This is a genomic window from Pseudomonas sp. rhizo66, from assembly GCF_031931925.1.
Lineage (GTDB): Bacteria > Pseudomonadota > Gammaproteobacteria > Pseudomonadales > Pseudomonadaceae > Aquipseudomonas.
In genome coordinates this window covers 57672-173014 of sequence record NZ_JAUJWZ010000004.1, presented here as the reverse complement: position 1 = coordinate 173014, position 115343 = coordinate 57672, and the positions used below count along the sequence as shown (strand labels likewise).

88 protein-coding genes, 3 pseudogenes and 1 riboswitch (2 of these 92 cut by a window edge) are annotated in these 115343 nt (G+C 59.1%); of the genes and pseudogenes, 32 read left to right on the top strand and 59 right to left on the bottom strand.

Annotation, left to right across the window (positions count from 1 at the left end):
• From QZR14_RS06630 to orn, 7 genes are all read right to left on the bottom strand, one after another.
• Positions 1-4367, bottom strand: the 5' portion of a protein-coding gene (locus QZR14_RS06630; protein WP_311996174.1) for an RHS repeat domain-containing protein. Its footprint begins 409 nt before the window's first position; only the first 4367 of its 4776 coding nucleotides appear in the window; it begins with the start codon at positions 4365-4367; its stop codon lies beyond the left edge, outside the window.
• A gap of 80 nt (positions 4368-4447) precedes the next feature.
• The gene (locus tag QZR14_RS06625) at positions 4448-5434 is read right to left on the bottom strand and encodes a hypothetical protein (RefSeq protein WP_250602933.1); all 987 of its coding nucleotides are present in this window, start codon (positions 5432-5434) and stop codon (positions 4448-4450) included.
• Between the two features lie 341 nt (positions 5435-5775).
• Positions 5776-8304 (bottom strand): DUF6543 domain-containing protein, encoded by a 2529-nt coding sequence (locus QZR14_RS06620; protein ID WP_311996173.1) that lies wholly within the window; start codon positions 8302-8304, stop codon positions 5776-5778.
• Between the two features lie 183 nt (positions 8305-8487).
• Positions 8488-9522 carry a hypothetical protein gene (locus QZR14_RS06615; RefSeq protein ID WP_311996172.1) on the bottom strand — a complete coding sequence of 345 codons (1035 nt, stop codon included), beginning with the start codon at positions 9520-9522 and terminating at the stop codon, positions 8488-8490.
• Between the two features lie 175 nt (positions 9523-9697).
• Positions 9698-10309 (bottom strand): trimeric intracellular cation channel family protein, encoded by a 612-nt coding sequence (locus QZR14_RS06610; RefSeq protein ID WP_311996171.1) that lies wholly within the window; start codon positions 10307-10309, stop codon positions 9698-9700.
• 136 nt (positions 10310-10445) lie between these two features.
• On the bottom strand, positions 10446-11471 hold the full coding sequence (locus QZR14_RS06605) for a hypothetical protein (RefSeq protein ID WP_311996170.1): 1026 nt from the start codon (positions 11469-11471) through the stop codon (positions 10446-10448).
• Between the two features lie 339 nt (positions 11472-11810).
• Positions 11811-12353: an oligoribonuclease gene (gene orn, locus QZR14_RS06600; protein WP_064593092.1), complete on the bottom strand. Its 543-nt coding sequence runs from the start codon at positions 12351-12353 to the stop codon at positions 11811-11813.
• A gap of 107 nt (positions 12354-12460) precedes the next feature.
• Here orn and rsgA point away from each other — a divergent pair, with 107 nt between their 5' ends.
• The 4 genes from rsgA (at position 12461) to QZR14_RS06580 (ending at position 15559) form a co-directional block, all read left to right on the top strand.
• Positions 12461-13492 carry a small ribosomal subunit biogenesis GTPase RsgA gene (gene rsgA / locus QZR14_RS06595; RefSeq protein WP_250602928.1) on the top strand — a complete coding sequence of 344 codons (1032 nt, stop codon included), beginning with the start codon at positions 12461-12463 and terminating at the stop codon, positions 13490-13492.
• A gap of 212 nt (positions 13493-13704) precedes the next feature.
• On the top strand, positions 13705-14112 hold the full coding sequence (locus QZR14_RS06590; protein WP_250602927.1) for a TIR domain-containing protein: 408 nt from the start codon (positions 13705-13707) through the stop codon (positions 14110-14112).
• 2 nt (positions 14113-14114) lie between these two features.
• Positions 14115-15074, top strand: a complete 960-nt coding sequence (locus tag QZR14_RS06585) for a caspase family protein (RefSeq protein WP_250602926.1) — start codon at positions 14115-14117, stop codon at positions 15072-15074.
• The gene (locus QZR14_RS06580) at positions 15074-15559 is read left to right on the top strand and encodes a toll/interleukin-1 receptor domain-containing protein (RefSeq protein ID WP_123448385.1); all 486 of its coding nucleotides are present in this window, start codon (positions 15074-15076) and stop codon (positions 15557-15559) included. The genes QZR14_RS06585 and QZR14_RS06580 overlap by 1 nt, the downstream gene beginning before the upstream one ends.
• Positions 15560-15601: 42 nt before the next feature.
• Here the strand turns inward: QZR14_RS06580 and QZR14_RS06575 are convergent, their stop codons facing one another.
• The 3 genes from QZR14_RS06575 to motA form a co-directional block, all read right to left on the bottom strand.
• Positions 15602-16765 carry a sterol desaturase family protein gene (locus QZR14_RS06575; protein ID WP_250602924.1) on the bottom strand — a complete coding sequence of 388 codons (1164 nt, stop codon included), beginning with the start codon at positions 16763-16765 and terminating at the stop codon, positions 15602-15604.
• A gap of 90 nt (positions 16766-16855) precedes the next feature.
• The gene (gene motB / locus QZR14_RS06570; protein ID WP_311996169.1) at positions 16856-17932 is read right to left on the bottom strand and encodes a flagellar motor protein MotB; all 1077 of its coding nucleotides are present in this window, start codon (positions 17930-17932) and stop codon (positions 16856-16858) included.
• Positions 17933-17935: 3 nt separating this feature from the next.
• Positions 17936-18787, bottom strand: coding sequence for a flagellar motor stator protein MotA (gene motA, locus QZR14_RS06565; protein WP_007915795.1), 852 nt, complete (start codon positions 18785-18787; stop codon positions 17936-17938).
• 166 nt (positions 18788-18953) lie between these two features.
• Here motA and QZR14_RS06560 point away from each other — a divergent pair, with 166 nt between their 5' ends.
• Genes QZR14_RS06560 through asd form a run of 3 tightly spaced genes read left to right on the top strand, consistent with a single transcriptional unit; the run spans position 18954 to position 22228 of the window.
• Positions 18954-20492, top strand: a complete 1539-nt coding sequence (locus QZR14_RS06560; protein WP_311996168.1) for an HDOD domain-containing protein — start codon at positions 18954-18956, stop codon at positions 20490-20492.
• Positions 20493-20534: 42 nt separating this feature from the next.
• The gene (gene rhdA, locus QZR14_RS06555) at positions 20535-21368 is read left to right on the top strand and encodes a thiosulfate sulfurtransferase (RefSeq protein ID WP_311996167.1); all 834 of its coding nucleotides are present in this window, start codon (positions 20535-20537) and stop codon (positions 21366-21368) included.
• On the top strand, positions 21368-22228 hold the full coding sequence (asd, locus tag QZR14_RS06550) for an archaetidylserine decarboxylase (protein WP_024011354.1): 861 nt from the start codon (positions 21368-21370) through the stop codon (positions 22226-22228). The genes rhdA and asd overlap by 1 nt, the downstream gene beginning before the upstream one ends.
• Before the next feature lie 68 nt (positions 22229-22296).
• Here the strand turns inward: asd and QZR14_RS06545 are convergent, their stop codons facing one another.
• Complete coding sequence (locus QZR14_RS06545) at positions 22297-22698, bottom strand: lectin OAA family protein (protein ID WP_093430162.1); 402 nt, start codon at positions 22696-22698, stop codon at positions 22297-22299.
• 220 nt (positions 22699-22918) lie between these two features.
• Between QZR14_RS06545 and QZR14_RS06540 the strand changes: the two genes are divergently transcribed.
• Complete coding sequence (locus tag QZR14_RS06540; protein ID WP_311996166.1) at positions 22919-24673, top strand: molecular chaperone; 1755 nt, start codon at positions 22919-22921, stop codon at positions 24671-24673.
• Positions 24674-24763: 90 nt separating this feature from the next.
• Here QZR14_RS06540 and serB read toward each other — a convergent pair whose 3' ends face one another.
• Positions 24764-25978: a phosphoserine phosphatase SerB gene (serB, locus tag QZR14_RS06535; protein ID WP_064388597.1), complete on the bottom strand. Its 1215-nt coding sequence runs from the start codon at positions 25976-25978 to the stop codon at positions 24764-24766.
• A 134-nt stretch (positions 25979-26112) separates the two neighbouring features.
• Here serB and QZR14_RS06530 point away from each other — a divergent pair, with 134 nt between their 5' ends.
• Positions 26113-27618: an AhpA/YtjB family protein gene (locus QZR14_RS06530; RefSeq protein ID WP_311996165.1), complete on the top strand. Its 1506-nt coding sequence runs from the start codon at positions 26113-26115 to the stop codon at positions 27616-27618.
• A 382-nt stretch (positions 27619-28000) separates the two neighbouring features.
• Here QZR14_RS06530 and QZR14_RS06525 read toward each other — a convergent pair whose 3' ends face one another.
• From QZR14_RS06525 to QZR14_RS06485, 9 genes are all read right to left on the bottom strand, one after another.
• On the bottom strand, positions 28001-28711 hold the full coding sequence (locus tag QZR14_RS06525) for a PqiC family protein (RefSeq protein ID WP_250602917.1): 711 nt from the start codon (positions 28709-28711) through the stop codon (positions 28001-28003).
• Positions 28712-28879: 168 nt separating this feature from the next.
• On the bottom strand, positions 28880-31153 hold the full coding sequence (gene parC / locus QZR14_RS06520) for a DNA topoisomerase IV subunit A (protein WP_250602916.1): 2274 nt from the start codon (positions 31151-31153) through the stop codon (positions 28880-28882).
• Positions 31137-31685: a retropepsin-like aspartic protease family protein gene (locus QZR14_RS06515; protein ID WP_311996164.1), complete on the bottom strand. Its 549-nt coding sequence runs from the start codon at positions 31683-31685 to the stop codon at positions 31137-31139. The genes parC and QZR14_RS06515 overlap by 17 nt, the downstream gene beginning before the upstream one ends.
• Positions 31682-32671 carry an esterase-like activity of phytase family protein gene (locus QZR14_RS06510; RefSeq protein ID WP_311996163.1) on the bottom strand — a complete coding sequence of 330 codons (990 nt, stop codon included), beginning with the start codon at positions 32669-32671 and terminating at the stop codon, positions 31682-31684. The genes QZR14_RS06515 and QZR14_RS06510 overlap by 4 nt, the downstream gene beginning before the upstream one ends.
• Complete coding sequence (gene parE, locus QZR14_RS06505) at positions 32671-34578, bottom strand: DNA topoisomerase IV subunit B (protein WP_083367189.1); 1908 nt, start codon at positions 34576-34578, stop codon at positions 32671-32673. Before parE ends, QZR14_RS06510 begins: the two co-directional genes overlap by 1 nt.
• A gap of 41 nt (positions 34579-34619) precedes the next feature.
• Complete coding sequence (locus QZR14_RS06500) at positions 34620-35228, bottom strand: YqiA/YcfP family alpha/beta fold hydrolase (protein ID WP_311996162.1); 609 nt, start codon at positions 35226-35228, stop codon at positions 34620-34622.
• A gap of 173 nt (positions 35229-35401) precedes the next feature.
• The gene (cpdA, locus tag QZR14_RS06495) at positions 35402-36217 is read right to left on the bottom strand and encodes a 3',5'-cyclic-AMP phosphodiesterase (protein ID WP_311996161.1); all 816 of its coding nucleotides are present in this window, start codon (positions 36215-36217) and stop codon (positions 35402-35404) included.
• Between the two features lie 99 nt (positions 36218-36316).
• A complete protein-coding gene (locus QZR14_RS06490; protein ID WP_250602910.1) occupies positions 36317-36769 on the bottom strand; it encodes a DUF1249 domain-containing protein in 453 nt (150 codons plus the stop codon).
• A complete protein-coding gene (locus QZR14_RS06485) occupies positions 36760-37377 on the bottom strand; it encodes an NUDIX domain-containing protein (RefSeq protein WP_250602909.1) in 618 nt (205 codons plus the stop codon). The genes QZR14_RS06490 and QZR14_RS06485 overlap by 10 nt, the downstream gene beginning before the upstream one ends.
• Before the next feature lie 228 nt (positions 37378-37605).
• On the opposite strand from QZR14_RS06485, the gene QZR14_RS06480 reads away from it, so the two are divergent.
• Positions 37606-38352 (top strand): RsiV family protein, encoded by a 747-nt coding sequence (locus QZR14_RS06480; RefSeq protein ID WP_250602908.1) that lies wholly within the window; start codon positions 37606-37608, stop codon positions 38350-38352.
• Here the strand turns inward: QZR14_RS06480 and cytX are convergent.
• Positions 38321-39613, bottom strand: coding sequence for a putative hydroxymethylpyrimidine transporter CytX (cytX, locus tag QZR14_RS06475; RefSeq protein ID WP_311996160.1), 1293 nt, complete (start codon positions 39611-39613; stop codon positions 38321-38323). The genes QZR14_RS06480 and cytX overlap by 32 nt on opposite strands.
• A gap of 76 nt (positions 39614-39689) precedes the next feature.
• Entirely contained in the window at positions 39690-41579 is a 1890-nt protein-coding gene (gene thiC / locus QZR14_RS06470) for a phosphomethylpyrimidine synthase ThiC (protein WP_311996159.1), read from the bottom strand.
• A 146-nt stretch (positions 41580-41725) separates the two neighbouring features.
• Positions 41726-41831, bottom strand: a riboswitch (TPP riboswitch).
• Positions 41832-42037: 206 nt separating this feature from the next.
• Between thiC and QZR14_RS06465 the strand changes: the two genes are divergently transcribed.
• Positions 42038-43471: a TolC family outer membrane protein gene (locus QZR14_RS06465; protein ID WP_250602905.1), complete on the top strand. Its 1434-nt coding sequence runs from the start codon at positions 42038-42040 to the stop codon at positions 43469-43471.
• An 89-nt stretch (positions 43472-43560) separates the two neighbouring features.
• Here QZR14_RS06465 and waaA read toward each other — a convergent pair whose 3' ends face one another.
• Positions 43561-44835 carry a lipid IV(A) 3-deoxy-D-manno-octulosonic acid transferase gene (waaA, locus tag QZR14_RS06460; protein ID WP_311996158.1) on the bottom strand — a complete coding sequence of 425 codons (1275 nt, stop codon included), beginning with the start codon at positions 44833-44835 and terminating at the stop codon, positions 43561-43563.
• 11 nt (positions 44836-44846) lie between these two features.
• Positions 44847-45743: a LysR family transcriptional regulator gene (locus QZR14_RS06455; RefSeq protein ID WP_311996157.1), complete on the bottom strand. Its 897-nt coding sequence runs from the start codon at positions 45741-45743 to the stop codon at positions 44847-44849.
• A 109-nt stretch (positions 45744-45852) separates the two neighbouring features.
• On the opposite strand from QZR14_RS06455, the gene QZR14_RS06450 reads away from it, so the two are divergent.
• The 4 genes from QZR14_RS06450 (at position 45853) to QZR14_RS06435 (ending at position 49366) form a co-directional block, all read left to right on the top strand.
• Positions 45853-46185, top strand: a complete 333-nt coding sequence (locus QZR14_RS06450; RefSeq protein ID WP_016985677.1) for a DMT family transporter — start codon at positions 45853-45855, stop codon at positions 46183-46185.
• A 202-nt stretch (positions 46186-46387) separates the two neighbouring features.
• On the top strand, positions 46388-47563 hold the full coding sequence (locus QZR14_RS06445) for an NAD(P)/FAD-dependent oxidoreductase (protein WP_311996156.1): 1176 nt from the start codon (positions 46388-46390) through the stop codon (positions 47561-47563).
• Positions 47560-48372, top strand: coding sequence for an aldo/keto reductase (locus tag QZR14_RS06440; protein ID WP_311996155.1), 813 nt, complete (start codon positions 47560-47562; stop codon positions 48370-48372). The genes QZR14_RS06445 and QZR14_RS06440 overlap by 4 nt, the downstream gene beginning before the upstream one ends.
• A gap of 31 nt (positions 48373-48403) precedes the next feature.
• Entirely contained in the window at positions 48404-49366 is a 963-nt protein-coding gene (locus QZR14_RS06435) for a metal ABC transporter ATPase (RefSeq protein WP_250602900.1), read from the top strand.
• 4 nt (positions 49367-49370) lie between these two features.
• Here QZR14_RS06435 and QZR14_RS06430 read toward each other — a convergent pair whose 3' ends face one another.
• From QZR14_RS06430 to msbA, 7 genes are all read right to left on the bottom strand, one after another.
• On the bottom strand, positions 49371-50171 hold the full coding sequence (locus QZR14_RS06430; RefSeq protein WP_311996154.1) for a hypothetical protein: 801 nt from the start codon (positions 50169-50171) through the stop codon (positions 49371-49373).
• Positions 50172-50229: 58 nt separating this feature from the next.
• Complete coding sequence (locus QZR14_RS06425; protein WP_250602898.1) at positions 50230-50937, bottom strand: hypothetical protein; 708 nt, start codon at positions 50935-50937, stop codon at positions 50230-50232.
• Positions 50938-51912 carry a glycosyltransferase gene (locus QZR14_RS06420; RefSeq protein ID WP_311996153.1) on the bottom strand — a complete coding sequence of 325 codons (975 nt, stop codon included), beginning with the start codon at positions 51910-51912 and terminating at the stop codon, positions 50938-50940.
• A 130-nt stretch (positions 51913-52042) separates the two neighbouring features.
• The gene (gene hldE, locus QZR14_RS06415; protein WP_007915721.1) at positions 52043-53464 is read right to left on the bottom strand and encodes a bifunctional D-glycero-beta-D-manno-heptose-7-phosphate kinase/D-glycero-beta-D-manno-heptose 1-phosphate adenylyltransferase HldE; all 1422 of its coding nucleotides are present in this window, start codon (positions 53462-53464) and stop codon (positions 52043-52045) included.
• Between the two features lie 64 nt (positions 53465-53528).
• The gene (locus QZR14_RS06410) at positions 53529-54929 is read right to left on the bottom strand and encodes a PIG-L deacetylase family protein (RefSeq protein WP_311996152.1); all 1401 of its coding nucleotides are present in this window, start codon (positions 54927-54929) and stop codon (positions 53529-53531) included.
• 4 nt (positions 54930-54933) lie between these two features.
• A complete protein-coding gene (locus tag QZR14_RS06405; protein ID WP_311996151.1) occupies positions 54934-55830 on the bottom strand; it encodes a GNAT family N-acetyltransferase in 897 nt (298 codons plus the stop codon).
• Positions 55824-57650, bottom strand: coding sequence for a lipid A export permease/ATP-binding protein MsbA (msbA, locus tag QZR14_RS06400; RefSeq protein ID WP_250602894.1), 1827 nt, complete (start codon positions 57648-57650; stop codon positions 55824-55826). The genes QZR14_RS06405 and msbA overlap by 7 nt, the downstream gene beginning before the upstream one ends.
• 125 nt (positions 57651-57775) lie before the next feature.
• Between msbA and QZR14_RS06395 the strand changes: the two genes are divergently transcribed.
• Positions 57776-58429, top strand: coding sequence for a toluene tolerance protein (locus tag QZR14_RS06395; RefSeq protein ID WP_311996150.1), 654 nt, complete (start codon positions 57776-57778; stop codon positions 58427-58429).
• Between the two features lie 3 nt (positions 58430-58432).
• On the opposite strand, the gene QZR14_RS06390 is transcribed toward QZR14_RS06395, so the two are convergent.
• From QZR14_RS06390 to glnE, 12 genes are all read right to left on the bottom strand, one after another.
• On the bottom strand, positions 58433-59872 hold the full coding sequence (locus tag QZR14_RS06390) for a hypothetical protein (protein ID WP_311996149.1): 1440 nt from the start codon (positions 59870-59872) through the stop codon (positions 58433-58435).
• A 75-nt stretch (positions 59873-59947) separates the two neighbouring features.
• The gene (locus tag QZR14_RS06385; RefSeq protein ID WP_311996148.1) at positions 59948-60856 is read right to left on the bottom strand and encodes a glycosyltransferase family 2 protein; all 909 of its coding nucleotides are present in this window, start codon (positions 60854-60856) and stop codon (positions 59948-59950) included.
• Positions 60849-62603: a carbamoyltransferase family protein gene (locus QZR14_RS06380; protein WP_250602890.1), complete on the bottom strand. Its 1755-nt coding sequence runs from the start codon at positions 62601-62603 to the stop codon at positions 60849-60851. Before QZR14_RS06380 ends, QZR14_RS06385 begins: the two co-directional genes overlap by 8 nt.
• 171 nt (positions 62604-62774) lie before the next feature.
• Entirely contained in the window at positions 62775-63110 is a 336-nt protein-coding gene (locus QZR14_RS06375) for a YceK/YidQ family lipoprotein (RefSeq protein ID WP_311996147.1), read from the bottom strand.
• Positions 63111-63233: 123 nt separating this feature from the next.
• Positions 63234-64685, bottom strand: coding sequence for a lipopolysaccharide kinase InaA family protein (locus tag QZR14_RS06370; protein ID WP_311996146.1), 1452 nt, complete (start codon positions 64683-64685; stop codon positions 63234-63236).
• Positions 64685-65437, bottom strand: coding sequence for a lipopolysaccharide kinase InaA family protein (locus QZR14_RS06365; RefSeq protein WP_311996145.1), 753 nt, complete (start codon positions 65435-65437; stop codon positions 64685-64687). The genes QZR14_RS06370 and QZR14_RS06365 overlap by 1 nt, the downstream gene beginning before the upstream one ends.
• Positions 65434-66168 carry a lipopolysaccharide kinase InaA family protein gene (locus QZR14_RS06360; RefSeq protein ID WP_250602886.1) on the bottom strand — a complete coding sequence of 245 codons (735 nt, stop codon included), beginning with the start codon at positions 66166-66168 and terminating at the stop codon, positions 65434-65436. Before QZR14_RS06360 ends, QZR14_RS06365 begins: the two co-directional genes overlap by 4 nt.
• Positions 66168-66974 (bottom strand): lipopolysaccharide core heptose(I) kinase RfaP, encoded by an 807-nt coding sequence (rfaP, locus tag QZR14_RS06355; RefSeq protein WP_250602885.1) that lies wholly within the window; start codon positions 66972-66974, stop codon positions 66168-66170. The genes QZR14_RS06360 and rfaP overlap by 1 nt, the downstream gene beginning before the upstream one ends.
• Positions 66974-68095 carry a glycosyltransferase family 4 protein gene (locus QZR14_RS06350; protein ID WP_250602884.1) on the bottom strand — a complete coding sequence of 374 codons (1122 nt, stop codon included), beginning with the start codon at positions 68093-68095 and terminating at the stop codon, positions 66974-66976. Before QZR14_RS06350 ends, rfaP begins: the two co-directional genes overlap by 1 nt.
• A complete protein-coding gene (gene waaC, locus QZR14_RS06345) occupies positions 68095-69156 on the bottom strand; it encodes a lipopolysaccharide heptosyltransferase I (RefSeq protein ID WP_311996144.1) in 1062 nt (353 codons plus the stop codon). Before waaC ends, QZR14_RS06350 begins: the two co-directional genes overlap by 1 nt.
• 1 nt (position 69157) lies before the next feature.
• On the bottom strand, positions 69158-70192 hold the full coding sequence (waaF, locus tag QZR14_RS06340) for a lipopolysaccharide heptosyltransferase II (RefSeq protein ID WP_311996143.1): 1035 nt from the start codon (positions 70190-70192) through the stop codon (positions 69158-69160).
• Between the two features lie 330 nt (positions 70193-70522).
• The gene (gene glnE, locus QZR14_RS06335; protein ID WP_311996142.1) at positions 70523-73462 is read right to left on the bottom strand and encodes a bifunctional [glutamate--ammonia ligase]-adenylyl-L-tyrosine phosphorylase/[glutamate--ammonia-ligase] adenylyltransferase; all 2940 of its coding nucleotides are present in this window, start codon (positions 73460-73462) and stop codon (positions 70523-70525) included.
• 384 nt (positions 73463-73846) lie between these two features.
• Here glnE and aceE point away from each other — a divergent pair, with 384 nt between their 5' ends.
• The 5 genes from aceE to msrA all read left to right on the top strand — a co-directional run bounded on the left by aceE (position 73847) and on the right by msrA (position 83954).
• A complete protein-coding gene (gene aceE / locus QZR14_RS06330; RefSeq protein ID WP_123448340.1) occupies positions 73847-76492 on the top strand; it encodes a pyruvate dehydrogenase (acetyl-transferring), homodimeric type in 2646 nt (881 codons plus the stop codon).
• A gap of 11 nt (positions 76493-76503) precedes the next feature.
• The gene (gene aceF / locus QZR14_RS06325) at positions 76504-78465 is read left to right on the top strand and encodes a dihydrolipoyllysine-residue acetyltransferase (RefSeq protein WP_311996141.1); all 1962 of its coding nucleotides are present in this window, start codon (positions 76504-76506) and stop codon (positions 78463-78465) included.
• Positions 78466-78739: 274 nt separating this feature from the next.
• A complete protein-coding gene (locus tag QZR14_RS06320; protein WP_311996140.1) occupies positions 78740-80137 on the top strand; it encodes an alkaline phosphatase D family protein in 1398 nt (465 codons plus the stop codon).
• A gap of 252 nt (positions 80138-80389) precedes the next feature.
• Positions 80390-83086, top strand: a complete 2697-nt coding sequence (locus QZR14_RS06315; RefSeq protein WP_250602879.1) for a putative bifunctional diguanylate cyclase/phosphodiesterase — start codon at positions 80390-80392, stop codon at positions 83084-83086.
• 202 nt (positions 83087-83288) lie between these two features.
• On the top strand, positions 83289-83954 hold the full coding sequence (gene msrA / locus QZR14_RS06310; protein WP_095047250.1) for a peptide-methionine (S)-S-oxide reductase MsrA: 666 nt from the start codon (positions 83289-83291) through the stop codon (positions 83952-83954).
• Positions 83955-84083: 129 nt separating this feature from the next.
• On the opposite strand, the gene QZR14_RS06305 is transcribed toward msrA, so the two are convergent.
• The gene (locus QZR14_RS06305; RefSeq protein WP_007915674.1) at positions 84084-84923 is read right to left on the bottom strand and encodes a 23S rRNA (adenine(2030)-N(6))-methyltransferase RlmJ; all 840 of its coding nucleotides are present in this window, start codon (positions 84921-84923) and stop codon (positions 84084-84086) included.
• A 423-nt stretch (positions 84924-85346) separates the two neighbouring features.
• On the opposite strand from QZR14_RS06305, the gene QZR14_RS06300 reads away from it, so the two are divergent.
• Entirely contained in the window at positions 85347-85778 is a 432-nt protein-coding gene (locus QZR14_RS06300; RefSeq protein WP_311996139.1) for a hypothetical protein, read from the top strand.
• A gap of 90 nt (positions 85779-85868) precedes the next feature.
• On the opposite strand, the gene QZR14_RS06295 is transcribed toward QZR14_RS06300, so the two are convergent.
• The 7 genes and pseudogenes from QZR14_RS06295 to putP form a co-directional block, all read right to left on the bottom strand.
• A complete protein-coding gene (locus QZR14_RS06295) occupies positions 85869-86189 on the bottom strand; it encodes a hypothetical protein (RefSeq protein ID WP_194935857.1) in 321 nt (106 codons plus the stop codon).
• A gap of 332 nt (positions 86190-86521) precedes the next feature.
• Entirely contained in the window at positions 86522-87244 is a 723-nt protein-coding gene (locus tag QZR14_RS06290; RefSeq protein WP_311996138.1) for a DUF4123 domain-containing protein, read from the bottom strand.
• 10 nt (positions 87245-87254) lie between these two features.
• Positions 87255-87725, bottom strand: coding sequence for a hypothetical protein (locus QZR14_RS06285; RefSeq protein ID WP_311996137.1), 471 nt, complete (start codon positions 87723-87725; stop codon positions 87255-87257).
• Positions 87726-87782: 57 nt separating this feature from the next.
• A complete protein-coding gene (locus tag QZR14_RS06280; protein WP_311996136.1) occupies positions 87783-88118 on the bottom strand; it encodes a hypothetical protein in 336 nt (111 codons plus the stop codon).
• Positions 88119-88303: 185 nt separating this feature from the next.
• Positions 88304-88693 (bottom strand): hypothetical protein, encoded by a 390-nt coding sequence (locus QZR14_RS06275; protein WP_194935853.1) that lies wholly within the window; start codon positions 88691-88693, stop codon positions 88304-88306.
• A 1034-nt stretch (positions 88694-89727) separates the two neighbouring features.
• A pseudogene (locus QZR14_RS06270) lies at positions 89728-91740 on the bottom strand (type VI secretion system Vgr family protein); the annotation flags it as partial.
• Positions 91741-92093: 353 nt separating this feature from the next.
• Positions 92094-93578 carry a sodium/proline symporter PutP gene (gene putP / locus QZR14_RS06265; protein ID WP_123448331.1) on the bottom strand — a complete coding sequence of 495 codons (1485 nt, stop codon included), beginning with the start codon at positions 93576-93578 and terminating at the stop codon, positions 92094-92096.
• Positions 93579-94036: 458 nt separating this feature from the next.
• Here putP and putA point away from each other — a divergent pair, with 458 nt between their 5' ends.
• From putA to QZR14_RS06250, 3 genes are all read left to right on the top strand, one after another.
• Positions 94037-97990, top strand: coding sequence for a trifunctional transcriptional regulator/proline dehydrogenase/L-glutamate gamma-semialdehyde dehydrogenase (gene putA, locus QZR14_RS06260; protein WP_311996135.1), 3954 nt, complete (start codon positions 94037-94039; stop codon positions 97988-97990).
• Positions 97991-98202: 212 nt separating this feature from the next.
• Positions 98203-100005: an acyl-CoA dehydrogenase gene (locus tag QZR14_RS06255; protein WP_311996134.1), complete on the top strand. Its 1803-nt coding sequence runs from the start codon at positions 98203-98205 to the stop codon at positions 100003-100005.
• Positions 99992-100879, top strand: coding sequence for a hypothetical protein (locus QZR14_RS06250; RefSeq protein WP_311996133.1), 888 nt, complete (start codon positions 99992-99994; stop codon positions 100877-100879). Before QZR14_RS06255 ends, QZR14_RS06250 begins: the two co-directional genes overlap by 14 nt.
• Positions 100880-100947: 68 nt before the next feature.
• Here QZR14_RS06250 and QZR14_RS28015 read toward each other — a convergent pair whose 3' ends face one another.
• From QZR14_RS28015 to QZR14_RS06235, 4 genes and pseudogenes are all read right to left on the bottom strand, one after another.
• Positions 100948-101655, bottom strand: coding sequence for a methyl-accepting chemotaxis protein (locus tag QZR14_RS28015; protein ID WP_442967386.1), 708 nt, complete (start codon positions 101653-101655; stop codon positions 100948-100950).
• A 207-nt stretch (positions 101656-101862) separates the two neighbouring features.
• A pseudogene (locus QZR14_RS28010) lies at positions 101863-102840 on the bottom strand (cache domain-containing protein); the annotation flags it as partial.
• 144 nt (positions 102841-102984) lie between these two features.
• The gene (locus QZR14_RS06240) at positions 102985-103287 is read right to left on the bottom strand and encodes a cell division protein ZapA (RefSeq protein ID WP_016987569.1); all 303 of its coding nucleotides are present in this window, start codon (positions 103285-103287) and stop codon (positions 102985-102987) included.
• Positions 103284-103514, bottom strand: a complete 231-nt coding sequence (locus QZR14_RS06235; protein ID WP_007909525.1) for a hypothetical protein — start codon at positions 103512-103514, stop codon at positions 103284-103286. Before QZR14_RS06235 ends, QZR14_RS06240 begins: the two co-directional genes overlap by 4 nt.
• A gap of 171 nt (positions 103515-103685) precedes the next feature.
• Between QZR14_RS06235 and QZR14_RS28005 the strand changes: the two are divergent.
• The 5 genes and pseudogenes from QZR14_RS28005 to selO all read left to right on the top strand — a co-directional run.
• Positions 103686-104516, top strand: a pseudogene (locus QZR14_RS28005) (MCP four helix bundle domain-containing protein); the annotation flags it as partial.
• A gap of 30 nt (positions 104517-104546) precedes the next feature.
• Complete coding sequence (locus tag QZR14_RS28000) at positions 104547-105419, top strand: methyl-accepting chemotaxis protein (protein ID WP_371042268.1); 873 nt, start codon at positions 104547-104549, stop codon at positions 105417-105419.
• A gap of 317 nt (positions 105420-105736) precedes the next feature.
• Positions 105737-107479 (top strand): potassium/proton antiporter, encoded by a 1743-nt coding sequence (locus QZR14_RS06225; RefSeq protein WP_250602868.1) that lies wholly within the window; start codon positions 105737-105739, stop codon positions 107477-107479.
• Positions 107480-107513: 34 nt separating this feature from the next.
• Positions 107514-110867, top strand: a complete 3354-nt coding sequence (mscK, locus tag QZR14_RS06220; RefSeq protein ID WP_250602867.1) for a mechanosensitive channel MscK — start codon at positions 107514-107516, stop codon at positions 110865-110867.
• Between the two features lie 48 nt (positions 110868-110915).
• On the top strand, positions 110916-112379 hold the full coding sequence (gene selO, locus QZR14_RS06215; protein WP_311996131.1) for a protein adenylyltransferase SelO: 1464 nt from the start codon (positions 110916-110918) through the stop codon (positions 112377-112379).
• A 6-nt stretch (positions 112380-112385) separates the two neighbouring features.
• Here selO and QZR14_RS06210 read toward each other — a convergent pair whose 3' ends face one another.
• Both QZR14_RS06210 and QZR14_RS06205 read right to left on the bottom strand, forming a co-directional pair.
• Positions 112386-112748, bottom strand: coding sequence for a type II toxin-antitoxin system PemK/MazF family toxin (locus tag QZR14_RS06210; RefSeq protein ID WP_077570482.1), 363 nt, complete (start codon positions 112746-112748; stop codon positions 112386-112388).
• A complete protein-coding gene (locus QZR14_RS06205; RefSeq protein WP_008077592.1) occupies positions 112748-113017 on the bottom strand; it encodes an AbrB/MazE/SpoVT family DNA-binding domain-containing protein in 270 nt (89 codons plus the stop codon). Before QZR14_RS06205 ends, QZR14_RS06210 begins: the two co-directional genes overlap by 1 nt.
• Before the next feature lie 236 nt (positions 113018-113253).
• Between QZR14_RS06205 and trxC the strand changes: the two genes are divergently transcribed.
• The gene (gene trxC / locus QZR14_RS06200; protein ID WP_250602865.1) at positions 113254-113688 is read left to right on the top strand and encodes a thioredoxin TrxC; all 435 of its coding nucleotides are present in this window, start codon (positions 113254-113256) and stop codon (positions 113686-113688) included.
• Between the two features lie 131 nt (positions 113689-113819).
• Here the strand turns inward: trxC and QZR14_RS06195 are convergent, their stop codons facing one another.
• Entirely contained in the window at positions 113820-114590 is a 771-nt protein-coding gene (locus tag QZR14_RS06195) for a ParA family protein (protein WP_186531847.1), read from the bottom strand.
• 356 nt (positions 114591-114946) lie between these two features.
• On the opposite strand from QZR14_RS06195, the gene QZR14_RS06190 reads away from it, so the two are divergent.
• Positions 114947-115343 carry the 5' portion of a beta-ketoacyl synthase chain length factor gene (locus tag QZR14_RS06190; protein WP_250604192.1) on the top strand. The gene runs 329 nt beyond the window's last position, so the window shows 397 of its 726 coding nt (coding positions 1-397); it begins with the start codon at positions 114947-114949; its stop codon lies beyond the right edge, outside the window.

The following is a 115343-nucleotide window of genomic DNA, read 5'->3' as shown; positions in this document are numbered from 1 at the left end:
CCACCCTTCTTCAAAAATTGCCCCGCTTTGCCTGCGCCCCTGCCACTGAGCCCTTGGCTAAAGGCTGAAGCCATCTTCCTGCCCGCATTCACAGCAGCTTTTGCACCCGCTGCCATACCTGCACCCAGCGAAGCCAGCCCAAGACCAAAACTGATCCAACCCAATATCTCGCCCGCTTGAGAACCCGGTGCCAGCTCATTGACCACCTCGCTGGCAATACCCGCCAGGCCTGAAGCAACCGCCAGTCCCAACGCCGTCGCTGCCCAAGGTGTCGCCGCGCCCATCGTCAGCACACTGGCAACAATCCCGAGAATACCGAGCCCGATGCCCAGGATCGATTGCCAGGAGATATGCCCGGTTGGGTCGACACGATTGACTGGGTCGCCCAGGCAATAACTGTAGGCATTCAATCCACCCGCGCCGAACGGACTCATGCTGTCGGGGGCGAGAAAACGCATGAGTGTCGGACTATAGGCCCTGTAACCGTTACCCAGCAGATACAACCCGGTCACCGGATCCAGCTGCTCGCCGTTGAACCCGGCGAGGCTGAACAAGCCACCTTCGGCAGGGCGATGCCCGTAAGGGCTGTAGGTGCAATCAGTGAGCTGTTCCTTGCCCAGCGTTGTCAGCACGCTGTGTTGCTGATCGGTGCCAAATAGCTGCGCGCCGGCGTTCAAACCGAGTTGCTGTTGCCCCACAAGCGCTCCTCCGTGACGCACAACACTGGAGGAGTTTTCACCACTGACCTCATTGGCGACCCGGCCTGCGTGGTAGTAACGCTGCGCAATTACCTTATCCGGTTGCGACAGTTCAACCAGATCGTCGAAACCGTCGTAATGGTAGCCACGAATGACTGATCCCCCGGCACTGGACAATTGCTCAAGCCGTCCGAACGCGTCATAGGCTAGGGTTCGCGCCTGGTCGTCCTTGATCATTCTGCCGTTGGCGTCGTATTCCAGAGTCACTGCCGGCGGATAGTCGGCATGGGAATGTTCGACTGCGCTGAGTTGTACAGGATCGGGATTGTCATAACTGAAGGTGGTCAGATTCACCCCCAGCGGGAACTTCGTTTGCACGGTCAGGATGTTATCCAGCACATCGAAGGTGAACGTCTGCCGGACAATTTCCTTGCCATACGGATCGCGGGGCTTTTGGGTGCCGGCACAGTCGTACTGGATCAGTCGCCCGCGCACATCGTAGGTAAATTGCTCATCGCGCAATAGTTGCGTGCCACGCCTGGACACTTTCTGCGCCAGTTTGCCAGCAAGCGTATAAGTCGATTCCAGCGTCTGGTCAGGCTGCCCCTGAATCTCGAAAGTACGGCGGGTTTCACGACCGACATCGTCATAGGCAAACCGCGTGATCATCTGCCGCTTGATCGACGTGTCTTCGGTTTTCGTCCAGCCCAGCATCCCCGTCTGGGTGTCGTAGTGAAATTCGGTTGTCAACGAACCCCGCAAGGTGGATAGCAGGCGGCCGTGCTTGTCGTATTCGGATCGGCTTTCGGCTCCGAGTACATCGACATGAGTGATCGGTCGCCCCTGCAGGGACCAGGTACTGGACGTTGCTTTCGTGATCGCGCCGAAGATCGTCGTCTCGGATTTAAGGCGTCCGGAAGGGTAATAGGTAAAGCTGCGTTCCCTGCCGTCTTCGGTACAGGTCAAGGGATTGCCACTGACCTTGTCATAAGTCAGGGTGGTGACCAACTCCCCGGCCTTGCGCTCCGTCAGCACACCGCCCAGATCGCGCAAATATGTGAATTCGGTTTTTTTGCCATCGGCACTCTTGTACCACTGAGGCTGAGTGAAGCCGCCTTCATAACCCGCCTCGGACTTTCGTCCGCCGACGGTACTTTGTATTAAACGACTCAAGCCGTCATAAGTTTGCTGCCCCAACACCTTGTCATCGACCTTAATACCGATCGGTAGCCCGTCATCGCTATGCTCGGCGTAGTCGGTCACGACTGCACTGGCGTCAGGCAGGACAGTGCGAACTATCCGGTCAAAAACGTCGTATTCATATCGAGTGGTATTACCGACAGGATCTGTCTGGCTGGTTGTGCGCCCGAACCCGTCATAGCTGTAAACGGTTTTGCCCAGACTTTTGTTCTTCAGATTGAAGCTTTCCACACTCAGCGGTTTACCGAAGTCATTGACGAGGGTGAGTGTCTTGCCCATACCCTGGAACCAATGGGTTTGCTGGTGAAGAACCGGATTCGCCTCGCTGTGTTCGATACGCCCGTCGGCATGCAGCGTCTTGCTGACCTGGCCCCAGGAATCGAATTCGTAGCGGGTACTGACCGGATAAGGCTTGCCGTCACGCCAATCGGTCAGCGTCACTTTCACCGTGTGACCGACCGGATCATGCAGGGCAGAATAAATCGTGCGAGCCTGAATAAGCCCGTCCTTGTCGGGATGGTCGCAGTCCTTTTCCTGAACGGTGATCACCCGCTCCAGGCCGTCATAATTCACACGTTGCTCACCACCGACGGGATCCGTGGTCACCATGGTCGCCGGTTGCTGTTTACTGGCGGCCAGATAGGCGAACCGGGTAGCGGCCGCATAAGGGCTCCCGGAAGCAACCGTTTTGCGCACTGCCCGGCCGATGGCGTCGTATTCATGTTCGACGTGCTCGCCATCGACACCGACCTCTGACATCAGTAATCCGGTCAGCGTCGAAAGCACTTTCTCACTGGTCTGTAGCGCGCCGTCGAATCCACATGTGCTGGACTTGACCCGCAACCTGTCACCCTCGCGTTCATAGGAAAACCCGGTAGAGGTTTTTTTCTCATTGAGGGTGATACTTTGCTGTTTCGTGGCACCGTGCTTGAGTGGGTCCTTGGGCGTATCCAGATAGCTGCGTTCGGTTTTCGAGCGTAAGACTTCAACATCTGCCACAACTTCGTAAAAACGTTCCGCAACCGGCAACACGAATGCCAGCTCCGCCCCCTCCAGTGCAGTATGCAGCGCATAGTCGTAGTACGTGACAGTCGAAGCCCCACCCGACGCGGCAGCGGTAACCGTTCTCTTTTTCGGGAACCTGGAGAAACCCAGCGGATCCTCTGGGCAATTATCTCCACCACCTACCGGATAAAATTCCGTCGAAGTCGTCACCCCACTTGGCTCAATGTGTTTGAGCAAGTTGCCTTCGCCATCGAATTCGGTGACGGTGGTTTCCACACGCTGCTGTTGGGTGCGTCGATCGAGGTGAGTCACCGTATGGACTTTCGGCATGCGGAACTGAGCCACCTGCTCATTGAAAGGCTTGGTGACGGAGCAGTGATACTCGGTGGCGGTGGCGATCTGGGCGTCACCGCAGGTTGTAACCTCAGCCACCAACAGATGGAACTTGTTGTAGGTGCGTTTAATGCGCGTATGCACTTTGCTGCCCAGTAACAACTGCTCGTCCGAGGTGTAGACATAGTGGCCGGGCGCCAGATAGAGCGGGTCCAGGTCATTATCCTTGGCAGGGAGGAGGCCCTGCCCAAGGAAGTTATGGTCGGAGTACGTGTATGTCCTGCAGAGTCTGGGTTGGCCGCGTCCTGGGTAGATATCGTGCGCGATAACAAACGGCAGTGTCTGTTCCGCGCCATTTACGAAGCTATGACCTTGCCGCTTGTAGCGAATGATTTCTACGCCGCGTAGTGGATTGACGACTCGGTGCAAATAGCTGCCCTCGTCGATGACTTCATATTCCAGCTCCCAACCTTTACCGACCGGAAGCTCGATTGCCGTTACCCGAGCGTTTTTCAAGATCAACTTGTAGTCGGAACTGGAAGAGGTATCGGGATACCGGGTCAACGTTACCTGACCTGCATTGCGGGTGATTTTCAGCAGGCATTGTTTGGCGTCACGAACTTCGGCCAACCTGGGGAACTGGTTGAACAACTCGTGCTTCAACGCGATGCTTACACCGTTCGCCGCGATTATTTTTTCCGCTACGGCGACCTGAGTGCCAGCCAGGACCTTGAGTTGTTCACGCCGACCATCCTTGTATCGAACTTCATAGCGCCCTGCTCCGGTCACCAGCACCTTTGCCGTTTGCAGTTTCATTTCCTTGAACTTCAAACCGGTGGACGTTTCCACAGCCTTGTAACGCTCACCGTTGGACAGCGTCATGACTTTGCTGCGCAAGTCGTAATGGGTCAGGGTCAAAGACCAGCCAATGCCAAAACCGGAGTCCACCTGGTTGAGCGGATTGAAACCCATTGAAAGTGCAAGCTCAGGACCATTGAGATCCGCCGAGTGCAACTTTCCTAACGAAAACGAGCACGTATACATGCCGGTGCGGGGATCAACACCTCCGGAGACAAACTCACCGAAGTTGAAAGCATTTGAATGAACAGCGGCAGATAAATTACTTTCCATTGAAAAACGTCCTTTTATTTCAAGATCCAGATACTGACTCGTCAACTTGGCCAGCAAACATCGCTGACCACATTATGAAATCAGACAAGCTGTTTCATGGGTCGCCTGGACCCACCCAGAATAAAAGTGCGCTCTTCTTTATTACCTTCGATACACAGCCTGTGTTCCGAGCCAAACTCATCGATCACTGCAAACTCGAATGAACCCTCGCTCTCCCGCCCCACTTGCAGGTCAGCGGAAATATATTGAACAAGCGTCAGTTGCCCAGGCACATTGTTGATCGGCACGTTCATGATACCGAGGGGACTGCGGAAGGTTGCTTTCAGGCCGTAGATGGGTGCCATGTAACCGTAAAAGTTTCTGCGCCCGTCGCGAGTACCAGGAATGTTTCCGGAGGCATAGACTTGCACCGCATCTTCGGAATCATAAGGATCAAGTTTCACCTCACTGCTGTACCAGTCAAGCAGGTGAATCTGCCTGCCGTCCGCGTGCAGCCCAATGTGATGACTTTGAACCCAGTCATATTGTGCTTTCTGCTGTTTGCTACCATATTCATTGAATGTAAAGCTATTCAGCGAATATTCTTTCGGCGGAATTGCCTCCAGCGTAACACTGCTGTCAAAGCCGATCCCGTTACTTCGCAACAACACGCCATCCACGAGAATTTCGGCGGCCACTTCCATGATTCCGGGCCTGGTGGCCGAAACCCAAAACTGGAAAATCTGCACGGGATCAGAGTCGTCACTTATCCGATTGTGCGTGGCACGTGGTACTTCGGTAATCCGCGGTGCACCACCCGACATTTCGTGTGCATAACGATTTTCCTGCAGCGATACATTCCAGTCGCCTTCCAGAGGGCGCGCGCCGTTATAGGCGATCAACCGCAGGGACTGCAACGCAGGATGCCCATACAGGGATGCGCCGTCGCCATTGTTATCGATCCCGTGCAGAAGGACCAACACCCGCACCTGCATGCGCCCATTGGCATACAGCACTTTATGCTGGCCTGACCTTGTGGAGTCGAGTTTTACCTCGATACGGGAAATACCAATTTGATCATCAAACATTTATCAATACCTTGCTGAGTAATAGACTTCGCCCTCTAAGGACTCAGCAAACTATTGACGATCGATTTAAATAAAAACAGCCGCGACATTCGACAAATTATTAGAAAGTAATATTTCAACATCACCCTCAACAACCCTCACAAATGCTAATACTTTCAAAAATCGCAGACCACCTTATGCAAGCTTCAACCACGCTCTTCCCGCCCCTTTGATTTCAGCACTCAACAATCAGGCTCCCCTTATGACTTCAACTACTCAGAATCAAAAAGGGGAGCCAACAGGCAGTTTATTCTTGTCAGGCCATGTTAGAAAAACACAGAAGTCGTTACTTCCACCAATATTCAGTCACTGTCTGAACCTGTTGAGAATCCGCTTTCCGAGGACTCGCTATCGGAGTCAGAGTCGAAAACCACATCCTCCGTCTGGATTTCCACCTTCCGATCCATACTGGCGTTCTCAAGATACTGACTGATCCGTTGTCTTGACGCGTCACTCAGCGGATTATTCAATAAACCAACGAACAGATCCTGTGTATCCGGAATCTCGAACAACTCATATCCCACGTCGGAGATATTATTATCATGCAATGCCACAACCCCCAGTTTCCTCAGCGAATCTATGCCTGAAGGAACGCTGGAAAGATGTGCATTGCTCAGCATCAATCCGGTTAAACCTGGCATGTAGCCTACATGCGGCGCAACTGTCAGAGGATTGTTTGCCAGATTCAACCGGGTCAGCGTTTCGATTCTGGACAATCCTTCAGCTGTGACCTCGGATAGTTTTAGCGAGCACCTGTCCAGCGTAAGCTCGCTTAACTGGCGCATTTGAAATATTCCTGACGGGAATTCCTCCATTTTTATACCGACGACACCCAAATATTGAATATTCGGAAAGCTGTCAAGAAACGCACCTATCCGTGCACCCGGTTCATTTGCGGTCAACATCAACTCTGTCACATATTCAAATCGGGTGGACAACGTGGGTAACTCACCCGAAAAATCAACATAGTGAGAGAAATGATAGGCCCCCTCCCCCCACTTCGAAACCGACTTGCGTTGCCAGATATCTTGCAACTTTGCGCTGAACTGTTCGCGAGCCTGGCGTCGTTCGGCGGCTGTCGGCGCGCCTTCTGGCTCCGACGTCCGCGAATGAGGTGACGCCTCTTCGGCACTCCAGATCGCCAACTCATCACGCAACGTCGCAAACTCTGTTTCCAGGCGAGACAAAACGCCTGATGGATCACTCTTCAAACGCTCGTTGATAACCGTCGTCACTTCCTCATCCGAAAGTAGCGGATAAAGATCACGGACACGGTCCACGACGGACTTTGTCGATACTGGATGGCTGTCACCACCACCTCGCAACTGCCCCGCTTGCCGATATTGCGCGTCGGCAGGATCGGCGCTAAGCGGAAGCGCCGCGAGTTCCAGCAGTTCGCTTACGGCCTGGTACGACGGTAACGGCTGTGTCCGGATCAACTGTTGCAGCGCCGCACCACCTCCCTCTGTCACACCGAGCACCTGACGATGATCGGGCAACAACAGAGACCAGACGGTTGAATACAGATCCTTCGATTCCTGAGGTGATGGGGCATCGCTGCTGTGGATGACATAGCCATCATCCTGACGAATCAATAGGTGACGAATCGGCGACCGCGCGTTGCCGATAGCGCCCAGAACATCCCCGTCGGCCACGCCCTGCCGAACCTCGATACGAACTTTTTGCGGCCACCCCGCCAGGCGCCCGAACATCTGCAACGCCAGTCGGTCACTGTCCGGGCTGGATACCGAATCCAGATATATGCCTTCACTGGCTCTGGCAAGACGAACATCACGTAGCGCCAGCAGCGCTTCTTCTGTCAGGTGCCGTGGCATTCCCGGTTGGTTATGCATATGCAAACGGTCGCCGGCGCTTGCATCGCGCCAGAGCGCCTGCGCCATCGTTTTGGGCAATAAAGGAAAAATCCGCCGCATTTGCAGCGTGATTTCATCACAGTCAACTTCGAACGCCCGCTCCTGCTCCTGAAAGAGCAAGGCACGGTCGCGCTCGACCCCGCGGCCGATGAGATCGCCTTCGCTTGCCGGCAGCAAAGCCCGCAGTTGTGGGTCAGCCTGGGCGCGCACCAGCGGATCGGCATGTTGCATGTGCGTGATGAACAACTGGATTTTGCGATCGAGGCTGAAGCGCCTGAGTGTGTCTTTCAGCAAAGCCAGGGGCCGAACATGAATGTCGGAATCGCGCGCCAGCATTTCGCTTATGCCACTTACCGCAAGAATGCGTTTAATCGTGACTGGGTGGAAATCGTCAATTGAATGACCCATGCGAAGAAACAGTTCCGCCGTTCGCCTGCGCATCGAATAAAGGATTTCAGAGCGATTGCGCAAATCCGTGTTTTCCAGCGCGCGCCAGAACCGGCCCTCGCTGTCGGGCTGCAACAATGGGCCGGATGAATGCAGCTCTCTGGCCTGCGTAGCGCGAAACAGACCACTCTCGGCGTCCGGAACCACTTGCACGATATGCTCGTCGTCTACGGCAACATACTGACGTTGCTTCAAAACCCGGATGCCCCGCGCATCGGCCTCGCCCAAGCCTTTGGGTGTGGGTATCCAGTAATCTGCCAGTGAGGACTGCGCCGCATGCAGCGCGAACTCATCGATCGAAGATTTCGGGATCGCGCTCACCTTGATCGCTGGCACTCCTGCGATCGAATCAGGCTTGTAGGAAGGCTGCAACGGCTCCAGGCGATGGGGTGTGAACTGATGCAGCATTGCAGGAGAAGCGAACGGTAGCCGGCGAGAGCCATCCACGTTGACATCAGGGGTTTTGGTTGGGGCGGGAACAGGTTTGACCTTTGGCGGTTTGCCAGTCATGAATACTCATCCTTGAGGTGAGGATGCGCTGGCCCCCATAACTTCAGGGCCAGCGCCGGACATCAGTAAAAGCACTTTAGGTGCGACTACCGGACAATTGAACATCACAGCTTATCGGTAGGCGTAACGTCAAAAGCATATACATGTACTACCTCCACGACATTGCATCAGTGGAGTTCAGTCTCAGCCTCGTTCCAGATATAAATTACGCTCATAAAAATTGGTGCGAATTGCCAGTTTATGCTCCGTACCGTGCTGATCAATGGCACGGAAGTGCAGCACGTTGCCGACTTTGTATTTTCCTGCATCTTTCGAGTATTCGGACAGAACTTGAACGACGGTCAGGTAACCGTCGCGATCATTGACGGTTACGCTATAACGCTTTTCTTCCCGTGTTATCGCGTCAGCGGTAAAAGTGTACAGATTCTGATTTCCGGCAAACGGCAAGTACGCTGTGATCTCAGACCGTTCGCGGCGAACAAGCGCAGCCTCCATATAATTTGTTTTTGATTCATTAAGTTTGTTGCCGCCCGCAAAGACGTGATCCTCGCCTGGTTCTATTCCATCCACAATCCAGTCGACCAGCCTGATCTGCTGCCCCTGCGGAAACAGGCCCAGATAATAGTTCCAGATACGATTGCCGGGTTGTTCATTGCCGCGCCGCGTCTGAAACCAGTCGAACAGTCCAATCGAATAGGTTTCAGGTGTTTGTGCTTCGAGCGTTACGCTGCTGTCATGAACACTGGAAAGCGTGGTTCCGTTACTGACAATCCGTACCCCGTTCAGAGACAAGCGTGCACCGATACGTGTGGTACCAGCGCTCGATGAAGATACCCAGAACGTGCGAACCTGAGACTGCACGCTGTCATTTTCCACATCGGCTTCGTCACCTTCTCCGACGGAAATTGGCGCTTGAGCCTCAAGGGTAAAACGCCCTTGTTCGGTGCTCGCGACCCAACCGTCGCGCAACGTCTTGCCAGTGCTGTAATGAATGAGTTCGATGCTGTCCATTACATCCGCAGGTACATAAATGGCATTACCGTCGGCATCTACCCCGGAAACCAGAACTTGTACTTTCACCTGCATTCGACCATTACCGAACAGCGACCTGCTGCGAGTAACATCGTTGGCATCAAACTTGACGCTCATTTGGGCGAGGCCTGTGAGAATCGGCGCGATGGTTTGTTGGTCGTGTGCAGCATCCATGCTTTCGCTCATGATCTATTCCTTTGAAGAGTTATACTTAAATATTGACATCGAAAAGATGCCAACAAAAAATTACAGACCTTTCAAATAAACAGCAAAGCGAAAAATGTAAGAAACATACACTTGCAGTGTCTCTAGCGGCTCACGGGTATTTATCCTGCAAACCACAATCTTCCTGCACCGAGGATTAATGCTCGTCGTTATAAACGAATTTTGGCATCTCCCAATGAAAACGGATGGCCAGCAGGCGTAATAAAAAACCGCCGAACAACGTGATCAAAATGGCTTGTTCACCGGGCACATTCAGATAAAGACACAGCATGTAGCACCATGCTGCAGCGAACGAGACACTCGCATACAGTTCGCGCCGAAAGATCAGCGGAATGTCGTTGCAGAAAATATCGCGCAGGATGCCGCCAAATACCCCGGTGATCACGCCGCTGACGGATGCCACCAGCATCCCGTGGCCCATTTCCAGGGCGGTCATGCAGCCGATCAGGGTAAACGCCACCAGGCCGACGGCGTCGAGTACCAGAAACAGCGAGCGCAGGTGACGCATCCAGCGTGCGGTGAACACGGTAACCATTGCGGCTACCGAGGTCAGCACCAGGTATTCCGGGTGTTTGACCCACGTCAGCGGATAATGCCCAAGCAACACATCTCGCACAGAGCCACCACCCAAAGCTGTAATACACGCGATCAGTACGACACCGAACCAGTCCATGCCGCGGCGCCCGGCAGACAGAGCGCCAGTCATGGCTTCGGCAGTGATAGCGATCAGATAGAGCATGAGCAACATGGTGGCAATCCTGGCAGTGAGGCGCGCAGTTTAGCCACTACGCGCCGCCGCCAACAGAGATGACCCTGACTTCACTCCAATTTAAACCGCCGTCATTGAATTTGCCCCTTTGCTATTTCACGAAAAACAAAAAATATCAGCCTCGTTCCAGCCTGAAGCTTCGTTCTTTAAAGTTAGTGCGGATAGCCAGTTTATGTTCAGTGCCAAATTGATCCAGAGCGGTGAAGCGGAAAACTTCCGACCTGTCGACGGGTAATTGATCTCGTGATGCTGGGGACAGTGCCTGGACAACCGTCAGTTCCCCGATGCGATCGTTGACTTCAACCTCATAGTCCTTCTCATGATGAATAAACCTGATGGATTCTGGCGTCACGCCGGAACTCTCGACAAACGGTAACGATACGTTAAACGTGCGCCTGTCCGGGCGGATCAGGACTCCGGCCTGAAACGCTGCATTCCAGGCATCGATTTTATTACCGAAAGCAAATACAACACTCTCAGCAGAACCTTCAGCAATCCAGTCCACCAACTTTACCTGTTGCGCATGGGGATACAAGCCGAGGTAGTATTTGTATATACGTTGTTTTCTGAACCCGCCGTCATACCAGACATCTTCCCAACGGAATTGCTCAACCGCATAGGTTACCGGCAGGATGGCCTCTATGCTGATACTGCTGTCATGCCTGCTCGACAGAGTTGTTCCATTACTGCGGATGACTGTGTTATCGAACTTTATGGACGCACCGATCTGAATGGTTTCAACATTTTCACTGGAAACCCAGAACGTCCGTACCCGGCGCTGGTCCGAAAGATCCTCGCCTCCATCATCCTCATCCTCCATAACGGCGGCCGTGTGCGCGACTGCCAAGGTGAAACGGCCCTGCTCAGTACTGGCTCGCCAGCCATTGCGCAAGGTTCTGCCGCTGTCATAGTGAACAAGGCGAATACTCTCCATGACCTCGTCGGAAACAGCAACGACATTACCATCACCGTCCAAACCAGCCACTACAACCTGTACCTTAACTTGCATGCGCCCATTGGCGTATAGCACCTTGCTCCGACTCGATGCCCCCGCGTCGAACTTTACGGCAAAACTACCGATACTTACGGCCGCCTGTGACTCGGCGGACTGGTCCTGCGCGGCGTTTGATATTTCGCTCATGAAATCATCCTTAATAGACATTAGCTCATACACTTCCAGTGTTCGAAGCAGTGAGCACTATTAATAACATGCACTGATAACTTCAACTTACCCAAAAGTGTAAGGAAAACTCCAGAAAGGTGATCCGATGTTTAATTCATGAAACACACTTAAATGAAACTCTTAAAAACCATTGCCTCAGTTGGTTTACCCGCTCGAAGATATCAGATGAAGGCAAAACAGGGCACGAGCGACACGTTTAAATGCAAAAGCTGCCTCAGGCCGAGATCTTTTGATAGGTGTGAATGCACAACAAGTGCAAAAAGATCGCAGTCTGCGGCAGCGCCTGCATAGACCCCATCAGAACTTGATGAAGTGCTTGCGGTAATGCTGCAATTCGGCGATCGATTCGCGGATGTCGTCCAGTGCCAGGTGCGTGCTGCCCTTCTTGAAGCTGTCGCGCACGTCCGGCGCCCAGCGCGCGGCCAGTTCCTTGAGCGTGGAGACGTCGAGGTTGCGGTAGTGGAAGTAGCTCTCCAGCGATTTCATATGGGTATAAAGGAAGCGGCGATCCTGGCAGATGCTGTTGCCACAGATCGGCGACTTGCCCTTCGGTACCCATTTTTCCAGGAAGGCGATGGTTTCAGCTTCCGCTTCAGCCATGCTGATGCGGCTGTCGCGCACGCGCTGGGTCAGGCCGGAGTTGCCGTGGGTGCGGGTGTTCCACTCGTCCATGCGCGCGAGCACTTCGTCGCTGTGGTGGATGGCGATCACCGGGCCTTCGGCCAGTGTGTTCAGATCGCTGTCGGTGACGATGGTGGCCATCTCGATGATGACGTCGTTTTCCGGATCCAGACCGGTCATTTCCAGGTCGATCCAGATCAGGTTCTGCGGGTTTTGCATATGTCGGCTCCTAGGCAATGCTGCGCAGTTTAGCCTAGGGCGATGCCCGGGCGTGCTAAACTCGCGGCCGTTTTACCTAATCGCTGCATTCTTCAGACGGAACACCCATGGCCAAACGCCAACTCAATCGTCGTCAAAACTGGCGCATCGAAAAGATTCAGGGCGAACGCGCTGCACGCGCCGCCAAACGCGAGTCCTCGGCTGTCGAAGCCCTTGAGGGCGGCGACCTTGGCCCGGAACAGACAGGCCTGGTGATCGCCCACTTCGGTGTACAGGTCGAGGTCGAGGCTGTTGACGGTGAGCAGGCCGGACAAGTGTTCCGCTGCCACTTGCGCGCCAACCTGCCCGCGCTGGTAACCGGCGACACCGTCGTCTGGCGTGCCGGCAACCAGGGCATCGGGGTAATCGTCGCGCAACTGCCGCGCACCACCGAACTGTGCCGCCCGGACAGCCGCGGCCAGCTCAAACCGGTTGCGGCCAACGTCGACATGATCGTCATCGTCTTCGCGCCGCTGCCTGAGCCGCATGCCAACCTGATCGACCGCTATCTGGTCGCAGCCGAACACGCCGGCATCCGGCCGTTGCTGCTACTGAACAAATTCGACCTGATCGACGAACAGAACGCCCCGGCGCTGAATGCGCTGCTGGCGGTGTATCGCACGCTGGGTTATCCGGTGCTGGAGGTGTCCGCGCACCACGGCAACGGCATGGAACAACTGCAACAGCAACTCGACGGCCGCATCAGCGTCTTCGTCGGCCAGTCCGGTGTCGGCAAGTCGTCGCTGGTCAACAGCCTGCTGCCTGAGGTTGAAACCCGCGTCGGGCCGTTGTCCGAGTTGTCCGGTCAGGGTACGCACACCACGACCACCGCGCGCCTGTTCCACTTCCCTGGCGGCGGCGAACTGATCGACTCTCCGGGTATCCGTGAATTCGGTCTCGGTCACGTCAGCCGTGCCGACGTTGAAGCGGGTTTCATCGAGTTCGATGATTTGCTCGGCACATGCCGTTTCCGCGACTGCAAGCACGACCGCGAACCGGGTTGCGCGTTGCTCAAGGCACTCGAGGACGGCCGCATCCAGCAGCAACGGATGAACAGCTACCGCTCGATCATCGCCAGCCTGCCGGAAAACGGCTACTAAACATCTGCACCGGCAGCACCTCGCCCGAGGGCTGCCGGATGTCGGACCGCGCCTGACAAATTCCCGCCCCCGCTAAACACCAGACCTTTCTGACAGACCTGTAAACACCTCATTGCAGGACATTTCTCTTTCACCGCCCAGCCCTTGTAGGCAAGCTCCAGATGCCTAGATTGGGGTCCTCCTTCGCACCTTCGCGACCTTCGAGGAACCCCATGCAGACCTATCACCTGTTCATCAGCCATTCGTGGAACTACGCCCACGCTCACGACAATCTGGTACGCCTGCTCGGCGCCAAGCCGGATTTCAATTTCAAGAATTTTTCCGTGCCGCCACATAACCCGATCATGGGCGCGCAGACCGACAAGCAGCTCGAAGAAGCCATCGAAAACAAGATTCGCCCTTGCTCGGCGGTACTGATCATGGCCGGGATGTATTCGACCTACAGCAAGTGGATCAACAAGGAAATCGAGATCGCCAAACGAATGGGCAAGGTGATCATCGCGATCAAGCCATTCGGCGCCGAGCGCATTTCCACCGTGGTGCGTGAAGCGGCGCACGCCGAGTGCGCGTGGAACACCAACAGCATCGTCAGCGCGATCCGCCTGCATACGGCGGTGTAACCATGCGCAAGGGACTGTTTATCGGCATCAACCACTACGACTACGTCTCGCCGTTGAGCGGTTGTAACAACGACGCAATGGCCATGGCTTCGGTACTGGAGCGTCACGCCAACGGGCGCCCGAACTTCAGCAGCAAAGTGCTGACGTCGGCCGAAGAACAACTAACGCTCAAACACATGAAACAGCAGATCCAGAGCCTGTTCTCAGGCGACTGTGACGTGGCACTGCTGTACTTCGCCGGTCATGGGCAGTTCGACACCAGCATCGACGAAGGACTACTGATTCCCCAGGACTATCAGCCTGGCGGAGACGGTATCCGCATCAGCGACATTCTGGAATGGGCGGACAAGGCCCCGCACATCAAGAATAAAATCATCATTCTCGATTGCTGCCAGGCCGGCGCAGCAGGCGCCCTGCGCAACCTGCGCGGTGGCAGCAGTGTGATCGGCGAAGGCGTGACCATTCTCACGGCCTGCAAAAAAGAACAGTACGCCCTGGAAAGTCGCGGCCACGGTGTATTCACGGATCTGTTGCTGCAAGCGCTGCATGGTGGCGCTGCCAACGTACTCGGCAAGGTCACCCCCGGTAGCGTCTATTCGTTTGTCGACAATGCGCTGGGAGCCTGGGAGCAGCGTCCGGTATTCAAGACCAACGTGTCGCAGTTCGTGCCACTGCGCGAAGTGGCACCGCTGATCGCCGAGGAAACCCTGCGCAAACTCAAGGACTGGTTCCCCGAGCCGAGCTTCGTTTTCAGACTCGACCCCAGCTACGAGCCCACCGAAGCGCTGTTCGACCCCGAGCACGGCGACATCTTCAAGCAACTGCAAATGTGCAATCGCCATAGCCTGATCGAGCCCGTGGACGCCGAACACATGTACTACGCAGCCATCAACTCCACCGGCTGCCGCCTCACCGCCCTCGGCGCCTACTACCGCGAACTCGCCATAAAAGGACACTTCTGATGCCCGTATTCATCAGCTACCGCCACATGGATCGCGCCCACGCCATCGCCATCAATAGCCGCCTGATCCAGGCCAACATCAAAACCTACCTCGACGTGCTCGACCCGGAATCGCAGACCACTGACGACATCACCGGCGTCATTACCCGCAACATCACTGAGTGCACGCACTTGTTGGCGGTGGTTTCGGAAAAAACCGCGTTGTCGTGGTGGGTGCCGTTCGAAATTGGCGAGGCGACGATCAGCAATCGGCGGATCTGTTCGTTCAAGACCGGGCCGACGGAACTGCCGTTGTATCTGGACAAGTGGCCAAAGTTGAGCACGGCCAGTGATCTGGATTTCTTTATCGACGCGTATCGCGAGGAAGTGTCGAACAAACGCTCGATGTCGCTGGAATCAATAAGCGAATCCGTTAAGGGTACCTACAAACGAAATGCCGAGATTTTCCACGAACAACTGAAGAACCGGATTCGGCGCGGGTTCTGACAGACGTAAAAAAGCCGCGATCATCTCGCGGCTTTTTTTGCCTCACACGCTGGCCGGCGGTTTTGGCACAACCACCTTTGGCTCAGGCTTGCGAAACGCATACAGGTGCTGACGCACAATCCCGCCCGGCAGTTCCTTGCCAAACACGCCATAACGCACCGGCCACTCCTTCGGCGGCAGCTTGAACGTACCAAAGAGCATGTCCACCAGCGGTGTGTGGATCGCGTAGTTTTTGTAGATGTAGTCCTTGTGCCGGGCGTGGTGCCAATGGTGATAGCGCGGCAGCACGATCAGGTAGTTCAGCCAGCCGCCATTGATTCGCACGTTGGCGTGGGCCAGTACCGCTTGAACGCCGACCAGAATCACATAAGCATTCAGTGCCTGCGGGGCAAAACCCAGCAACATCAACGGCACCAGCACGCCGGTGCGGGTCAGCAGGATTTCGATGAAATGCACCCGGGAACCGGCAAGCCAGTCCATGTGCGTGCTGGAATGATGCACCGCATGAATGCGCCACAGCCATGGCACCACATGATAGAGCCGATGCAGCCAGTACTGACCGAGATCGGCCACCAGGATCGCCAGCAGAAACTGCACAACGAGCGGCAGGCTTTGCACACTCGCCTGCAAACCGGGAGACACCGCCCAGCCGGCAATGTAAGTCGACGAGGCGGTGATGAAGATCAGGATGAACTGCACCAGCATGTGGCTGACGAAAAAGTAGGTCAGGTCGGTGCGCCAGTGCGGGCGCAGGATGTTTTGCTCGGGGTCCTTGGAGTAGAGCTTTTCCAGAGGAATGAACACGATGGCCGACACCAGCAGCGCCAGCACAAACCAGTCCAGGCCGAGCGAGTACGGCGTCTGCCCGATCGCGCTGACCTGGACATTGGTACCACCGAGAAACACCGCCAGCCCCGACGCCACCAATCCGGTAATCCCCAGACGTTTGCGCTTGTTGAGCAGGATATTCAGGGTTCCAAGGCTGAACGACAGCACCAGACCGAGCAACAGCGTGGTGCGCGCGAACTGCTCGTCATAGACCTTGCGCAGTTCGGCGGTGGTCAGCCATTCCGGGAAGAGGAAGCAGAACACTGCCAGCAGGCTCAGCAGCCCGAGGGTCGCCGAAATATAGCCACTGACCCGCCCCTCGCCAAATTTGAAGGGGGCGTTGCCGTGCCGCTGAAAATAGGCTTTGAGTCTTTCCATAACTGATCTTCCGTGATTGCGAATACTGCGACTGGTCATTGCGACGCAGGCAGAAACAAAAAAGCCACGGTAACCGTGGCTTTTTGTGAATCACTGCTTGGGCGCGGGAGCCGGTGCAGTGGCTGGCAGAGCAGCGGGAGCAGGCGCCGCACTCCCCGTCTCGGCCGGTTTCGGTGCGGCGTCGTCGAACAGATTCAAGCGCTCGCGCAACTCGTGCGCAGGCACAGGTTGCTGATCCGCCGGCAACGCATTCGGATCAACCGGTGTCGCCGGGGCGTTGCCGTTCTGAGTCTGATCCGCCGGTTTAGCCGCGTCGGCACCTTGCGCACCTTCGATGGCCGCTTGGGCTTTCTTGGTCAGCACGACAATGTCAATGCGACGGTTGACCGGGTTGAACGGGTTTTCCCGATCGAACAGCGCCGACGAGGCATACCCCACCACCCGCGCCACCTGCGAGTCCGGATAGCTACCGGCAACCAAGGCACGCCGGGCAGCGTTGGCACGGTTGGCCGAGAGTTCCCAGTTACCGAAATCACCAGTGCCGGTGTACGGCTTGGCGTCGGTGTGACCGCTGATGCTGATCTTGTTCGGCACCGCTTTGATGGTGTCGGCCATGGCCAGCAGGATGTCTTCAAAGTACGGTTTCAGGCGTGCGGAGCCCGAGTCGAACATCGGCCGGTTCTCGGCGTCCATGATCTGGATGCGCAAGCCATTCGGGGTGATCTCGAAGAGGATCTGATCCTTGAACTTCTGCAGTTGCGGATTCTCGTCGACCTTGTTCTGCAGTTCTTGCAGCAGCAGTTCCAGACGTTCCTTCTCGACCTGCTCGGCCATGCCTTCAACCTGTTCGGTATCGACCGTAACCTTGTCAGGCTGCGGTTGCGATTTCACTTCCGGGTTAAGGGTGTTTTCCGGGGCCAGGGTCGGTGTGCCGCCCAGATCAATGATGTACGGCGTGCCGCTTTCGGAGAAGCCGACCGGGTCTTTGAAGTAACCGGCAATGGCGATCTTCTGCTCCGGCGTCGCGGTGGACAGCAGCCACAACACGAGGAAGAACGCCATCATCGCCGTGGCGAAGTCGGCGAAGGCGATTTTCCACGCCCCGCCGTGATGCCCGCCGGCTATGCGCTTGACGCGCTTGATGATAATCGGCTGATTATTTTCCATGACTTAGCGACCGCGAACCGCTTGTTCCAGCTCGGCGAAGCTTGGACGGTGCGCCGGGTACAGAACCTTGCGACCAAACTCGACCGCCAGCGAAGGCGGCATGCCGGAAGCCGAAGCTACCAGCGAGGCCTTGATGGCTTCGTAGACGTTCAGCTCTTCCTTGGCATCGTGGGCCAGCGAGTGCGCCAGCGGGCCGAAGAAACCGTAGGCCGCGAGAATACCGAAGAAGGTACCGACCAGTGCCGCACCGACGTGCAGACCGATGGACTTCTGATCACCTTCACCCAGCGAGGCCATGGTCACCACGATACCGAGTACCGCCGCGACGATACCGAAACCGGGCATGGCGTCGGCGATGCCGTTCACCGCATGGGATGGATGCTCGAGGTCTTCTTTCAGGCTGTACAGTTCCATGTCGAACAAGCCTTCCAGCTCGTGCGGCGCCATGTTGCCGGAGGACATGATGCGCAGGTAATCGCAGATGAACGCGGTCATGCGTTCGTCTTTGAGCACGGCCGGGTACTTGGCGAAAATCGGGCTCGCGGCGGCGTCTTCGATGTCGCCTTCAATGGCCATCATGCCTTCGCGGCGGCTCTTGTTGAGGATCTCGTAGATCAGGCCGAGCACTTCCAGATAGAACGTGTGGCTGAAGCGCGAACTGAACATGCTCAGGGATTTCTTGAGCACGTGCATCGTCATGTAACCGGGGTTGGCCTGGAGGAATGCACCCAGTGCCGCACCACCGATGATCAACACCTCGAAGGGCTGGATCAGGGCGGCAATCTTGCCGTGGGAGAGCACGTATCCGCCGAGCACGCTCGCGAATACGACGATGATGCCGATAATTTTAGCCATAGGTAGAAAGTACTTATTTAAGTCGGGTTCAAGGTCATATTCGGAAGTTAAAAAATCTCTTCTTCTACTTATCGGCAAAACTGCGCCAGACTATAGCCAGTTCAGGCGAAAAGCCAATTTAGCCCATGCCGGGCGCGTCTACAGTCAGTGAAGATCTCGTCCAGACATGGCTAATGAAACGAACGTCCCACACGCAAAACCGACCACGCTCGAGGGCTGGGTAAAACTGCTCGACAGCGTCCGGCTGCCCGTGCCGCAAGAGGCTCACGACAAAGTCTGTCGGGCGATCCGCGACAACCGCAGCTCGTTGCGCGACATCGCCGACCTGATGCAGGACAGTCCGGCGCTGGCCTTGAGCATCATCCGTGAGGCGAATCGTCACACCCACGGCACGATGGCCGCACCGGCGGAAAATCTCGAGGTGGCGATCAACCGTCTCGGCCTGGCGCGGACCGAAGAGTTGCTCGCGCGCCTGCCCGCCGAACCGCAGATGCAGATTCCCAAAGCCCTGCGCCAGTTACAGATGATCAGCCAGCACGCCACGCAACAGGCCAACGGTTTTTTCGCCAGTCGCCTGGCGCGGCTGTGGCAGGACATTCATTGGGGCAGTTTGTTGTTTCTCTCGCCGCTATGGCCCTTGGCGCTGACGTATCCCGAGTTGCTCGAAGAGTGGGAACTGCGGGTTATCCACAAGGGCGAGTCGGCCCCGGTGGTCGAGAAGCAATTGTTTGGCGTGCGCTTGCTGAAGATCGCCGAGGCGCTGGTGCAAGTCTGGCACCTGCCGATCTGGGTGCAGCAAGGCTATAAATTGCTGCTCAGCGAACAGCGCGAACTGGTCAAAGTCCTGCGCATCGCCCGCGACAGCGAACACCCGTTGCGCCAGCAAAACCGCCTCGATGACGATCCGACCCTGCGCCGCTGGCTCAACCAGCCGGCCAACACCGTGCTGCTGGCCAACGGCCTGGCACTGTCGGCGCAACAAGCCTGGGACAGTCCGCACAGTGAGCGCTGGCAATACCTGACCAGCCTTTATCTGCAGATCTCGATGGATGAAGTGCAACAACAGTTGCACCAGCAAGCCGCCAACAGTGCGCGCCACCATGCAATGCCGGACTTGTGGCACCCAGCGGTTTCGTTGCTTTGGCCATGGGGCACCCATCGTTTGCCGGCTGGCATGTTGCCCGCCGCTGCGCCCACCTCGGAAGATCTGACGCAATGGCGCCGGCAATGCGCCGAGCTATTGGCCGAGCCAAGCCGCTTCACCAATGCCATGAGCCTGACCGTCGCCGCCCGCGATGCGCTGGTCGCCAGCGGCATGCGCCGGGTGATGATCCTGATGGCCGATCGCACACAGTCCAATCTGCGCGTGCATCAAACCGCCGGGTTGCCGAAAGACGCGGCGGCGCTGAATTTCGTCGTCAGCCAGAGCAAGGTCTTGCAACGGCTGCTCGCGCAACAGGCGCAGGTGCGGATCAATCCCGAGAACAACGCTCAGTTCTCCGCCCTGCTGCCAGCGAGCCTGCGCACGCTGTTTCGCGGCGAACACCTGTTCCTGCGCTCACTGGTCAACAATGGCCGGGTGATCATGATCGTCGTTGCCGATCAGGGCGGCGGGCCGTTCGCCGACATCACCGTGCAAGCCTTTGGCAAAACCGCGCAGTGCATCGAAAAAGCCCTGCACAGCTTTAGCAGCCGTGGCCGATGAGGCTGCGCTACAATCCTCCCCTTTGTGCTCTGGAGACCTCACATGTCTGACTTCTCTGGCTTGCCGCTCGTCATCGAGGCGAGCGACCTGCTCCCGCGTCTCGATTCCCCTGAACTGATTCTGGTGGATCTGACCAGCCCTGCCCGTTATGCCGAAGGTCATCTTCCCGGCGCACGCTTTGTCGACCCGAAACGCACCCAGCTCGGCCAGCCGCCAGCGCCGGGCCTGCTGCCGGCCAAAGGCGATCTGGAAGCGTTGTTCGGTGAACTGGGCCACCGCCAGGACGCGGTCTATGTCGTGTATGACGACGAAGGTGGCGGCTGGGCCGGGCGTTTCATCTGGCTGCTCGACGTGATCGGTCACGACAAATACCACTACATTGACGGCGGTCTGCCGGCGTGGCTGGCGGCCGGCATGCCAATGTCGATCCAGGTTCCGCCTGCGGTAGGCGGCCCGGTGGCACTGACCCTGCACGAAGAGCCGACTGCCACCCGCGAATACCTGCAAAGCCGTCTCGGCGCTGCCGATCTGGCGATCTGGGATGCCCGTGGACCGCTGGAATACTCCGGCGAGAAAGTACTGGCCGCCAAGGGCGGTCACATCCCGGGCGCGGTCAACTTCGAATGGACGGCGGGCATGGACAAGGCACGTCAGCTGCGCATTCGCAGTGACATTCCGCAGATCCTCGAAGACCTCGGGATTACCAAGGACAAAGAAATCATTACCCACTGCCAGACCCATCACCGGTCGGGCTTCACTTATCTGGTGGCCAAGTCCCTCGGTTATCCGCGGGTCAAGGGCTACGCCGGTTCCTGGGGCGAATGGGGCAATCACCCTGACACGCCTGTCGAGATTCAAGGTTCTAAGGACAACTAATGAAAGAGCGTCTGTTTATCCTCAGCCAGTATCTGCTGCCTCATCACCTGCTGTCGCGCCTGGCCGGCTGCATTGCCGAGTGCCGCGTACGCTGGTTCAAGAATGCCTTCACCCAATGGTTCGCCAAGCGCTATCAGGTGGACATGTCGCAAGCACTGGTCGAAGACCTCACCGCTTACGAGCACTTCAACGCATTCTTCACCCGCGCCCTGAAAGACGGCGCGCGTCCGCTGGACGAAACCCCGGGCGCGATCCTCAGCCCGGCCGACGGTGCGGTCAGCCAGCTCGGCCCGATCGAACACGGTCGCGTGTTCCAGGCCAAGGGCCACAGCTTCAGCGTGCTGGAATTACTTGGCGGTGACGCGGCCAACGCTGCACCGTTCATGGGCGGTGACTTCGCCACCATTTACCTGTCACCGAAGGACTACCACCGCGTGCACATGCCGCTGGCCGGCACCCTGCGCGAAATGGTCTACATCCCCGGCCGGATTTTCTCGGTCAACCAGACCACCGCCGAAAACGTGCCGGAGCTGTTCGCCCGCAACGAACGTGTGGCGTGCATTTTCGACACCGAGCGCGGGCCGATGGCCGTGGTGCTGGTGGGCGCGATGATCGTCGCTTCGATCGAAACCGTGTGGGCCGGCCTGGTCACCCCACCGAAGCGCGAACTGAAAACCTTCCGCTACGACGAAGCCGCCCGTGCGCCGATCCATCTGGAAAAAGGTGCTGAACTGGGTCGCTTCAAACTGGGTTCGACCGCGATCGTGCTGTTCGGGCCGGATCAGGTTAAATGGGCTGAAGAACTGGTGGCCGGTTCGCCAGTGCAGATGGGCCAAGGCCTGGCACTGCCAAAAGCCTGAACATGATGTGAGCCAGGATCCGCCCGTTCGCACGTCTGCGAATGGGCGGAGACAACTCGGTGGTGCCGTTACTCTATTTGCCCACGGAAGCCGATCGGGCCTTCGTTGGCATAGGTATTGGTGCCACTGAGGTTTTTCCCTCCGTCACTGGACGTGACGCTCAACGCGATAACGTTCTGATTGTCCCGGCCGCCAATCACCCACTTGCCGCCCGGATGCCATGGGGCATCATTGCCACCCCACTGATTCTCGACGTTGTACTGGTTCTGACCGGTGCGTTGCGCTTTGAAGCCAATGGGACCTTCCCCGGCATAGGTCATGGTGCCGGTGAACGTTTTACCGTCATCGCGCGACTTGATCTCGATAGCGACGACATTCTGGTTGTCCCGCCCGCCGAGTACCCAGGTTCCACCCGGATGCCACGGCGCCGAACTGCCACCCCATTGATTTGCCACTGCATATTTAGACATGAACCTCATCTCCTTGAAGTTTCGGGAGACCTGCCCGAGGTTGACGGCAGGCCGTGCAACCGTGCGTTTCCGATCGCACGCCAGAGAGACTAGTAGGCCTTGGAGAATGGCATCCGGCCAGCAGACCAGCGGTCAAAAAGCCTGACGCCAACCAGCGAAACAGACCACAACTGCTAGAGTTTCGGGCATCGCCTCTTTCGCCACCGGAGCCAGTCAAGGCATGAGTGAATCTCGCCCCCTACCCTCCCTGAGCGCCCCGACCCCGACGCAAACGCGTCTGTCGTTTTGCGAAGCCACCCCGCGCGACCTCAAGCGCTGGATCGCCGGCCTGCCCAAGGCCAACATCGGTGAAACCGCCCGCCTGCTGTATCAAGGCCTGGGCGAACTCAACCAGTTGCTCACCCCCAGCGACAACCGCCTCAACCTGCTGGAGCTGCTGCGCCCCGAGGTGTATTTCGTCTGCCAGCATCTGGAGCGGCACTTCATGCATCAGGCGATCATGCTCGACGAGCGCTCGCGCAAGATCAGCAATCTGTGCCAGGCGCTGCAAAGCCATCTGGCCATCGGCTACAAACAGATCGTGTTGCGGATTGCGCCGAAGTACAGCAAGGATCGCGCGGCATTGGTCAGTACGGCCCTGCAACGGGCGGCCCATGCGCTCAAAGGTCAGCTGCTGCGTGCGACGCAGTTGTATAGCTCTGCGCCGGAGCATGTGTGGTTCGAACTGCATCAGCTGTATCGCAGCGCCTGCGAAATGCAGTTGCAACAGCGCCGGGTGCATGACGATCTCGCCAGCCTCACCACCGAACTCAGCCTTGAACAGACCTACATCGCCGCCCTGCTTCTGGGCAGTGCCCGCTGCAATCAATTGCGGCAGAACCAGATCGCCCGCTTGGCCGAAGTACTCGAACCGTGGAGCGCCCTGCTCAAATTGCATCCCGCTCGCACGAGCGAAGGCCTGTTTGCGATCAGCCCGGCAATCGATGCCGGCCCGCGCTACCGCAACATGTTTCGCAGCGAAGAACAGCCCGGATTGCTCGGCTTCGATCCACAGCCGCTGGTGAACGCCATCGAAGCGCATTTGCAGCATCAAGACACATCAACGCCGCTACCCGTGCCGGCCGGCCTGAGCCTCGATACCCTACAACACCTGCACGCGACTTGGGGGCAGGCCGCCGAGCGCAGCTTTCAACGTACCGTTGGCCAGGGCAATCTCACTGTATGCGTGGGTATGAGCGCCCTGCACTTTTACCTCGGCGGCGAGCGCAGTTTCAGCGAATTGCTCAAGCATCCCGCAGCGCGCCCGGCAAATTTCTGCAGTAGCGTCGCTGAAGGTGAAAAGGACAGTTGGAGCCAGGCCTTCGACGCAGCACCGCAGAGCAAATCTGATGAATTTTTGCCTTACGAGGAAATCCAGTACGACCATTTGCTCGAGGATGAAGGCGGCACGGACAGTACGCCGCATTACCCGACCTATGCCTTGCCGGTGATCAATCACAGCCCCGGCGGATACTGCCTCGCGTGGCCGGATGAAGTGCCTGCCGAACTGCAGGCCGGGGAAGTGCTCGGCATCCACGACAGTGTCAGTCTGGGCTGGAGCATCGCGGTCATTCGCTGGATCCGCCAGGTGCGCGGCGGCGGCACACAAATGGGCATTGAGCTTGTGGCCCCCCATGCCCAGCCTTGCGGTCTGCAACTGGTGCGCTCGCGGGATGATCACAGCCAGTATCTGCGCGGCTTGTTGCTACCGGAGATCAGCGCGATCGACTTGCCGGCGACTTTGCTGGCGCCGCGCTTGCCGTTTCAGGAAGGCAATAAAGTGCTGATCAACACCCTGGGCGAAGAACATCGCGCCGGGCTGGATCGACGGGTAGCGAGTACGCACAGTTTCAATCAGTTCGCTTATCGCTCGCTGGAGGCCGCGCGCAATGGCGGGAGCGAGGAGGATTTTGATTCGTTGTGGAAGTCGCTTTAAAGCAAAAGATCGCAGCCTTCGGCAGCTCCTACAGGGAAATGCATATCCCTCTGTCGGAGCTGCCGAAGGCTGCGATCTTTTGATCTTTAATTACAACTGCCCGTCGCGATCGCGGAAACCCAGCAGATACAGCACGCCATCCAGCCCCAACGTCGAAATCGCCTGCTTCGCCGACTGTTTGACCAGCGGCTTGGCACGGAACGCCACGCCCAAACCGGCAATCGCCAGCATCGGCAGATCATTCGCGCCGTCGCCGACCGCGATGGTCTGCTCCAGACGCAACCCTTCCTTGTGTGCCAACTCTTTCAGCAAATCAGCCTTGCGCTGGGCATCGACAATCGGCTCGATCGCCACGCCAGTACACTTGCCGTCGACCACTTCCAGTTCGTTGGCGAACACGTAGTCGATGCCCAGTTTGGCCTGCAATTGCTTGGCAAAATAGGTGAAGCCACCGGAGAGAATTGCAGTCTTGTAGCCCAGACGCTTGAGTTCGGCGAACAGCGTTTCGGCGCCTTCGGTCAGACGCAGCGAAGCGCCGATCGAGTCCAGTACGCTGACATCGAGGCCTTTGAGCAGGGCCAGACGCTCTTTGAAACTGGCGCGGAAGTCGAGCTCGCCGGCCATGGCGCGTTCAGTGATTGCCGACACCTGCTCGCCGACACCGGCAGCCTTGGCCAACTCGTCGATGACCTCGGCTTCGATCAGCGTCGAGTCCATGTCGAACACCGCCAGACGACGATTACGGCGGAACAGCGAATCTTCCTGGAAGGCGATGTCGACGTTCAGCTCTTGGGCCACGCTGAGGAATTCGGCACGCAGCGCTTGCGGATCAGCCGCTTCGCCACGCACGGAGAACTCGATGCAGCCCTTGCCCTTATCAGCCGGGGTGTCCAGCGGCATGCGACCCGACAGACGGTCGATGTGATCGATGTTCAGGCCATATTTGGCGGTGATCGAGCTGACGGCCTGCAATTGGCCGGCGGTGACTTTGCGGGTCAGCAGGGTGACGATGTGGCGTTTCTTGCCCTGATTGCCCACCCACTGCTGGTAATCCTCTTCGGATACCGGCGTGAAGCGCACCTGCTGGTCGAGCTCGTAGCCCTTGAACAGGATGTCTTTGAGCACGGATTTACCCTGCTCGGAATCGGGAATCTCAACCAGGATGCCGAACGACAGGGTGTCGTGGATCACCGCCTGACCGATGTCGAGAATGTTCACACCACCTTGTGCCAGAACGCCGGTAATGGCTGCCGTCAGACCCGGACGGTCGACTCCCGTGATGTTAATCAGGACGATTTCGCGCAACGCGCACCCCCGCAACTGGAAAAAAACCGCATTCTACCCACTTTCAGTGACCATCGGGCACCGTGAGCGCTTTGCCGGTCTAGGGCCTGTCGCTATACTGCGCGTCAACTTCACGGACAAAAGAGCCGAGCTCAGTGAACCGGCCCACGCCAGTTAAAACCGATAACTTCTTCCTGCTGATCTTCCGTGCACTGCGCCACCGCCGTGTACCGATTGCATTGCGCATTGCCAGCCATAACGTGATCCTGGTCGCTCTGGCCCTGGTGATCTATGCCGGCGTGATGGGTTTGCAATTCAAGCAGGCCATGCACCAGCAGGCCGATGCGCTGGGCGAAAGCCTGACCACGCAGACCGCGACTTCTGCCACGGAGCTGTTGGTGTCCAACGACATCCTCAGCCTCAACGTGCTGCTCAACAATCTGACCAAAAACAAACTGGTGGCCCACGCGGCGATCTATAGCGTGGATAACCGTATCCTCGCCGAGTCCGGTCAGCGGCCCAAGCACAGCCTGCTGGGCGAAGCCGAGGGCATGTACGAGAGCAAGATCACCTTCCAGGACGTGACTGCCGGGCAACTGCGCATCAGCCTGGACATGGATCAGTTCCAGCAGCCGATGACCATCAGTCTGCAAAGCATGGGCATCCTCAGCGGGATCCTGCTGGCGCTGTCGCTGGCCCTGAGCCTGCGCATGGGCCGCTACCTGTCGACGCCATTACTGCAATTGCGCGTCTGGCTGCGCCGCATCGACGAACACACGCCAGGCATCGATCGTCAGGATGAAATCGGCGATCTGGCGCGTCAGCTGCACGCCAATTACGCGCCGGAGCCTGCACCCGAACCGGAGCCTGAGTTCGAGGACGAAGAGGACGAGCCGGAATTCGAGGTGCGCAACTTGCGTGATCCGAGTTTCGACGAAACCCGTCCAATGGCCGCGCAGAAGCCTGCGCCGAGACATCTGGTCAGCACCGTCGAAGATGAAGATGACGATGACGCATTCGCCGACCTGCGCGATGAGTCGCTCAATGGCGCGCCCCAACCCGTCATCCGCCAACCGTCTCCAAGCGTGCCGCAGCACACCGCCGTGCTGGCCGTGCAATTGGGCTCACAAGAGCAACTGCGCCGCTTGCCGCGGGCACGCCTTGAAGAATTGCAGGAGCGCTATCGCGACTGCCTCGATCAGGCTGCGTCGCTGTATCAGGGCGAAATCGAAACCCTGAACGACGGCAGCACGCTGATGCTGTTCCACACTGAAGACAGCGGTGACGATTACCTGACCAACGCGATCTGCTGCGGCGAGCTGCTGCGGGCGCTGGGCCATCAGTTGCAGATTGAAGTCGCGGACAGCGGCATCACCCTGCAATTGCAGTTGGGTTTGACGCTGGGCGATGAGCTGTTCGGCCTGAGCCAGATTGATCTGCTGCTGACCGATTCGGCTCAGGACGCACTGGCCTTGTCGCAGCACAGCCGCAACCTGCTGCTGGTTGAGCGCAAGATCAGCGACGACGCGCTGATTCGCCAGCGTGCGCGGATCCGCCCGATTGCCAGCCCTGAGGGCGCTTGCTGCGTGGAGCGGTTGATGGAGCCTTATCCGTCGATGCTCGAACGGCAACTGGCGCGGATGCATGAGCGTCGGGCGTAAGCCTTAGGCCTTAAACACAGAAGCCCGCAGACGAGTGATTGTCTGCGGGCTTTTTTGTGGCTGACTGAAAAGCCCCTCACCCTAGCCCTCTCCCAGAGGGAGAGGGGACTGATCGGGGGATATTGCCGAAATACACCGACCTGCACGTCCTGCTTTGAATCCATAATCGCCAAGCTCTTTCAGGTCGATGTATGACGCCAGACACTTCTACCGAATCCACATTCGCCAAGCTCTTTCAGGTCGATGTATGACGCCAGACACCTCGGTCAGTCCCCTCTCCCTCCGGGAGAGGGCTAGGGTGAGGGGCTTTTGATCCTCCCCACCAAACCCCAGACACAACAAAGCCCGCACAAGGCGGGCTCTGTTCTGACTCGGTCCAGGCTTAGAAGCGGAACACTTCCATATCGGTACGAATCGGTGATGCCATTGGAATCTTCGGCTGCTTCTCGGCCTCCGTCGCCGGTGCTGCCGGCTTCGGTGCCGCTTTACGCGGGGCCTCGGCCACCGGAGGCTGATTGGCCAACGGCTTGAGCGCTACCGACAATTGCTCGGCCAGACGCTGCAGCAAAATGCCCTGGGCCTGCACCTGCGAAGCCGTACTGCCAGCATGCAGCTCTTGCAGATGCACGATGCGGTTATCGCGCACCTGACCACGACGGTCGATCAGACGCCATTGCGCATCAAGTATCGCCGGTTGTTTCTGGCCGGAGTCCAGACGCGTGATGGTCAACAACACCTGCACATCCGGAGTGAACCCCGTAGTAGCCGGTGCCAGCACCACACGCTGGCTGTCCAGATGGCCAGCCACCTGACGCATCAGCAACTGATCGATATCCGACGAAAGGCTGCCAGCCCAACGACCGTCGGTCGCCGCTTGCAGGCTACCGTCCGGTTGACGTTGCAGCAAAGTCTCACGTTGCAGGTAATCGGCTACGACTACCGGGCCTAACAAAACCGCCATGCCCGCGCTTTGCGCAGGCTGAACCGGACTTCCGCTGTCCAGTTGATACAGCGACACCGGCTGGTGAACGCTGCAACCCGCCAGGCCCAAAACGCCGGCGAGCAGGAAAATAAGGGGGCGCAGAGCAGTCATCATCCCGTCCAGGTGGCCGCCACAAGGCTGACCACAGTGAAAATACTCAATAAATATGAAGAACGCTCGGCCACGCCGGCGCTTGGAAAGGCCATATCATCCGTGAATATGCGTTCCGACTCCAGCGCCAAAGCGTCGATCTACGCGTTAAATCGTAGATCGAGCTCTCTAGGACGCCTGATTGAGGTTTTCGACGAGCAGCGCATCCACCCTCTGGAAGCCCCTTGGAAGCTTATTGCCACGACGGCCACGCTCACCCTTGTAGTGTTCGAGGTCGTCGGCTTTAAGCGACAGGGTCCGTTTTCCGGCCTGCAGCACCAAGGTGGCGCCTTCCGGAAGTACGGCAATGTCCGTGACATATTCTTCGCGACTGGCCACGCGTTCACCGGAAATACCGATGATCTTGTTGCCTTTGCCCTTACCTAATTGTGGCAGATCGCTGATTTTGAAGATCAGCAGGCGACCTTCGGTCGTGACCGAGGCCAGCCAGTTCTGCTCACGATCGGCCACCGGGCGCGGCGCGATCACTTTGGCGTTGTTCGGCAGGCTCAACAGGGCTTTACCGGCCTTGTTCTTGGCTTGCAGGTCTTCGCCCTTGACCACGAAACCGTAACCGGCGTCGGACGCGATCACGTACAACGCATCATCTTCCGGCATCAGCACACATTCGAAGCTCGCGCCTGGCGGCGGCGTCAGGCGACCGGTCAGCGGTTCGCCCTGGCCACGGGCCGACGGCAAGGTGTGCGCGGCGACCGAGTAGCTGCGGCCGGTCGAGTCGATAAACACCGCAAACTGGTTGGAGCGCCCCGCTGCCGAGGTCTTGAAGCCGTCGCCGGCCTTGTACGACAGGCCGGTGGCGTCGATGTCATGACCTTTGGCGGAACGGATCCAGCCTTTTTCCGACAGCACAACGGTAACTTTCTCGTTCGGCAGCAGATCGTGTTCGGTCAGCGCCTTGGCTTCAGCACGCTCGACGATTGGCGACCGACGGTCATCGCCGTAGGTTTCGGCGTCTTTCAACAGCTCGGTACGCACCAGCTTCTTCAGCTTGGCTTCGCTGCCCAGCAGAGCTTGCAGCTTGGCTTGCTCCTTGAGCAGTTCGTCCTGCTCGTCGCGCAGCTTCATCTCTTCCAGTCGCGCCAACTGACGCAGACGGGTGTCGAGGATGTAGTCGGCCTGAATCTCGCTGAGGGCGAAACGCTCGATCAGCTTGGCTTTCGGGTGTTCCTCGGTGCGGATGATGTGGATCACTTCATCGAGGTTGAGGTAAGCGATCAGCAAACCGTCCAACAGGTGCAGACGACGCTCGACTTTGTCGAGGCGGAATTGCAGGCGGCGACGCACGGTCAGCACGCGGAATTCCAGCCACTCGACCAGCAGCGCACGCAGGTTTTTCAGCTGCGGTTTGCCGTCCAGACCGATGATGTTGACGTTGACCCGGTAGGTCGACTCCAGCTCGGTGCTGGCGAACAGGTGCTGCATCAGCGCTTCGTGATCGACGCGGCTGTTGACCGGGATGATCACGATACGGCACGGGTTTTCGTGGTCGGATTCGTCACGCAGGTCAGCGATCTGCGGGGCTTTCGACGGTTTGGCCTGCATCAGCGCGGCGATCTGCTCCAGCACCTTGGCGCCGGACACCTGGTGCGGCAGCGCAGTGACGATGATGTCGCCATCCTCGACGTGGTACACGGCGCGCATGCGCACCGAACCCTTGCCGGTTTCGTACATCTTCAGCAGGTCGGCGCGCGGCGTGATGATTTCCGCTTCGGTCGGATAATCCGGACCTTGGATGTGTTCGCAAAGTTGCTCGACCGTGGCTTTCGGCTCATCGAGCAGACGTACGCAAGCGGTGGCCACTTCACGCAGGTTGTGCGGCGGCACATCGGTGGCCATGCCCACGGCAATGCCGGTGGTGCCGTTGAGCAGAATGTTCGGCAGGCGCGCTGGCAGAACCAAAGGCTCCTGCAAGGTGCCGTCGAAGTTCGGGCCCCAATCGGCGGTGCCTTGGCCCAGTTCGCTGAGCAGTACTTCGGAATAGCGCGACAGGCGTGCTTCGGTGTAACGCATGGCGGCGAAAGACTTCGGATCGTCCGGCGCACCCCAGTTGCCCTGGCCGTCGACCAGCGTGTAGCGATAGCTGAACGGCTGCGCCATCAGCACCATCGCTTCGTAGCACGCCGAATCGCCGTGCGGGTGGAACTTACCGAGCACGTCACCGACGGTACGCGCCGATTTCTTGTGCTTGGAGTCAGCGTCCAGCCCCAGCTCGCTCATGGCGTAGACGATACGCCGCTGTACCGGTTTCAGGCCATCGCCGATATGCGGCAGAGCACGGTCCATGATCACGTACATGGAGTAGTTGAGGTAGGCATTTTCGGTGAAGTCAGCCAGCGAGCGGCGTTCTACACCGTCCAGGCTGAGATCAAGGGAGTCGCTCATGCGGGCCTCGTCGGTTCGTTGTCTGGCGCAGCAGCATGGTGCCACCGCGCTGGGTAAATTCAAGTTTGTTCAGGGCGCTCATGCCGAGCAGCACCTGATCGCCATGCAGCCCCGGCGCCACCAGTGCGCGGACGTCGCGCAGCACGATGTCGCCCAGTTGCAGACGGGCAATTTTTGTCCGATAGCCCTGGCTCAGGCCGTTGGCCGTGCTCAGGGTCACACCAAAACCTTCTTCCAGCTTCAAGCGTTTGGCCAGCTCCGCCGGGATCGCCACATCGGTTGCGCCGGTGTCGAGCATGAATTCCACCGGTTCGCCGTTGATCTGACCGCTGGCGACAAAATGCCCTTGGGCGTTGCCGGCCAGTTTCACCTCGATAAAACCTTCGCCCTGCTCCGAACTGACCACGACGTTCGGATTCTGCTGGCGTTGCTCCCACTGGCCGAAAAACCGCGTCGCCAGAAACAGCGCCGCGCACCACGCCAGAATCATCAGCACCCGACCGGCGCGCTTGCCCGGTGGCTGCTGGCTCACGGCTTGGCACTCCAGCCACCCTCGGGCGCGGCGAAGCGCCAGACAATCGGCCTGACCTCACCATCGGCGCGGGGGCCAAAATTATTGTCGACGCCGACCCACGCACCATCAGCGTCAACGATCAGCGCCTCTTCCAGACCGAAGTTCTGCGAATAACGGCGGTTGGTCTGCAACAATTCAGCGGCGTACGACCAGCAACGTTCGACCTTGGCGGTCTGCGCATCGCGCCGACAAATCTGAAAGGCGTTGCGCTCAAGGGTAAACAATTTGCCGTTAAACAATGAAAGGTCGGAAAAGTCCCGGTCGACCGCTCTGGCCTTCGGGAACTGCGGCGGCTGCATTTCCTTGCCGCCCTCGCTGAGCAGCACGCAACGACCGTCGCAATCCCACACCGTCTGCTGGCGCTTGATCAGCAGCAAGCCACGGCTTTGCCGTTCAGCGGCCAGCCACATCTGATCGCCCGCCGGGTTGATTGCCAGGCCTTCGAGAATCGCATTGAAATGCAGGAGCATGCCGCTAGCCCGTGCTTCGCGAACCATCATCGGCGAGATCTTCAACCAGTTGACCGGGCCGCTGACAGGCACCTGCAAGACCGCCGCATGGCCCTCGCTGACAATGTAGCGATTGCCGGCGCTGTCACAACTGATGCCCTCGAAATCCAGATCGCCTCCGCGCACGAACGACGCGGCCCAGTTGCGCGAGCGCAACCCCCACGGCAAACCGGTCTCCGGCACCAGGGGCACGTCGATGTGCAAGGCTTCGGCCTGCCAGACCTGATCGGCGGTGTTGAGCCGATAGATCTGATCGTCATCGCGGTCCGACACAGTCCACAACTCGCCGCCACACATGGCCAGCCCCGACAGGTTACCGCCGCGCATGCCGTCGACCGGGTGTTCGGAGAGCACGCGCAATTCCTGCAACGGCTCGGCCGACACGCCCATCACACTCAGCAACAACGCACCCGCCAAGGCCCAGCCAAACCGCATCAGGCCAGCACCTCGGCGAGGTTGCCTTTGGATTCGAGCCAGGTCTTGCGGTCACCGGCGCGTTTCTTCGCCAGCAGCATGTCCATCATTTCCGAGGTTTCGGCGAAGTCTTCGCCCAGCGTCAGTTGCACCAGACGCCGAGTGTTCGGGTCCATGGTGGTTTCACGCAACTGCGGCGGGTTCATTTCACCCAGACCTTTGAATCGGGTGACCTGGGGTTTGCCGCGTTTCTTTTCGGCGACCAGACGGTCGAGGATGCCGTCGCGTTCGGCTTCGTCGAGGGCGTAGTAAATCTCTTTGCCAAGGTCGATGCGGTACAGCGGCGGCATCGCCACGTAAACGTGACCGGCATCCACCAGCGGACGGAAATGCTGGACGAACAAGGCGCAGAGCAAGGTCGCGATGTGCAGACCGTCGGAGTCGGCGTCGGCGAGGATGCAGATCTTGCCGTAGCGCAGCTGGCTCATGTCCGCCGCACCCGGATCGACACCGATGGCCACGGCGATGTTGTGCACTTCCTGGCTGGCGAGTACTTCGCTGCCATCGACTTCCCAGGTGTTGAGGATCTTGCCGCGCAACGGCAGGATCGCCTGGAATTCCTTGTCCCGCGCTTGCTTGGCGGAACCACCGGCGGAATCACCTTCGACCAGGAACAGCTCGGAACGCATCGGGTCCTGCCCGGCGCAGTCCGCCAGTTTGCCCGGCAGCGCTGGGCCCTGAGTCACACGTTTACGCTCGACCTTTTTACTGGCCTTGAGGCGGCGACCGGCGTTGTTGATCGCCAGTTCCGCCAGCGCCAGACCGGTTTCCGGGTTGGCGTTGAGCCACAGGCTGAAGGCGTCCTTGACCACCCCGGAAACGAACGCCGCCGCTTCACGCGATGACAGTCGCTCTTTGGTCTGGCCGGAGAATTGCGGCTCCTGCATTTTCATCGACAGGACGAACGCGATGCGCTCCCAGACGTCTTCCGGCGCCAGCTTCACGCCGCGCGGCAGCAGGCTGCGGAATTCGCAGAATTCGCGCATGGCATCGAGCAGGCCCTGACGCAGCCCGTTGACGTGGGTACCGCCCTGCGCCGTCGGGATCAGGTTGACGTAGCTTTCCTGTACCGCGTCGCCACCTTCCGGCAACCACAACAGCGCCCAGTCGACCGCTTCTTTATTGCCGGCCAGGCTGCCGCAAAACGGCTCGTCCGGCAGGCGTTCGAATTCGCTGACGGCGTCGACCAGATAGGAGCGCAGGCCGTCTTCGTAATGCCACTCGACTTTCTCGCCGGTGCCTTTGTCTTCGAAGCTGACCAGCAGGCCCGGGCACAACACAGCCTTGGCCTTGAGCACGTGCTTGAGGCGGCTGATGGAGAATTTCGGGGAATCGAAGTATTTCGGGTCCGGCGCGAAATACACGCTGGTGCCGGTGTTGCGCTTGCCGACAGTGCCGACGATTTCCAGCTCGGTGGCCTTGAAGCCATCGGCGAAAGTCATCTGGTATTCGTTGCCGTCGCGCTTGACGCGTACACGGACTTCGGTCGACAAGGCGTTGACCACGGAAATACCCACGCCGTGCAGACCGCCGGAGAACTGGTAGTTCTTGTTGGAGAACTTGCCACCCGCATGGAGTTTGGTGAGGATCAGCTCGACACCCGACACCCCCTCTTCCGGGTGAATGTCGACCGGCATGCCGCGACCGTCGTCGCTGACTTCCAGCGAGTGATCGGCGTGCAGGATGACCTGCACCGATTTGGCGTGGCCGGCCAGGGCTTCGTCGACGCTGTTGTCGATGACTTCCTGGGCGAGGTGGTTCGGCCGACTGGTGTCGGTGTACATGCCGGGGCGTTTGCGCACCGGGTCGAGGCCCGAGAGGACTTCGATGGCGTCGGCGTTATAAGAGCTAGCGCTGGGAGTGGCCATAGGGTCTCGTCGTCAGTCATTCATGAAATAGGGGCAAGACTTCACAGTGCGGTGAAATCGATTGCCTGATACACATCGGCGCCAATGCCGGCAAAACTCAGCAACGCCGGCAATTGCCCGGCAAATCCCTGAAAACTGTGGTCGCCGCCGGCCTGAATGCGCAAGGCACAGGCGCGGTAATACTGCTGGGCGAGGCGATAATCCAGTGTTTCATCGCCGGTCTGCAACCATACCTGATAGCGCTGCGCTTCCTGAGGCGCCGGCACTTCCAGTTCGGCCAGGGCCGTGACGTGGTCGTGGGTCAAATCCCAGGTTTCATCGGTGTACAGGTTTTTCTGCGGGCCCAGATAGCCGTCGAACATCCGGTGCGGGCTGACCGCCGGGTTGACCAGCAGGGCTTTCAGGCCATGGCGCTCGGCCAAGTGAGTCGCATAGTAGCCGCCGAGTGAGCTTCCCACCAGCAGCGGGCTGCCCAGTTCGGCAATCGCTTGTTCCAACTGACCGATGGCTTCACGCGGGTGATGATGCAGGGCCGGGACACGCAGTTGCTCACTCAACCCCAGCTGTTCCATCACCGCGACCAGCTGACAGGCCTTTTTCGAGGCCGGGGCACTGTTGAAACCGTGGACATAGAGGATCGAACCGGACATTGGAGCTCCCTGGGTGTCGGCGAAAGATAGCGGAGTTTACAGGGAGTCAGGGCAGGATGGGCCATCCAAATGATGCCTGGCTGCATCCTGTAGGAGCTGCCGAAGGCTGCGATCTTTTGATTCTGTTTTTAAGATAAAAAGATCGCAGCCTGCGGCAGCTCCTACAGGGATTATCAATAGCCGTCAGAGCCGTAGTCGACGGTGAAGGCGAAATTGATGACGCGTTCCACGCCAGTTTCCAACCGCCCATCCGGCAACAGCCGTAACCAGCGATACCCCGGCGCCTGCTCCCCCACCTTGAAATCCTCACTGCCCGGCTCAAACTGAATGCATGTCGAAGGCGAAGCCATCAGTCGCACGCCATTGCGCTGGCGATCAATCTCCTGATGCACATGCCCCCACAACACCGCGCGGGCCTGTGGAAAACGATCCAGCACCTCGAAAAACGCTTCAGGATTGCGCAAACCAATTGGCTCCATCCACGCGCAGCCAATCGGAACCGGATGATGGTGAAAGCACACCAGATGATGCCGCTCCGGCGCTTCGCTCAGCGAACGGGCCAGCAGCTGCAATTGATCGTCCTGCAAATACCCCGGCACTGAGCCGGGTACAGCCGAATCCAGCATCGTCACCCGCCAGTTGCCGATGTCCACAATCGGTTCCAGCAATGCGCTTTGCACGGCGGCAACCGCCATGATCTGTGGCTCATCGTGATTACCGGGTATCCAGCGCGCCGGCGCATCGATCTGCGCGCTCATCTGGCGAAACTGTTGATACGACTCCAGCGTGCCGTCCTGGGAAATATCGCCAGTGGCCAGAATCAGGTCGATCTGCGGCTGTTGCCCAAGTACCAACTCGATGACTTTTTGCAGGCTCTCGCGGGTGTTCATGCCCAGCAGCGAGCCACCCGTTCCAGCAAACAGATGGCTGTCGGACAGCTGCACAAGCATCGCCGCATCGGCGGTGGTCAACGTGGATACGCTCGGCAAGGCGTTCTCCCAAGGCAAAAGCACGGAATCGATCAAGTGCCGCAATTATGCTGGGGGATCACGCAAAGAGGAAACCGCCGAACCGGACGCAGTTCACAACTAGCGTACGACTTCGTACTCGTGCCCCAACGCCAGACAATGGCTCAGCCATTCCCCCAGGAACAGATTGAGCTGGGCCTTTTCATCCGGCTGATGCATTGCTGCATTCGGGTAAGGATAGATGCCGCGAAAGCGCCGTGCATGTTCGGCGCTGATCACTTCGGCCATGCGCGCGTCGTGATACACCTGCACTTCCAGTTGCGGCACCGGCAGCCATGGCAGGCTGTGTTCCTGACGCACTTGCAAGGTGGTGGTGTACGGGCAGGTCTGCAGCACTTCGAGGGTCAGCACGCCGAGCATCTGCTCGCCCTGGGTCACGGCAATGCGCCGCGCCTCGGGATCGTTGCGCATGTCCGGCAACAGTCGCATCAGGCGCGCGTAGTTGGCCTCGCAGGCGGCTTGCAGCCCCGCAAGGTCGACTCGATAGCGATCGCGCAACTTGTTTACGACCATAACCCCCTCACTTCGGCGCGGTTCAGCGCCAGCCACTGCAAAGCGATGATGCTCGCCGCGTTGGCAATGCGTCCGTCACGGACGGCCTGCAAGGCATCTTCAAAAGCCCAGACCGTGACGCGGATATCTTCTGCCTCTTCTTCCAGGCCATGCAGGCCGCCAACGCCGTCGGTACTGCAACGCCCCAGGTACAAATGCACGAATTCGTTGCTGCCCCCCGGCGACGGGAAATATTTGGTCATTGGCCACAGAGCCTTGATGTCCAGACCAGCTTCCTCCTGTGCCTCGCGGTGAGCAACTTCTTCCGGTTGCTCATCCTTGTCGATCAGACCAGCGACCAGTTCGACCAGCCACGGGTTGTCAGCCTTGCCCATGGCGCCGACGCGAAACTGCTCGATCAGCACCACTTCATCGCGCTGCGGATCGTAAGGCAACACGCACACGGCGTCGTGGCGCACGAAGATTTCACGGTTGATCTCGCGGCTCATGCCACCGGCGAACAATTCATGGCGCAGGTGCAAACGCTCGAGTTTGTAAAAACCCTCGTAGCAGCGCTCGCGTCGCACGACGTCGACGGTGGTCGGAATGGCGTTGGCAAAATCAGTCATGAGCATCCTCTGTACTGCAGATCCATTACGAGGTGCCTTCGTGTGACCGGCAGCCTCGACTTCGCGCCATCCTAACGCGCCCGCACGGTTTGATGCAGCCCCTTTACCGTCAGCGGGATGGACGGTGGCGGCGAAACCCACTCTAATTAGCTTAGTGGCGAACTGACTGCTTCTGCGAGAGTCGAAGCGGATATCTTTTTGCCTTCCCCTGCTTTCGAAAGGACGCCCATGTCGCTTTTCAAAATTGCCTCCGTGGCCGCCATTGCCCTGACCCTCGGCGCGTGCGCAAGCCTGTTCCAGCCCAACTACCGCACACCGCTGGAAACCACCCGCGATGCGTCGGAACAACTGAAACCGGGCTGTTCCAACCCGGATTGCCCGCTGGTGAACATCGATACCCTGCGTTTCCCGGCCGAACCTGCGCTGGACGGCATCATCGAAAAACGCCTGCTGCAAATGACCCGCACCGAGCAAAACGCCCCGGTGGCGCCAACCCTGGCGGCCTACCGCGAGCAATTTCTGGCCAGCGCCGGCCCGCGCAACAGCAGCTACCTGCAAGCGAAAGTACGCGAGCAGCATGACGGCTTGGTGATCATCGAGTTGTCGAGCTACCTCGACACCGGCGGCGCCCATGGCACACCGGGTCGCGGTTTCATCAACTATTCGCGCCAGCAACACAAAGTGCTGAACCTGTCCGACATGCTCGTGCCGGGTCAGGAAGAGGCGTTCTGGAAAGCGGCGCAAGTGGCGCACAACAGTTGGTTGATCAGCACCAAGCTCGACCAGGAAGCGGACTTTGTGAAGAGCTGGCCGTTCGTGAAAACCCCGAACGTGGCGCTGACCTATGGCGGCGTGATCCTCAAGTACGACGTGAGCACCATTGCGCCTTACGCGCTGGGCCACGTCGAACTGAAGATCCCTTACCCGCGTCTGAACGGCATTCTCAAGCCCGAGCTGTTTCCCGGCCGTAACTGAAGGCCCGGCCCAGCACCAGCTGCAACAGCCCTGCCAGCACCAGCGCCGGCAGGGTTGCGCCGACATCCGGATACAGATTCGCCAGCAAGTGATAGGTGCTCACGCCACCCAGCCACGCCAACAACGCCGGCCAGCGCAACGCGGCTGACGCGACTTGAGCACTGCGCTTGCGCAGGATGAAGTGATCGACCAGCACCACGCCGAACAGCGGCGCAAACACCGAGCCGATCAACAGCAGGAAATTCTGGTACTGCGCCAATGGCGCCAGCAGGGCGATCAGCGTGCAGAGCACACCAATAGCCAAAGCCAGATGCTCGACTTTCAGGCGCAACAGAATCCCGCTCGATACCGCTGCCGAATGAATGTCGGCGAAAGCGTTTTCCGACTCATCGAGCAGAATCAGCAGCAACGGAATGCCCAGTCCGGCACCGGCCAATGCGAGCAGCAGCGCGTTGACTTCACCGCTCGGCGCGAACGCCAGGGTGTAGGCGACGCCGAGGCTCATCAGCCAGAAGTTGCCGATGAAGAAACCGACGGCAGTGCCACCAAAGACATTCTTCGCACGCTTGCCGAAACGCGAGTAGTCGGCAATCAGCGGCAACCACGACAGCGGCATCGCGATGGCGATGTCGAAGCCCACGGCGAACGGCATCGAACCGTCACCGGCACGCGACCAGAGATCGGCCAGATCGGCTTTGGCGAACAGGTTCCAGGTCAGCCACAGGCACGCCGCGAGCAACAGCCAGATGCCCCACTTGCGCAGGATCTGGCGCACAAATGTCAGCGGCCCGCTGACCGCGAGCAAGGTTGCCAGCGCACCGAAAAACAGCGTCCACAACACCGGGTTCGACCACAACGAACCTTCGCTGAACGCACGAGTGCCGAGCAGGCTGGCGGCGTCGCGCATGACGATGATTTCGAACGAGCCCCAACCGATCAATTGCAGCAGGTTGAGCAGCGCCGGCAGGCTCGCGCCTTTGCTGCCGAGGCTGAGTTTCAGCGCGGCCATCGACGACAGGCCAGTGTCACTGCCGATCACGCCGACAGCGGCCAGCAGCAAAACGCCGACCAGCGTGCCGAGGAAAATCGCCAACAGCGAACCGGACAGGCCCAGGCCTGGCGCGAGCAATGCGCCGGTCTGCAAAACCATCAGGCCGATACCGAGGGAGAACCACAGGGAAAACAGATCGCGACCGCCGAATACACGCTTGTCGGCGGGCACGGCGAGGTCGGGGGAATAGGTGCTGGGCTGAATGCTCAAGGGTGTTATCTCAGAGGGACATTTTTGTTGTGTTGTGATCGTTCCCACGCTCTGCGTGGGAACGATCAGTACGGGGTCAAACCTTCTTGTACAGCTGACTGCCTTCCTTCTTGAACCGCTCGGCCTGTTCCGCGAGGCCTTGGGCGACGTCCACGTCGACCGCGTCGATCCGCTGGTTGGCCGCGTATTCGCGGACTTCCTGAGTGATCTTCATCGAACAGAATTTCGGTCCGCACATCGAACAGAAGTGCGCGACCTTGGCCGAATCCTTCGGCAGGGTTTCATCGTGATAAGAACGCGCGGTGTCCGGATCAAGCCCCAAGTTGAACTGGTCTTCCCAACGGAACTCGAAACGCGCCTTGCTCAAAGCGTTGTCGCGAATCTGTGCGCCCGGATGCCCTTTGGCCAAGTCCGCAGCGTGCGCGGCGATCTTGTAGGTGATGATCCCGGTCTTCACGTCATCCTTGTTCGGCAGGCCCAGGTGTTCTTTCGGCGTCACGTAGCAGAGCATGGCGCAACCGAACCAGCCGATCATCGCCGCACCGATACCGGAGGTGATGTGGTCGTAGCCCGGTGCGATGTCGGTGGTCAGTGGGCCGAGGGTGTAGAACGGTGCCTCGTCGCAGCACTCGAGCTGCTTGTCCATGTTCTCTTTGATCAACTGCATCGGCACGTGGCCCGGGCCTTCGATCATGGTTTGCACGTCGTGCTTCCAGGCGATCTTGGTCAGTTCGCCGAGGGTTTCCAGTTCGCCGAATTGGGCGGCATCGTTGGCGTCGGCAATCGACCCCGGACGCAAGCCATCACCCAGCGAGAAGCTGACGTCATAGGCTTTCATGATTTCGCAGATTTCTTCGAAATGCGTGTAGGCGAAGTTTTCCTTGTGATGCGCCAGGCACCACTTGGCCATGATCGAGCCGCCACGGGATACGATGCCGGTCACGCGTTTGGCGGTCAGCGGCACGTAGCGCAGCAGTACGCCGGCGTGGATGGTGAAGTAGTCGACGCCCTGCTCGGCTTGCTCGATCAGTGTGTCGCGGAACAGCTCCCAGGTCAGGTCCTCAGCGGCCCCGCCGACTTTTTCCAGCGCCTGATAGATCGGCACCGTACCGATCGGCACCGGCGAGTTACGGATGATCCACTCGCGGGTTTCGTGAATGTGCTTGCCGGTGGACAAGTCCATGATGTTGTCCGCGCCCCAGCGAATACCCCAGGTCAGTTTCGCCACTTCTTCTTCGATCGAAGAACCCAGGGCGCTGTTGCCGATATTGCCGTTGATCTTCACCAGGAAGTTACGGCCGATGATCATCGGTTCCAGTTCGGTGTGGTTGATGTTGGCCGGAATGATTGCGCGGCCACGGGCGATCTCGTCACGCACGAATTCCGGAGTGATGATTTTCGGCACACTGGCGCCGAAGCTGTGGCCCGGGTGCTGCTGATCGAGCAGGCCGGCGGCGCGGGCCACCTCGAGTTTCATGTTTTCGCGGATGGCGACGAATTCCATCTCGGGCGTGATGATGCCCTGACGTGCATAGTGCATTTGCGTGACGTTGGCCCCAGCCTTGGCGCGGCGCGGGTTGTTGACGTGGGCAAAGCGCAGCTTGGTCAGTTCCGGATCGGCGAGGCGCTCGCGACCGAAGTTGGAACTCAGACCCGCCAGACGCTCGGTGTCGCCACGGTCGTCGATCCACGCCGAACGCACATCGGCCAGGCCTTTGCGCACGTCGATCACTACGTTCGGATCGGTGTACGGGCCCGAGGTGTCGTAGACGGTGACCGGCGCGTTGATTTCGCCGCCGAAGTCGGTCGGGGTCACATCGAGGGTGATTTCGCGCATCGGCACGCGGATGTCCGGGCGCGAGCCCTGAACGTAGACTTTTTGCGAACGGGTGAACGGCTTGACCGATTGCTCGTCGACCTTGGCCGAGTCACTCAGGTTGATCGCGTTTTTTGATTTTGTAGTCATCACGGGCTCTCCAGACAGCATCCAGGCAGTGGATTGTCGGAGCAGAACCTGAAAGGCACGGACGCACCAGGACCGGTGCTGTGCATCGTCGTCGAGCGTTCGATTGTCGAACAATTTCCCGGACGAAGCACAAGAGGACTCGCCGGGTGACGAGAAATCTTGTTCCCTACGCAGGCGCTAACCTGATCAGGTTCAACGGGATCCGAAATTATTCGATCTCAGCCTCATAGCAAGGCACCCCGACAAGAACCCGGCCAGTCTAGACACAACCGGCAAAGAACGCCAACACCGCAGTAAACACCGTGATGAATGGCATAAATACAGGGGCTTGGCCGATTGTTGTGAGGCGATTGCGCAACTACACTCGCTTTGCCCCGCCACGCCTTGACGCTGTGGGGCCTGCGCCTTACCTTTGGCGCCCGGATTACTTCCATAATATTAATGCTAGGGATCGCCTCATGCTGCGCAAACTTTCACTGGCTCTTGCCGTGTCTTGTGCGTCCAACGCAATGGCCTGGGCAGCAGAAGCGCCCTTGTCGACCAAAACCGATCTGGTCAGCGTCTATCAGGAGGCGGTCGACAACAACGCCGATCTCGCCGCCGCCCGTGCCCAGTACGGCGCCCAGAAAGAAGTGGTGCCGCAGGCCCGCGCCGGGCTGCTGCCGAACCTGTCGGGCGGCGCTGAGGTGGCCAATGTGCGTACCTCAATCGATCAGCCCTCGGCCACCGCCAACCGCAGTGCGCATTCCTATCAGGCGACGCTGGCCCAGCCGCTGTTCCGCGCCGATCGCTGGTTCCAGTACCAGGCGGCCAAAGACGTCAACGAACAAGCCGCGTTGCAACTGTCGGCGACCGAGCAGAACCTGATCCTGCAATCGGCCGAAAGCTATTTCAACGTGCTGCGCAGCCAGGACAACCTCGCCTCGACCAAGGCTGAAGAAGCCGCGTTCAAGCGCCAGCTCGATCAGTCCAATGAGCGCTTCGATGTCGGCCTGTCGGACAAGACCGACGTGCTGCAATCGCAAGCCAGCTACGACACCGCACGGGCCAACCGTATCGTTGCGCAGCGCCAGGTCGATGATGCGTTCGAAGCGCTGATCACCCTGACCAACCGCCAGTACAACTCGATTCAGGGCATCGTCCACACGCTGCCGATCCTGCCGCCGGCGCCCAACGATGCGAAATCCTGGGTCGACACGGCGGCGCGACAGAACCTCAATCTGCTCGCCAGCAATTACGCGGTCAGCTCCGCCGAGCAAACCCTCAAGCAGCGCAAGGCCGGCCACTTGCCGACCCTCGATGCCGTGGCCAAATACGAAAAGGGTGACAACGACGCCCTGGGTTTTTCCAATCCGAACGCCTTTGGCGTGCCGTATCGTGACAACGTCGAACAGAGCACGGTCGGCCTGCAACTGAACATCCCGATCTACAGCGGCGGGCTGACCAGCTCGCAAGTGCGCCAGTCTTATGAGCAACTGAACCAGAGCGAACAACAACGCGAATCCCTGCGCCGGCAGGTCGTCGAGAACACCCGCAACCTGCACCGCGCGGTGAACACCGACGTCGAGCAGGTGCAGGCGCGGCGTCAATCGATCATTTCCAACCAGAGCGCGGTGGAAGCTACCGAGATTGGGTATCAGGTCGGCACGCGCAACATCGTTGACGTGCTCGATGCACAGCGTCAGCTGTACACCTCGGTGCGCAACTACAACAACACCCGCTACGACTACATCCTCGATAACCTGCGTTTGAAGCAGGCAGCGGGGACATTGAACCCCGGGGATCTGGAAGACCTGCGGCGTTATCTGAAAGCCGACTACAACCCGGACAAGGATTTCCTCCCGCCGGATCTGGCCAAGGCTGCCGAAGCGCAGCTCAAGGCGCGGCCTTAAGCCTTAAAAGCAAACGATCGCAGCCTTCGGCAGCGCCTGCAGGAAACGTATTCCAATGCAGGAGTTGCCGAAGGCTGCGATCGTTTGGCTTACTTGATCAGTCTGCCCAAGCCATCCAGCAAACGCTGCAACGCACCCTGATTGCGGCGCATCACCGCCAGCCCGGCCTCAGCCATGCGCTGCGCATCACGCGGCAGTTCAAACAGGCGCTGCACTTCCACCGCCAGTCCTTCGGCATCATCGACCTCGGCCAACGCCCCGGCTTCGCGCAATTGCGCGGCGATGTCGAGGAAGTTGAACAGGTGCGGGCCGCTGATCACCGGTTTGGCCAAGACTGCCGGCTCCAGCAGATTGTGCCCGCCGTTGGCTACCAGGCTGCCGCCGACAAACGCGCTGTCCGCCAAGGCATAGAGAAACAGCAACTCGCCCATGGTGTCGCCGAGCAGCACGCTCGTTTGCGCGTCAACATTGGCCCCGGTTGAACGCCGCAGCGTGGCAAAGCCTTCGCGCTGGCACAGTTCGAACACCGAGTTGAAGCGTTCCGGGTGACGCGGCACCAGAATCAGCAACGCATCCGGATGATTGGTCAGCAAGCGCCGATGGGCGTCGAGGATCACTTCGTCCTCGCCTTCGTGAGTGCTGGCAGCGATCCACACCGGACGCTCCAGCGCCTGCCACTGGCTACGCAAGTCAGCAGCACGTTGCAGCAATTGCGGGTCGATGGTCAGGTCGAATTTGATCGAACCGGTGACCTCGACTGTTTCCAAACGCGCGCCCAGATCGCGGAAGCGCTGAGCTTCGGCTTCGGTCTGCACGGCGAACAAACTCATTTCGGCAAGCATCGGCGCGGTCAGTTTGCTGAAGCGGCCATAGCCTTTGGCGGAACGCTCGGACAAGCGTCCATTGGCCAGCGCCACCGGAACTCCACGCTTGGCGCACTGATGAATGTGATTGGGCCACAGTTCGGTTTCCATGATCACCGCAAGCTTGGGCTGAACGCGATCCAGAAACCGCGCCGCCGCACAGGGCAAGTCGTACGGCAGATAGCAATGCTGGATGCGCGGCTCATTGGCGAACAGCGCCTGAATCCGCTCCGAACCGGTCGGGGTCATGCAGGTCACGGTGATCGGCAGTTGTGGATAACGTTGTAGCAACGCACGGATCATCGGTGCCGCAGCAATGCTTTCGCCCACCGATACCGCGTGCACCCAGATCCCGCCGGGTTGCAGGGTCGGCATGCCGTAGGAGAATCGTTCGCCAATCCGTTTGGCATACGCCGGCGCCTTGCGCGCACGCAGCCATAGCCGAATCGCCACCAATGGCAGCCCCAGGTAAAACAGCGCGGTGTAGAGAGTTCTATTCATGGCGGCGGAGTTTATCGACTTTTGTCGCCGATCGCCCGCAAGTGCACGGCAAAACGTTCCGCCAGCCAGCGCGCGGCCGGGCCGAGCGGCTCATCGCGGCGCCAGACCAGTTCCACCACCAGCGCCGGTGGGGTCCATTCGCTGGCCAGTTCGACCATCAAGCCCTGATACGCCGAGTACTGCACCACATGCCGGGGCAACCAGGCCCAGCCGAGGTCGCGCACCAGCCATTCGGACATGACGTAAAAACTGTCGGCGCGCCACACCTGCGGGCTGGCCGGCTCGTTGCCGGGATAGACGCTGGTTTGCGTCGACATCAGCAATTGCCGGTGTTGCGCCAGTTGCTGGCAGGTCACGTAAGACTGCTTCGCCAACGGATGGTTGATCCCACAGACGGTGACCATTTCGACGCTGCCGAGCACGCGGCGCTCCAGGGCTTCGGGAATTTCGTCGTGATAGAACAACAGGCCGAGGTCGGCGCGACGCTCGACCAGTTTGCGCGCGACTTCCCCTTGCGCGGCGCTGGTCAGTTGCACTTCCAGGCTGGGGAATTGCTCGGCCAGTTCACCGAAACTTTCCACCAGTGCCTGATACGGCATCGCCTCATCCTGGGCCACGCGCAGTTGCGCTTCCTGGCCACGCATCATCGCCATGGCACGGCCGTTGAGGCGTTCGCATTGACGCAACACTTCCCGCGCTTCTTCGAGGAGTGCTTCCCCGGCCTCAGTGAGGCTAGGCTGGCGACCGCTGCTACGCTCGAACAGGCTCACGCCAAGGTCATCCTCAAGCATGGCTATGGCGCTGCTGATCGCCGACTGCGCTTTACGCTGCTGGCGCGCCACGGCCGAAAACGAGCGGTGTTCGGCGACGTCGACAAACACCCGAAGCTGATCGAGATTCCATTGCATGCTGAGCCACCAACCCATCTTCAAAACAGATAGGTAATGACTTTACCCCATCTGGCGAATCTCTAAAATGCCGCCTCAGCAAGCAACGTTTCACATTGAGGATTTGAACATGAACGCCTACGCCTACCTGGCCATTGCCATCTGCGCCGAAGTGATCGCCACCGTGTCGATGAAAGCCGTCAAAGGCTTCAGCACGCCGCTGCCATTGGTACTGGTGATCGTCGGCTATGCGATTGCGTTCTGGATGCTGACGCTGGTGGTGCGCACCGTTCCGGTCGGCGTGGCCTACGCGGTCTGGGCCGGTATGGGCATTGTGATGGTCAGCGTGGCGGCACTGTTTATCTATGGGCAGAAGCTGGACATCCCGGCGATGTTGGGGATGGCGTTGATCGTGCTGGGCGTGGTGGTGATTCAATTGTTCTCGAAAACCGCCGGCCATTAACTGCCAGACTCAATCCCCTGTGGGAGCGAGCCTGCTCGCGAATGCGGTACATCAGTCAACACATATGTCGACTGGCATTCCCTCTTCGCGAGCAGGCTCGCTCCCACATTGGCCCATATGTTCGGCATGTTGATCATCGACAAATCCGCCCCTTTCCCGAGTCTGTATACTGCGCCCTCGTCTTGAACACTGAGGTCGCTGCATGCCATCCGTTATTTCCACCGACGTTCTGATTGTCGGCGCTGGTGTCGCCGGCCTCTGGCTGAACGCGCGTCTGCGCCGTCAGGGTTTTTCGACCGTGCTGGTGGAAAGCGCCAGCCTTGGCGGCGGGCAAAGCGTGAAGTCCCAGGGCATCATCCACGGCGGCGCCAAGTACGCGTTGCACGGTGCGCTGACTGGCGCCTCGGAGGCCATCGCCGACATGCCGCGCCGCTGGCGTGAAGCGCTGGCCGGCAGTGGCGAACTGGATCTGTCCGGCGTACGCCTGCTGTCCGAGGCCCATTACCTGTGGTCGCCGGGCACCCTCGCCGGCAACCTCACCAGTTTCTTCGCCAGTAAAGCCGTGCGTGGCCGGGTCGATCAGGTCAAGGGCGATCAATTGCCGCCAGCCCTGCAAGACAAACGCTTCAAGGGCAAGGTCTATCGCCTCGCCGAATTGGTGGTTGACGTGCCGAGCCTGATCCAGCGCCTGGCCGATCTGGCCGGTGACGGCCTGCTCGCCGGGCAAACCATCGAGCCGCTGCTGGAAGCGGGCGTGCTGGTCGGTTTGAGAGTCGACGGTCGCGAGATTCACGCCCAACGCATTGTCCTCAGCGCCGGTGCCGGCACGGCTCAACTGCTCGAAGACCTTGGCCTGACTCAGCCGGCCATGCAACGCCGGCCGCTGCACATGATCATCGCCAAAGGCCCGGGCCTGAAACCGCTGTACGCCCACTGCCTGGGCGGCGGCACCAAACCGCGCATCACCGTGACCACGCACCCGGCCGCTGATGGCCAGTGGGTCTGGTACATGGGTGGCGATATCGCCGAGAGCGAGGGTGTGAACCGCGAGCCGGCCGAGCAGATCGCCACCGCGCAGAAAGAGATCGCGCAATTGTTACCGTGGATCGACCTCAGCACCACGCAATGGGCGACCCTGCGGGTTGACCGTGCCGAGCCGCTGCAAACCGGGCTGACGCGCCCGGACAACGCCTTCCTCGCCGAACAGGGCCGCTTGCTGGTCGGCTGGCCAACCAAACTGGCGCTGGCGCCGGACTTTGCTGACCGGGTCATCGCCGCCCTCGAGCGCGACGGCATCCAGCCGCAAGCCAGCGAACCGTTGCCCGCCCTGCCCAAACCACCGCTGGGCGTTCCTGCCTGGGAGCAACTGTTGCCATGACCATTGCCACCCTGCACGACCTTCATCGAGCGTTGGGCAGCACCGGCCTGACGGTTTCGCCGCTGGGCCTGGGCACGGTCAAACTCGGCCGCGACCAAGGGGTGAAATACCCCAACGGTTTTCAGATTCCCGGCGACGACGAAGCGCGGATGCTACTGCGTCAGGCGCGCGATCTGGGCATCAACCTGATCGACACCGCCCCGGCCTACGGTCGCAGTGAAGAACGCCTTGGCCCGCTGCTACGCGGCCAGCGTCAAGACTGGGTGATCGTCAGCAAGGTCGGCGAAGAGTTTGCCGACGGCCTGTCGCATCATGATTTCAGCGCAGCACACACACGGATGTCGGTGGAGCGCAGCCTGCAACGTCTTGAAACCGATTTTATCGACCTGGTGCTGGTGCATTCCGACGGCAACGACATGGCGATCCTTGAGCATGAAGAGGTTTACGCGACACTCGCCGCGCTCAAGGCCGAAGGCAAGATTCGCGGCTTCGGGTTTTCCGGCAAAACTGTCGAAGGTGGCTTGAAAGCACTGGAGCAAGGCGACTGCGCGATGGTCACCTACAATCTGAACGAACAAAACGAGAAGGCTGTCATTGACTATGCTGCTGCCCACGGCAAAGCCATTCTGGTGAAAAAAGCCCTGGCCAGCGGTCACGTATGCCTCAGCCCGGGCGTGGACCCGGTGCGCGCCAGCTTCGAATTGCTGTTCGCACAACCTGGCGTGGCCAGTGCTATTGTCGGGACGATCAATCCGCTGCACCTCGCCCACAACGTTGCGACCGTTGCCCAGGTCCTACGTGGTCACTGACGCCGCCTCGCGGCCTTAAGCAGGAGCCGATATGCCGCGCACGCTCATCAGAAAGAACCCGAGTAACTTCAAGACCCTGCCGTTGTATGTCGAAGCCACCCCCGAAGGTCTGACCTACCAGAGCGTCGGCATGCCACTGAACTTCGCGCAGACCTTGCAGCGGCGCAAACCGGTAAGCGTGACCGACACCGAGCGCTTCTCGCTGGAACTGGCCAATCTCGGAGTTTCCGTGCGCCTGACCCTGCATTGGCAGAATCGCGATTATTGGGTGCTGGTGCGCCAGCGCCGACAGGATCGCGGCGACGTGGTGCTCAAATTGATTTCCGGTTACGTGCCAGCTCACGAGCTGAATATTCCGCTGCACACAGCCATTCAGGAAATTGCCGAAGAGTGCTTGCTGGAGACACCGGAAGGCTGGCTCGGCGGGCGCTTCAACGATACCTGGCTGCCGGCGCCCTACTCTGCTGCATTGCATTATCGCGAAGCGCTGCCGTTTCGCCTGACCCCGCTGTCCGGCTCGGCGCGACCGATACGTAGCGCCAATCTGCAATTGCTCGAACGCCCACGGGCCTACGTGCATCTGCCGACCGCATCGTTGCAATTGATCTACGACTTGCGTCTGGATGTGCCCAAGGAAGCCAAATCCCTGAGCCTGTTTCACGTCGACGAGCGTCTGGAGGGTGATCAACTGGTGGCCCGACTCGACCGCAAACGGCCTGACCTGTACTTGATGCCACTCAAGGACGGTGCGCCACTGGCCGAGTTGTACACGCTCAAGCGCGACAAACTCGTTCCCGCCAGCACCCGAGGTCTGTACCTGGCCGAGAGCTTCGCCACGCAAACCGGTTGGGTCGTGCGCGAGGAGCGGATTCGCTGGAAAGACTGGTTGGTGCAGCAGGGCCTGCAACCGGCCAAAGCCCCGCGTCAGGGGCTCAAGCAATTGAGTATCAAGGCGCTGCGACTGGTCGGTCTGGGCAAGAAAACCGGCAAATAGCGGTTTAGCGCTGGCGATCCCACCAGGTGCGCAATGCGGCGAAGAAATGGAAGTAGCGGTTTTCGCGCTTGCCCATGCCGCGCTTGGGCGAGAACGATTCTTCGGCAAAGGCACCGGTAATGCGCACCCGCGATGCCTGGGTCGGCAGCGTGCAGATTTTCGCGTCCACCTGCTGCAGCGCATATTTGAGCAAGCGCTCGGAATGCAGCTTTCGGCCTGTCGCCTTGCAGAAATCGAAAATGCGCTCGATCCGCTTGCCGTACGCGACATACGTATCGCGCCCGCACACGGCAAAACGGTCATTCAAGCCGCCCCACCACTGCCAGTCCGGAATGTACGCATAGTGCCGCCGCGCCTGCGGATGATTGAACACATAGCCGGGCAACGCAGTATGGAAAAAATTATCCGGCCGCACGAACACGACGAAATCCGGATCGAAGGATTCAATCATCGTAGTCACGGTATGCAGCGAGTTGAGCTGATAGATCAGATTGCGCAGCGACGCATAGTCATCGGCCCAGGTGTCGCCCTGGGCTTTGACCCGCTCGAAATCCCAGCGCTCCAACACACCTTCGGTCGAAGTCAGCGTGCCGATCATGGATTCGAAGGGCTGGTAGTTATCCGCCGTCAGCTCGCCTTTCTCGCCGGAACGCGAGTTCTGTACCTCTTCGATCTTGTATAGATGGTAGAAGCGTTTGACGTCGCTCCCCGCAGGCAACTGCGCCAGCACGTTTTGCTCGATGGAAGGGAAACAGATCGGCGAATTTCTCGGGATCCCGAAGAACGCCACGGCAATTTTCAACACTCAACAGCACCTTTTGAAAGTAGGTCGGGCCTGCTGGCAACCGGATAGACGATGTCGCTTACTTTGCCCGAAACAGCTTTTGCCACCAGCGCCGGGGTTGCAGCGGCACCACGATGATGTCCGATTTCTGCAGCCAGTCGCGCTCATAGTCCCAGGCATGGCCGCCCCAGAGTTTTCCTGCTTCGTTGGAAAAGCCCAGGGTCATAAGCTGATAGGTAAAACCGGCATGGCCGCGCAACCAGTCAAACACCACCAGCGTGTTGAAACCGGTGGAAGGCCCGACATAGCGCTTGCCGCCCGGACGGTCGACCGGGTAGTTCCATAGCGGCGGCAGCGGAATGCGATCCCGGTACATGGCCACACGTGGCAATGGACACATCGGTGCGGCGCAGCCCACCAGCATGCTGAAACAGCGCTCGCGCGCCTGCTCGAACATCCGCTGTACCGGCGGCGCGTAAGGCAGACCAAAAAAATACGCGTCAGGCGCGTTATAGCCATGCACGAAGACATTAACGCTGTGCTCATTGAGCAGCGCTGCCTTGATGCAGGTATTGAAGCTGACAACGATGTCATCGACGCCAATATTCAGCGCCTGAAAATCCGCCGCTGTGATCGCCGGATTGTTGGCAATCAGCACGACGCGAGGCGCACGGCTCAGGCAGTCGAGAAGCTCGGCGGGCAAGGCCCCGAGGACGGACTGATCACCACCGGGCAGCGCATCCAGCGCCATGTGTTCGCCGGATTGCGACGATTGCTGATCCTTCATTCAGACGGGCACCTTCATCCCGTAACGCAGCTTCACCCAGAAGCGTGTGAACGCCGAGGGCGGCTGCCATGGACGCATCTCACGCTGAATTTCCGTGGCCAGTGCCTGACCGACCCGAGCAAATGAATAGCGACTTTCCGCAAAGGCCTGGCCATTGCGGGCGATGCGCTCTGCCAGTTCCGGGTCGCTTTGCAGCAGCTGGATCTTTTCCACCGCCTCTTCTTCGCTGCGGTAGAACACGGTGTTGTGCATGTCCTCAAAACCGAGCAAGCGGTCTTCTTCGCCCTGGCTCCAGGCCAGCAACACACAGCCGCAGGCCATGGCTTCAAAGTTCTTGATCATGAACTCGTTCATGCCGATGTCGGCGCTGACGAAAATCCGGATGCGATTGAGCGTCTGCAGGTATTCCTCACCCGACTTGGTGCGGGTCACCAGCATCCCGGTACGCCTGGAGAGCGACTCAAGCATGGCTTTACGCTCGGCATACTCGGTGCTTTTCAGGCTGCCAAGAAAGCCGATGGGAATGTCCCGCTCAACGCCGGTGTTGTGCAGCATCTGCTCGTCATAACCTTTGGAGACGAACACCGTGTCGATGCCTTCGGCGAGCATCTTGCGCGCGACCACGGCACCCGACACCAGCGCCCGACAACTCGGCAGGCGGCTGTACAGCCGCGAATACACACCGCGATACTTACTCGCCGGCATGTAGTTCTGATAGGCGTCGTGTTCGAGGAAGACCAGACCGGGTATGCATTTGAGCACCCGCAGTTGCGTGGCCAGACGTTTGACCCGGGAGAAAATCACCACGCGATCGAAGGTCTGGTAATCGACCGAGGCCAGAAACGACCCCAGATTCAACTGCTGTTTTTTGCTCAAACGGTAGATGAAACACTCATCACAGTTCTGCTGCACGATGTCGTAGAGCCGGTCGAGAATGACCCGCTGCTCGTCCATCACCAGGAGCATGACTTTCATAAGTTAATTGACCACGCGACGTAGGCAGGCAAGCGCATCGGATTCAAACCTGCCAACATCAACGGAAACGGTTAGATCCCCAAGGCAAAATCCGTTCACACGCAGTACACAACGGTAAAAATTCATCTGATCAACGACTGCGAATCTTCTCGACAATCGCAGTTGTCGAGCTGTTTTCCACCAGTCCCAGCACCTTCACGGTGCCACCATAAGCCGAGACGATATCCGCGCCGACCACCTGATCGATGCCGTAGTCGCCGCCCTTGACCAGCACGTCCGGTTTGACCTCGCGCAGCAGGTTTTCCGGGGTGCCTTCAGGGAAACTGATCACCCAGTCCACCGCGCCGAGTCCGGCGAGAACCGCCATGCGCCGGTCAACACTGTTGATCGGGCGGCCCGGGCCTTTGAGGCGGCTGACCGAGGCATCATCGTTGACCGCGACAATCAGCCGATCACCTTGTGCCCGCGCCTGCTCCAGGTAGGTCACATGGCCGGCATGGAGGATGTCGAAGCAGCCGTTGGTGAAGACGATCTTCTCGTTGTGCGCGCGGGCATCGGCTACGGCGAGCAGCAACTGCTCCAGGCCCAACACACCACGTTCGGAACCTTCCTCACGCTGAATCGCGCGACGCAGTTCCGGGGCGCTGATCGCAGCTGTACCGAGTTTGCCGACCACGATGCCGGCGGCCAGGTTGGCCAGCGCGACGGCGTGGGGCAGGTCTTCACCGGCGGCAATCGCGGCGGCCAAGGTAGAGATCACCGTGTCACCGGCACCGGTGACATCGAACACTTCACGGGCACGGGCCGGCAGGTGCAGCGCCGGCTGATCCGGACGCAACAGGGTCATGCCATGTTCGCCGCGCGTTACCAGCAGCGCACCGAGTTCGAGGTCGTGCATCAACGCCGCGCCCTTGCTCACCAGCTCATGCTCGTCGACGCAACCGCCGACGATGGCTTCGAATTCGCTGAGATTGGGGGTAATCAGGCTGGCGCCACGATAGATCGAGAAATCCTTGCCCTTTGGATCGGCCAGCACCGGAATATTCTTCGCGCGGGCGGCCTGGATCAGCGCCTGATGGTTTTTCAGGGCGCCTTTGCCGTAGTCGGAGAGCACCAGCACCTTGATCCCTTCGAGCAAGTCGTCGACCTGCGAACCGAGGGCCAGGGCATCAGTAGCGAACGGTTCTTCAAAGTCGATACGCAGCAGTTGCTGGTGCCGGCTCATGACCCGCAGCTTGACGATGGTAGGCTGGTGCGCGATGCGCTGGAACAGGGCACGTACGCCCGCGCCTTTGAGACTGTTGCTCAGGCTGTCGGCAGCTTCGTCATCGCCGGTCACACCGACCAGCGACGCCGGCGCACCCAGCGCGGCAATGTTCAAGGCAACGTTCGCGGCACCGCCCGGACGGTCTTCGATCTGCTCGACCTTAACGACCGGCACCGGCGCCTCAGGGGAAATCCGTGAGGTTCCGCCATGCCAGTAACGGTCGAGCATGACATCGCCGACTACCAAGACCGGGGCTTGATCGAAACGCGGCATGGACAACTTCATGGAGCAACCCACATACAAAATGAACAGGGGCGCGATATTAACACAGGGTAAAGCGCCGTCCGCCTCAATCTGAAAGGTCGCGCACCCAGAACAACTCGTGACGCCGCACCGCCTTGCGGAAAAACTCGTTACTGCCCGTTTCAGGCCAGCGACGGCCGGCCAGAGCCTGCTGGATCCAGCGACGCAATTGCCTTTTGAACACCTGCCCACCCTGCAGATCGTGTTCCATGGCCAGCGCCATGGCTTTGTCCAATTGCACATCCGCTGACAACAGCGGACTCCACAGACGGTCGGCCGGCAACGGCTCGATGGCCGGTGGCAGCGCGATACCGGCCCCGGCAGGCCCCATCGGCCAGCGATCGTTGTCGTGCAGGTGATTGGCGTACATCAGCAGGGTTGTCGGCTTCCAGCTGCTCAGTTCGATTGCCTCAAGCAGCGCTTGGGTCGACGCTACATGATCACTGTGGGGATCGAGTTCAGGATGCGGTGTAACGACCACTTCCGGGCGGTAGTGCTCAAGCAGGGCCGCCAGATCACCCAGCAGGTTTTGCCAGGTCGGCTGCCCGTCAACATCGGCGGGCAGGGTCAACGGGTTATGCAGGCGCACGCTGCGAATGTCGTTTTCCTGCGATTCCCGGGAGCCGAACGCCTGGGTCGGCGTTTCGGCCATCGAGGGCAGTTGCAGGCAGTAATAGCCCAGTTGCACACAACGCTCGGCAGACACACCACCCCACAGAGGGATCACCAGACTGTCCCAACTGCGCAAACGCCCTTTCAAACGTGCCGCAGCGGCTTGATCAAGCCCCAGACGCTGGAAGTCTTCAGCCTCGATCTCGCCTTGGGTCAGGGTGACGATACTGACCTCTTCGCAGCGGCTGTACAGGCCGAAGGCAGCAAGTTCAGCATCATCGGCATGGGGCGCGATGATCATTACCCGCTGGCGGCTGTAATCCGGATTGGCCATGACCCACAACACGCCCGTCGCCGCGGGTACGCAGTATCGGCCACGCAGCGCCAGAGTCCCTTGCGCCAGCGCATCGGCTTGCCCCGACAGGTTGAGAAACCGCCGCCCCCTGACGCCACGCTCCAGCTCCTGACGATCATCGCCCACTTCGACGCCGGGATCGAACCAGCGCCCCAGCCAGGTGGACTTCACTTCGAGTTCGAGCAGCAGCGTCTCGCCCTGTGCCAGCGGCTCGCTCAGACGAACCACGCCGCCCGCGAGGCTCACCGCCTGCCGCGCGGTGTCTGCCGGGAAGTTGTATTGATAGTCGTCACCAGGCTGGTAGAACAAATGGTCGGCAAACCAGGCCTCGTGAGCGACCCAGGCCAGCACCAGCAACAGCGGCACCAGCCACCACGCGATCAGCACGCCGATCAGCAACAGCACCAGCACAAAGGCGATCAGGAACAGACGCCTGTTGCGCCGATGGGCCTTGAGAAGCTGTTGCTTGCGAGCGCTCATGAATTCAGACCCTGTAGACCGGCACCGTGTGGCACCAGCGATCCTTGTACTCACGGTCGGCACGACCGAATGAATAACGCAAAGGCTTACCCAGCGCCTGCGCGTGCGCCCAGGCCTCTTGGGTATTGACGAAACTCAACACACTGCCGGGGCTGAACTCGCGGCTCTGCGGGTCGACGCCACCGTTGATGTACTCCAGCGAAACCCATTGCGGGGCTTCGACGCGGTACAGCACTTGAATGGCCACGGGCGCCGAATCGAGCATCGCCACGGAACCGGTCATGAACTCGCGCAACAAGGTGAAGACCTCAACCAGACCGGCCTTGCCCGGCACTTCAAAGCCCCAGCGCCGGTGAAACAGATCGCCGTAAGCGGCAGCCTGTTCCTGCGGGGTAAAGTCGGACATCGGCACCAGCGATCCGCCCGCTTCTTCCAGCAGACGCTGTTCGCGACGCTGGTTGTAGCGGAATTTCTTCGAATACTCTTCCGGAAGCCGAGCCAGGGCCAGGCCCTCAGGCTGCGGCTTGAGCGTGCTGATCTGCTCGGCATTGAGCTGGGACACATAGGCCATGCGCTGGCGCACCGGCACGATGACATCGGGCGCGATCGGCAGAATGATTTCCGCATTGCCCATGTCCAGCAAGCCGCGCTTGCCCTCGCGCTTGAGCACTTCCTTGGACAGGGCAACATGCCGCCCCCAGCAAGGGATGGCGGCAAGCACATCACCGCCAACGACCCAGCCCAGGTAGCGCAACTCGATGCCAAGGAACGTCGACATGCGCTCGACAACGTCGGGATGCGTGGCAAAACTGCCGCCGAACTGCTGCCAGGCGCGGGCGTAGCTGTCCCGGTCGATTTCGCTCCAGCCACGCTCGCGAAAGCTGCGAAACATCGTCAGCATACGTCGGTCGCGTGTGCCGGCTGAGGCTCGTCACCCTCTTCAAACTCTTTGGCGTGCAGACGGGCGTAATAGCCGTTCTGTTCGAGCAATTGCGCGTGAGAGCCGCGCTCGACGATGCGGCCTTCGTCCATGACCAGAATCAGGTCGGCTTTCTCGATGGTGCTCAAACGGTGGGCGATCACCAGGGTCGTGCGATTCTGTACCACATGATCCAGGGCAGCCTGGATATGCCGCTCCGACTCGGTATCGAGCGCGGAAGTGGCCTCGTCGAGAATCAGCAGCGGCGCATCCTTGAGCAGCGCCCGGGCAATGGCGATGCGCTGACGCTGGCCGCCGGACAACAGCACGCCGTTTTCGCCGACCATGGTTTCATAGCCCTGCGGCATCTTGACGATGAACTCGTCGGCATAGGCTTCGGTGGCCGCTCGCTTGACCTCATCGAACGGCGCGCCGGCCAGATCACCGTAGGCGATGTTGTTGGTCACCGTATCGTTGAACAGCGTGACCTGCTGGGTCACCAGCGCAATCTGCCGACGCAGGCTGCGCAGGGTGAAGTCCTGCACCTGCACGCCATCGAGCAGGATCTGACCCTGCGCATCATCATGCTGATAAAAGCGCGGAATCAGGCTGGCCAGGGTCGACTTGCCACTGCCCGAACGGCCGACCAGAGCCACCATTTGCCCCGGCTCGACGACGAAGCTGATGTCGTTGAGCACCGCTTTGTCGGTGTCCGGATAGTGGAAGCTCAGATTACGGACTTCCAATCGACCTTCGAGACGATCGTGCTCGACCGTACCGCGATCCACTTCCGCCGGCTCATCCAGTTGCTCGAAAATGCTTTCGGCACCGGCCACACCCTTCTGGATGGTCGAGCTGACTTCCGACAATTGACGGATCGGCTTGGGCAGCAGGCCTGCCATGGTGATGTAAGCCACCAGATCGCCCGGCGATGCGTCGCCGCGAAGGTACAGCACAAGAAACATGACCACGGCCATGGCGCTGTACGTCACCAGTTGCAACATCGGCGTGTAAACGGCGCCGGTCTTGGTCATCGTCAACTGCTTGTCGGTGTTGCTCTGGCTGGCATCGCGGAAGCGATCCTTTTCGTATTGCTCGCCGCCGAAGCTGCGCACAACCCGGTAGCCATGGATGGTTTCGGACGCGACATGCGTGACGTTGCCCATCGAGACCTGGATCTTTTTGCTTTGCTTGCGGAATTTCTTGCTGGTGCTATTCACCATCAAGCCGATCAACGGCAGGATGGCGACCATCACCAGAGTGAGTTTCCAGTTCATCCACAACAGCGTGCAGAACAGGAAAATCACGGTCATGCCTTCACGGATGACGACTTTGATCGCATCCGTTGCCGCGCCGGTGACCATGGTCACGTTGAAGGTGATCCGGGAAATCAGGTGACCGGAATTGTTCTTGTCGAAGAAGCGATTGGGCAACTCCAGCAATTTGTTGAACAACACCACCCGCAGGTCATGCACCAGACCCAGAGAAACCCGCGCCAGGAAGAAGTTGCCCAGGTAAGAACCTACGCCCTGCCACAACGCGATGAACACAATCATCAGCGGCACGGTTTCGAGCAACTGCAGCTTGCCCAGATAAGGGTTGCCCGGAAACAGACTGGCTTCAGGATTGGCCAGGCCATCGACAAAGTATTTGAGGATGTAAGCGAGCATCGGTTGAGTCGATGCGAAGATCAGAAACCCGACGATGCTGAGAAGGAAAAGGCCGGCATAAGGCCGCACGTAAGCCAAAAGGCGGAAATAGATCGCCAGCGTGGACTGGGCTTTCGGTTCAGGACTGCTCATGGTGATCCGCGCAATTCAGTGAGGCGCCGATGATATCACACGCGTTTTTGCCCCGATAAACATGACTTCAAGCCAGCCTTCGACCAAGTCGGTTAAGATACCCCGCTAATGATGGGGAGCCCGATATGCAATCGATTGATCAAAGCACTTACGAGGCACTGCGCAAGGGTGCACACGTACTGGAGGCCGACGGTTCCGGCGACAAAGTGCTCAGATTGGCCGATGGACGCATGCTCAAGCTGTTCCGCCGCAAGCGGCTGCTCAGTTCGGCGCTGTTCTACCCTTATGCACAACGCTTTGCCGACAATACCCGCGCGCTCGAACAGCGCGGCATCCTCTGCCCGAAAGTCATTGCGGTCTACCGCATCCCGAGCATCGAACGTGACTGCGTGTATTACAGCCCGCTGGAAGGCAATACCGTGCGTCAGCTACAGGGCATTGACGAAGAGGCTGACACACTGAGATTCCAGTTGGGCGGGTACTTCGCCCTGCTGCACGAAAAAGGTGTGTACTTTCGATCACTGCACTTCGGCAATGTCGTGCTGACCCCCGACAACCGTTTGGGCCTGATCGATATCGCCGACCTGCGCTGCCAGAAACGCGCGCTCAGTGACAGCAAACGCCTGCGCAATTTCGCGCACTTGCTGCGCTACAAGGAAGACCGTCAATGGCTGCTCGGCCAGGACGCCGGCGACACATTTATAGAAGGCTACCGGCAGGCACTGCCGAGCAACCGACAAGCGCCGCTGATTTCGCGCCTGCGTCCGCTGCTCGGTTAAGCCTTAGCGGCCGATAACCACCACAGTGGCACCTTTGCGATTGGCGAAATGCTCGATGATGCGCAGCTTGTGCGCCACCAGCCACTCGTTCAGCCAAGGTTCGTCACCTTTGGCCTCAATGAGGAAATATTGATAGTCGCCAGCGTGCGCTGCCGACATCGCTTCCTCTGCGGTCAGTGCCGGCATCACGTAGCCGCGACCGGCGTAATAGCTGATCCGTCCATCCTCGAAATACGTCTTCGCCCCTGGCTCGACATGGGCCGACAACCAGCGCCCGGCCTCGACGTAATGGGTTTTGCCGGCGCCGGTGGAGATGACGTTCGACAGCATCACCAGCAGCCCCAGAGCCACCAGCCACTTGCCGCAACGCGGGAACTCGCGAACGAACGCCGCCATGCCCATCGCCAGCACGGGCACAAACAACAGATTCAGAAAACTCAGGTAGCGCGTATTCATGAACTGCTGCTTGATGAAAAACAGCACCAGCACGACCAGATACAGCAACGCCGCCCAGGCGAAGGGGCGATAGTCGCGCCAGTAGACACCTAACACCCCCCAGCTGCGCCGCAGAATGAAAGGGACAGCAAACGGCCCCATCAACTTCACGAAACTGATGGTCATGGTCGCCAGAATGCCGAAGAAAATGATCCGGCCGGCTTCATCCTGGGAGTACTTGTTGATGAGCGAATTGGCAAACTGATCGCACAGCATTTGAAAGGAAGCAAACACACTGTGCGGCGCAATCATGTCCAGATACAGCATCACGCGCGCCGACATGAGTACGCCGGTTGCCGAAACGGCCAGCAGTCCCAAAATCGGCAGCAGCGCAAACTGGGCAAACTGCATCCGTCGGCCAGATGACCACAGGTTGGGTAACTGCCACAGGGCCAACGCCGGCACCAGCAACAAGGCTTCCAGCCGAAAAAGGGCTGCTGCGACGATTGCCAGATGGATCAATGCCGCGCGCAGCCAGCCGCCACGGGCCTGCCAGCGCAGTGCGAGCCAGAGCGTCAGTGTGCAGAAGAACCAGAAACCGCATTCACGGATGATGTCGTTTCGGAAGGCATTCACCGCCGGCATGGCCAATACCACCAGGCACGCCCAACGGGTAACCTGCGCAGATCGTTGACGAACGCAGTCCACCATCAACGCGCTGGTGCCGGCAAAAAAGAGTGCACACCAAAGATAGGCACTCAGCTCGAGCGGCAAATGCAGCACCGTGTGAGTAGCAGCCAGCAGAAAAGAAAACCAGGGCCAGTCGAAAGCAGCCCAGGCCACATTCGGCCCCTGCTCGGTGACCTGTTGCGCAATATCGATGTACAGCGCGGCATCACGCCCGACTGTCGCGGTGCCCAGCACGGCTATCAGCGATAACAGCGCGCTGCCCAGAAACGCCAGCCAGACCGGGTATTCGTCGATGATTCTGGAGACTTGAGTTGCCACGCTACCGCCCGTACCTTTCACCCAGCCACCTCATCGACATCCATTACAAGGTACGCGCAGATCACCGCGACCCGCTTACCGAAACAGCAACCGCAAAGCCTTGCGGGTGTATGACCAACGCGAAAACGTCCGCCAGTCTGCACGCAAAGCCTGGAAATAGAACGACCTGGCCAGTTTGTACTCGCCATGGGAATAACAGTCGCGAAACAGCGACAAACAGCGCTGAGCCAGAAACGCCTGGCGCAGATCACGCATTTCTTCGGGCATGCGCCGACTGGAGAACACTTCGCTGACGACCTGCTCGGTACCGGCAGCAAGGCTTTGGCGCAAATCATGGCGCATGCTGTCGGCGTGTTTGTAGATCAGCGCCAGAGGCTTGTCCAGAACGGTGCAGGGGTAACGCGCCAGCACTTGGGCAAACACTGGCAGATCCTCGACATTGCGCAGATGTTCCGGGTAATTGCCCGGAGCGAACACCTCGCGGTGCATCGCGCAGGCACCGTTGGAAATCGATACCGTCTTGTTCAGCAGGTAGCCCTGCAGGCGCTGGCGGGCCGTCACAGGCAGCGGTTTGGCCGCCTGCAAGCTGCGTCTCCCGTCAGCAAACACCGACCAGTGTGCACCGATGACCATTAGGCTGTCTGGATGTCTGGCAATGTGCTGCGAAAGCGCAGCCAACGCCCCAGGAGCCATTTCGTCATCGGAGTCGAGAAATATCAGGTACCGCCCGGTTGTCTCTTCGAGACCCCGATTGCGTACCGATGACAATCCGCCGTTGCTTTTACGCAGCGCGCGAAAACGCCCACCATGCTTGAGCAGGAGTTTCTCCACTACCTCAGGCGTATCGTCTGTCGACCCGTCGTCGATGACCAGCAGATCCGCCGTCGCTTCATCCAGTTGCGCCAACACCGACTCCACTGCACGTGGCAGGGTTCGCGCGTAGTTGTAGACCGGAATGACGACGCTGATCAGTGTTTCAGTCAAGTTCGTATCCTTTCACACCCTCTTTTACGACCAGAATATCTTCCATGATCAGGTATTCCAGATCCGAACCGAAAAACATGTTCAGCGCGTCGGTCGGCGAGCAAATCATCGGTTCGCCACGACGGTTGAGCGAGGTGTTCAGCGATACGCCGTTACCGGTCAGGTTTTCCAGCGCCTTCATCATGTCGTAGTAACGCGGATTGTATTCACGCTTGAGAACCTGGGCACGAGAAGTGCCATCTTCGTGAACGACTTCCGGCACACGGGTCTTCCACTCTTCCGCCACTTCGAAAGTGAAGGTCATGAACGGCGCCGGATGATCGATCTTGATCATCTGTGGTGCAACGGTGTCGAGCATCGACGGGCAGAAAGGCCTCCAGCGCTCGCGGAACTTGATCTGATGGTTGATGCGGTCGGCCACGCCGGCCACGCTCGGGCAACCGATGATCGATCGGCCACCCAGTGCACGCGGACCGAACTCCATACGGCCCTGGAACCAGGCCACCGGATTGCCATCGACCATGATTTTGGCAATCTGTTCCGGCATGTTGTCGAGCTTGCGCCAGGTCGGCTTGTTCTCATGACGGGCGCAGGCGGCGATCACGTCCTCGTTGCTGTACGACGGGCCGAGGTAAACGTGTTCCATCTTCTCGACCGGCACACCACGGGCGTGAGACACGTAGGCAGCGGCACCGACCGCCGTACCGGCATCGCCGGACGCCGGTTGCACGAACAGTTCCTTGATGTCGTCGCGGGCAATGATTTTCTGGTTCAGTTTGACGTTCAGCGCACAGCCACCGGCGAAGGCCAGTTTGCCGGTTTCCTTGAGCACGTCGCCCAGGTAGTAGTCGATCATCTGCAACGCCAGCTTCTCGAACAGCGCTTGCATGCTCGCGGCGTAGTGGATGTACGGTTCGTCAGCGATGTCGCCTTCGCGTTTCGGCCCCAGCCACTCGATCAGCTTCGGCGAGAAGTAAAAGCCTTTGCCCTTCTCTTTATAACGACGCAGGCCGATAACGTTAGCGTAGTCGGTGTTGATCACCAGTTCGCCGTTTTCGAACGAGGCCAGACGCGAGAAATCGTACTTGCTGGCATCGCCGTACGGCGCCATGCCCATGACCTTGAACTCACCGTCGAGCATCTCGAAACCGAGGAACTCGGTGATCGCGCCATACAGGCCGCCGAGAGAGTCCGGATCGAAGAATTCCTTGATCTTGTGGATCTTGCCGTTTTCGCCGTAACCGAAGAAGGTCGTGGCGTATTCGCCCTTGCCGTCGATACCAAGGATCGCGGTTTTCTCTTTGAAACCGGAGCAATGGTAGGCGCTGGAAGCGTGAGCCAGGTGATGCTCGACCGGTTCGATCTTGATCTTCTTCGGATCAAAACCCAGTTGTTCCAGGCACCAGACAATCTTGTTGCGGTAGCGCTTGTAGCGACGGTTGCCCATCAGGATCGCATCAAGGGCGCGATCCGGCGCGTACCAGTAACGCTTGGCGTAGTGCCAGCGCGCCTTGCCGAACAGGCTGATCGGGGCGAACGGGATCGCGACTACGTCAACGTCGGACGGCTTGATGCCGGCCTGCTCAAGACAGAACTTCGCCGATTCGTAGGGCATGCGGTTCTTTGCATGCTTATCGCGTACGAAGCGCTCTTCTTCAGCCGCCGCCACCAGCTTGCCGTCGATGTACAAGGCTGCTGAAGGGTCATGGCTAAGGGCGCCGGACAGGCCAAGAATCGTCAATGCCACAGGGGTCTAGCCTCTTTAGTCTGCGTGCAGGCGCGATGCGCCTTGAAAATTGATGTGCCCTCGCGCAGGGCGAGTGACAGCTAAAGGGCGGGATTATAGCGTAAACGAGTGGGGAATTACCCTGTGCGATTGTCCCCGGGTGAATGGTTTTGATAAACCTTGCCCTGCTACTCAGTAACCGCTCCTGCGCCAATAAATAGCAAGATTGCCGTCGGTGACCTGACGATAAACCGTATAGGGCAACGCTACTGTATCGAATACACCGGACAATGGCAGATCCAGCAGCACGAAAGGTACCAGGAATCCGCTGGGATCCGGGGGCGCGTTCAACACGCAGAAATCGAAGGCCAGACCGCTGTAAATCCGCGGAATGGACTGGCAGTAGGTTTTTTGCTTGCGCATGTCCCGCGCCACGTCGGCATCGTCCTGCAGGACGGTCATGGCGCTGCCGCAGCCAGCCAGAACCCATGAAAATATACTCAGCGTTGCAGCCTGTTTGATGGTCAAGATTCGCCCTCCAAGGTCGTTGGGCAAATTAGCATCGGGGCTGAACCTGGCACAGTTCATGGCATCTGGAGAAGCTGTAGGACAAGTCGCTGAATCTTGTCCCTATTGCTGTACTGGTTTGATTCAGACCGTGTGGGAAATTTCTTTCGGCAAACGCTGATCAATAATGCGATACAGCGCACTGCTTTCGGGCCAGTTACGCATGAATCGCGCACGGTCACGGGCATAGGCCGGGGCGAAACTGCCGGCGGATCCATGCTGGCACATCGAGTCCAGATCAATCAGCGCCCAGCGATCGTGCTGCCAGAACAGATTGTGCCCTTTGAAATCGCCATGGCTGATGCGCTCGTCAATCAGTCGAGCGAACAACAGGTCAAGTGCCTGCAACTCCGCCTCAGGCGCTTCGCCACTTTCAACATAGGGCGCAAAGCGTTCGATGATGTCCGGCCCGGGCAGGAACTCGGTCACCAGATACGCACGACTGCGCAGCCACAAAAAGCGCTTCTCCAGTACCGCCAGCGGCTTGGGTGTGGCGATCCCGAGGAACGCCAGGCGATTGCCTTCACGCCACGAATGCCAGGCCCTGCTCGGCCGCCAGAAACGCTTGAGCCAATGCGCAAACCCTTTGATGTTGTAGCGTTTGATCACCAGCGTGCGTGCACCGGCCTGAACCTTGCCGACGCTCGCCGCGCCACCGGTCTTGTACAGATGGCCCTGATCGAGCAACGCATCGGCCTGCTCCAGCACCGGCAGCATGGCTGACTCTTCTTCGCGACGAATCGCGCGCAGAGCGAATGCGCCACGCTGCACGCTGAACAGCGTGCACTCGCGACCGACCTTGATCAGGAAGTCTCTCAAACGCCAGCGCCGCACTTTGTCGATCTGCTTCTGCAAGGCCTCCAGTGGCAACGCGTGCTCACTGTTGCTCAACAGGTAATACACCAGCAGCTCTTCAGTGAACGGCTCCAGCGCCTTGGGTAACTGGGCAAAAAACACCCCGAGATTTTCCAGGACTTTTTGCCGTGACAACGGCTGGCCGGCGGTTTCTGCGCAGATCCCGGCACCGTCAATCAAGTACAACTGGCCGCCGTGACGCAGCAGATTGTCCAGGTGCAGGTCTTCCTGCCAAAGCCCTTTGCCGTGCAATTGGCCAATAGCGCCCAGCGCCTCGGCCAGCACCGCCGATTGTTCATCAGCCAGCACTGGCAACAACTCGACTTTCGCCCAGGCATCGCCAAGACTTTCGGCACCTTCAAGGAAATCGAACAGCAGCCAGCCACCCTCGCCACTCTGCAAGCCATCGGCCAGCAGCAGCGGTGTGGTCAGGCCTTGCGCAGCCAACAAGCGCACGCCCTCCAGCTCACGCTGAAAATGCCGGGCAGCCTTGCTGCCGACCAGCAATTTGGCCAACACCGGACGGCCGCGCCAGACACCCGCGCCGACGTAACGCTGCCCCGGCAATACCCGCAGCAGCGTCAGCAATTGCAGATCAGCACTGCCGGCGGCATCGGCCAGAGTTACTGTCAGCGGCAGTTGCGGGACTCGCCCGACACCTGCCAGCTCGGACAATTGCATCAGCGGGTCTCCTTGTGAGTGCGGCGCGCGGTCAGCCGCGCGAGCCAACTATCCAGCAGCGAGCTATCGGTGGGCTGATCGAGATAAGCCGCCAGCAATTCACGCAGTTGCGCCTCGCTCCATTCCGGCGCGCGGCGTTGCAGCGGTTCCAGATCCTTGATCCGGTCGCGCATGCCGAACAACAACGGCCGGGTCTTTTCCAGGTCGATCAATTGCGCCTGATACCCGTCACCGGTGGCTCGCAGAAAAATATGCTTGGGATAGAAGCAGCCATGCACCTGCCGCACACCGTGCAGATGCCGCGCGAGCAACCCGCAGGCCTTGAGGATGGCCGACTGCTGCGCGGCACTCAGCTGAGCCCAACGCTGCAGCAGCGACTCCAGATCGCTCCAGCCATCCAGCGCCCGGGTCAGCAGGATGGCGCGGACTTCGCCGTCAACCTTGCGCTCACCGAAAAACGCCGCTTGCAGCGCCGGGATACCGAGCTTGCGATAGCGGCTGATATTGCGAAACTCACGGGCAAAACTGGGCTCGCCAAAAGGCGCGTGCAAGGTGCGTGTCAGATAATTGCTCTGGCGCTTGAGGTAATAGCCGTGCCCTTCCAGGTCCAGACGGAAGACGCTGCTCCAGCCGCCACGGGCGGTATTGGGCTCGTCCACAGCTTCAAGCTGCTTGGCCCACAGTGCGTCGAAAGTGCCGAGACCATGGCGCTCAAGCAGTGCGCGGTCTTCAGCAGCGAGAAAATCAGTCATTCACGTCCCTCGAAAAATCTCACCACGTGCCGAATCCGTTTCTTGTCGGCGCCATCAAGCCGATCGCACTGGCGATATTGCTTATAGAAGCGCAGGCGCTGGGTATTGGACAGGTGGTATTTGGCGAGTTTATCGAGACAGGCCAGATCCTTGGTGATCCGATACTTGAGCCAGAAGCCGCGCCAGAACTCGCCGTTAGGGCAATCGATCAGAAATATCCGCGCCTGCTCATCGATCAACAGGTTGCGCCATTTCAGATCGTTATGGGTAAATCGGTGATCATGCATCGTCCGGGTATAACCGGCCAGCTGCCGACTGACGCCGTCGACCCAGGCGCGATCCTTGAGTTTCGGATCCTTGCGCTCGGCGAGTGCCGAAAGGTCTTCGGTGTTGGGCAATTCGCGAGTGATCATGGCGCCACGATCATACGCCGCGCCACGTCGTTCCAGGCCCCAAGCCACCACTTCAGCGGTGGGAATGCCCCACTTGGCGAAGCGCTTGAGGTTCTGCCATTCCATCTTCACTCGCGGCTTGCCGAGGTAACGGCGCAAGCCTTTACCGGCGCCGACATAGCGTTTGACGTAATAATTGACGCCGTTGCGCTGCACACGAATCACTTCCGACAGCGGATCACGGGTCAGGCGCTCGCCCTGCAACGCAAATACCGCTTCGAGACTGCCAAAATCTTCGGCGAGTTCGCTGTATTGCGGCTCGAGAGTCCAACCCGCCATCAGAGCGCATCCCCGTATCGCTGCTTACGCGCATAGAGCTTGCTCGCTTTGCCTTCAAGCCAGTTCAGCAGCGGCGCTTCTTCGGCCAGAATCTGGCGCAGCGGTTGCTGGAAATAGCCCTTGAGGAAACGCAATTTGTCGCGGCGGGTCAGGCCAATGTCCAGCGCGGAAAAGTACAGCGCGGCCAGATCCTTGTTGCGCCAGCGCTGCGTGATTTTCGCGCGGGTCTGGGCACGGTGCAGGTCGATCACCGAGAGTTTGAAATCTTCTGCCGTCACCGGTTTGTCGGTGTGCAGCAGGAAGTGGCAGATGTAGCAGTCGCGATGGTTGACGCCGGCGCGGTGCATCATGCCGGTCATGCGTGCGACTTCGGCGATCAGCGCGCGCTTGAGCTTAGGCTCGGGTGGCTGCTTGACCCAATCGATGCTGAAGTCTTCGAGGCTGATGGTCGGCGCCAGTTCTTCGGTGACGATGAACGAGTGCTGATCCGCCGGGTTGCTGCCCTTCTCACCGTAAGCCACAGCGGTCATGGTCGGCACGCCGACTTCCTGCAGACGTTGAATAGCCTGCCACTCCTGGCCCGCACCGAGCACCGGCAGCTTGGCGGTCAGCAGGTTCTTGAAGATTTCGCCCCAGCCGATGCCACGGTGGATCTTGACGAAGAATCCGTTGCCGTCGACTTCCGTGCGCAGTGTCCGGCGGGCTTCCAGCTCGCGGTATACCTCGCCCTGCAAGCCTTCGACTTCGGCGAACGGGTCGCGTCCGGCCCAAAGGCTTTTGAACGGTTCAGCCAGCATCAACTTCATTAAGCGTGCTCCGCCAGAATCACATCGGCCGCGTGCTGCGGCATGCTGTAGAGGTCGGCCGTCTCGGCGAAGGCCAGACCATTGCGGCTCCAGGCCGCGCGTGCAGCGTCGTCATGCAACATGTCGGTCAGGTATTGCGTCAGCTGCGCCTGATCGAACGGTTCGTCCAGCACTCGCCCGGCATTCGCCTCGGCAATGTAATGGGCGTAACCGCAGACCGCGCTGACCAGCACCGGCAGGCCGGCGACCAGCGCTTCCAGCAACACCGTGCCGGTGTTTTCGTTGTAAGCCGGGTGGATCAACAGATCGGCGCCGAGCAGGAAACGCGGGATATCGCTGCGCCCCTTGAGGAACGTCACGTTATCGCCCAGCCCCAATGTCGCACTCTGCATCTGGAACAATTTGGGGTCATCCTGGCCGATTACAAACAGCCGGGTGCGTTTCTTCAGTTCGGTGGGCAATGCGGCCAGTGCTTTGAGGCTGCGATCGACGCCTTTGGTCTTGAACCCGGAGCCGATCTGCACCAGCAGCAGTTCGTCGTCCTTGAGATTGAATTCGGCGCGGAAACCGGCGCGAATTTCATCGGCATTCGCCGGACGCCGGCGATCCTGGGCAATGCCCGGTGGCAGCAGGTGGAAGCGCTCAAGCGGCGTGTCGTAATGCTTGATGAACAGCGGCTGCTGCACTTCGGAAATCATCAGCACTTCAGTCTTCGCGTCTTTGGCGAACACCGCGCGCTCGTATTCGGCGAAGTGGCGATAGCGGCCCCAGCGACGGTACAGAGAGTGGCGCAGGTTTTGCGCCTTGTCTTCGAAGCAGCCGTCGGCGGCGTAGTAAACGTCCAGACCCGGCATCTTGTTGAAACCGATCAGGCGATCGACCGGACGCTTGGCCAGATCCGCTGCCATCCACGCGCTGAGTTTTTCATTGCGGCGATGATTGAAGAACGCCTTGACCGGCGCCACCAGCACCTCGAAACCGGGCGGCACATCACCTTCCCAGATCAGCGTGTAGACGCGAATCTGGTGACCGCGCTTCTGGCATTCGAGGGCGATGCGCATGAAGTCGCGCTGCAAGCCGCCAAACGGGAAATATTTGTACAGGACGAATGCCAATTGCATCAGCGCAGCTCCTCAGCCATTAACAACGTGCTCAGTCGGCTGGCGACACGCTCGGGGTTCAGACGCGTGAAGCACAGCGGCTGTTCACGCTTCAGGTCAAACTGACGGGCATCCTGCGCGGTCGGTTGATAGGTACATTTCTTTTGCAGACACGGCGCACACGGGAAGTCGCTGGCCAGGTGGATCTGCAATTTGCCATAGGCGCCGGTCAGGCCAGGATTGGTCGGGCCGAACAGCGAGATGGTCGGCACGTCCAGCGCGGCAGCCAAATGGCCGAGCCCGGTGTCCACCGCCACGCAGGCTTGCGCGCCGGCGAGGACCTTGCCGACACCGGCCAGATTCAGCTTTGGCAGCACTTCGGCGTGCTTGAAACCGGCGGCGATGCGTTCGGCGCGGGCCTTTTCCTGCGGGTTGCCCCACGGCAGTTTGACGCCGACGCCGAGATAGCCGACGCGTTCGGTCAGCTCGCGCCAGTAGGCTTCAGGCCAGTGTTTGGTGTCCCACGTCGTGCCATGCAGGAACACCACGAAGGCATTTTTGCGCGGCAACTCGACCAGACGTTCGACGTTCAAGCCGTAATCGCCCAAGCCTTTAGGCAAGTCGTAGCCCAGCGCGATGGCGAACAGTTGGCGCACACGTTCGACGGCGTGCTGACCACGGGCCACGGCCAGTTTGCGATCGTAGAAACGCGAGGCCATCGGCTCGCGGGCCGAACCTTTATCGAGGCCGGCCACCGGCGCTTTAACGTAGCGGGTCAGCCAGGCGCTTTTCAGCAGACCTTGAGCGTCGATCACCAAGTCATATTTATTGGCGCGCACGCTTTGCTTGAAGCGTTTCCACTCGCCGCTGGTGATGGTTTTCCAGATGTTTTTGCGCCAGCGGCGGATCGCCACCGGAATCACCTTGCCAACGGCCGGGTGCCAGGTCGGGATCTCGGCGAAGCCGTCTTCCACCACCCAGTCGAACTTGATTCCGGGAATGGCCCGGGCGGCGTCGGTCAGCGCCGGCAACGCATGAATCACGTCGCCCAGCGATGAAGTCTTGATCAGCAATACCCGCAACTTAATGAACCTCGACCACAGAGCCCTGCAACTTCTGCAAGGCATCGTTGACCGCGTCCGGCATCAGCTGGCGCAGGCAGTTGTAATGGCCGAACCGGCAGGTACGGTCGAAGCACGGGCTGCAATCGAGACCCAGGCGGACCACTTCGACGTGCTCGGCCAGCGGCGGGGTGAAACCCGGCGAGGTCGAGCCGTAGACGGCGACCAATGGACGGTTCAGCGCAGCGGCAACGTGCATCAGGCCGGAGTCGTTGGAGACCACCGAGTCGGCGCAGGACATCAGGTCGATGGCCTCGGCCAACGAGGTGCCGCCGCTGAGGTTGACCGATTCTTCACGCAGACCAGGAATCAGTCGAGCGCGGATATCTTCACCGACCGCGTGATCGTTCTTCGAACCGAACAGCCACACCTGCCAGCCTTCGCGAATACGTGCTTCGGCGACTTTGGCGTAGTGCTCGGACGGCCAGCGCTTGGATTCGCCAAACTCGGCACCGGGGCACAGCGCCAACACCGGGCGGTCGAGGCTCAGGCCGAACTTGGCCAGTGCCGCTTCGCGGGTCACCGGGTCAATTTGCAGGCTCGGACGCGGATACGGCTTCGGCAATTCGGTGTTGGCTTCATAGGCCAAGGCCATGAAACGCTCGATCATCAGCGGATAGCGTTCTTTGTCGAGGGTGCGCACATCGTTGAGCAGGCCGTAGCGGAATTCGCCGCGCCAGCCGGTGCGTTTCGGGATGCCGGCGAAAAACGGCACCAGCGCCGATTTCAGCGAGTTGGGCAGCAGGATCGCCTGATCGTACTGACCGCGCAGGGATTTGCCGATGCGCCGACGCGTCGCCAGTTCCAGCGCGCCGTGGCCGAGCGGGAAGCTCAAGGCCTTGCGCACTTCGGGCATGCGCTCAAGGATCGGCCGGCTCCATTCAGGGGCCAGCACGTCGATTTCGCATTGCGGGTGGCGCTGCTTGAGACACTGAAACAGTGTCTGCGCCATCACCATGTCACCGACCCAACTGGGCCCAACGATCAGAATATTCATGTGGTTTCCATAAACGAACCGGGGAGGCATTTACGCCTCCCCGCCTCGAGAATTCTACAAACACTGTAGATCTACTGTGGGAGCGGACTTGCCCGCGATGGGGTCTTCACATTCAACATTATTGTCGTCTGATACTCCGCTATCGCTGGCAAGCCAGCTCCCACAGGGTTTTGCATCTGTTTCAATATCTGCGTTTCAGCGCAGATTACTGTGGGAGCGAGCCTGCTCGCGAAGGGGCCGACACATTCAACATTGATGTTGACTGACATTCCGCATTCACGAGCAGGCTCGCTCCCACCTCTTGAATCTCATTGCCTTCATTGGCTTGTTTCAGCTTAGCCCCATCTCTTTCCATATCCGCAAAACCTGCCGGCGTTCGTCGGCAAACTGGTCGCCCGGTATCACCCCGGCGTCCTTCTGCAAGGCCTGCCGGTGAGCGGCGGAGCGGTAGGCTTTATAGGCCTCGCGCAGCAGGCTGGCATCTTCGGCAGGCATCAGCCCTTCGTGTTCCAGCTCTTCCAGAATGCGGATGTTATCGGTCCAGCGCAGCAGTGGCGGGTGGCTTTGCGACCACGCCAAAGCCGCGTATTGCACCATAAATTCAATATCGACGATACCTCCGGCGTCCTGCTTGAGGTCGAAGGGCGCCGTGGCGTCGAAGGCATTTGCCGCCGTACCGGCCGCGGTGCTCTTGGTGCCGAGGTTATCGCGCATCTTCGCGCGCATCTCACTGACTTCCTGTTGCAACTTGGCCAGATCGCGCGCCTTGCCCAACACCTGCGCGCGGACTTTCTCGAACGCCTGGCCGACATCCTGACTGCCGACCAGCACCCGCGCCCGCACCAACGCCTGATGCTCCCACGTCCAGGCTTCATTTTCCTGATAGCGCGCAAATGCCCCCAGCGAACTGACCAACAGCCCCGAAGCACCGGATGGCCGCAGACGCATGTCCACTTCATAGAGCTGACCGGAGTTGGTCTGCGCCGTCAGCAAGTGAATGATCCGCTGCCCCAAGCGCGTGAAGAACTGCGCGCCATCAATCGACTTCGGCCCGTCGGTTTCCGCCTGCGGATCGCCGTCGTGGATAAACACCAGGTCCAGATCCGAACCATGCCCCAGTTCCAGGCCGCCGACTTTGCCATAACCGACAATGATGAAGCCGGGATCGCACAAGGTGCCGTCGGTGCGCAGCGGCGTGCCGTACTTGGCCACGGTCTGGCGCCAGGCCAGGGCCAGCACTTGTTCAAGAATCGCCTCGGCCAGCCAGGTCAGGTAATCGCTGACTTTCATCAGCGGCAGGCTGCCGGCGATTTCCGACGCCGCCACGCGCAAGCGGTGCGCCAGTTTGAAATGGCGCAGGGCTTCCATTTGTTGCTCGAGGTCGTCTTCGGGAATCCGTGTCAGACGTTCGCGCAATTCAGCCGCCAATTCCGGCGCCAGCGGCGGCTTGAACAGGCGACCTTCGTTCAGCAATTCGTCGAGCAACAGCGGGAAGCGGGTGATCTGCTCAGCGATCCACGGGCTCGCTGCGCACAAGGTCAGCAGGCGCCGCAGGGCGCCGGGGTTTTCCGTCAGCAAGACCAGATAAGCCGAACGCCGGGCCACCGCTTCAACCAGCGGCAGCACGCGCTCAAGCACCAGATCCGGGTTGGCGTGTTCCACAGCCTGAGCGAGCAGACGCGGGATAAAAGCATCGAGCCGCTCCCGTCCCAACCGCTGCATCGCCCGCAGTTGCGGACTGCTGCGCAATCCGGCCAGCGCTTTCAGGGCTTTGCTGGCATCGGCGAAACCACCCTCCTCCAACTGCCGGCACGCGGCCTCTTCGTCCTGCGCCTCTTCCCACAGCGGTAGCCATTCGCCGCCGACCACCACTTCGCTTTCGGCGCCTTCATCTTCATCGGGATCGGCAATCACTTGGGCGAAGTGCCAAGCCACGCGACCGCGCCAGAACATCAGTTTTTCGTGGAAGCTGTCCCAGTCAGCGAAGCCGAGCATAAAGGCAATGCGCGCCTGATCCTGCGTGCCATCCGGCAGCATCTGGGTCTGACGGTCGGCAATCGCCTGAATCGCGTGCTCGGTGTAACGCAGAAATTCGTAGCCCTCGCGCAATTCGCTGATCACCGCCGGCGGCAGATAACCCTGCCCTTCCAGCGTGCTCAGCACCTTTAATAGAGGACGCTGTTGCAGGCTCAGATCGCGGCCACCGTGGATCAGCTGGAAAGCCTGCGCGATAAACTCGACCTCGCGGATACCGCCAGAGCCGAGTTTGATGTTGTCAGCCATGCCCTTGCGCCGCACTTCCTGCTGGATCAGCTGCTTCATGGTGCGCAGCGCTTCGATCGCCGAGAAGTCCAGGTAACGTCGGTAAACGAACGGCCGCAGCATGTCGAGCAACTGCGCGCCCGCGACCTGATCGCCGGCCACCACCCGCGCCTTGATCATCGCGTAGCGTTCCCAGTCACGGCCCTGATCCTGGTAATACTGCTCCAGCGCATTGAAACTCAATACCAGCGCGCCGGACGAACCGTACGGGCGCAGGCGCATATCGACACGGAACACAAAACCGTCGACCGTCATCGGATCGAGCGCCTTGATCAAGCGCTGGCCGAGCCGGATGAAGAATTCCTGATTATCCAGCGAGCGCTTGACGCCAACGGTCTCGCCACCCTCGGGGTAGGCGAAGATCAGGTCGATGTCCGAAGACAGGTTCAACTCGACCGCGCCGAGCTTGCCCATGCCGAGGATGACCATCTGCTGCGCCAGACCGCTGCGGCGGCCGGTCGGCGTGCCGAATTGTTCGCAATGGCGGCTGTACAACCATTGGTAGGCCTGGTCGATGGTGGCGTCGGCCATGTCCGAGAGATCCCGGCAGGTCTGCACCAGATCGGCCTGGCGGGTGAGGTCGCGCCAGATGATCCGCACTTGGTGGCGGGCGCGCTGGCGACGCAAGGCGCGACCGAGTTCATCCTCGCTCTGCGCGGCGTTCACGGCGGCCGCAATCTGCGCACACAATTCACCCGGCGCGAACGGCCGATCAAGTTCGCCGGACTGCACCAGCGACAACAACATCAAAGGGTCACGAACGCTCTGTTCAATGACAAACTCGCTGGCGGCGGTGACGCGGGCGAACTGCGCCCAGCGTTCTGGCGTCCAGGTCGAGAAGCCGTGATCGTCTTCCAGCGCGGCGACAGCCGTACGGAACGACTGCTCGGATCGAGTGACCAACGGCAGGAGAATGGCAGGCAGTTCGGCAAGCACGGGCAGGGTCATGGTCTATCCTTGATCGGCGTGTAAATGGCCGCTTGTAGTGTTTGGTGAAAAGCCGCTACCCGAAGGACTGTCGAACAAAAGTTAGAAATAGCTGAAATTTCTTTCTCGTTGGCAGCGAACATCAAAGTTTCACCTTTTTCGGATGGTAAAAGACCAACCTTAACGATTATTCTCACAACGCAGCCGGAGGCCACAAGCCATTCTTCTGTAGTTTTACTACTCGTCTATACATTCGAAAGGCTGAAATGCCGGAAGATTTGTAGTAAAACTACACGCCGCCGGAACAACCTATCGGCAATCCAAGAATTTTAAATCGTCTGCCCACAAGGCCAGTCGCAAACTCAGGCAACCGATTCTGGAAGCCTTTCCGCCCTGGAGCAAGCCATGCAAGACCTCGATCCCGTCGAAACCCAGGAATGGCTGGACGCCCTGGAATCGGTTCTCGACAAAGAAGGCGAAGACCGTGCTCACTATCTGATGACCCGTATGGGCGAACTCGCGACCCGCAGCGGCTCGCAGCTCCCTTACGCCATCACCACGCCTTACCGCAACACCATCCCGGTAACCCACGAAGCACGCATGCCTGGCGACCTGTTCATGGAACGCCGCATTCGCTCGCTGGTACGCTGGAACGCGATGGCCATGGTAATGCGTACGAACCTGAAAGATTCTGACCTGGGTGGTCACATCTCCAGCTTCGCTTCCAGTGCGACCCTGTATGACATCGGCTTCAACTACTTCTTCCAGGCTCCGACCGACGAACACGGCGGCGACCTGATCTACTTCCAGGGCCACACTTCGCCAGGCGTTTACGCCCGTGCGTTCATGGAAGGCCGCATCACTGAAGACCAGATGAACAACTTCCGCCAGGAAGTCGACGGTCAGGGCCTGTCGTCCTATCCGCACCCTTGGCTGATGCCTGACTTCTGGCAGTTCCCGACCGTATCGATGGGTCTGGGTCCGATCCAGGCGATCTACCAGGCACGCTTCATGAAGTACCTGGAACACCGCGGTTTCATCCAGCCGGGCAAACAGAAAGTCTGGTGCTTCCTGGGCGACGGCGAGTGCGACGAGCCGGAATCCCTGGGCGCGATCTCCCTGGCCGGCCGCGAGAAGCTGGACAACCTGATCTTCGTCATCAACTGCAACCTGCAGCGCCTCGACGGCCCGGTTCGCGGCAACGGCAAGATCATCCAGGAGCTCGAAGGCGTGTTCCGCGGTGCTCAGTGGAACGTGACCAAAGTCATCTGGGGCCGCTTCTGGGACCCACTGCTGGCCAAAGACGTCGACGGCATCCTGCAACGTCGCATGGACGAAGTCATCGACGGCGAGTACCAGAACTACAAAGCCAAAGACGGCGCGTTCGTTCGTGAACACTTCTTCAACACGCCTGAACTGAAGGCGATGGTTGCCGATCTGTCCGACGACGAGATCTGGAAACTCAACCGTGGCGGCCATGACCCGTACAAGGTCTACGCGGCGTACCACGAAGCGGTCAACCACAAAGAACAACCAACCGTCATTCTCGCCAAGACCATCAAGGGTTATGGCACCGGTGCCGGCGAAGCGAAGAACACCGCGCACAACACCAAGAAAGTCGACGTCGACAGCCTGAAGTTGTTCCGCGACCGCTTCGACATCCCGGTCAAGGACGAAGAGCTGGAGAACCTGCCGTTCTTCAAGCCGGAGCCAAACAGTGCCGAAGCCCGCTACCTCAGCGAGCGTCGTGCAGCCCTGGGCGGTTTCGTGCCTCAGCGTCGCGCACAGAGCTTCAGCGTACCGACTCCGGATCTGGACACCCTCAAAGCCATCCTCGATGGTTCCGGCGACCGTGAAATTTCCACCACCATGGCCTTCGTGCGAATCCTCGCGCAACTGGTCAAGGACAAGGAAATCGGCCCGCGCATCGTCCCGATCATCCCGGACGAAGCCCGTACCTTCGGTATGGAAGGCATGTTCCGTCAGCTCGGCATCTACTCGTCCGTTGGCCAGCTCTACGAGCCAGTCGATAAAGACCAGGTGATGTTCTACAAGGAAGACCAGAAAGGTCAGATCCTTGAAGAAGGCATCAACGAAGCAGGCGCCATGAGCTCGTTCATCGCTGCCGGTACTTCGTATTCAAGCCACAACCAGCCGATGCTGCCGTTCTACATCTTCTACTCGATGTTCGGCTTCCAGCGTATTGGCGACCTGGCCTGGGCTGCCGGTGACAGCCGCACCCGTGGCTTCCTGATCGGCGGCACCGCCGGCCGTACCACCCTGAACGGTGAGGGTCTGCAACACGAAGACGGTCATAGCCACCTGCTGGCCGCGACCATCCCGAACTGCCGCACCTACGATCCAACCTACGGCTATGAGCTGGCGGTGATCATTCAGGACGGCATGAAGAAGATGACCGAAGAGCAACAGGACATCTTCTATTACATCACCGTGATGAACGAGTCGTACCAGCAGCCAGCCATGCCGGCCGGTGCCGAAGAAGGCATCAAGAAAGGCATGTACTTGCTCGAAGAAGACACCCGCGATGCGGCGCACCACGTCCAGCTGATGGGCTCCGGCACCATCCTGCGTGAAGTCCGTGAAGCGGCGAAGATTCTGCGTGAAGAGTTCAACGTCGGCGCTGACGTGTGGAGCGTTACCAGCTTCAACGAACTGCGTCGCGACGGCCTGGCCGTAGAGCGCAGCAACCGTCTCAAGCCTGGCCAGAAGCCTAAGCTGAGCTATGTCGAAGAGTGCCTGAACGGCCGTAAAGGTCCGGTCATCGCCTCTACCGACTACATGAAACTGTTCGCCGAGCAGATCCGTCAGTGGGTACCGTCCAAGGAATTCAAAGTCCTGGGCACCGACGGTTTCGGCCGCAGCGACAGCCGCAAGAAACTGCGTCATTTCTTCGAAGTCGACCGTCATTTCGTGGTGTTGGCAGCCCTGGAAGCACTGGCTGACCGTGGTGATATCGAACCTAAAGTCGTGGCTGAGGCCATCGTCAAGTTCGGCATCGACCCGGAAAAACGCAACCCACTGGACTGCTGAGGAGACATTTTGTGAGCGAACTCATTCGCGTACCTGACATCGGCAGCGGTGAAGGTGAAGTAATTGAACTGTTTGTGAAGGTCGGCGACCGTATCGAAGCCGATCAGAGCATCCTGACCTTGGAATCGGACAAGGCCAGCATGGAAGTGCCGGCCCCGAAAGCCGGCGTCATCAAAAGCCTGAAAGTGAAGCTGGGCGACCGTCTGAAAGAAGGCGACGAATTGCTCGAGCTGGAAGTCGAGGGCGCCGCTGAAGCGGCCCCTGCTCCTGCCGCTGCGCCTGCTGCAAAAGCTGAAGCCAAACCGGCTGCCGCGCCTGCTGCCGCTGCTCCAGCCGCTGCCCCTGCTGCCGCTTCGGTTCAGCAGGTGCACGTGCCGGACATCGGTTCGTCGGGCAAGGCGCAGATCATCGAGATCCAGGTCAAGGTCGGCGACACCGTCGAAGCTGATCAATCTTTGATCACTCTGGAATCGGACAAGGCGAGCATGGAAATCCCGTCGCCTGCCGCTGGCGTGGTCAAGGCCATCAGCGTCAAGCTCAATGACGAAGTCGGCACTGGCGACCTGATTCTGGACCTGGAAGTGGCGGGTGCTGCGGCCCCTGCGGCTGCCGCTCCGGCCCAGGCTGCTGCACCGGCGGCTGCCGCTGCGCCTGCTCCGGCAGCCGCGCCAGCAGCTCCGGTTGCCGACAGCGTTCAGGACATCCACGTTCCGGACATCGGCTCGGCTGGCAAAGCCAAGATCATCGAAGTGTTGGTCAAGGCGGGCGATACCGTTGAAGCCGACCAGTCGCTGATCACTCTGGAATCCGACAAGGCAAGTATGGAAATCCCATCGCCTGCCGCTGGCGTGGTGGAAAGCGTTTCCATCAAGCTGGATGACGAAGTCGGTACCGGCGACCTGATCCTCAAGCTGAAAGTCAAAGGCGCAGCGCCTGCTGCTGCCCCGGCTCCAGCTGCCGCAGCTCCGAGCGCTCCGGCACCTGCCGCTGCTGCTCCGGCTGCCGCTGCACCTGCTGCTGCCGCTCCAGCCGCCGCACCGGCCAAGCCAGGCGCGAAGGTTCACGCCGGCCCAGCCGTGCGTCAACTGGCCCGCGAGTTCGGCGTCGAGCTGAACGCTGTCGGCGCCAGCGGCCCGCACGGTCGTATCCTCAAAGAAGACGTGCAGACTTACGTCAAAGCGATGATGCAGAAGGCCAAGGAAGCACCGGCCGCTGCAGCGGGCGCAACCGGTGGCGCGGGCATCCCGCCGATCCCGGTCGTCGACTTCAGCCGTTTCGGCGAAATCGAAGAAGTGCCGATGACTCGCCTGATGCAGATCGGCGCGTCGAGCCTGCACCGCAGCTGGCTGAACATCCCGCACGTGACTCAGTTCGATTCGGCTGATATCACCGAGCTGGAAGCCTTCCGCGTCGCGCAGAAAGCCGTTGCAGAGAAGGCCGGCGTCAAGCTGACCATCCTGCCGCTGCTGCTCAAGTCGTGCGCGCACATGCTCAAGGAGCTGCCGGACTTCAACAGTTCGCTGGCGCCAAGCGGCAAGGCGATCATCCGCAAGAAATACGTGAACATCGGCTTCGCCGTCGACACCCCGGATGGCCTGCTGGTACCGGTCATCAAGAACGTCGACCAGAAGAGCCTGTTGCAACTGGCAGCCGAAGCCGCTGCGCTGGCCGCCAAAGCCCGCGACAAGAAGCTCACCGCTGACGACATGCAGGGCGCTTGCTTCACCATTTCCAGCCTCGGCCACATTGGCGGCACCGGCTTCACGCCGATCGTCAACGCGCCGGAAGTGGCGATCCTCGGTGTTTCCAAGGCAACCATCCAGCCAGTCTGGGACGGCAAAGCCTTCCAGCCGAAACTGATGCTGCCGCTGTCGCTGTCCTACGATCACCGTGTGATCAACGGCGCCGCCGCCGCACGCTTCACCCAGCGTCTGGGCAGCCTGCTGGCGGACATCCGCACGATCCTGCTGTAACTCGATCGGCCCTCCGGCAACGGAGGGCCGATTGCTGCACCCTTTCGAGCGCCACACGCTCGTACCTCAACCCCGTCAGTCTGGCGGGGCTTTTTTTTGCCTGAAAAAACCTTCTGGTCTTTTTTCCCACATGTTGCGCTGATATCGGCCACAAGCCTGGTCGACTTGGCACCGATCTTTTTTATTCGACAGGCAACTAACCTAGGCGCATACAGCTTAACTAAGCAAACTTCGAAATTTTATATTTATCCAAACTCACTCGAATGGATTCGACATGTTAAAACCAACTATTGGCCCGATCGTCGGCCACGTTACAACTAATCACGCACGCATATTCATGCGTGGCGACCGGCACAACAATGCACTGGTGTTTTCCGCGATACGTTATCGTGCATCCGGCACACAACAATGGTCGAAAGGCAACTTCGCGCGCCTGAGCGAATTACGCGATATGTCGCAAGTATTCGCCCTCAACAACTTGAGCACTGACACCGAGTATGAATATCAGGCCGGCTGGTTCAGCCCGATGAGTCCGGTGCATACGGCGGACAGCGTTGCCGAACTGCCGTTGCAATGGCCGCGGGAAATTTACCGCCTGCGCACCCGTTCCAGCAAAGTCATGCAGCCTAGGGCCTATATCGTCGGCTCGTGCCGCTATCTGCGCATGACCGCCGGTATCGCCTCCCTGCCGCAATTGGGCGACCGCATCTTTGCATCCATCAATCAGGTGATTGAAGGCATACAACCACCGATCAGTGCGGTATTGATGACCGGCGATCAAATCTACGTCGACGATTTGAATCTGCTTGCACCAGATCGCGAATACAAAGACATCCTGAACAAGTACCGCGCGGCTTTTTCCCAGCCCAATATAAAACGACTGATGTCTGGCACTTCGACTTACATGATTCTCGACGATCATGAAATCGAAGATAACTGGCCGGCCAATGCCAGCAAATCCGACGGTGATTTATATCGTAACGCCATGGCTGCTTATGAGCTGTATCAGGCCAGTCACAGCCCGGTACATCCGCTGACAACTAACGGAGATATAGATCACGCAACACTCGAGCATTACTGGTATCAATTCAGCGACGGCGATATCGAATGGTTTGTCACTGACAGTCGCACCCGTCGCAACTTGTCCGCCGATGACCGACGCATCCTCGACGAGGCGCAGGAGCAGGCCTTGCTCAAATGGCTGAGCCATAGCAAAGCGCGGGTCAAATTCGTGGTCACCAGTGTGATGTTCTATCCCGATCGCAAGCTCCACGGCGATGACGCCTGGAAAGCCTTTCCCGAGCAGCGCCTGCGCCTGCTGGAAACCATTCGCACCCGGCGGATCAAGAACGTCGTGTTCATCTCCGGGGACGTGCACGGCTCGCTGACCGCGCGTTTGACCCACAGCGAAGACCCGGACTTCGAAGTCCACACAGTGGTCTCCTCACCGCTGTGCAACAGCAAACTGCTGCCCTATGCCAAAGCGTCGACGTTCATGCTCGATCGACCGCTGGCGCGCACGGCGGCGGGCGATTATCGGCATGAACTGACCAGCACGGTGGTGAGTGAAGACAACTTCGCCCATGTCGTGGTCGAGGCTGATCAGATTGTGGTCAATTACCATGATCGGGATGGGAAGCGGCTGCAGTCGATCGCCATAAAGCTGCGCTAAGCCCTAAAGATCGCAGCCTTCGGCAGCTCCTACAGAGAGCGCATCCCCCTGTGGGAGCTGGCGCAGGCCGCGATCTTTTGCTCTTTTCCGACAGACGCTGGAGAAATGCCCGACGCGGCCGACATATTCTTATAGCACTTGGCCTTCATGTCTCTTGTCAGTCAGTGCCGCAATGATGCAACCTTGCCGCAGGCAACAGTAAAGAGGGCGAGAGCCCGGCGCGTTCAGCATATTTCCAAGCGAGTTCCCTTCATGAAGAGCCAACCCGATGCTGCCAGCCGTATGGCGGCCGAGGTAGTGACGCAGTTGCCTGTGCCCTCGCGGCTCGGCATGCTGCGTTTCGAGCGCTTGAATGAAGCCAGTTGGGCCATGCTGTTTCTCGATCCCAACTGTGAACGCCAGTTCGGCCAACCGGCCGTTGAACTCTGCGCGCTGGTCGGTTCACCCTACGCCAGCCTGATGGAGCCCGAAGCGCGCTATCAACTGCACGATGCGATCCAGCAACAACTGACCGTCAGCCCGCATTATCTGGTGCGCTACACCCTGCACACGGCGGCCGGTGCACTGAGCATGCTGGAACTGGGCGAAGCCTACAAACAACACAACCGTCATCTGCTGCGCGGCTATCTGCTGGCGGTTGATCAGGTCTTCGACGAAGCACCACCCGCCCCTTCCGTCGACCTCGAAACCCAGAACTCGCGCCTGCAAATCGCCCTTGAACTCAATCAACGCGCCCAGCAGGAGCAACTGCAGCATCTTGAGCGAGTGCGCGCCCAGCAGGATCTGATCCTGTTGCTGGCCCGTCAACGCTACAGCAGCCACAACTCGCTGCAGGAAGCCGCCGAACTGATCACCCGCTGCGCCTGCGACATCTATGAAATCGACTGCGCCAGCCTGTGGAACCTCGAAGGCCAGCAACTGGTGCCGATCTCCGCGTACCACCGCGCGACCCAGGAATACATCCTGCCGGACGTGATCGACATCAGCAGTTTCCCGGATTACATGGAGGCCCTGCACGGCAGTCGCGCCATCGATGCACACAACGCGATGCGCGACCCGCGCACCCGTGAAATGGCCGAAGCCCTGCGCCCGCGCGACGTCAACGCCATGCTCGACGCCAGTATTCGCGTCGATGGCCAAGTGGTCGGCGTACTGTGCCTGGAGCAGACCGGCGTCACCCGCGCCTGGCAGTCCGACGAAATCGCTTTTGCCGGCGAGCTGGCCGATCAGTTCGCGCAAGTCATCAACAACCACAACCGCCGCACTGCCACCAGCGCCCTGCACCTGTTCCAGCGTGCAGTCGAGCAAAGCGCCAACGCGTTTTTGCTGGTCAATTGCGACGGCGTGGTCGAATACGTCAACCCGAGCTTCACCGCGATCACCCAGTACACCACCGAAGAAGTCCACGGCCAGCGTCTGTCCGAGCTGCCGGCGCTGGAAAACCTCAGCGAGCTGCTGTTCGACGCGCCCTCGGCGCTGGCCAAGAGCAACAGTTGGCAGGGTGAATTCAAGAGCCGGCGCAAGAACCTCGAACCGTACTGGGGCCAGTTGTCGATCTCCAAGGTGTACGGCGACAACCGCGAACTGACGCACTACATCGGCATCTACGAAGACATCACCCAGACCAAACTGGCGCAGCAGCGCATCGAGCGCCTGGCCTACACCGACAACCTGACCAACCTCGGTAACCGCCCGGCGTTTATCCGCAATCTGGACGAACGCTTCGCCCGCGACAGCGATACGCCGATCAGCCTGTTGCTGGTGGACATCGACAACTTCAAGCGGATCAACGACAGCCTCGGTCACCAGACCGGCGACAAACTGCTGATCAGTCTGGCCCGGCGCCTGCGCAACAGCCTCAGCCCGAGCGGCAGCCTCGCGCGGTTTGCCAGTAACGAGTTTGCCGTGTTGCTCGACGATACTGATCTTGCCACCGGCCAGCAGATCGCCAACCAATTGCTGGCGACCCTCGACAAGCCAATGTTCGTCGACAACCAGTTGATCAGCGTCACCGGCTCGGTCGGCCTGGCGTGCGCGCCGCTGCACGGTCGCGACCCGCAAACGCTGATGCGCAACGCCGGTCTGGCGCTGCACAAAGCCAAAGCCAACGGCAAACATCAGGTGCAAGTCTTCACCGAAGCACTGAACGCCGAGGCCAGCTACAAACTGTTCGTCGAGAACAACCTGCGCCGCGCCCTGACGCAGAACGAGCTGGACGTGTTCTACCAGCCCAAGCTGTGTCTGCGCAGCGGACGCTTGCTGGGCATGGAAGCGCTGTTACGCTGGAATCACCCGGAACGCGGCATGATCCGCCCGGACCAGTTCATCAGCGTCGCCGAAGAAACCGGCCTGATCATTCCGATCGGCAAGTGGATTGCCCGCCAGGCCTGCCGCATGAGCAAAGCGCTGACCGCCGCCGGCATGGGCAATCTGCAGGTGGCGATCAACCTCTCGCCGAAACAGTTCTCCGACCCGGATCTGGTCGCCTCCATCGCCAACATCCTCAAGGAAGAAGCGCTGCCGGCCAATCTGCTCGAACTGGAACTGACCGAAGGCCTGCTGCTGGAAGCCACCGAAGACACGCACTTGCAGCTCGATCAACTCAAGCGTCTCGGGCTGACCCTGGCCATGGACGACTTCGGTACCGGTTACTCGTCGCTGAGCTACCTGAAAAAATTCCCGATCGACATCATCAAGATCGATCGCAGCTTCATCCACGAAATCCCCGACAACCAGGACGACATGGAAATCACCTCGGCGGTGATCGCCATGGCGCACAACCTGAAACTCAAGGTTGTGGCTGAAGGCATCGAAACTGCCGAGCAACTGGCGTTCCTGCGTCGACACCGTTGCGACGTCGGCCAGGGATACCTTTTCGACCGGCCGATCCCGGGCGGCGAGCTGATCCAGGCCCTCAAACGCTACCCGCGCGGCCCGCTCTGCCTCTAACCCCGCTACCCCATTCTCGCCATAACATGCCGCCCCCTGTAGGAGCTGCCGAAGGCTGCGATCTTTTGATCTGGTTTTTAAAAAGCAAAATCAAAAGATCGCAGCCTTCGGCAGCTCCTACATTGGGTAGTGATTAACTCGGCATCATTCGGCACACTGGCGGTCTGACTTTTTACATCCAACCTGACTGAGAGGAACGATCATGGTTCTGCGCTCGGAAATTCTGGTGAACAAAAACGTGCTCCCGACTAAAGAACAAGCTCTGCCCGGCCGCGAAACCGCGATGACCCTGCCTGAAAAGCACTTCGTGTTTGAAGAAACCCCGCTGCTTGGCCCGTTTTTCCAGGACGTCGACTTTGCGATTTTCGGTCTGGGTTGCTTCTGGGGTGCCGAACGCCGCTTCTGGCAGCGTGAAGGCGTGGTCAGCACGGTGGTGGGTTATGCCGGCGGTTTCACGCCGAACCCGACCTACGAAGAAGTCTGCTCGGGCCTGACCGGCCACGCGGAAGTGGTGCTGGTGGTGTATGACAAGGCCAAAGTCAGCTACGAAGAACTGCTGGCGATGTTCTGGGAACTGCACAACCCTACGCAGGGCATGCGCCAGGGCAATGACATCGGCACCCAGTACCGCTCGGTGATCTACGCGACCTCGCCTGAGCATCTGGATGCAGCGCTGAAAAGCAAAGCTGTGTATCAGGCGGAACTGTCGAAGGCCGGCCTGGGTGAAATCAGCACCGAGATCGAACAGGCGCCGACCGTGTACTTCGCCGAGGCGTATCACCAGCAGTATCTGGCGAAGAACCCTGAGGGTTACTGCGGGATTGGCGGCACCGGCGTGTGCATGCCAGCGAGCCTGGCGGGTAATTAAACCCTGAAAGCAAAAGATCGCAGCCTTCGGCAGCTCCTACAGGAGATCAGTGATCGTCCGCACATTGGTGGACGACGCCGAACCGTGTAGGAGCTGCCGCAGGCTGCGATCTTTTGATCTTGCCGTTGATCAGCTCTCGGCAATCAACCAATCCATCTGCCACCCGCCCTGAGTCTGCCCAAGCTTCTTCGACAACCACGGCAGCAGCTCACGCAATTCTTCCTCCAGACCCCACGGCGGATTGGCAATCGCCATGCCCGAACCGTTCAGGCTGTTCGGCGTATCCAGCGGATGCACCAGCAGTTCCACACGCAGCAACTTCGGCGCACCGGTGCCGGCCAGATCCTGATAGAACCGCCGCAACGCACGCTGATCCTTCACCGGATACCAGATCGCCGCCACGGTTTGGCGCATGCGGCCAATCGCCTCTTTCAACGACGCCGCGCAACGCTGCATCTCGTCGAGCTGTTCGAACGGCGGATCAATCAGCATCACTGCACGCTTCTCCTGCACCGGCAACATCGCACGCGCCACGTGCCAGCCCTCGCCCAGATGCACTTTTACCCGACGATCACCGGCCATGTTGTCCTTGAGCAGCACGCCGTCTTCAGGGTGCTTCTCGTTGAGCATCACCCGATCCTGCGGGCGGGTCAGACGCCGCGCCAGCTCCGGCGAACCCGGGTAATAGCGCAACTGGCCGTCCGGGTTCATCTCGTGCAGCACCTTCATGTAGTCGGCGGTCAGCGCCGGCAGGTCCGGCTGATCCCACAAGCGCGCGATGCCTTCCAGGTATTCGCCGGTGCGATTGGCCTGATCGCCCTGCAAGTCATACAGACCGATGCCGGCGTGCGTGTCGAGATAGGCAAACGGCTGTTCCTTGCGCGACATCAGGGCGATGAGGCGGGTCAAGGTCAGGTGTTTGAACACATCGGCGTGATTGCCGGCATGGAAGGCGTGACGATAATTCATGGCTGCTCCTGCGAAGGGCGCAAAGTTTACCTTTTACCGGGCGGCAAGTCAGGGGTTGGCGGCTGAGCGGGCAAAAGCCTTTCCCTCACCCTAACCCTCTCCCGGAGGGAGAGGGGACTGACGGTGGTGATCTTGCGGGTTACATCGACCTGAAAGATCAGCGTGATCTCAGGCTTGGCCAAGCGAAGATCAGCGCGGAAGTCGCAGGTCGGCGCACATCACCCAGGCACCTCGGTCAGTCCCCCGAAAGAACACCACCCTCCAGGCTTGGCCAAGCCAAGTTCACCGCTTAAGTCGCAAGCCGGCGTAGATCACCCAGACAACTCGGTCAGTCCCCTCTCCCTCTGGGAGAGGGCTAGGGTGAGGGGCTTTGCTTTTATGGCGTTAAACTGGCTAACCATGAACGACAGGAAGTCAAAACTCATGCGATATCTGATCATCTGTTTACTCAGCCTTCTTAGCCCATACCTCGCCCTTGCCGACGAAACCCACATTGAACAGGCACGCCAGACACTAAAGAACTACGGCCTGAGCCACTGCATTCTGAAGCCATTCAAAGAACGCTCCGCGCTGGAAAAAGACATTGCACTGTCCGCCAATGCCTATTCGTTCATGGGCAAAGGCATGCATACCATTCTGCAAAATGAAGACACGCTGCAGGTGCTGCACGATCCCTATGAAGAAACCCGAAACTACGTGTTGACGGCTTACGAGCAGACACCTTCAAACAGCAAATACTCGAATGAAAAAGTAGTGTTTCCTGGGTGCCTGCAGGTCTACAACTCCGAAGCGTTCAACCGTTTTATCAACACTCAGGATGCGTACATTTCCGACCGACGCGTTGATATCCATTAACGTCAAAAGATCGCAGCCTTCGGCAGCTCCTACAAGGTAAACACCAATCCCGTGTAGGAGCTGCCGAAGGCTGCGATCTTTTGATCTTTTTCAGGCGGGCATGCTGCGCAGGCGCCTGCCGATGACATCGAGCACATCGCAGCCGTCACGCAGAGGGATCACGCAGAGCTGGGCGAAGTCGCTGAGGATGACGGAGTCGCATTCGACCGAGCCGCGCATGCACATGTTTTCCAGCACCTGGATCACGGCGCGCAGACGATGGTTGGCGGCGTCCATAAGGATGTCGAGGGGCACGTGGGTGTCGATGAACAGCGTAGGCATGTCGCTGCAATTGCCGGTCAGGGCCATGAAGCGGTTGTCGGGATGGGGGATGATTTTTTCGTAGGGTGGATCGGGATGCAAAGTCGTCATTTTGTTATCTCCATGATTGATAAACGTAAGTCGCCAACGCACCTTCCTACAGGTTTGGGTGGCAGCTGTGCGCAAGAGTAGGAACCGAGCAATCATGGACCTCGGTCACGCCGAAGCGTGTCCCACGCACAGCCGCCGCGAACGATCTTACGGACTTGAATCAAGTGCCGCAAAAATCCAACGAACTGTAACGTCATGAAAGCGAGGGTTCCTACACCCTGTCACCACTCTCGCAGTGACAACGAAAAGACTATCCCTGCAACCCACCGCCCACCAGTTCATGAAAACCGCCGCAACTCGAAGGAAACGTCCGAAGCCTTCGCCCGGAAATGTCACTCCGACTCTGCAAGCAAATACGCCAACAACGCCGATTGCGACGATTCTTCCGACGTTGAACTCTGAAAAAACTGCCCAACCTTGCAGCGCAAAACCACCTCGGGAAATGCCTCGAACAATGCCGGATGCTCCTCGCTCAGCCACTGCACAGCGTTGCCGACCCGGACTTCATCACCCGCCGAAGCCAACACCGAATCAGGCACCGTCCACCAAGGAAACACACGCCCCGAAACCTGCGCCCGCCCCCCGATTTCCAAGGCCTGACCATTGATCAGTCCGCGTGAAATCACCGGCAACAGCTGCGCCGCCTCCACGGCTTCGGATTGCAGGATCGGTAACAAAAACCGCCCATCCCAAAAACGGAAAAACACCGCTTTGCCGTCTGGCATCAATACTTGGGTCAGACTGCGAAAATGCTCAACCACCACCTCAAGGCTCGCCGAAGAAACCGCCAGCCAGCCCCAATCAAGAGACTCAGTAGTCGCCACCCAATCGAGAAACTCACTGTCTGCCGGGACAATTCCCACGAAGGGCATCACCGCATCCCACTCGGCGTAAATAGTGTCCGCCCAAATCGGACTTGGCGCTTGAGCTTTCGCTGATACCTGCCAGGCCTTGAATGGCTCGGAATCGCTCACGTTGCTGAATATGGCGAAAAGTTTTTCGGTGCTGTTAAGAGGATGGATTTGTAGCCATTCTTTGCTGCTATGTCCCTGCATAAAATCTCCTCTAGCCCCAGTTCACCACCAAACCAAAATAATCCAGAGATGCTGATATCCAATCAACCCAGCTCAAATACTCAAGAACAAATTCATAAATCAAGGAATAAGAAAATGCAAAAACAAAGGACAAAAAATTAACTTTGATCAACACCCTCAAGCCCGCGGGAAATTTTTCGAAATCATCCTGACTCAAATCCCCTCGCCGTATCGAAAGCGACGAAAATGTCAAAACAGTCCAGACGGCAGCTAATATTTCACCTTTTGAATGAAAACTTGCTCCCTTTATCGGACCCCGACACTTTATCGCCTCAGACTGACCAAGAGATTCAAATATTTCCTCCATTCTGAACAAGACCAAATAAACCGACATGAAGATCGCAGCAAAAAAAAGAAGAGCCGCAGTGGTTTTTATCCAGAGAAACACCTCATAACCGTATACATCAAACCATTCAATCGCATTTAAAATCAGAAAATCCACTTATCCATTCCGCGCGTAGTCCGCAACAGGTTGCGTTCCCAAAGATGTCGAAAAATCTTATTTCAACCATCCCATATATTTACCAATAACAAAAAGCACAACCATAACCACACCCAGCACGAGCGCTGAAAGATGCATACCTTGAATATAGATCCTCAGGCCTGACGGGACAGCTTCATAATCTCGGGAATCCAATTCGCCATTACTGATAGATCTCTTGTAGCGAAAAATCATCCAACCTAGATTCATCGTTAAAAACATTCTGCTGGCAATCCCCTTCTTCAGAAAATGCTGACGGATTTGAATACCACATGAATGCCTAAAAAACTCAAAAAGCCTGTCAAGTTTTAAATATGAAAAATGCAACTGAAGAAAAAACAGCACAATACCCAAACCGATATCGAGTATTGCAATTACAAAAAAATATTCTCCGAGTTATACATCACTCACTCCATTGATATATTTTTTCGCCAACACCTTCACCGATAGCTTCGCCTAATACTGCACCTCCAAATACACCAACGCCTGTTGCGATTACGCCACAGACAAGCAGCCCCTGCGTAGGTGAGACTGTTACGTTAAATCCAACCCATATATTTACAACCAATCAAAAAAACGATCAGCGCCACTCCGCCGCCAAGTGCAGCCAGATAAAAAAATCGAATAGCTCTCAGTAAACCGAGAGGAAAATTCAAATAGTCATCTTCGTCCAAAGAACCGCCCTTAATTGCCCAAGACGGCAGTACCAAGCATGACCCCAAGCACGCAAATACAAAAAAAGCACCAAACACCCCCCCAGACAAAAAAGACTTACGCTTCAAAACGCCCAGGGAATTATCAAGGTGACTTAGAATCCTTTGTCTTTTAAAAAAATATAGATATGCCTGGCCTACAGCAGATATAAAAACAAGCCCAAAAAACAAACCACCAAAAATCAAAACAAACCAAAATTCGTCGTCATTGGTCATTCATACACCCCCTCATAAATGACTTCTCCAAATTTCTCCCCCGCTACTTCTCCGCCCACCCCACCGCCGAGCGTTCCGACACCGACTAAAACAAGAGAGCAACCGACTACGCCAGCTCCTGCAGTGACAAGCCCGATACCCACACAAACAAGAGATCCAAGAGCCCCGCCTGCCATACTTCCTCCCACGGCACCGGCAAACTTCCCGCCTTCCGAAAACCGAACCTTCCTGCACGCTGCTTCAGTTCCAATCCGGCAGGTCTCCTTCACTTTGAGCCCGGAGGCGGAAGCCCCTATTGCAATACCAACCAACCCACCTACTTTCATCACCTTACCGGCTCTGCTCACCCCATCAATGTGCGTCGCGTAACCTGGAATACCACCCGCAGTACCTGCCTTGGTCCAATGATGTACAAGGCTGCGACTTGAAATCCCCAATGCACTTTTCAGTTTCGGATGATTGGGTATGCCCACTCCTTTGCGTACTAAAGGGCCAAGATTGCTATCCAGCCGTCCCATCAGCTTTTTGCGTTCGGCAAAAAACTCCGCACCTTGAAGCTTCCCATGTTTGTCAAACGTCCGCTTATGCAGGCTTTCTATATCTACAAGGATGTCTTTGAGATTGCCCAAGTGTGTGGCGAACATCGCCGAGCCTATGCCCAGACCGGTGGAACCTTGCGATAGAAACGATCCAATTTCTTCATGGTGGCGCGATACAAACTCAGCTTCTGCATCGCTCAAAGGTTCGAGTGCCGCATCAACCTTCTGCGCCGCCTCCATCAGCAACGCCTCTTCCCGATTGCATTGCGTATTACGCGGATCGCTCAGCACGATCAGTTGGCCGGGTTTGGCGTATTGAGTGAGTTGCGGATTGAGGCTGCGAAATTTCTCCAGGACCGCCGGGTCCGGCTGCGGGAACAGTGTGGACTCCAGTGCAGACCGCGACATTCCCTGTTCAACAATATGAAAGCCCGGCTCAGCGCCCGAAGGCGCCGGCCGGGCTGTGGACTTTGGGGATTGGGACAACGTGTCGGGCGCCGGGCAGAAGCCATTCTTGCAGCGCTCGCACTCTTCGCAGAACGGCGCATCGCTTTTCAGGCTCATGATCTGTGCCGGCGTGAGGATGGCGGCGGGCGCTGCTGTCAGCTTCTCAGGCAACCCCGGCACAACCGGTGCGGCACTCATCGCCGCCATCGGCGCGCCGCCCACGACAATCGGCACGCTGCTGAAAATGCCGCCGGGACCGATGTTGATCCACTGCCCACCGGCCTGAATCGTCGCACTCGCCCCGCCATCAATGACCACTTGCTGACCGGCGCTTACGTGGAATTGCCCACTGGCGCTTATCGCCTGATTGTTCACGCGAATATGCCGGTCGCCGATCACGCTCAGATGGTCGTCCTGCCTCACTTCGGTCTGCCGCTGACCATGAGTGATGCGCTGCTCATCAGCCTTCAACTCATGGCGGGCGGTGCCGGTGACGACGATGCTGCGCTGGTTGTCGACCTGCACCTGTTGATCATTCAACACATGCTGCGTCCAGTTGCGCTGGGCGCGCAGGTAGATTTCTTCGGCGCCCTTGCGATCCTCAATGCGCAGTTCGTTGTAGCCGCCACCGCCGGGGCTGCTCTGGCTGCGGAAAATGCTGCGGGTCTTGTCCGCTGGCAAGTCCAGCGGGATCGGTGTCGCGGCGTTGGGCAGGCAGCCCACGACCAGCGGTTTATCGGCATCGGCATCGATGAAGCCGACCAGCACTTCCATGCCGACTCGCGGAATCAACACGCTGCCGTAACGGTCGTGCGCCCAGTTAGTGGCAACGCGCAGCCAGCAACTGGAATGCTCGTTCAATTCACCGTCGCGATCCCAGGCCAGTTGTACCTTGACCCGGCCGTACTCGTCACAGTGGATTTCCGTGTCTTTCGGCCCGGTCACAACGGCCGGTTGATAACCGAGCATGCGTGGTTTTTCCAGCCCCATTGCCGGACGGAAAAACACGTCCCACGGCGTGGCAACAAAGGTATTACGGTAACCCTGAAATCCCTCGCCATCGCTGGTCACCGATTCCTCCAGCACTTGCGGCTGACGGCCATGATGCTCGATGGCGGTCAGCAGCCACAGGTCATTCCAGTCGTGGCGCGGATGCTCGGTCAGTTGCAGGAAATGTCCGCAAACCAATGCGGATTCGTCGCTGATGCCTTCGGCCTGACGGTAATCGGCGACATGTCGCTCAAGTGCCCGCTGAGCCAGATGCTTGCCGGTTTCACGATCGTTGAATTGGCCGGGAAAGTGATAGTCCTCCAGCACCGGGCGTTGCTCGCCGTCGATACGGCTTTGCAGGTGCAGGCGTGGTTTTTCAAAGTTGTAATCACGCCGGGTGACCACGCTGGTGCGGGTTTCCACGCGAACATTGAAACGCTGGATTGCCGGCGCACCGGCGGACATGCCACTTCCCGGCAGATACACCGTTGGCTCGGCCAAACGCGGGAATACCGTCTGGTCATCGCCGAACACCAGCAGGTGAGCTTCAGGACTGTGCTGAAAGTGGTAATGAATCCCCACTTCGGCGCACAAGCGCTGGATAAACGCCAGATCACTCTCAGCATACTGCACACAATAGTCACGTGCCGGGTACTCGCTGCCGAGGCGAAATTCGAAGGCGTCACGCAGGATCGAATGATCCTTGAGCACTCGCGCGACAATTTGCGGCACCGTCAGATGCTGGAAGACCCGTTGATTGATCCGCTGCCCGAGATAGGTCAGACGCGGGACCAGGCTGATGTGATAGCGCGTCAGACGTTTCCCGGAGTCACCCTGCCCGACCTGATAAATCTGACCGTGGATACCGGAACCCTGAGCATCCAGACTCAGAAAAGCCTGACAGTGCAGCAGGCTTTCGAGGTCCAGATCCGGCCGTTCGCTGACCAGTTCCAGCTCGAAACGAAAGGGTTGGCTGATGGCTTCCTTGCCCGTGAACTCAAGGACTTTGAGGTCATGCTGGGCGCCTTCGAGGGTCAACGTGAAACGCGGTTGATTGGCAGGCGCGAACATCCGATGTCTCTCTGCAGAATGAAGGGCGGGCGATTCTGCATGAGGGGCAAGGGGTGAAGAATGGGGGACGGGAAAATCAGATTTGCCCTACTTTCATTGATGAAAAACCCTGCAAAAAGCAGCGCCTTCAACTACAGACAAATCCTAAAATCCCACCACGGATCCTTGTGGGAGCTGGCTTGCCAGCGATGAGGTCGGCACATTCAACCTATTCGCTGACTGACACACCGCTATCGCTGGCAAGCCAGCTCCCACAGGTTTCTTCAGGGTTGGCAAGAAATCACAGGCACAAAAAAACGGCCCGTCTCCTGTAGGAAACGGGCCGTTTTCGGGTGAGCATCAGCTCAGAACAATTACTTGTTCAGGTGGAAATCTTTTTCCGCCGCTTCGAAGCGCTGCACCATGCCTTTGGTCGGCTCGCCCATTTTGCTGACGATGTAGATGGCCAGGCTGGCGAAGATAAAGCCCGGGATGATTTCGTACAGACCCAGCAGTTCGAAATGCTTCCAGACCACCACGGTGATCGCGCCGACCAGGATACCGGCCAGTGCGCCGTTGCGGGTCATGTCTTTCCAGACCACCGAGATCAGCACAACCGGACCGAACGCAGCACCGAAACCGGCCCAGGCGTAGGACACCAGGCCCAGTACGCGGTTTTCCGGGTTGGCGGCCAGGGCGATCGCGATCAGTGCAACCAACAGCACCATGGCGCGACCGACCCAGACCAGTTCAACCTGAGAAGCGGATTTACGCAGGAAGGTTTTGTAGAAGTCTTCGGTCAGGGCACTCGAGCACACCAGCAACTGGCAGCTCAGGGTGCTCATCACTGCAGCCAGGATGGCCGACAGCAACACACCGGCAATCCATGGGTTGAAGAGGATCTTGGCCAGTTCGATGAACACACGCTCGTGGTTTTCGGTCACGGGACCGGCCACTTCCGGGTGCGCCGAGAAGTAAGCGATACCGAAGAAGCCCACCGCCACGGTGCCGCCCAGGCACAGGATCATCCAGGTCATGGAAATGCGACGCGCCTTGGCGATCGACTTCACCGAATCCGCCGCCATGAAACGCGCGAGGATGTGCGGCTGACCGAAGTAGCCCAGACCCCAGCCCATCAGCGAGATGATGCCGATGAAGGTAGTGCCTTTAAGCATGTCGAAGTTGCTTGGATCTTGAGCTTCGATGGCCAGGAACGTGGTGTCGACGCCGCCAGTGGCCAGCAGCACGATGATCGGCGTCAGGATCAGGGCGAAAATCATCAGCGTGGCTTGTACGGTGTCGGTCCAGCTCACCGCGAGGAAACCACCGATAAAGGTGTAGGCGATGGTCGCCGCAGCACCGGCCCACAGCGCCGTCTCGTAGGACATGCCGAAGGTGCTTTCGAACAGACGTGCACCGGCGACGATGCCGGAAGCGCAGTAGATGGTGAAGAACACCAGAATCACGATCGCCGAAATGATCCGCAGCAGACCGCTTTTGTCTTCAAAACGGCTGGCGAAGTAGTCCGGCAGGGTCAGGGCGTCGCCGTTGTGCTCGGTCTGCACGCGCAGACGGCCGGCAACGAACAGCCAGTTCAGGTAGGCACCGATGACCAGACCGATGGCGATCCAGCTTTCGGACAGACCGGACATATAGATGGCGCCCGGCAGGCCCATCAACAACCAGCCGCTCATGTCGGACGCACCGGCGGACAGCGCGGTGACGACGCTGCCGAGGCTGCGACCACCGAGAATATAGTCAGAAAGGTTGTTGGTGGAGCGATAGGCCATCAAGCCGATCAGCACCATTGCTGCGATGTAGATCACGAACGTGATCAGGGTTGGATTGCTTACGCTCATTGAGTTACGCCCTGGCTTTGTTTTTATGTAGCGGCGGTGATGAACCGCACGCAAACGACGACGTTTGGCAGACGATCCGGGATCCCGCGCATTTAGGACTGATGTTTCCCCAGGAAAGCCATCAGCCGGCACACCGGGTTATTCCCGGTTGCACCTAGGGCGCGAATGCTATGCAACAAATCAAATAAGGTGCAACCAGTTTCGTGAGAATAAGTTGCACCCAGTCGGATTTATCGACAAACACCCCGTTTTTGCTCCCTTTTGTGGCAGTCATGCCCCTTTGCTAGAAGCAAAAGCACCAAGCAGGAGCGGTACTTTCGTACCGGAAAATAATTCCTGACGAGCTGCGTATTATTCCGACAAAAAAAGGGTTGCACCCGGTTGCACCTCTTTCAGCGCACGGCTAATCTTGCCGCCAGCTGATGCCACGCAACTGTGGCAACCATGAGGATAAAAATATGGCTACCACCACCCTTGGGGTCAAACTTGATGACCCGACCCGCGAGCGCCTGAAGGCGGCCGCGACCTCGATTGATCGCACACCGCACTGGCTGATCAAGCAGGCAATTTTCAATTACCTGGAAAAACTCGAGGGTGGTGCAACCCTGACCGAGCTGAACGGTTTGACCGCCAAGGACGCCGATGAGGCGGGCGAAGTCCACACCGATCACGCCCACCAGTGCTTCCTCGAATTCGCCGAAAGCATCCTGCCGCAGTCCGTTCTGCGCGCTTCGATCACCGCCGCTTACCGTCGCCCTGAGCCGGAAGTCGTGCCGATGCTGATCGAGCAGGCTCGCCTGCCGGCACCGATGGCTGAAGCCACCAACAAACTCGCCGCTTCCATTGCGGAAAAACTGCGTAACCAGAAAAGTGCCGGTGGTCGTGCAGGCATTGTTCAGGGTCTGCTGCAGGAATTTTCCCTGTCGTCCCAGGAAGGCGTAGCCCTGATGTGCCTGGCCGAAGCGCTGCTGCGTATCCCGGACAAAGGCACTCGCGACGCACTGATCCGCGACAAGATCAGCACCGGCAACTGGCATCCGCATTTGGGCAACAGCCCGTCACTGTTCGTCAACGCCGCCACCTGGGGCCTGCTGCTGACCGGCAAACTGGTCTCGACGCACAACGAAGCCGGCCTGACTTCTTCGCTGAGCCGCATCATCGGCAAGAGCGGCGAGCCGATGATCCGCAAGGGCGTCGACATGGCCATGCGCCTGATGGGCGAGCAGTTCGTCACCGGCGAGACCATCGCCGAAGCGCTGGCCAACGCGAGCAAGTTCGAAGCCAAGGGCTTCCGTTACTCCTACGACATGCTCGGTGAAGCGGCCCTGACCGAGCACGACGCGCAGAAGTACCTGGCGTCGTACGAACAAGCCATTCACTCGATCGGCAAAGCCTCCCACGGCCGTGGGATTTATGAAGGTCCGGGCATTTCCATCAAGCTCTCGGCCCTGCACCCGCGTTACAGCCGTGCGCAGTACGAGCGCGTGATGGACGAGCTGTACCCGCGCCTGCTGTCGCTGACCCTGTTGGCCAAGCAATACGACATCGGCCTGAACATCGACGCCGAAGAGGCCGACCGTCTCGAACTGTCGCTGGATCTGCTGGAGCGCCTGTGTTTTGAGCCGCAACTGACCGGCTGGAACGGCATCGGTTTCGTCATCCAGGCTTACCAGAAGCGTTGCCCGTACGTGATCGACTATGTGATTGATCTGGCACGTCGCAGCCGTCATCGCCTGATGATCCGTCTGGTGAAAGGCGCGTACTGGGACAGCGAAATCAAGCGTGCCCAGGTCGAAGGTCTGGAAGGCTATCCGGTGTACACCCGCAAGGTGTACACCGACGTTTCCTACATCGCTTGCGCACGCAAACTGCTGTCGGTGCCGGAAGTCATCTACCCGCAATTCGCCACGCACAACGCCCACACCCTGTCGGCCATTTACCACATTGCTGGTCAGAACTATTACCCGGGCCAGTACGAATTCCAGTGCCTGCACGGTATGGGCGAACCGCTTTACGAGCAGGTTGTCGGCAAAGTTTCCGAAGGCAAGCTGAACCGTCCGTGCCGCGTGTACGCACCGGTCGGCACCCACGAAACCCTGCTGGCGTACCTCGTACGTCGCTTGCTGGAAAACGGCGCGAACACCTCGTTCGTCAACCGCATCGCCGACCAGTCGATTTCGATTCAGGAACTGGTGGCCGATCCGGTGGCGCAGATCGAACAGATGGCGACCGTGGAAGGTGGGTTCGGCCTGCCGCACCCGCGCATTCCACTGCCGCGTGATCTGTACGGTGCCGAGCGCGCCAACTCCAGCGGCATCGACATGGCCAACGAACATCGTCTGGCTTCGCTGTCCTGCGCCTTGCTTGCAACTGCGCACAACGACTGGAAAGCCGCGCCGATGCTCGGTTGCGCCTCCAGCAACGAAACGCCGGCAGCCGTTCTGAACCCTGCCGATCACCGTGATGTGGTCGGTCATGTTCAAGAAGCCACCGTCGAAGACGTCGACAACGCCATTCAGTGCGCCTTGAATGCAGCGCCAATCTGGCAGGCCACCCCGCCGGCCGAACGTGCCGCGATTCTGGAGCGTGCCGCTGACTTGATGGAAGGCGAAATCCAGCCGTTGATGGGCCTGCTGGCTCGCGAAGCGGGCAAGACCTTCGCCAACGCCATCGCCGAAGTCCGCGAAGCCGTGGACTTCCTGCGCTACTACGCGGTGCAGGCTCGCAACGATTTCAGCAACGACGCCCACCGCCCACTGGGCCCGGTGGTGTGCATCAGCCCGTGGAACTTCCCGCTGGCGATCTTCAGTGGCCAAGTCGCTGCCGCACTGGCTGCCGGTAACCCGGTACTGGCCAAACCGGCCGAACAAACCCCGCTGGTGGCTGCTCAGGCTGTGCGCCTGATGCTTGAGGCCGGCATCCCGGAAGGCGTGCTGCAACTGCTGCCGGGTCGCGGTGAAACTGTCGGCGCAGGTCTGGTTGGCGATGAACGCGTCAAAGGCGTGATGTTCACCGGTTCCACCGAAGTTGCGCGCCTGCTGCAACGCAACATTGCCGGTCGCCTCGACAACCAGGGCCGTCCGATTCCGCTGATCGCCGAAACCGGTGGCCAGAACGCAATGATCGTCGACTCTTCGGCACTGACCGAGCAAGTCGTGATCGACGTAGTGTCCTCGGCTTTCGACAGCGCCGGTCAGCGCTGCTCGGCGCTGCGGGTACTGTGCCTGCAGGAAGATTCCGCCGATCGCGTCATCGAAATGCTCAAAGGTGCCATGGCCGAAAGCCGTCTCGGCAACCCTGAGCGTCTGTCCGTGGACATCGGCCCGGTGATCGACGCCGAAGCCAAGGCTGGCATCGACAAGCACATCCAGGGCATGCGCGACAAAGGTCGCAACGTCTACCAGGTCGCTATCGCCGATACCGAAGAAGTCAAACGCGGCACCTTCGTCATGCCGACGCTGATCGAACTGGAAAGCTTCGACGAGCTGCAACGCGAGATCTTCGGTCCGGTGCTGCACGTGGTGCGCTACAAGCGCAAGGAAATCGATCAACTGATCGGCCAGATCAACGCTTCCGGTTATGGCCTGACGCTGGGCGTGCACACGCGCATCGACGAGACCATCGCCAAGGTGATCGACAACGTCAATGCCGGTAACGTCTACGTTAACCGCAACATCGTCGGTGCCGTGGTCGGCGTGCAGCCGTTCGGCGGCGAAGGCCTGTCGGGTACTGGCCCGAAAGCCGGTGGCCCGCTGTACCTGTACCGCTTGCTGTCGACCCGCCCTACTGACGCCATCGAACAATCCTTCGCTCGCGGTGATGCTGCCGTGGCCCCGGATGTTCGTCTGCGCGATGCCATGAGCAAACCGCTGACCGCGCTGAAAGCCTGGGCTGACAGCAACAAGTACGCCGACCTGAGCACCCTCTGCGTGCAGTACGCTGCGCAATCGCAAAGCGGCATCACCCGCGTACTGGCCGGCCCGACCGGTGAGAAAAACAGCTACGCGATCCTGCCGCGTGAGCACGTGCTGTGCCTGGCAGAAGTCGAAGGTGATCTGCTGACGCAATTGGCAGCGGTACTGGCGGTAGGCGGTTCGGCGGTATGGCCGGAGTCCGACATCAGCAAGGCACTGTTCGCACGCCTGCCGAAGGACATTCAGGCGCGGATCAAACTGGTTGCTGACTGGAACAAGGATGAGGTGGTGTTTGATGCGGTTCTGCATCATGGCCATTCCGACCAGCTGCGCGGCGTTTGCCAGCAGATTGCCAAGCGTGCCGGCGCGATCGTTGGCGTTCAGGGCTTGTCCCAGGGCGAGACCAACATTGCGCTGGAGCGTCTGGTGATTGAGCGGGCGTTGAGTGTTAACACGGCTGCGGCGGGTGGTAATGCGAGCTTGATGACTATCGGTTAAACCGCTGTAACTCCAGGCGACCGCAATGGTCGCCTGGAATCACTCCTACAGAAGATCAAAAGATCGCAGCCTTCGGCAGCTCCTACACCGTCCCATGTAGGAGCTGCCGAAGGCTGCGATCTTTTGCTTCTGTATCACGCCCATCAATCATCCTGTTCAGCCTTTATCCGCACGCCTAGACTCGGCCCAACCCCAATTTCAGGTAGGCCGCCATGTCCGAGACGCTGCTCAGTTCCCGCAATCTGGCTTTCGAGCTGTATGAAGTCCTTGATGCCGAGGGCCTGACCCGGCGTGAGCGCTTTGCCGAGCACAACCGCGAGACCTTCGACGCCGCCATTGGCACCGCGCGCAGCATCGCCGAGAAGTACTTCGCGCCGCACAACCGCAAGGGCGACGAGAACGAGCCGCGCTACGAGGACGGTAAGGCGATTCTGATTCCTGAAGTGAAACCGGCGGTGGATGCCTTCCTTGAGGCCGGGTTCCTCAACGCCGCGAGAAGTTTCGACGCCGGCGGTATGCAATTGCCTACACTGCTGTCCCAAGCCTGTTTTGCGCATTTCCAGTCGGCCAATGCTGCGTCGACCTCGTATCCGTTCCTGACCATGGGCGCGGCGAACCTGATCGAGAGTTTCGGCACTGACGAGCAGAAACAGCGTTTCCTGCAACCCATGATCGACGGCCGTTTCTTCGGCACCATGGCGCTGACCGAACCCCACGCCGGTTCATCGCTGTCGGATATTCGTACCCGCGCCGAGCCGGCGTCCGACGGCACATATCGCCTGAAGGGCAACAAGATCTTCATTTCCGGCGGCGATCACCCGCTCTCGGAAAACATCGTGCACATGGTGCTGGCCAAGCTGCCGGACGCGCCGCCGGGGGTCAAAGGCATCTCGCTGTTTATCGTGCCGAAGTTTCTGGTCAACGATGACGGCAGTCTCGGTCAGCGTAATGACGTGCTGCTGGCCGGACTTTTCCACAAGATGGGCTGGCGCGGCACCACTTCGACGGCGCTGAACTTCGGCGATAACGGCGAGTGCGTCGGTTATCTGGTGGGCAAGCCGCATCACGGCCTGAGCTACATGTTCCAGATGATGAACGAGGCGCGGATCGGCGTCGGCATGGGCGCAGTGATGCTCGGTTATGCCGGTTACCTGTACTCGTTGGAGTACGCCCGCGAGCGGCCGCAAGGCCGGGTACCGGATAGCAAAGACCCGACCACCGCGCCGGTTGCGATCATTCAACACGCCGACGTCAGACGTATGCTGTTGACGCAGAAATCCTACGTCGAAGGTGCATTTGACCTCGGCTTGTATGCCGCTCGCCTGTTCGATGACACCACTACGCTTGAAAGCGAAGCCGAGCGTAAACAGGCGCATGAGCTGTTGGACTTGCTGACGCCGATCGTCAAATCCTGGCCATCGGAGTTCTGCCTCAAGGCCAACGAACTGGCGATCCAGATTCTCGGCGGCCACGGTTACACCCGCGAATACCCGGTCGAGCAGTATTACCGCGACAACCGTTTGAACCCGATTCACGAAGGCACTCACGGCATTCAATCGCTGGACTTGCTCGGGCGCAAACTGGCACAGAACGGTGGCGCGGGGCTCAAGCAACTGATTCGTCTGATCGCCACCACTGCCGAACGCGCAATGGCATACGAATCGCTGACCGCGTTGCGTGAGCCTTTAGAGCAACTGGTGGCGCGCCTGCAAACGGTGACCATCGGTTTGTTGACTGATCTGGGGCAAGGCAAGGTCAATAGCAGCCTGGCGAACTCGGCGTTGTACCTGAAGGTATTCGGCCACACAGTGATTGGCTGGCGCTGGCTGGAGCAGGCGATTCGTGCCGAGGAAGGGTTGCTGAAAGGTAATGCGGCGGATGTCGACTTCTACAAGGGCAAGTTGCAGGCGGCGCGGTACTTTCTGACGTGGGAGGTGCCGGGTTGCCACCATGAACTGGCATTGCTGGAGGCGCGGGATGATACGTGCCTGGCGATGCAGGATGCGTGGTTCTGATTTACGCGCCTTCACCCACACAAAACACATTCTTGGACTTTCCACACCTGTCATGTTTGACAGGTGTGGAAATGAGTTCTGCACGATAGGCTGGTTTGGCCAGACATTTATTAGCAGTTTGCCCGGCAAGTTCGGACTTAACGTCCTCTTCTTACCCTACAAAAGAGCGAACGCCATGGACAGCCAGACTGCCGACCAAACCATCAAACTTGCCGGACTGGTAACGCGAGACTATTGCGTCCTTGCCTCCATTTCGCAATTTGGATCACGAAACGGCACGGTCTGGACTAACCAAGACTCCTCGGTTTCCACCGTGACCAGCAAAAATCACCATCGTCTTTCTGATGAGCGATCGCAGATCAGCATCACCACATCGCCGGATAATTCATTGCCGGCTGTCGAAACAACGGCAGCAGCAATGTTCGAGATCATCATGGCGGAGGACCGTTATGAGACGGTCAATCGCGTAGCTTACAAAGATTACACGTTCATAGGTGTCACTCAGGTGCGAGCAGTAGTGTATGGCGGCGCAGACGCGAAATTGCTGATTGATCCTAACGTCGTTCTGAGCGCAGAAGAGTTTGTTTTTTCGGCAAGAGTCAATGACGTAGTAAAAGATCCCACTGCAGAGCGCGTTACGGAAAAGCGTTACATCAAGAAGGGTGCAGATCTCTACCAGGCCGTGGTTATCACTCCGCGCTCGAGCTATATCAGCAATAAGGATTTCAACAGAGACGATATGTTCAGAACCCTGGCAGTTGGCGACACTTACCATGAAGACCAGCAGGTGTGGACTGTGCGAGAGAAGCGAGTGTTTTATCTGGAGACAATTGGTGGCATCGATTTCTATGGGCGAGAAATCCTGCTGTTCTGAATGGCGAAACTAAAGTGAAACCGACGCGCCTTCGAGGCGCGTCGGGTCTGTACCAGAGTCAGAGTCACTCATTTCAATCGGAAGCCCCCCATCTGCCGCGCCAGATCATCCGCCAACCGCTGCAACATCTGACAATCCTCGCGACACGCCCGAACCTCCCCTGCTGTGGCCCGCGCCAGGTCGGAAATGCCCTGCACATTGCGATTGATCTCCTCCGTCACCGCTGACTGTTCCTCGGTCGCCGTCGCCACCTGATGGTTCATATCGCTAATGCGCTCGACCTGCCCGGTAATTGCAGTCAACGACGCTCCGGTGCGCTGACTCGACTCAACCCCGGTGCCCGTCGCGGCCTGACCGGTGCGCATCGACGACACGGCGTTTTCAGCACCTTGTTTGAGGCTGCCGATCATTTGCTGAATTTCGTCGGTAGATGCCTGGGTGCGGCGCGCCAAGGTACGCACTTCATCGGCGACAACCGCAAAGCCGCGCCCCATATCGCCGGCGCGCGCCGCTTCGATGGCGGCATTGAGCGCCAGCAGGTTGGTCTGCTCGGACACACCGCGAATCACCGCCAATACCGAGTCAATCGAAGCTACCTGATGCGCCAGCTCACCCACCGCACCCGCCGCTACGCCAATCTCGTCCGACATGCTTTCAATATGCCTGATCGAGCCACCGACCACTTCCCGCGCCTGCATCGCTTCTTCGCGCGCGGTTTGCGAGGCGAGCGCCGCGTTACCGGCGTTCTGCGCAATCTCCTGCACGGTCAGACCCATCTCGTGAACGGCGGTCGCGACCATGTCGGTCATTTCCTGCTGACGGCCAGAACGCTCGGCGGTGTTTTCCACTACCTTCGCCACCTGCCCCACGGCCGTGCGCAGACGTTCGCTGGTGGTCAGCACTTCGCCGATCATGCCGCGCTGACTGTCGAGGAAGCGGTTGAAGCCTCGGGCAAGGTCGCCCAGCTCATCAGCGCGGCTGGAATCTAACCGGTGGGTCAAATCTCCACCACCGCTACCGATTGCTACCAGTGCGGCTGTTACTTGGCGAATCGGCCGGACCAAACCTTGCGCCAGCCACACCACCAAGGCCAGGCACACCAGCGCCACCGCAAGGCCGATGCCGCCACTCAACCACATGGCTTTGCGCGCCTCGGCATAGATCTGCGACTGTGGCACTTCAGCCACCAGGGTCCAGCCCAGATCACGCAAAGGCAGGCTGAAGGCGAGAAAGTCTTCGTCGTCTCTTTGAAAGCTGCTGCTGACAGCGTTTTTTTGACCCATGACGGACTGCGCCGCAGTGGCGCCGATCTGCTCGGTCAAGGTGCGTTTGCCGCTGAACTGCGCTTCGGGATGCACCTGGATCAAACCGTCGGAACGCACGAGATAGACCTTGCCGCGCTCGCCAAAGCTGAAGTTGTGAATCAGCTCCGACAGCTCTTTCATGCTCAAACCGAGCCCAGCCACACCGACCACTTTACCGGCCTGCTCGACCTTCAAATCGATGAACAGCGCCAGTTCTCCGGTGGCGCCGTCGTTGTCGATATTCAGAGTGCGCGGCTGATTGCTGTCGAGGAAGGAATAGAACCACGCGTCAGCCGGTTTTGAACGGCTGAGGGTGCGATCCAGGCCTTTTTCGGTGATGTAGTGATTGGATTCGGTGCCGATGATCAAAGCAGTGAAGGCTTTATGTTCGGCGCGGATGCCTTCCAGATACTGCGCGAAGCCAGCCGTTTTGCTGCTGTCTTCGCCTGAGGCGAGCCAGTCACGGACCATCGTATTACTGGCAATATCCTTGGCTGCCGTCAGCGGTTGCACGAGGATCCGTTCGATGTCGTTGCGCGTCGCTTCGATGCTCGACGGCAGGGCTTGTTCGACCAGATAGCTCTGGGCGAGGCGGTTGACCACCAGGGTATAAATGCCAACCACGATCAGGATGCTGACCAGCAGGGCGGTGCCCATGCTGAGAATCAGCTGCCATTGGATACTGCGTCGCCACAACTGCATGGAGCACCCCCAAAGAATAAGTGGCCGAAACAATGCAACAGCCGTGCCGATTGTATACAACACAGTCGACAATCTATTCTTTGGTTGTGCGCAGCTCCATCAACCCTGGTTGATGGTCTTGGCGATGGTGTCGACCGTGGCGCTGACTTGCTCTTGGTAACGGTCGAGTTCTTCCTGGTGCTGCTTCTTCATTTCGATCTGCTGCGAGCACAGATTCATCGCCGCCAGTACCAGCAAGCGGTCACCGATCAATGTCGGGTATTTGCGCTTGGTATCGTCCAGCGCTGCCTTGAGCATCATGGCCGCGTCCAGCAGGGTCTGTTCTTCCCCGGCCGGTGCCTTGATCGAATAGTCCTCCCCGAGAATGGAGACGACTTTTACCCCTGCTGTGTGGTGGTTCATGCGCTGACAGGACCTGCGTTGACGCGATCAACCAGGGCTTGAATGCGTGCAGCGGTGGCGCCGTGCTTTTCTTCCTGCTCCATCAGGTTCAGTTGCAGGCTTTCGTTTTCATCCTTGGCCTGGGCCAGTTCCGTGGACAGGGTCTGGTTGGTTTGCGCGAGGGTCTGGTTCTGTTGCACCAGGTCGCTGACGAGCTGTTCCAATTGGCTGAGGGATGCTTCCAACATTTTGATCTTCCAAGCGTTTTTCAAAGGGCGCGTACGATAAAGAAAAGTCATCACGGATGCCAGGGTTAAACCGGCGCAAAGCCTTGATTTTCCTGGTGGCCGACCGTTCTCGCGAGTTTTAAAGACTGTGATCTGCCGATCTGGTTCCTGCACTTCGTCGCCCAGGCCCTTATGCGACAAATCCGCACACTGCCTCAAGACTTTAGTCGTATGACCGATAAGTCATCCACACAGCAGTCTCAGCCCGCATGGATGCGGCCCTCTCTTGGTATCCGCCCCATGTCCCTTCGCAATATGAATATCGCCCCACGGGCGTTTACAGGCTTCGCCCTGATCGGCGGTCTGATGCTGATTCTCGGCGTGTTTGCGCTGAATCAGATGAGCAAAATCCGCGCAGCGGGCGAAGACATCGCTACTGAAAGCGTGCCGTCGATCAAGGCCCTCGATGAATTCACGCAATTGACGCTGCGCCTGCGGGTGCTGTCGTACCGGTTGCTGATCAACCGCGAACCGGACGTGCAGCAAAAGACCATCGAGCTTTTCGAGTTGCGCAATCGGCAGATCGCCGATGCCCAGCGTGCCTACGAACCGTTGATCGACGGCCCGCAGGAGCGTGCAGCCTACGACCAGTACGTGCAGCTCCTGGGTCAGTACCGTCAACTCGAAGACCGGATGAAAACCCTGTCGCGCAACAATCAGATTGATGAACTGCGGCAGATGCTCAACTCGGACTTGCTGAGCAATTCGGAAGCGGTGAACACCGCCCTGGCGCGCTTGCTGGAGATCAACACTCAGCAAATCGCCGAGACCGATCAAGGCGCCAAAGATCAGTATTCGATGTCGTTCGATCTGGTGGTCACCTTGCTGGTGATTGCCACTGGGTTGACGTTGCTCTTCGCCTGGCTGCTGACGGTGAGCATCACCAAACCGATTTCCAAAGCACTGGACGCTGCGGAAACCATCGCCGAAGGCAACCTGACCCAGCCGATCCACGTTGACGGTGAAGACGAGGCCGGGCGCCTGCTGGCAGCCATGGCCAAGATGCAATCGAAGCTGCGCGACACCCTGCAGCGGATTTCCGGTTCGGCCACTCAGTTGGCTTCGGCGGCTGAAGAACTGAACAGCGTCACCGACGAAAGTGCGCGTGGCCTGACTCAGCAGAACAACGAAATCGAACAAGCGGCCACAGCGGTCAACGAAATGACCAGCGCCGTGGAAGAAGTCGCGCGCAACGCCGTGAGCACTTCGGAAGCCTCGAAGAACGCCACGACTTCGGCCGGTGACGGTCGTGATCTGGTCCAGGAAACGGTCAGCGCCATCGAACGCATGAGCGCCGACGTGCAGAGCACTGCCAGCCTTATTGGTGATCTGGCCAACGAATCCCGTGACATCGGCAAGGTACTCGACGTGATTCGAGGTCTGGCTGATCAGACTAACCTGCTGGCACTGAACGCGGCGATTGAAGCGGCGCGAGCCGGTGAAGCCGGGCGTGGTTTTGCCGTGGTGGCCGATGAAGTGCGTGCCCTGGCGCACCGCACGCAGCAGTCGACCAGCGAGATCGAGCGGATGATCGGCAGCATCCAGAGCGGCACCGAACACGCCGTGGATTCGATGCGCAACAGCACCGAGCGTGCCGAGTCGACGCTGAACATTGCGCGCGGTGCCGGCATGTCGCTGGACACCATCAACACCGCCATCGTCGAAATCAACGAGCGCAACCTGGTGATCGCCAGCGCCGCCGAAGAGCAGGCGCAGGTGGCGCGGGAAGTGGATCGCAATCTGGTGAATATTCGTGATTTGTCGGTGCAATCGGCGACTGGGGCGAATCAGACCAGTGCAGCGAGCAATGAGCTGTCACGCCTGGCGCTGGATCTGAATAACATGGTTGGGCGGTTCAGCCTCTAAGATCAAAGGCTACCCCCTCACCCCAACCCTCTCCCCCAAGGGGGCGAGGGGGAAGGGAGCAGATCTTCATGCATTTCTAAGTCTGAGTTCGACTCCGGACTTTCAGGTCGGCGTACCTCGCACAAACACCGCGATCAGTCCCCTCTCCCTCCGGGAGAGGGCTAGGGTGAGGGCAGCAATCGCCAGCCGAACCCAAACCTCGAATCCCTCAGCGTAAAAACCTTTTTGACAGCATCACATTTCAACAGGTTAGAATCGCTGGCACGCAGACTGCATGGTCAGTTTGTGCCCGTCTTTACGCTTCTGGAGTACTGCCTTTGAATGCGACGACCATCAACAGCCTGTTCTTGATCGGCGCGTTGCTGGTAGGTGCAAGCATTCTCGTCAGCTCACTCTCCTCCCGTCTCGGCATTCCGATTCTGGTCATTATTCTTGCGGTCGGCATGGCCGCCGGGGTCGATGGCGGCGGGATCATTTTCGATAACTACCCGACGGCCTATCTGGTCGGCAACCTCGCACTGGCGGTGATTCTCCTTGACGGCGGCTTGCGCACGCGGGTGTCGAGTTTCCGTGTCGCATTATGGCCGGCACTGTCGCTGGCCACGGTCGGGGTGTTGATCACCACCGGGCTGACCGGCATGGCCGCCGCCTGGCTGTTCGACCTCAATCTGATTCAAGGCCTGTTGATCGGTGCCATCGTTGGCTCAACCGACGCCGCAGCGGTGTTCTCGTTGCTTGGCGGCAAAGGCCTCAACGAACGGGTGACCGCCAGCCTGGAAATCGAATCCGGCAGCAACGACCCGATGGCCGTGTTTCTCACCGTCACCCTGATCGATATGCTCGCCAGCGGCCAGACCGGTCTGCACTGGAGCCTGCTGACCCATCTGATCCGCGAGTTCGGCATCGGTGGCGTGATCGGCCTCGGCGGCGGCTGGCTGATGCTGCAACTGGTCAACCGCATCAATCTGGCGGCGGGCCTGTATCCGATTCTGGTAATCGCCGGCGGCCTGGTGGTGTTCGCGCTGACCAACGCCTTGCATGGCAGCGGCTTCCTCGCGGTCTATCTGTGCGGTCTGGTGATCGGCAACCGTCCGGTGCGCAGCCGCCACGGCATTCTGCACATGCTCGACGGCATGGCGTGGCTGGCGCAGATCGGCATGTTCCTTGTGCTGGGGTTGCTGGTGACGCCGCATGATCTGCTGCCAATCGCCCTGCCCGCCCTCGGTCTGGCACTGTGGATGATTCTGTTTGCGCGGCCGTTGTCGGTGATCGTCGGCCTGCTGCCGTTCAAAGCATTCCATGGCCGTGAGAAAGCGTTTATTTCCTGGGTCGGCCTGCGCGGCGCGGTGCCGATCATTCTCGCGGTGTTCCCGCTGATGGCCGGGCTGCCGAATGCGCAGCTGTACTTCAATCTCGCGTTTTTCATCGTGCTGGTGTCACTGCTGGTGCAGGGTACGAGCCTGCCGTGGGTGGCCAAGCTGTTGAAGGTGACGGTTCCGCCGGAGCCCGCGCCGATCTCGCGCTCCGCGCTCGAGGTGCACATTACCAGCGAGTGGGAGTTGTTCGTTTACAAGCTCGGCGCCGAAAAATGGTGCATCGGTTCGCCCCTGCGCGAGCTGAAAATGCCCGAAGGCACGCGCATCGCGGCCCTGTTTCGTGGCCAGCAATTGCTCCATCCGTCGGGTAGTACGGTGCTGGAAGTCGATGATTTGCTATGTGTTATCGGCCATGAACACAACCTCGGCGCCCTCGGAAAACTGTTCAGCCAGGCGCCGCAACGTGGCCTCGATCTGCGTTTCTTCGGCGACTTTGTGCTCGAAGGAGACGCCCAGCTTAAAGCGGTTGCCGCACTCTATGGCCTGCCGGCCGAGGGTATCGATCCGGACATGACCCTGGGCGCGTTCATTGCCCACAAGGTCGGCGGTGCGCCGATCGTCGGCGACCAGGTGGAGTGGAACAACACCCACTGGACGGTTGCGGTCATGGACGGGAACAAGATCGGCAAAGTGGGCGTCAGATTCCCCGAAGGAAGTCGCCCGGGCCCCGGGCTCTTCCTCTAAACTGCGTCCACTCTCACTTGCTTGACCGGTCACTATGCCTACCCTGCGCTCCTTTTTCGCCGCGGCCCTGCTGGGCCTGAGTCTCACTGTCGGCCCGCTGTACGCCGCCGAACCACCGTCCAGCGACGCCGTGCAGGCCAGCCTGGACAAACTCGCCGACAGCAAACTGCCGGATGCCGATAAAAAGAGCCTGCAGACCGTCCTGCAGAACACGCTCAATCAGCTGAACAACCAGCGTGATTACGAACAGAAGCTGATCGACCTCAAGCAGCAACTGGCGACCGCGCCGAAGCAGACGATTGAAAACACCCGCGAACTGACGCGCCTCAAGGCCACGCCCGTGGTGCCGGTGGCGCAGCGATTTCCCAAGGAGTCGATCCAGCAGCTGGAGCAGATCCTCACCGATCGCTCGACTCAGCAAAGTGACCTGCAAAAAGCCCTGGCCGACGCCAACAGCCTGATCATCACCGCGCAGACGCGTCCGGAGCGCGCTCAGGCAGAGATTTCCGCCAGCCAGACGCGCATTCAGCAGATCAACAACATCCTCAAATCCGGCAAGGACGCGGGTAAAACAGTCACCGCCGAGCAGCGCGACCAGTTGAATGCCGAGTTGGCGGCGCTGAATGCGCTGATCCCGCTGCGTCGCCAGGAATTGGCCGGCAACAGTCAGCTGCAGGATCTGGGCAACGCTCAGCATGACTTGCTCTCGGAAAAATCCGACCGCCTCGACCGCGAGATCCAGGAACTGCAAACCCTGATCAACCAGAAGCGTCTGGCGCAGTCGCAGGAAACCGTGACGCAGCAATCGATTGAAGCGCAGAAGGCCGGTAGCAGCAGCCTGCTGGCCATCGAAAGCACGGCGAACCTCAAGCTCTCCGACTACCTGCTGAAAAGCACTGACCGCCTCAACGAAGTCACCCAGCAGAATCTGCAGACCAAACAACAGCTCGACAGCCTGACCCAAAGCGATTCAGCGCTGGATGAGCAGATCAGCGTGCTCAAGGGCAGCCTGCTGCTGTCGAAGATTCTCTATAAACAGAAACAAGCCCTGCCACGGCTCAAGGTCGACCGCGATCTGGCGGACCAGATCGCCGACATTCGCCTGTGGCAATTCGACGTCAGCCAACAGCGTGAGCAACTGAGTAATCCGGCCGCCTATGTCGACAACCTGCTGGCCACTCAGCCGCCGGAGCAGGTCACCCCGCAATTGCGCAAAAACCTGCTGGATCTGGCCAACACCCGCGCCGATCTGCTGGAGCGGTTGAACCGCGAACTGAGCGCCATGCTCAACGAGTCGATCACGCTGCAACTCAACCAGAAACAACTGCTGAGCACCGCGCAAAGCCTGCGCGCGACCCTTGATGAGCAAATGTTCTGGATTCCGAGCAACAAGCCGCTGGACCTGGAATGGATGCGCGCAGTGCCGGAGCGCCTGAAGCGTCAGGTCGACACCCTGCCATGGGCCTCCAGTCTCAGCGAGCTGACCGACGGCCTGACCCAGCGGCCGTTGCTGTTCCTGCCACTGGCGCTGTTGATCGGCGCGCTGCTGTGGCGACGCAAGAATCTGTACGCGCGGCTGAACAAGGTTCACCAGGACATCGGTCACTTCAAACGCGACAGCCAATGGCACACCCCGCAGGCGATCCTGATCAATATCCTGCTGGCGATGCCGGTGGCGCTGGGCCTGGCGCTGTGCGGTCTGGCGTTGCAGATCGACGCCCGTGGGCAGAACGCCAACATGGGCGCCGCACTGCTGCAAATGGGTCAGGCGTGGCTGGTGTTCTACACCGCTTACCGAATCCTGGCCCCGGGCGGCGTGGCTGAACTGCACTTCCGCTGGGAAAAGCCGCAGGTCGAGTTCCTGCAAGGCTGGATCCGTCGACTGGGTCTGGTGGTCATGGCGTTGGTGACCATTGTTGCCGTAGCCGAACTGCAACCGGCCGCACTCGCCGACGATGTGCTCGGCATGCCGGTGGTGCTGACCTGCTATGCCCTGATGGCCTGGCTACTCAGCCGCCTGTTGATCAGCAGCCCGGCCCACGAAAACACCTCGCTGTTCCGCAAAGCCGTCGGTGTGATGTTCACTTTGCTGCCAATCGCCCTGTTTGTGGCGGTGTGCTTCGGCTACTACTACACCGCGCTGAAACTCAGCGATCGTCTGATCAATACCCTGTACCTGCTGATGTTCTGGCTGGTGATCGAAGCCACCTTCGTGCGCGGTCTGAGCGTTGCCGCGCGTCGCCTGGCTTACCAGCGCGCCCTGGCCAAGCGTCAGGCGGCGAAAGAGGCTGGCGACGGCGAAGCGGTGATCGAAGAGCCGACCCTGGACATCGAAAAGGTCAACGAACAGTCCCTGCGCCTGATCCGCCTGGCCCTGCTTGGCGGTTTCATTGCCGCGCTGTACTGGGTCTGGTCCGATCTTATTTCGGTGTTCTCGTACCTCGACAACATCACTCTCTACGAATACACCAGCGGCACCGGCGCCAACATGAGCATGGTGCCGATCAGCATCGGCGACATGCTCGGCGCGCTGATCATCATCGGCATCACCTTCGCCCTCGCGCGCAACTTGCCCGGCCTGCTCGAAGTGTTTGTGCTGTCCAAGCTCAATCTGGCTCAGGGCAGCGCTTACGCGACCACGACGTTGCTGTCGTATGTGATCGCCGGCGTCGGTTTCGTCTCGACCCTGTCGACCCTCGGCGTGAGTTGGGACAAGTTGCAATGGCTGGTGGCGGCGCTGTCCGTCGGCCTCGGTTTCGGTATGCAGGAGATCTTTGCGAACTTCATCTCCGGCATCATGATCCTCTTCGAACGTCCGGTGCGGATCGGTGACACCATCACCATCGGCAACCTGTCGGGCACGGTGAGCAAGATCCGCATTCGCGCCACGACCATCACCGACTTCGACCGCAAGGACATCATTGTCCCGAACAAGACGTTCATCACCGGGCAATTGATCAACTGGTCGCTGACCGACACCATCACCCGCGTCACGCTGAAACTCGGCGTCGACTACGGCTCCGATCTGGATCTGGTCAAGGAACTGCTGCTCAAGGCTGCCCGGGAAAACCCGCGCGTACTCAAAGAGCCGGAGCCGCACGTGTACTTCCTCAACTTCGGCGAAAGCACCCTCGACCACGAGTTGCGCATGCACGTGCGTGACCTCGGCGACCGTAACCCGGTGCTGGATGAGGTCAACCGCTTCATCAACCGCGAGTTCAAGAAGCAGCACATCAACATCTCGTTCCGCCAGATGGAGGTTTATCTGAAGAACCTTCACGGTCAGGAATACAAGATGGTGCCGATCGAGCCGGAAACGAAAACCATCGTGCCGATTGCCGACGATCAGAAACCGTTGCAAGAGCCGCCGCCGGCCAAACTCGACTAACCGGTCTAATCCCAGCAGAATGCTCGGACATTCTGCTGGAGCCGGCCCTTGAAAGCCCTCGACGAACTGACCTTCGACAATCGCTTCGCCCGCCTGGGCGACGCGTTCTCCGCCCACGTGCTGCCCGAGCCGATCGACCATCCGCGTCTGGTCGTGGCGAGTCCGGCGGCGCTGGCCTTGCTGGATCTCGACCCGGCGAGCGCCGAAACCGGGGAATTTGCCGAACTGTTTGGCGGCCACAAGCTGTGGGCCGATGCCGAGCCGCGGGCGATGGTCTATTCCGGGCATCAGTTCGGCGGCTACACGCCGCAACTGGGCGATGGTCGCGGCCTGCTGCTGGGCGAGGTGTACAACGCCGCCGGCGAGCATTGGGACCTGCATCTGAAAGGCGCCGGGCAGACGCCGTTTTCACGCATGGGCGACGGCCGTGCGGTGCTGCGTTCGTCGATCCGAGAGTTCCTGGCTTCCGAAGCGCTATACGCGCTGAACATCCCTTCATCACGCGCAGCGTGCGTGATCGGTTCCGACACCCCGGTCTGGCGTGAAAAACAGGAACGTGCGGCGATGGTGTTACGGCTGGCGCCGAGCCATATCCGCTTCGGCCACTTCGAATACTTCTATTACACCAAGCGTCCCGAGCAGCAAAAGCAGCTCGGCGAGCACGTGTTGGCGATGCACTTCCCTGAATGTCTGGAACAGCCGGAACCGTATCTGGCGATGTTCCGTGAGATCGTCGAGCGCAACGCCGAACTGATCGCCAAGTGGCAGGCCTATGGCTTCTGCCACGGCGTGATGAACACCGACAATATGTCGATCCTTGGCATCACCTTCGACTTCGGCCCGTTCGCCTTCCTTGACGATTTCGATGCCAACTTCATCTGCAACCACTCGGATGATCAGGGGCGCTACTCGTTCAGCAATCAGGTGCCGGTGGGCCAGTGGAACCTAAGTGCGTTGGCTCAAGCGTTGACGCCGTTCATCAGCGTCGAAGCCCTGCGCGAAACCCTCGGCTTGTACTTGCCACTGTTCCAGGCGCACTACCTCGACCTGATGCGCCGCCGCTTCGGCTTCACCACGGCCGAGGATGACGACCAGAAGCTGCTGGAAGACCTGCTGCAACTGATGCAAAACAGCGGCGTCGATTACACACTGTTCTTCCGTCGACTCGGCGAAGAATCGGCCGAGCAAGCCGTTACCCGTTTGCGCGACGATTTCGTCGACATCAAGGGCTTTGATGCCTGGGGCGAACGCTACGTTGCCCGGGTTGCCCGCGATGGCGACGCTGATCAGGCACAGCGCCGAGCGCGGATGCATGCAGTCAATCCGCTGTACATCCTGCGCAATTATCTGGCGCAAAAGGCTATCGATGCGGCTGAGCAAGGGGATTACTCGGAAGTACGCCGGCTGCATGGGGTGCTGAGCAAGCCGTTTGAAGAGCAGCCGGGGATGGAGGGTTATGCCGAGCGACCGCCGGAGTGGGGCAAGCATTTGGAGATCAGTTGTTCTTCCTGAGGCGTTTCAGCTTAGCGGATCGATTGCACTGATTACACGGTCGACAATGTCAGACATTGTCACGTCATCCAGTCGCTCGATGAATTTGGCCGTGCCGTCTCGTACCCGTTGTTCGATGTCAAAACTCCGAACCTGATTACACACCGCTACACCATTGGTTTCGTGGCCAGTAATGGCCACCGCCAAACCCAAATTCCGGCTGAAATTCCCACCGCTAGTAACAGGCACCGTCATGCTCACGCCCAATGCGTTGATCTCTCTGGGCGTAATCACCACAAAGCGATGTCTGTTCATCATCTCCCGCCCCGCCACTGGGTTCGGATCAATCCAGTAAACGTCACCCCGCTGAGGGGGCTGTCGGCGCACCATCAACCCAGCTCCCGGCCGACAGAATCACCTTCAAGAGTCTCGCTAGTCTGGGCGTTAAGTTTCTGCAGTTCTTCTGCGCCTTCGAGTAGCTCTGACAAGCTATAACGCTTACGCGTAGCGGCTACGGCTGGACGAGCAATCAGTTCGCCATCGACCACATTCAGCTCTAGCTGTGCGCCAACCTCCAGATGCAACAACTTTAAAAGCGTGGGCGGAATCGTAATGACGGCAGCGCCGCCTTGGCGGCGTATCTTGGAAGTTACGGACATTATGTCGCTCCGATTTGATGCATGGGAATCATCGATTCCTGGATTAGTGCAACAAAAGTAGCACGCAGATAAAGACAAAGCGATCTCCTCACGACAAGCGTAAAACGCCGAATTGGCCTTCAGACTAGCCATCGATCCCGGAACGGTTTTGAGAAAAATGTGAGCAGTTGCGACATTGATAAGTTGGCAGATCGACTCCAAATCGGTTCTATAGACTGCCTATCAGAGAACCAATCATGACCAGCCCACTCCTCATCCCCTGCCCCTCCTGCAACGGACTCAACCGCATCCCGGCCGAGCGCCTCGCAGATCAGCCAAAATGCGGTCGCTGCAAATCCGCCGTGCTGCTGAGCAAGCCGTTCGAACTCAAGCAAGGCGATTACGCCAGCCAGATCAAGGGTGATCTGCCGCTGCTGGTGGACGTGTGGGCGGACTGGTGTGGGCCGTGCAAGTCGTTTGCGCCGGTGTTCGAGCAAGCGGCGGCGCAACTGGCGGGTAAGTGCCGCTTGGCCAAGCTTGATAGCGAGGCCAATCAGCAGTTGTCGGCGCAGTTGGGGATTCGCTCGATTCCGAGTCTGATTCTGTTCAAGAACGGCAAGGAAGTGGCACGGCAGAGTGGTGCGTTGCCGTTGCCGCAGTTGATGGCGTGGCTGCGTAGCCAGGGGATCTGACTCAACACAAATCCAATTGTGGGAGCGAGCCTGCTCGCGAAGGCGTCCGGTCAGTCAACTGTGATGTTGAATGTACTGGCCTCTTCGCGAGCAGGCTCGCTCCCACAGGGGTTAATGGATAGCTCAGAAGATCAGTGATCTTCGAGCAAGTTGTGCAGTTCGACGAATTGCTGGGTCAGCTTGTGACGCGGGTCGAGGTGGATCAGCGGCATGCTGGCCTGGTGCGATTCGCGCATGCGCACCGAACTGCTCAGGTACACCGGCAGCACCGGCAGACCTTCGGCAATCAGCTCATCGAGAATCTGTTGCGGCAGGCTCGCGCGGGCCTGGAACTGATTGACCACGATGCCTTCGACTTCCAGGCCTTCGTTGTGGTCGTCCTTCAGTTCCTCGATCTCCGCGATCAGCCCGTACAGCGCCTGACGGGAAAAGCTGTCGCAATCGAAAGGGATCAGCACGCGATCGGCAGCAATCAACGCCGATACCGCGTAGAAGTTCAGCGCCGGCGGCGTATCGAGGTAGATCCGGTCGTAATCCTCGGCCAGCTCATCGAGCAATTTGCGCAGCTTGTTGATCTTGTGTTTGGCCTCAAGCTTGGGCTGCAAGTCAGCCAGCTCGGCCGTTGCGGTGATGATGTGCAGGTTGTCGAACGGGGTTTCGTAGATGTCCGCCTGATTCTTTTTCGAGAACGGCCCTGAAGACAGAGTCTGTTTGAAGAAGTCGGCAATACCCATCGGGATGTCGTCGCCGGTGAGCCCGGTCAGATACTGAGTGGAGTTGGCCTGGGCATCGAGGTCGACCAACAGCGTGCGATAACCCTCGCTGGCGCTGACCGCCGCCAGATTGCAGGCAATGCTGGACTTGCCTACGCCACCTTTCTGATTGAACACCACGCGCCGCATGACAAAACCTCCGTGTATCAAAGAATGACCGAGTGTAGATGCGCGCGACCTCGCTTCGCTACCTTCATGGACATGGACTACAGAGTCGGGTGCAAATATCTGCGGACAGATAGCGCAATAACCGCCAATGATCGCCGAGATCCCCGACAGACAAGCCGCTGACAATCTGGATAATGGCCAAGTGACAGTTTTCTTGCGAACCACTCGGTACATTTCGTTGCGCAAAATGTAACCAGCATTTGCTACACACTCGTCGCACCGGGATAATGCGCGCCACCCGGCGCCAAGCGCCACGTCAAGCCTGCTGCGGCTTTGGCGATTCAACGCGTCAACAAAAGCCTGCAGGGGCGGGATGAATATCCGTGATCAACTTCAACATCGCCCAATGGCGCGCGTGGGCCCCTGGCCTCGACAGCGTGGATGCCTGGCAGGCCTGGAGCCGACAACCGGTCGTACTCCAGCGCAGTGATGCCGCACCCGATGTGTCGTTTTTACCGGCCATGCAGCGCCGCCGCCTCAGCCGGCTGGCACGCATGGCGTTCAGCGTAGCCTGGCCCCTGGCCGACGGGCGGGACAACCTGCCGCTGGTATTCGTCTCGCGCCACGGTGAAACCCCGCGCACTTACGACATCCTCAGTGATCTGGCGACCGAACAGCCGCTGTCGCCGACCCAGTTCAGCCTGTCCGTGCACAACGCGATCATCGGTCTGTGGTCGATCATGCGTGGCGAAACCAGCGAAATGACCGCCCTCG

Bases quoted from the DNA above. Each gene is read 5' to 3' on its own strand.
- QZR14_RS06300 (WP_311996139.1), top strand. From the start codon at position 85,347: ATGCGATATCTGATCATCTGTTTACTCAGCCTTCTTAGCCCATACCTC.
- motB (WP_311996169.1), bottom strand. From the start codon at position 17,932: ATGGAAAATAATCAGCCGATTATCATCAAGCGCGTCAAGCGCATAGCC.
- QZR14_RS06575 (WP_250602924.1), bottom strand. From the start codon at position 16,765: ATGGAAAGACTCAAAGCCTATTTTCAGCGGCACGGCAACGCCCCCTTC.
- mscK (WP_250602867.1), top strand. From the start codon at position 107,514: ATGCCTACCCTGCGCTCCTTTTTCGCCGCGGCCCTGCTGGGCCTGAGT.
- QZR14_RS06395 (WP_311996150.1), top strand. From the start codon at position 57,776: ATGCAATCGATTGATCAAAGCACTTACGAGGCACTGCGCAAGGGTGCA.
- QZR14_RS06605 (WP_311996170.1), bottom strand. From the start codon at position 11,471: ATGAGCGAAATATCAAACGCCGCGCAGGACCAGTCCGCCGAGTCACAG.
- trxC (WP_250602865.1), top strand. From the start codon at position 113,254: ATGACCAGCCCACTCCTCATCCCCTGCCCCTCCTGCAACGGACTCAAC.
- QZR14_RS06500 (WP_311996162.1), bottom strand. From the start codon at position 35,228: ATGTCCGGTTCGATCCTCTATGTCCACGGTTTCAACAGTGCCCCGGCC.
- QZR14_RS06480 (WP_250602908.1), top strand. From the start codon at position 37,606: ATGTCGCTTTTCAAAATTGCCTCCGTGGCCGCCATTGCCCTGACCCTC.
- QZR14_RS06240 (WP_016987569.1), bottom strand. From the start codon at position 103,287: ATGAACCACCACACAGCAGGGGTAAAAGTCGTCTCCATTCTCGGGGAG.
- msrA (WP_095047250.1), top strand. From the start codon at position 83,289: ATGGTTCTGCGCTCGGAAATTCTGGTGAACAAAAACGTGCTCCCGACT.
- QZR14_RS06210 (WP_077570482.1), bottom strand. From the start codon at position 112,748: ATGGTGCGCCGACAGCCCCCTCAGCGGGGTGACGTTTACTGGATTGAT.
- QZR14_RS06365 (WP_311996145.1), bottom strand. From the start codon at position 65,437: ATGACTGATTTTCTCGCTGCTGAAGACCGCGCACTGCTTGAGCGCCAT.
- QZR14_RS06420 (WP_311996153.1), bottom strand. From the start codon at position 51,912: ATGAAAGTCATGCTCCTGGTGATGGACGAGCAGCGGGTCATTCTCGAC.
- QZR14_RS06435 (WP_250602900.1), top strand. From the start codon at position 48,404: ATGCCGCGCACGCTCATCAGAAAGAACCCGAGTAACTTCAAGACCCTG.
- asd (WP_024011354.1), top strand. From the start codon at position 21,368: ATGAAAGAGCGTCTGTTTATCCTCAGCCAGTATCTGCTGCCTCATCAC.
- QZR14_RS28015 (WP_442967386.1), bottom strand. From the start codon at position 101,655: ATGGGTCTGACCGTGCAGGAGATTGCGCAGAACGCCGGTAACGCGGCG.
- rfaP (WP_250602885.1), bottom strand. From the start codon at position 66,974: ATGAAGTTGATGCTGGCTGAACCGTTCAAAAGCCTTTGGGCCGGACGC.
- QZR14_RS06620 (WP_311996173.1), bottom strand. From the start codon at position 8,304: ATGACTGGCAAACCGCCAAAGGTCAAACCTGTTCCCGCCCCAACCAAA.
- QZR14_RS06490 (WP_250602910.1), bottom strand. From the start codon at position 36,769: ATGGTCGTAAACAAGTTGCGCGATCGCTATCGAGTCGACCTTGCGGGG.
- QZR14_RS06510 (WP_311996163.1), bottom strand. From the start codon at position 32,671: ATGCGGTTTGGCTGGGCCTTGGCGGGTGCGTTGTTGCTGAGTGTGATG.
- msbA (WP_250602894.1), bottom strand. From the start codon at position 57,650: ATGAGCAGTCCTGAACCGAAAGCCCAGTCCACGCTGGCGATCTATTTC.
- QZR14_RS06450 (WP_016985677.1), top strand. From the start codon at position 45,853: ATGAACGCCTACGCCTACCTGGCCATTGCCATCTGCGCCGAAGTGATC.
- QZR14_RS06315 (WP_250602879.1), top strand. From the start codon at position 80,390: ATGAAGAGCCAACCCGATGCTGCCAGCCGTATGGCGGCCGAGGTAGTG.
- QZR14_RS06235 (WP_007909525.1), bottom strand. From the start codon at position 103,514: ATGTTGGAAGCATCCCTCAGCCAATTGGAACAGCTCGTCAGCGACCTG.
- orn (WP_064593092.1), bottom strand. From the start codon at position 12,353: ATGCAAAACCCGCAGAACCTGATCTGGATCGACCTGGAAATGACCGGT.
- QZR14_RS06540 (WP_311996166.1), top strand. From the start codon at position 22,919: ATGAGTGAATCTCGCCCCCTACCCTCCCTGAGCGCCCCGACCCCGACG.
- QZR14_RS06615 (WP_311996172.1), bottom strand. From the start codon at position 9,522: ATGAGCGAAAGCATGGATGCTGCACACGACCAACAAACCATCGCGCCG.
- rsgA (WP_250602928.1), top strand. From the start codon at position 12,461: ATGGCCAAACGCCAACTCAATCGTCGTCAAAACTGGCGCATCGAAAAG.
- glnE (WP_311996142.1), bottom strand. From the start codon at position 73,462: ATGACCCTGCCCGTGCTTGCCGAACTGCCTGCCATTCTCCTGCCGTTG.
- motA (WP_007915795.1), bottom strand. From the start codon at position 18,787: ATGGCTAAAATTATCGGCATCATCGTCGTATTCGCGAGCGTGCTCGGC.
- QZR14_RS06275 (WP_194935853.1), bottom strand. From the start codon at position 88,693: ATGACCAATGACGACGAATTTTGGTTTGTTTTGATTTTTGGTGGTTTG.
- QZR14_RS06590 (WP_250602927.1), top strand. From the start codon at position 13,705: ATGCAGACCTATCACCTGTTCATCAGCCATTCGTGGAACTACGCCCAC.
- hldE (WP_007915721.1), bottom strand. From the start codon at position 53,464: ATGAAGTTGTCCATGCCGCGTTTCGATCAAGCCCCGGTCTTGGTAGTC.
- QZR14_RS06560 (WP_311996168.1), top strand. From the start codon at position 18,954: ATGGCTAATGAAACGAACGTCCCACACGCAAAACCGACCACGCTCGAG.
- QZR14_RS06205 (WP_008077592.1), bottom strand. From the start codon at position 113,017: ATGTCCGTAACTTCCAAGATACGCCGCCAAGGCGGCGCTGCCGTCATT.
- QZR14_RS06625 (WP_250602933.1), bottom strand. From the start codon at position 5,434: ATGTTTGATGATCAAATTGGTATTTCCCGTATCGAGGTAAAACTCGAC.
- QZR14_RS06350 (WP_250602884.1), bottom strand. From the start codon at position 68,095: ATGCAATTGGCATTCGTCCTGTACAAATATTTCCCGTTTGGCGGCTTG.
- QZR14_RS06610 (WP_311996171.1), bottom strand. From the start codon at position 10,309: ATGTTGCTCATGCTCTATCTGATCGCTATCACTGCCGAAGCCATGACT.
- putP (WP_123448331.1), bottom strand. From the start codon at position 93,578: ATGAGCGTAAGCAATCCAACCCTGATCACGTTCGTGATCTACATCGCA.
- thiC (WP_311996159.1), bottom strand. From the start codon at position 41,579: ATGACTACAAAATCAAAAAACGCGATCAACCTGAGTGACTCGGCCAAG.
- QZR14_RS06370 (WP_311996146.1), bottom strand. From the start codon at position 64,685: ATGCAATTGTCCGAGCTGGCAGGTGTCGGGCGAGTCCCGCAACTGCCG.
- QZR14_RS06255 (WP_311996134.1), top strand. From the start codon at position 98,203: ATGTCCGAGACGCTGCTCAGTTCCCGCAATCTGGCTTTCGAGCTGTAT.
- parC (WP_250602916.1), bottom strand. From the start codon at position 31,153: ATGAGCGACTCCCTTGATCTCAGCCTGGACGGTGTAGAACGCCGCTCG.
- QZR14_RS06290 (WP_311996138.1), bottom strand. From the start codon at position 87,244: ATGCAGGGACATAGCAGCAAAGAATGGCTACAAATCCATCCTCTTAAC.
- QZR14_RS06485 (WP_250602909.1), bottom strand. From the start codon at position 37,377: ATGACTGATTTTGCCAACGCCATTCCGACCACCGTCGACGTCGTGCGA.
- parE (WP_083367189.1), bottom strand. From the start codon at position 34,578: ATGGCCACTCCCAGCGCTAGCTCTTATAACGCCGACGCCATCGAAGTC.
- QZR14_RS06405 (WP_311996151.1), bottom strand. From the start codon at position 55,830: ATGCTGACGATGTTTCGCAGCTTTCGCGAGCGTGGCTGGAGCGAAATC.
- QZR14_RS06295 (WP_194935857.1), bottom strand. From the start codon at position 86,189: ATGACGACTTTGCATCCCGATCCACCCTACGAAAAAATCATCCCCCAT.
- rhdA (WP_311996167.1), top strand. From the start codon at position 20,535: ATGTCTGACTTCTCTGGCTTGCCGCTCGTCATCGAGGCGAGCGACCTG.
- QZR14_RS06425 (WP_250602898.1), bottom strand. From the start codon at position 50,937: ATGAAGGATCAGCAATCGTCGCAATCCGGCGAACACATGGCGCTGGAT.
- QZR14_RS28000 (WP_371042268.1), top strand. From the start codon at position 104,547: ATGGCCAAGATGCAATCGAAGCTGCGCGACACCCTGCAGCGGATTTCC.
- putA (WP_311996135.1), top strand. From the start codon at position 94,037: ATGGCTACCACCACCCTTGGGGTCAAACTTGATGACCCGACCCGCGAG.
- QZR14_RS06360 (WP_250602886.1), bottom strand. From the start codon at position 66,168: ATGGCGGGTTGGACTCTCGAGCCGCAATACAGCGAACTCGCCGAAGAT.
- QZR14_RS06305 (WP_007915674.1), bottom strand. From the start codon at position 84,923: ATGAATTATCGTCACGCCTTCCATGCCGGCAATCACGCCGATGTGTTC.
- QZR14_RS06580 (WP_123448385.1), top strand. From the start codon at position 15,074: ATGCCCGTATTCATCAGCTACCGCCACATGGATCGCGCCCACGCCATC.
- QZR14_RS06250 (WP_311996133.1), top strand. From the start codon at position 99,992: ATGCGTGGTTCTGATTTACGCGCCTTCACCCACACAAAACACATTCTT.
- QZR14_RS06195 (WP_186531847.1), bottom strand. From the start codon at position 114,590: ATGCGGCGCGTGGTGTTCAATCAGAAAGGTGGCGTAGGCAAGTCCAGC.
- QZR14_RS06465 (WP_250602905.1), top strand. From the start codon at position 42,038: ATGCTGCGCAAACTTTCACTGGCTCTTGCCGTGTCTTGTGCGTCCAAC.
- QZR14_RS06585 (WP_250602926.1), top strand. From the start codon at position 14,115: ATGCGCAAGGGACTGTTTATCGGCATCAACCACTACGACTACGTCTCG.
- QZR14_RS06545 (WP_093430162.1), bottom strand. From the start codon at position 22,698: ATGTCTAAATATGCAGTGGCAAATCAATGGGGTGGCAGTTCGGCGCCG.
- waaA (WP_311996158.1), bottom strand. From the start codon at position 44,835: ATGAATAGAACTCTCTACACCGCGCTGTTTTACCTGGGGCTGCCATTG.
- waaF (WP_311996143.1), bottom strand. From the start codon at position 70,192: ATGAATATTCTGATCGTTGGGCCCAGTTGGGTCGGTGACATGGTGATG.
- QZR14_RS06445 (WP_311996156.1), top strand. From the start codon at position 46,388: ATGCCATCCGTTATTTCCACCGACGTTCTGATTGTCGGCGCTGGTGTC.
- QZR14_RS06320 (WP_311996140.1), top strand. From the start codon at position 78,740: ATGTTAAAACCAACTATTGGCCCGATCGTCGGCCACGTTACAACTAAT.
- aceE (WP_123448340.1), top strand. From the start codon at position 73,847: ATGCAAGACCTCGATCCCGTCGAAACCCAGGAATGGCTGGACGCCCTG.
- QZR14_RS06410 (WP_311996152.1), bottom strand. From the start codon at position 54,929: ATGAGCGCTCGCAAGCAACAGCTTCTCAAGGCCCATCGGCGCAACAGG.
- QZR14_RS06440 (WP_311996155.1), top strand. From the start codon at position 47,560: ATGACCATTGCCACCCTGCACGACCTTCATCGAGCGTTGGGCAGCACC.
- QZR14_RS06455 (WP_311996157.1), bottom strand. From the start codon at position 45,743: ATGCAATGGAATCTCGATCAGCTTCGGGTGTTTGTCGACGTCGCCGAA.
- QZR14_RS06525 (WP_250602917.1), bottom strand. From the start codon at position 28,711: ATGACTGCTCTGCGCCCCCTTATTTTCCTGCTCGCCGGCGTTTTGGGC.